Source organism: Laceyella sacchari, from assembly GCF_004343255.1.
Lineage (GTDB): Bacteria > Bacillota > Bacilli > Thermoactinomycetales > Thermoactinomycetaceae > Laceyella > Laceyella sacchari.
Map to the genome: position 1 here is coordinate 685,920 of NZ_SMDD01000001.1, position 115,343 is coordinate 801,262.

The window sequence follows — 115,343 nt, forward strand, 5'->3', positions numbered from 1 at the left end:
GGATATATCCAGCTCGGAGAATTTACGGACTCGTTCACTAAGACTAAACAAGGGTTGATTCAATAGCAGTAGCCAAAGAAGCCGAAGGGAAAGGAGTCGGCAAGTCTTTAATGCGCTTTGCTGAGAAGTGGGCAAAAGAACAAGGATATGGAACAATTGTATTGTATGTTTTCGCAAATAACAAAAAGGCGCGTAGTCTGTATGAAAAAATGAATTATACAGAGGAAACGATTAAATATGTGAAAATACTGGACTAATCAGGATGACGGCCGAAAAATTTTCTGAAGTCTAAAATCGACGGTATGTTCATTCGTATAGGCGATGATCGGATACAGGTGCCGATCAGCGGCATACGCCAAATCAGAATATATATAGCATCATGTCGGTGTTGTGCTGCATGAATCAATATCAAACAACGGATAAGCTGCCTAAAGGGCGGTTTTTTTGTAAATAAACATAAGCCATTTTCCATTCAACCGAGTGGGAAAATGGCTTCACGTTCACAGAAATTTGTTTTATTGGCGATCGGGCTCGTCATCGTTGTCTTCTCTTGGCAGGCGCACTAAGGCGGAAATGTCATACCTCATAAATTTCCTCCTCACTTTGTAAATTCAATTTTTGCTGAAGATTGAGAAGTTTTTTGATCGTGACTTTCCATTCGGTTTCTGCCTTCATACTATCAAAGCACTTGGCCATCTGCAATAATGCGGTGTACTGACGCTTTGGCAGGTTTGCCTGAAGCGCGGCTTGCTCAGCCTCCTGGTAGCAGGGAATCGCTTCCGCAAATTTGTGTTGCGCCGCGTAGATGTTGCCGGCGACAATCAATGCTTTGGACAATTGGTTTCGGGTGGCACGCCGGGCGATCTGAAGCGCGCTGTCGATGTGCTGTTCCGCTTTGGGCCAATTTTTTTCATGGGAATAAATGATGGATAGATAGATCAAGGCGTCAATATGGCTACGGGGATGATTGCGTTCATAATCATAATTGAGCACCATTTGGAAGCAGTTTTCAGCTTTGTCGCATTGTTTTTGAAGCAGATAAACACTGCCTAAAATGTTCATGATATCAAGATAGCGGTTTTGGATTTTATTGCAGATGCCGATGTTGATGCCTTCTTTGCAGATCTCTATGGCTTCGCTGTATTTTTCCATTCTGCGCAACAGGATGGCCCGATATTTGTATATGTTGAGCAAAGTATATAAACTGCTTCTGATGTGAAAGCGCTTGGCCCACAACTCATCGACGATTTGTTTGGCTGCCTCGAACCGGGTCATGTTCAGGAGATAAAGCGCTTTGTTACATAGCATGGGGTGTTTCACGTCCCGCCCGCCATTGCGCTCCGAATATGCATCCAGCCCCTTTTCCACGTAATGGAGGGCTTTGCTCATGTTGTTTTGTACATAGTGGCAGATGCTTAATTCGTTGTAACAGATGGAGACGATGTTGTCTCTGGAGCACAATTTGTATTGGTTGTTTAAGCGGATTGCCAGTTTGTAATGCTTCTCGGCTTTGGTGTATGCCTTTTTCGCGTGGAAACACCGCCCCTCCAGGTATGTATAAAAAGGGGCGAGGGGGTGGTAACGTTCGATGGCAATGCTTTTGAGCAATTGCTCCGCATGTTCTACCAGTTTGTTGTTGTCCAGCATGGCTTCGATCAACTGAAGTTGAAAAGAGAGTTCTTCCATGCGTTCCAACTCTTTTTTGACCAAATTTTTCAGTGTCGCTTCATTAAGTCCCAGTTTGGTGAGGTATTTGGTTACGGTTTTCACATCCACATTCCCCACACCGCGTTCAATGTTGGAAATGGTGCCGTACGACATGGTGGCGTCGGCGATGTCCTCTTGACGATAGCCGTTTTCTTTTCTCACTTTGCGCATGACGTAACGAACAACATGTGGGTCAAGTCCATATACCATGCGTTTCCCTCGCTTTGTTGGTAATGAGTCGGCGTGCCGCTGTGAAAGGAGGCCAAGGGAGAGCAAGAGAGTGTCCATTTAACGGAATTGGCTTAAATCAATGCGGATGGGGGTACGAAGAAGGCGTCCTTTCGTGCTTGTGCCAATGAAAAAAGAAATGATTTAAAGGAATGATATTAAATCAAATTTGTATTGTATGAATATATTAAATTATATTACAATTTATATAGATAAGCTATTCATTTATAAAATGAATGGTTCGAGCTGAAATCGAGGGAGGTGAAGGGGGATGCTATCGATCACGGTGAAGGGGAATGCCCATAAAGTAAATCATTTCCTTTATGAGTTAAGCCAACTGATGAAATTAAAACTGATTCCAGAGGAAGTGGAAGTGACAGATGCGGAGGAGAGAGAGGTAACCTGCGATGTGCAACATCAGCCGGCAAGCAAATTGAGTGTTGTCCGTTTGCAAGATCGTTCCGGTTGTGAGATTGCGATTCCAATGCTCGATCTGGTGTGTGCGGAGTTGGAGGATGGCAAGTATGTGTTGACCGGCCGCTGTTATGACCTATTCTCTTAACAATGGGTGTGAGGGAATGCTTTGCGAAACGATGAGATTGTACTTGTCCCGTATATATTGCCAGGACTGCGACCGTTTTGTCACGCGGCATCATTGCCAGACGGTCATGCCGAGAATGGGGCAAGTTCATCAGTGTCCCCACTGTCACGATCAAAAGAAACGTGTGATTCGCTACTGGCGTACCCAGATGATTGATGATGTGGAAGAGATGGGACGGATGTTGAGTTGTACGCCATTTAACCATGCCGAGGTGCAGCAACTTGAGGTGGGGACCATAACGGTGAGTCGCTATGAACGCAGGGAATAAAAAAAGAGCCAACAAAACGGCTCTGAACTATGCGATGTTAGTTTGCCCTTATTATAACATGATTTGGATGGAAATGGAATGCGCGCGGGCGAAGACGATGCAAAACGGCCTTAGGAGGATGGAGTGGAATCAGATAGATCGATGAAGACGGTGACGGTCAGCCTTGGCTTGTGCATAGTGTCACATGAGAGGGGAGCAAGCGGAGCGAAGCACGTGGAGTCACTTTCACGCTTGCAGTACGAATGTGAGCAGACGCCTTCGTTTTCGGTGAAACGGAGGCGTTTCTACGTTCCAGCATCGTGTGCTTGTATAACGTCAGGATGGACTTCCGGGGCGTGTCTGATGAATAGTACATCCCAACTAACTTGATTTGCCTGACAGACCCCGGTCAAGATGATAATGCAGATCATTCTGATTACTGATATGATAGGGATAACTAATCAACGTCGCAAAGGAGGATTGACGGATGATCCGCCATTTGCACAAAATGCACTTGCAAGAGAAATGCGCTGTGGATATCACAGACTGGACGCGACGGATTGAGCAGGTGATTGAAAAGCTGGAGTGGTCGTTAAAGTACATCGAGGCGAACAAACAGAAGGCAATGAAGGCGTTGCAGGGAGCGGTGGAGCTAGAGCATACGCTACAAAATTCGGGGATTGAGGTGCAGAGTTTCCACTTGGGCACGGTAATTAAAGAAATTATCGAAAACTTCCTGGCGATTACCGATATGGATGACGCTTACCGGGATTTGATCGGGCTGAAAGATGAAGTGGCCAAGCACATCGAGCGAAAGCGCTACCAAGAAATCATCTCAGCAGAGGAATTGGCCGCGCTAGAATCGCTTCACATGGATCTGAACAGTTATGGAAAGCGGCTGAAAAAAGTATGGAGCAGCGAAGAGGTGAGCGGGATCGTCTACATTGTGGATGATGTCTTGGAGTTTTTGAAAGAGATGATCACGGAGGACATCGTCCATGTCAACCTTGCGCCAAAGCGATCTTGACCCCCCGCTGCTGTTTTTCCAGCGGGATCGGGTTGTGGAGTGGCATGGTATATCTTGGTTCATCCTTTACATCCCGACGCTCCTGAAGTAACATAAAGTAAGTTGGCAAGAAGGCTACATAACAACTTGTTTCTCCCCCTTTGCCCAAGGGGTTACGCCTGTTGACGTTGTTTTCTTGCAAAGCGGGCGCGCTGTGTTATAATGAAAGGGTTATTGTGGCTTTATTGACTACTTTGAAATCGGACTGATGTCAATCATTCATAGATTGCAGGAGGGTACAGTTAATGAAGGCAAGTTGGGAAAAAACAGAAACAAACAAAGGCGTACTTACAGTAGAAGCCGATGCACAAAAAGTGGCAGAAGCATTGGATCAAGCATTTAAAAAAGTCGTGAAACAAGTAAACATCCCAGGATTCCGCAAAGGGAAAGTTCCACGTCCCATCTTTGAAAAGCGTTTCGGTGTAGAGGCCCTCTACCAAGACGCGTTGGATATTCTGCTGCCGGAAGCTTATGAAGCAGCGGTAAACGAAACCGGCATCGAGCCAGTGGATCGTCCGGAGATCGACATCGAGCAATTGGAAAAAGGATTGCCTCTGATCTTCAAAGCGACGGTGACGGTGAAGCCGGAAGTAACTCTGGGCGAATACAAAGGACTGGAAGTAGAAGACAAAGATTTCTCCGTCAAACCGGAAGATGTGGATGCTGAATTGGAGAGAATGCGCAAGCAACAAGGCCAATTGGAAGCGATTGAAGACGGCGTAGTGGAAAACGGCGACCGTGTAATCATCGACTTTGAAGGATTTGTTGATGGTAAAGCCTTTGAAGGGGGCAAAGCCGAACGATATACCTTGGAAGTAGGTTCTGGCACATTCATCCCTGGGTTTGAAGACCAATTGGTTGGCATGAAAGTCGGCGAAGAGAAAGACGTTAACGTCACTTTCCCAGAAGAGTACCATGCGGAAGAGTTGAAAGGGAAACCAGCCACCTTCAAAGTGAAATTGCATGAAATCAAGCGTCTCAACCTGCCGGAGCTGGATGATGAATTCGCGCAAGATGTGAGCGAATTTGACACATTGGCTGAGCTGAAAGCTGACATCGAAAAAAACCTGAACGAAAGAGCGGCAAGAGAGAAAGAAAACTATATCCGTAATGAATTGGTAGAGCTGGCTTCGGAAAAAGCCGAAGTGGAAATTCCGGAAGTCATGATCGAAAATGAAGCCGAAAACATGTTGCACCAATTTGAACAACGCCTGATGCAACAAGGGCTTAACTTGGATCTGTACGCCCAATTCACTGGTCAGGATAAAGACGCACTGAAAGCGCAATTCAAAGATGATGCAGGCAAACGTGTACGTGCCAACTTGGTGTTGGAAGCGATCGCCAAAGCAGAAAACATCGAAGTAACTGAAGCAGACATCGAACAGGAAATCCAAGAAATGGCTAAAGAGATGAGCCGTGAGGCGGATGAAGTTCGCCGTATCTTGGAGGCACAAAACGCGCTGGAGTCCGTCAAAGAACAACTTCGCGTTAAGAAAACGATTGATCTACTTGTATCCGAAAGTAAAAATAAGGCATAATGGTGATAGGGAGTCAGGGAACGGGGCACGTGAAACTACGTGCCTTGTTTTAAAATTTGTAACTCCGAAATGAGGTGTTTCCTATGCCTTTAGTCCCAATGGTCGTGGAGCAGTCCAACAGGGGCGAACGTGCGTACGACATTTACTCCCGGCTATTGAAAGACCGGATCATCTTTCTGAGTGGTCCGATTGATGATAACGTCGCAAATCTCGTTGTAGCCCAATTGTTGTTTCTCAGCGCAGAAGACCCGGAAAAAGACATTCATTTGTACATAAATTCTCCCGGCGGCTCCGTGACGGCTGGCTTGGCTATCTACGATACCATAAACCATATCCAGCCCGATGTATCCACCATTTGTGTGGGCCTGGCGGCTAGCATGGGTGCTTTCCTGCTAGCGGCTGGAACCAAAGGGAAACGTTATGCCCTGCCAAACAGTGAAGTGATGATCCATCAACCACTGGGTGGCGCCAGAGGGCAAGCTTCCGACATAAAGATCCACGCGGATTGGATTTTGCGCACCAAAGACCAACTTAACAAAATTTTGGCTGAACGCACTGGGCAGCCATTAGATAAGATTGCGCGCGACACAGATCGTGACTTCTTTATGAGTGCCGAAGAAGCGAAAGAATACGGCCTCGTGGATCAGGTGATGGCACGGACTTAGGAAAGGGGTGAGAGACATGTTCAAATTCAACGAAGAAAAAGGGCAGCTCAAATGTTCCTTTTGCGGCAAATCGCAAGATCAAGTGCGCAAATTGGTCGCAGGTCCGGGTGTTTACATCTGTGACGAGTGCATTGAGCTGTGCAACGAAATAGTTGAAGAAGAACTGGGGAACGAAGAGGATATCGATCTGGCGAACTTGCCCAAACCGCAAGAGATTTGCCAAATCCTTGATCAATACGTCATCGGCCAGGAACATGCGAAAAAATCGCTGTCTGTCGCGGTGTACAACCACTACAAACGCATCAACTCACATACGGCCAAGTCGGATGAGGTGGAATTGCAAAAGTCCAACATCATGATGCTGGGTCCCACGGGGAGCGGGAAAACCTTGCTGGCCCAAACGCTGGCTCGCATCTTGAATGTTCCTTTCGCCATTGCCGACGCAACCTCACTCACGGAAGCGGGATATGTTGGGGAAGATGTGGAAAACATTCTGCTCAAACTGATTCAGGCTGCCGATTACGATATTGAAAAGGCCGAGCGCGGCATCATTTATATCGATGAAATCGACAAAGTGGCTCGCAAATCGGAGAACCCATCTATCACCCGTGATGTTTCAGGAGAAGGGGTGCAACAAGCACTGCTGAAGATTTTGGAAGGAACTGTTGCGAGTGTGCCCCCGCAAGGTGGTCGTAAACACCCGCATCAAGAGTTCATCCAAATTGACACCAGCAATATCCTGTTCATCTGTGGTGGCGCGTTCGATGGATTGGAGACCATCATTAAGCGCCGGATCGGTAAAAAAGTGATCGGTTTTGGCATGGATACGCAAACGGTCACCATGAAGCCGGGCGAGTTCTTGCGGATGGTTCTGCCGGAAGACCTGTTGAAATTCGGATTGATTCCGGAATTCGTCGGTCGTCTGCCGGTCATTTCCACCTTGGAACCGCTGGATGAAACCGCTTTGGTGCGCATTTTGACAGAGCCCAAAAACGCTCTTGTTAAGCAGTACCAAAAACTGCTCGAAATGGACAATGTTGAGTTGGAGTTCGAGATGGAGGCCTTGGAGGCGATTGCTCAAGAGGCCATCAAACGCAAAACGGGTGCGCGCGGCTTGAGAGCGATCATTGAGTCGATTATGCTTGATGTCATGTTTGAGCTGCCGTCCCGGGATGATGTCATCAAGTGCGTGGTTACCAAAGAAACGGTAGTCCATGGCGTGTCCCCCAAATTGATGACAAAAGAAGGACACGTTCTCAACAACAAACAAGAAGAAACTGCTTAGCCATAAAAGCGCGAAATTTGGCATCTGCTTTTCCAAGGCAGATGCTTTTTTCATTTAGTCGTGATATGTTAAAATGTAGGAGTTTCCATTCGACAATGGAGCGGTTCTACTGCTTGTATGGTAGGGCTGCTTTTTCGATAAAGAAAGAGGTGAAAGGGATATGTTGAAAATTGTTGCAATTGATCGTGAACGCTATATCAATTTTGTCAAAACCCAACCTTATCGCAATTTTTTGCAATACCCTTCATGGGCGGATCTCAAGCGGGAATGGCAATGGAATAGCGATTTCTTAGGCTGGGTAAACAAAGATGGCAAGATGGTTGGCGGCGCGGTTGTGCTGTACCGCAAAGTGCCAGGCATGAATAAATTTTTGGCATACATACCTCGTGGTCCGATTATCGACTGGTTTTCCGACCGCAACATGAAAGAATGGTTTGTTCCTTTGTTCAATCATTTGAAACAACGTCAAGTATTTAGCGTCAAAATGGATCCCCCGCTGGTGCGCCGGAAATGGTCTTGCGATACGATCAATCAATCCATCCAAGAATTCAAATCACACGGTTTGCGTGGGAGACGGTTGACGGATATCCGTCCGGATCAGGTGTTTAACGCAGTAGAATACGTTCAGCAGGAATTGGCTGACATGGGATGGCGGAAGCATGTGGTGGAAGACAGTTTTGAAACGGTGCAGCCGCAGTTCGTGTATCGGCTCAACATGAAAAACAAGACGCTGGAAAAAGTGTATAAAGGGTTCCATCCTTACTGGCAAAACCGTATCAAAAATGCGGAGCAGGACGGGATTCGCGTCCAATTGGGTACGGAGCGGGATTTGCCGGAATTTCACCGGCTACTGGCTTTAGCGGCAAAACGCGAAAAATCGCAAGTTCGCGATGTGTCTTATTTTGAAAAAATGTTTGAAACGTTGATATTGGAAGACCCTTATCGCGTTCGCCTTTATTTGGCCCGTAAGGGGGACAAGCTGTTGAGCACATCGCTTGCCGTGCGCGTCGACGGCCACACCTGGGATTTATATAACGCCCGGTTGAGTGAAACCATGGAAGAGCCTTCTCCTTATCTGTTGCGTTGGAAAATGATCCAAGATGCCTATCAGCAGGGAGATCGCATCTTTGATTTCCGTGGGATCAGCACCACGTTGGACGAGCACCACCCCAATTTTGAATTGTTGCATTTCAAAATGGGTTTTGGGGGCGAAGCGTGCGAAATGGTCGGCGAATGGGATTACCCGGTGATTCCGATGTTGCACTGGGCGTTTGACATGTATATGAAGCGGCGCTAGGACAGTGGGGAAGGAAATAAAAACATGAGTAGCCCTTCATGTTGGCGGTCATAATACAAAACAAAGAAACGGTGAGTTCCGCGAAGCAGAAAGGAATGGGCGTCAAATGAGTTGGACTGCTTTACTCATGTTTTTACAAGTGTTCTTCTCCATCGTCATCGGGTTATACTTTTGGAACTTGCTTAAAAGCCAACAGACACACCGTAGCGCCGTGGATCGCGAAGCCAAGAGGGAATTGGAGAAATTGCAATCCATGCGCAAGATTTCCCTTACGGAACCGTTGGCGGAAAAGACCCGGCCCTCGGAATTGAGCGAAATCATCGGGCAAGAAGAAGGGATACGCGCGTTGAAGGCGGCCATGTGCGGCCCCAATCCCCAACATGTGATCATTTATGGTCCGCCAGGGGTGGGCAAAACGGCTGCGGCGCGCATTATTTTGAAAGAAGCCATTAAAAATAGCGCTTCGCCCTTTACCCGGGACGCCAAATTCGTGGAGATCGATGCGACGACGGCACGGTTTGATGAAAGGGGCATCGCAGACCCGCTGATCGGTTCTGTGCATGACCCAATCTACCAAGGGGCGGGGGCGATGGGAGTCGCCGGCGTCCCCCAGCCCAAGCCCGGAGCGGTAACAAAAGCGCATGGGGGAGTTTTGTTCATCGATGAGATCGGTGAATTGCATCCGGTGCAGATGAATAAGCTCCTGAAAGTGTTGGAAGATCGCAAAGTTTTCTTCGAGAGCGCTTACTATAGCTCTGAAGATAGCAACACCCCCAGTCACATCCATGATATTTTTCAAAATGGGATGCCTGCTGATTTTCGACTGATCGGCGCCACCACTCGCACGCCTGCCGAAATCCCGCCGGCCATACGCTCCCGGTGCATGGAGATCTTTTTCCGTCCCTTGTTAGCCCATGAGATCGAACAAGTGGCCGAACAAGCGTTAAAACGCATCAATTTTGACTACGAGCCGGAAGCGGTTCAAGTGATTACCCGTTATGCGACGAACGGGCGTGACGCGGTAAACATCGTTCAAACAGCTGTCGGGCTTGTCTTGTCGGAAAATCGCCGAGTGGTTGAGGCGAGAGATGTGGAATGGGTTGTCCACAGCAGTCAGCTCAATCCGCGGCCAGAGCAGAAAATGCCGGTTGCTCCGCAAGTGGGATTGGTGACGGGATTGGCGGTGTACGGCCCTCATCTGGGCACCGTGATCGAGATTGAAGTGACAGCTACACCCGCAGAATCAGGCAAAGGGTGCATCCAGATCACCGGAGTGGTCGAAGAAGAAGAGATGGCCGGACGCGAGCGTACCATCCGTCGCAAAAGCATGGCTCGGGGTTCTGTTGAAAATGTGATCACTGTCTTGAGGCAAAGCACGAACCTGAATCCCGATGCTTATCATTTGCACATAAACTTCCCAGGCGGTATGCCGCTTGATGGCCCTTCGGCAGGGGTGGCGATCGCCACGGCTATTTATTCGGCAATCAAAAGGAAACCCGTAGATCATCGGTTGGCGATGACGGGTGAATTAAGCATACACGGCTATGTCAAGCCAGTGGGAGGGATCATAGCCAAAGTTGATGCGGCCAAACAAGCAGGTGCGACCAGAGTATTGATACCGCGTGAGAATATGCAATCCATTTTCGAGCACATGGAAGGGATTGAAGTGATTCCCGTAGAACGGATTGAAGCGGTATTGGATCTGGCACTTGTAGAGGAGGAAAAGCAGACCGAGGACGCGACAGTGCCGTCCGTGTTTGCCCCCACCTCGGCGCCAGTGTGAATGTAAGTGCGGAATTGGCCTGGACAAACGTGCCAAGTCGGCCTCCCGCAGTGGGAATCCGACTTGGTTATGTCATAGACAAAACAAATCGAATAAGATAAAATCGTACAAAGTTATTCAGTTCCTTGAGTGTCAGCAACGGAGGTGCATGTATGGCTGTAAAAGAAGAGGAACGCACATTGCCTTTGCTCCCTTTAAGAGGGTTGATTGTCTTTCCGACAATGGTTTTGCATTTAGACGTGGGGCGGGAACGCTCTGTTCAAGCTTTGGAAAAGGCAATGGTTGATGATGAACATCATATTTTACTTGCGACACAAAAGGAAATTCAAATAGAAGAACCTTTGGCCGAAGACATTTATGAGATCGGCACGGTCGCCAAAGTGAGGCAGATGCTCAAATTGCCCAACGGCACCATTCGGGTTCTGGTGGAAGGGTTAAAAAGAGCCCGTATCAAGGAATATGTAGATTCAGAAGAATGTTATATCGTCACTTATGAAGAGTTGGCAGGCATAGATGAGGGAGATATGGACACGGAAGCCCTGATGCGCTCCGTATTGGACCATTTTGAACAATACTTGCGTCTGTCCAAAAAAGTCTCTCCTGAAACCTATTCTGTCGTGTCTGACATTGAAGAACCGGGACGCCTTGCCGATGTGATCACTTCTCATCTGCCCCTCAAGATTTCCGACAAACAGTCCATTCTCGAAACGATTGATGTCAAAGCACGTTTGGAAAAATTGCTCGCCATCATCCATAACGAGAAAGAAGTGCTGGAGCTTGAGAAGAAAATCAGTTCGCGCGTGAAAAAACAAATGGAAAAAACGCAAAAAGAATACTATCTGCGCGAACAGATGAAAGCCATTCAAAAAGAGTTGGGAGAAAAAGAAGGGCGCCTCGCCGAAGCGGAAGAGTTGCGTGAGAAGCTGGCAGAATTAGAGGCTTCGGAAGAGGTCAAAGAGAAGATCGAAAAAGAGATCGATCGTTTGGAGAAAATCCCGACCACATCTGCTGAAGGCGGCGTGGTGCGCACGTATATCGAGTGGTTGCTTGATTTGCCTTGGCAGCGGGTGACTGTGGACGATCTGGACTTGGCCAAAGCGGAAACCATCTTGGATGAAGACCATTATGGACTTGAAAAGGTAAAGGAACGGGTCTTGGAATACTTGGCCGTGCAGCAGATGGTGAAACAGTTGAAAGGGCCAATCCTCTGTTTGGCGGGTCCTCCCGGAGTGGGGAAAACGTCATTGGCACGTTCCATCGCACGGGCATTAAATCGTCATTTTGTGCGGATTTCCCTAGGCGGCGTGCGCGATGAAGCGGAAATTCGCGGCCACCGGCGTACCTACGTGGGTGCGATGCCCGGACGGATCATTCAGGGGATGAAGCAAGCCGGTAGCGCGAACCCCGTCTTCTTGTTGGACGAAATTGATAAAATGTCAATGGATTTCCGTGGTGATCCATCAGCGGCGTTGTTGGAGGTTTTAGATCCGAACCAAAACAACACATTCAGCGATCATTACATAGAAATTCCTTTTGACCTTTCCAAAGTGATGTTCGTAACCACGGCCAACGCTGTGCACAACATTCCACGCCCGCTTTTGGATCGGATGGAAGTGATTTACATCTCCGGGTACACTGAGCTGGAAAAGGAGCAAATTTCCAAATCGTACCTGATTCCCAAGCAACTGAAAGAACATGGGCTGACCAAAGAGCAATTGCAAATTCAGGGTGCGGCTACATTGAAGCTGATTCGCCATTATACCAGGGAAGCGGGCGTACGCAACCTGGAACGTACGATTGGTACATTATGCCGCAAAGCTGCCAAGCAGATTGTGTCAGGTAAGAAGAACAAAGTTGTTATCACGGCCAAGAATTTGGAAGAATACCTCGGCCCAGAAAAATTCCGGTATGGTCGGGCAGAAGAGACAGATCAAGTCGGCATGGCCACCGGTCTCGCTTGGACGGAGACAGGCGGCGATACGTTATCGGTTGAAGTCTCACTCTTGCCGGGCAAAGGAAAATTGACCTTGACCGGTCAACTGGGGGACGTGATGAAAGAATCAGCGCAAGCGGCGTTCAGCTTCATTCGTTCCCGGGCGGAAGCGCTCAACATCGACCCCGATTTTCATGAGAAAATGGATGTTCATGTTCATGTGCCGGAAGGAGCGATTCCCAAAGATGGGCCATCCGCCGGGATTACCATGGCTACCGCATTGGTGTCGGCCTTGACCAACATTCCGGTATCCCGCTTTGTGGCGATGACTGGGGAGATCACGTTGCGCGGACGGGTGCTACCGATTGGTGGATTAAAAGAGAAAGCGCTCAGCGCTCATCGAGCCGGCATTCAACATGTGATCATTCCAAAAGACAATGAAAAAGACCTGGAGGAAATTCCAAAAAGCGTTCGCAAAGATTTGGTTTTCACCGCGGTCAGCCAAATGGATGAGGTGTTGAAGTTGGCGTTAGTGAGGGATCCTTATGATCGTGAAAACAACTGAATTTGTGATAAGCGCTGTGAAGCCGGCGCAGTATCCAGACGACGCCCTGCCAGAATTCGCGCTGGCTGGGCGTTCCAATGTGGGCAAATCTTCGTTGATCAACTGCCTGATTCGGCGCAAAAACTTGGCCCGTACAAGTTCCAAGCCTGGCAAAACGCAGACGATCAACTTCTATAAGATCAATGATGCCTTATATTTTGCTGATGTGCCGGGCTACGGCTTCGCCAAAGTGCCTAAGAGCGTGCGCAATGCTTGGGGAAAGATGATGGAAACGTACCTGAGTCAGCGCGACGAGCTCAAGGCGGTGATTCAGGTGGTTGACTTGCGCCACCCGCCAAGCAATGATGATTACAATATGTATCAATACTTGAAGCATTTCGGCATTCCCACCATTGTTGTGGCAACCAAAGCGGATAAGATTTCAAAAGGGCAATGGCAGAAACATTTGAAAGTAATCAGAGAAGGGCTTGAGCTTCAAAAAGGAGACCCACTCATCTGCTTTTCTTCCGAAACGGGACAAGGGCGCGATGAAGTGTGGCGGGAAATCACCCAACGAATGGAAGAACAGAATGCAGAGCTAACCACATAAACATGAGTCATAACAGAAGAAGGGGTGGGGAAGGATGAGCAAGAAATTACGGGTGGCCGTACTGTTTGGGGGAAAATCGGGAGAGCATGAGGTCTCTTTGGCTTCGGCTTCTTCAGTGATGAAAGCGATGGATCACGAGAAATACGACATCATACCCATCGGTATCACTCAAGAAGGATCGTTCCTCTTGGGGCAAGCTGCATTGCCGATGTTGGAAGGAAAGGCGGAACAGGCGGAGATCAACCGCTTGCAACAGCTGATGCCCGCCGTGACGACCGGGACGCATGCATTGCTTGCGTTTCAGCGAGAAGAGATCGATGTCGTGTTTCCGGTATTGCATGGTACTTACGGGGAAGACGGGACGATTCAAGGATTTCTGGAGATTGCCAACATCCCTTACGTAGGTGCTGGTGTACTGGCTTCCAGCGTTGGTATGGATAAAGCCGTTTCCAAAAAGGTGTTTGCCGAAGCCGGCTTGCCACAGGCCAACTATGTCTCTTTCTTGAAGGCTGACTTGGTGCGCAATCAAGAAGCGGTGCTTGCGCGCATCGAAAAGGAATTGGGTTACCCTTGTTTTGTCAAACCGGCTAATCTCGGTTCCAGTGTGGGGATTTCCAAAGCGAGAAACCGTGAGGAACTGATCGAGGCGCTCGCTTTGGCGTCGGCGTATGACCGGAAAATCGTGGTCGAAGAATTTGTGCCGGCTCATGAAGTGGAAGTTGCGGTATTAGGCAATGACGAACCGGAAGCTTCTGTGCCGGGAGAAATTGTCTCGTCCAATGAGTTTTATGATTACAAAGCAAAATATATCGATGGCAAATCGGTCATGCGCATTCCCGCTGAACTGCCTCAAGACACCGCCGAGCAACTGCGTGAAATGGCGATTCGCGCGTTTAAGGCCATTGATGGTAGCGGACTGGCGCGGGTGGACTTCTTCATCCGCAAAGACACGGGTGAGATCTTGTTGAACGAAATCAACACGATGCCAGGGTTTACCCAATTCAGCATGTATGCAAAATTGTGGGAGCATTCCGGCTTGACCTACGCGGAACTGGTAGACAAATTGATCCAGCTGGCCCTGGAACGATATGAGGAAAAAAGCCAGCTTCGCACCGACTTTGCCGCTGAATAACAACAAGGGACCCCTTTTCCATTTGGAAAGGGGGTTTTTTGTGTTTTGTTGCAATATACAAGGGAGACAAGCGGCCGAGTGGAAAGGCTATTTGAAAAAATGAAAAAGAATTTATATGTTATATTGGAATTGTTTGATATTTATAACAACAAAGGCAGGAGTCGATCTTATGATACGCCGTTGGAGTTCGTCTTTCTTTGCCGTGCTGGCGCTGGTCTTTTTGTTGGCGCTGTGCCCTTTGCTGCCGTTTGGAGAGATAGTGGAGCCAACTAAGCAGATTCAATCGGTTAGTCAAGCAATTCACTCGGTGGTTGACTATTTCGCCGGCATTTATAGTGGCGAAAGTTTGATGTATAACCGATTACATAACTTGGAGCTGGTGCATGAAAATTTCTTGCAGGCGGTTTGGCCGCTGTTTTGGTATTCTTGCGCTTATGTGGGCGGAGCCGGGGTGATCGCCTTGTTCCTTGGGATCTGGGTGGGAGTGCGGTTTGCCAGTTCCACAGGTTGGTTGAAAGAAGTGGTGGGGTTTTGCAATGTAGTTCCCGATCTCATGATGGCCATGACATTGCAATTATTGGTCATCTGGGTGTATAAGCGAACAGGAGTGCTGCTCGCCAATGTGATGACCATCGAGCAAGAAGAGGCGGTGTTGTTGCCGATATTGGTGTTATTTATCTTGCCTTTTGTCTACGTTGTGCGTCTGGTTTCCCATCTCACTTATGCCGAATTGAGCAAAGAGTATGTATTGTTAGCCAAAGCAAAAGGCATTCCGCGCTCGGCCATTCTCAACAGGCATGTCTTGCGCAATGTGTTGCCACAGGTAAGGGCACACTTGCCCCAATTGGTGTCCGCGATGATCGGAAGTATGATTGTTGTGGAGCAGTGGATGAACGTTAATGGTGTGGGTTGGTTTATCCTGCATAAGTTTGAGATTACGCCACTGCTTACCTATCCAGTGTTGGTCAATTCGCTGTTCCTGTTGGTCATCTTGTTTATGTGCCTTTACGGCTTGATGCGGCTGGCATTTTCGCTGATTGTCAGGGGGGTAGCTCATGATTAAACGGAAATTACGCCGTCCAGTCGCTTTTTATACAGGAATGGGGTTGCTTTTATTATTGTCGCTGGTGGCGCTCATCGGGCCGTGGGTGATTCCCTACTCTCCTCATCAAATGTTTTTGCTCCCCGTCAGGGCTGGGGAAATCGTCGGGCCGCCAGAACTTCCTTCGGAGAGGCATTGGTTGGGGACGGATGTGTTTGGTCGCGATATGTTGACGTTGGTTCTGTTGGGGCTGCGTTACACATTGCTGACCGTTTTGTTGGTAGCGGGGCTTCGCATCTTGTTTGGTGGGATGATTGGCGTACTAAAAGGATTGTCCCCGCAGGCAGGGAAGCGCCGCCAGGATGGTACGCTGATGCGGGTAGCCCGGCTATTCCCAGTGTTTTTCATTGCTTTTTTTCTGTTGTTTAACATCAACCAAATGGAAAGTGTGGAGGTGCTGACCATCGCCTTGATTCAACTGGCGGTGTTGGTGTTGATCGGTATCCCACAGGTGGCACATATTTTTAAAGCATATGTGATTGAATGGAAGGGGCAAGCGTTTGTGGAGGCCTCGAAACTCATGGGTGGCAGCAAATGGTGGCTAGTGCGTAAGCACTTGTGGCCGTGGAATGTATCCTGGTGTTAAATTTGTTGGGACAACTGGGGGTGTTGGGGGTTTTTGTCGGCGGAATGATTCGCATAGAAAATGTGTTTGAACGGGAACATGCGATCACTCGTTCATTTGAGTGGGCGGGATTGTTGACGCAGAACAAAAGCTTTGTCATTTCTTATCCGGAAATTATCCTGATCCCGGTTGGATTGTTTCTGTTGTTGCTGTTTTCATTATATTTGGTGTCGCGGGGGCTGGAGCGGGGTTACCAGCGGGAGCGAGAGGAATATCCATACGTGTGAAGCGGGCGCTTTTTTGTCAGGCGCCCGCTTCGCCTTGATCAGTTAGAATCTCCGGGCCGTCTTTGGTGATGGCGATGGTGTGTTCATACTGGGCCGCGAGACTGCCGTCCACAGTTTTGGCTGTCCAGCCATCTGCTGCAATGGTGACATGATGGTTGCCCAACGTCAGCATCGGTTCAATTGTGATCACCATGCCTTCTTTTAGCAATGGGCCTTGGTGGGGTGGCCCGTAGTGGGGCACTTCCGGCTCTTCATGGATGCGCTGCCCGATCCCGTGGCCGATAAACGGGCGAACGACGCCATACCCTTTAGATTCAGCAAAAGTTTGGATCGCGTGGGAGATGTCTCCGACGCGGTTTCCCACTTGTGCTTGGGCGATGCCGCGGTACAGTGATTCTTTGGTGACTTCTAGCAACCGTTGCGCAGCTTCGCTGATCGTGCCGACGGGGTAAGTCCAAGCCGAATCGGCCAACCAGCCGTTATAGTTCACCACCATGTCGATAGTTACGATATCTCCTTCTGAGAGTGGGGTTTTGTGGGGAAATCCGTGGCAGACTTCATCATTGATGGAAGCGCAAGTGGCATAAGGATAGCCCATGTATCCTTTTTGCTCTGGGGTGGCCCCGTACCGCTTTAAATAGGATTCTACCCATTGGTCGATGTCCCAAGTGGAAACGCCCGGGCGGATGCGTTTGCGAATTTCCCGGTGGCAGGCAGCCAAAATTCGGCCGGCTGTTCGCATGTGACGAATCCCTTCCGATGATTTGCTCATTGGCTTGACTCCTCGCATTATTTTTTGGACAAGAAGATCAATCCCAAAACGACAATAAAAACCGGCCAATAGTTGTGCAAAACGGTGGTGACAGGGGAAACGATCGGCAGTTCCGTGACACCCGGATAAGCGACCACACCTGTCAAGACCAAGATGCCGCCCACGATCCCGCTCATGTTGTGTTTGGTAAGGAGGTACTGTAATAAGACGGACAAACCGACGAAGACGAGCAGGATACTCCAGTGGTTGGGCCAGCCATCTACATATTTTATGCCCCAGACCGACAATCCGAGAAAGGCAATTAACCCAGCCCATAAGGCCAAGGAGCCGATTCGTTTTAGAAAAGCGACAAATAGCAAGATCGCTCCGATTAAAAACATGATAAAGGGCCAGGTAATAAATGATTGGAGCGGAGCGAGTTCAAATTTGGTTACCAACAACAAGGCTCCGCCAAGGATCAGGATAAATCCGATCAGCTTTGATTGCATGAAAAGCGTCTCTCCTTGAAGATCAGTAGATTTTTCCTTTTCCATCTTATCACAATTCAGAGACGAGTCAGGACAGAAAAATGAAAAACGAGGTGGCGTCGGTGTCAGACGTCCCCCCCGTTTTTATCCGATAATTTGGTTGCCGGCGACCACTACATCAACCGCGCTGACGGTGGCGCAACAACCGGGCTTCCAACCAAGCGATCAATTGGTACATTACAGTAGCGATGATGGCCACTACCACCAAGCTCAACATGACCAGATTGAGATTGAACACTTGGAATCCATAAATGATCAAATAACCAAGTCCTGCTTTGGACACCAGGAATTCGCCGACGATCACTCCCACCCAGGCTAATCCCACATTTACTTTTAAAGCGGCAATCATGTCGGGGATGCAGGCAGGGAAGATGATTTTGCGGAAGATTTGGCTGCGGGTGGCGCCAAACGAGCGGGCCAGGTGCAGATAGCTCTCATCCACGCTCTGGAAGCGGGTGTAGATGACCAAGGTAGTAATGATGATCGTGATAGCGACGGCCATGGCCAGGATGGAGGCGCCATTGGCACCCAATGTCACAATAAACAAAGGACCTAAGGCCACTTTGGGCATGCTGTTTAAAATGACGAGGTAAGGGTCAAGCACGCGTGACAGAAACGGAGATGCCCAAATGCATGTGGCCAAGCTAATCCCACCGACAGTGCCCAGGATGAATCCGGCGGCTGTCTCCAATGATGTCAAACCGATGTGATGGAACAGTTCGCCTGCCGTTGCCAATTGTACCGCCTGCGACCAGATGAGAGACGGACTACTGAAGAGAAACGGATCAATCCAGCCGACACGGGCCGCCCCTTCCCACACTGCCACAAAGGCGATGAAGAGCAGGATGCGAAGGACCCATACCCATGTTTGCCGGATGCGAAGCCGACGCAGGTAAAGGGCGTGATGGGGACTTGCCGCACCGCGCTCAAGCCAGCTTTTCAATGCGATTCACCTCCCGCCACAACTCGCTAAACAACGAACGGAAGGATGGATGGGCTCTCGCTTCCAGAGGGGGAAGCGCGCGGATGTCTTCCGGAATCGGGAGTGTGTACCTGATTTGCCCCGGTCGTCCGCCTATGACGAGGACGCGGTCTCCGATGGCGATCGCTTCCTCCAGATCGTGGGTGACCAATATGGCCGTTTTCTGTTGCTCTTTCAACACGTTTGTCAGCAGGTGCTCCAAGTGGATTTTGTTTTGGATATCCAGTGCAGAGAAGGGTTCATCTAATAGCAGAAGATCGGGGCGTACCGCCAAGGTGCGAACGAGGGCCACGCGTTGCCGCATGCCTCCTGACAGTTGGTGGGGGTAGTGGTGGGCTACATGGGATAAGCCCATTTCATCCAGAAGCCGGTGTGTGTCGGCGATCGCCGCGGCGGTGGCTTGTCGGCGAAGTTCCAAGCCGAGGATCATGTTTTGTGCGACGGTGCGCCATGCCAGCAGTCCGTCTTTTTGCAGCATATAGGCGATTCGGGGAGAAGGGCTGTTCACCGGGTCACCGAACAACTGAATGCGCCCGCTGGCGGGGGTAATTAATCCTGCGATCAGAGAGAGGATGGTGCTCTTGCCACATCCGCTAGGGCCGACCAAGACCACGAATTCCCCGCGTTGGACGGTCAGGGAGAGCGAGCGGATGGCGGTTACCTCTTCCGTCTTGGTAAAGTAAGTGTGCGTGAGGTCTTCAATCTGTACCGCGTAGTCCGAGACCATGTTTTATCCCTCCTTTACCACGTGGCTGGCGATTTCCGTATTGACCAGCTCACTGTAAGGAATGGATTTGGGCAGTTCCCCGCTTTCTTTCATAATGCGTAACAGGTGATTGTACTCTGGCTCCTCAATCATCGGGGAAGTGGCATAGGACTGTTGCTCTTGATAACGTTTTACGACGCGGATCAGGATGTCTTTGCTGGTGTCGGGGAAGTGACTTTGGATGGCGGTGGCCACTTCTTCAGCGGAGTGGGAAGCGACCCATTGTTGTGCTTGATAGATGGCGCGGGTGAAACGTCGGGCCAAATCAGGATGTTGCGCAAGCCATTTCTCTTTGGCGAGATAACAGGTATATGGCAGGCGTCCGCTGTCTTTGCCGAAAGAAGCCACAATGGTTCCTTTGCCGGCTTGCTCGATTTTGGAGGCAGTGGGTTCAAACAGTTGGGCGAAATCGCCAGTTCCTGCGAGAAACGCATTGCCCAAGTTTTTGAAGTCTACATTCTGGATGATGTTAACATCCTGATGAGGGGCTAAGCCGTTGATGCGTTGTACATATTCGCTCACCATCTGGGGCATCCCCCCACGCCGCTGGCCGAGCAGTTTTTTTCCTTTTAACATGCTCCATTTGAATGAGGAAATGGGTGTCCGCGAAACGAGGAATGTCCCATCGGTTTGTGTCAGTTGAGCAAAGGCGTTGACGGGTTGGTTGGTGGAGCGGGCGGTCACATAAATGGCTGCTTCAGCACCGACCAAAGCAATATCGGCATCACCAGAGAGCAGGGTCGCCATCGTTTTGTCGCCACCGTTGCCGTTGGTTAACTCGATGTTAAGCCCTTCCTGTTTAAAAAAGCCCTTGCTCAGAGCGACGTATTGTGGGGCATAAAAGAGGGAATGCGTCACCTCGACCAGTCGGATTTGATTCGACGGGGCAGAGGGGGAACAGGCGGCGAGCAGACAAGCGATGCAGATTATCAACAACCGGATGCAAAACGGTTTGATTTTCTTTGCCATCAAACGCCACCTCTTTTTCATTGGATTAATTTCATTTTGACATTTCCGGCGAAATTTGACAAGAAATTGGCAATATTCTGCTGTTTAATCCGTTTTCATAGCTTAAATGAAGGGGAAGGCGATGCCGAAAGATTAACATTGTCCTCTTCCCCGTCCAAGCCAGTTTAGGAGGTTTCACTTCGCGGTGGTGAATTGTTGCAGAAACTCGTCAAGTTCCCCATGATAGGCATTGATGTCCACATATGTGTCGATGCCTCGGATACGTCCGCGGTTGCAGTATTGCCAGAAAAGCCAATCCCGGTTTAAGGTAGGGAATTTTTTGATGTCGCGGATCCAGATGGGATGAGTCGGGAAGCTCGACGCGATGTATTGCCCGTATGTATCATACGTCACATAAAGGATTGGTTTTTGGCCATAGTGTTGTTCCAAGCGCTGGGAGAGCACCATCAACTCCTGATGCACTTTCTGTCGGTCGTGGTTTAAGTGAATTTCCACATCGATCACAGGGGGCAGGCTGTCAGGCTCTTTGGGGACGGTACGGATAAAATTGTCCGCCTGCCGCGCGCCTGGGCTTTGCATGGAGAAAAAATGGTAAGCGCCTACGAGCAATCCCTGTTTTTTCGCCTCCCGCCAATTTTCCTTAAAGCGTTTGTCAATGAAGTCTTGGCCTTCAGTGGCTTTGATAAACACGAAGCGAAAATCATGTTCGGCCCGGACCGTTTGCCAATCAATGACGCCCTGGTGATGGGAAACGTCTAAGCCTTTTACTTGATAAGGCCACGCAAACAGGTCATTGTGCCAAATGATTCCAAAGTATTCGAGTGCGGCGGCGAGGGCCAACAGAACAAAAGCGATTGGGATGAGGATGTAGCGTAGATAAGATCTCATAGCAGTTTCCCTCTCTATGATGTCAACTTATATTGTAAAGAGAAGTACTTGTTGAACAAGTTGGCAAGGGAGCAAAAAGATGAACAATGACCGACAAATTCTCCGATTGCGATGCCGCCAGCTGTCCGGCCCTTCAAAATCTGTTCACAGCCCAGAACTTGGGATTGAAAAAGGTTGTGCTATAATGTAATTTGATTGAGAATGATTTTTTCGACCAGCTTAGCCCGAAAAGCGGCTAAACTGAAGTTCGGGGTGACAAAGCATGCATACGCTAGTAATTGGTTTAAACCATAAAACAGCTCCAGTGGAGATCAGAGAACAGTTTGCGTTTCAGGAAGACCGGCTTCAGCTAGCGCTAAAGAGTTTGCGGGACATGAAGAGTGTGCTCGAATGTGTCATTGTCAGCACTTGCAACCGCATGGAACTGTATGTGGTCGCTGACCAACTGCACACAGGAGAGTATTATGCGAAAGCCTTTTTGGAAAGCTGGTTCCGGTTGCCCAAAGAGGGGTTTGTTGAACACCTTTATGTGAAAGCGAATCAAGAAGCTGTGCGTCATCTGTTCCACGTTGTGTGCGGAATGGATTCGCTCGTGTTGGGAGAGACGCAGATTCTGGGGCAAGTGAAGCAAGCGTTCCTGACCGCCCAGCAGACGGGGACGACGGGAACACTGTTTAATTCGTTGTTCAAACAAGCGGTCACGTTTGGAAAACGTGTCCACTCGGAGACCGAAATTGGACAGAACGCCGTGTCCGTCAGTTATGCGGCGGTTGAATTGGGCAAGAAAATGTTTGATTCTTTTTCCGGCAAAACGATTCTGTTGATCGGAGCCGGAAAGATGAGTGAGCTCACCGCCAAGCATTTTCATGCAATCGGTGCCAATCGGGTGTTGGTGGTCAACCGCACGCTCAGCAAAGCGGAGGAATTGGCGCGCAAGTTTCAAGGTGAGGCCCGGACATGGGACGAGCTGATTCCCTCTCTGTTAGAGGCGGATATCGTTGTGAGCTCGACCGGCGCCAAGGAACCTGTATTGACTAGAGCGATGGTAGAACCTGTGCTCAAGAAGCGCCGCTCCCCTTTGTTCCTGATTGATATTGCGGTGCCGCGGGACATCGATCCGGCGATCCATGAGCTCGACCAAGTGTTTTTGTATGACATTGATGACTTGAACGGAATCGTTGACGCCAATATGGCGATCAGGGAACAAGAGGCGGCCAAAGTGCGGCTGTGGATCGAAGAAGAATTGCGGCAGTTTAACGAGTGGCTTGACACACTTGGGGTGGTTCCGCTCATAACTGCTTTACGCGATAAGGCACTTGCCATCCAAGAAGAGGCAGTGTTGCGGATCGAACGCAAACTTCCGGAATTGACGGAGAAGGAGAAGCGTGTGATCCGCAAGCACACCAAAAGCATTGTCAACCAATTGATGCGTGATCCCATTGTGCGTGTCAAGGAGTTGGCAACGTCCCCTCAAAAAGAGTTGGCGCAAGAGATGTTCGTCGCATTGTTCGCGCTTGAAAAACAGCTGAATGCGGAGCAGGAACAAGAAGAGTCTGATTCTGTCGAGCTTCCTAACACGGCAGCGCTTGCCAGCGGAAACGCTTAAAGGGGGAGGCGCCTTTGTTCCAAGAGCGTTGGATCGTCGATTTCATGGTGTACGTCTATGCGATCAGCTTGGCGTTTTCATTTGCCGATTTGTTGCGCCCTAGCAAGCGGTTGGAACAATTGTCCATCCTCTTTTTGTCAGGGGTGTGGGTCTTACAGACCATCGTGTTGGTCGTACAGCGATTGGCGCTGATTCCCATTTCTGCAAGTATTGACGCTTTGTCCATTTATAGTTGGGTATTGATCAGCTTTACCCTGGTCATGCATTTTGTGTATCGGATGTCCATTCTTTTCTTTATCGCCAACTCTTTGAGTTTTATCATGCTGGCCATCCATCTTTTTTTTGTGAGATCATCATCACCCGTGATGGAGAAGCTGCTGCTGTCGGAATTGGTTTTTTTGCACGTGACGCTAGCAATGATGGCCAACGCGTTTTTCTCTTTGGCCAGCATTGGAGCGGGGCTTTATTTGGTGAACAATTATTTGTTGAAACAAAAAAAATGGAATGATTTGTTGCGGCGTCTTCCCAGTCTCGATCGTTTACAAGGGATGTCGGCCTGGCTGTTAGTATTGGGCACCAGCCTGTTGTTGACAGCCATGACGTTGGGGGCGATTTACGCGTACCAAACAATCGGCGCCCAGTTTTGGGAAGATGCCAAGGTGTGGAGTTCGCTCTGGGTGTTGGCGCTGTACGCATTCATCTTGTGGAAGTGGGCGAGGCGCCAGTGGCACGGTCGCAAGTTGGCTTGGTGGACGCTGTTATCCCTGTTTGCCGTGTTGAGCAATTATATCATCACACGCGCCGGTTTTTCATTTCATCACTGGATATGATTCGGGCGATAAGGGGTTCAGGAGATGAAAAAATACTATCCCATGATGGTAGACATCAACGGATTGCGCTGTCTGGTGGTAGGGGGCGGCAAGGTGGCCGAAAGAAAAACGCGAGGGCTACTCGATGCGGGAGCTTTGGTCACCGTGGTGAGTCCAAAGCTGACTCCTCAGTTGGCGCAATGGGCGGACACCGGTGAGATTGAGTGGCGGCGTCGCCTTTATCGGCGGGAAGACCATGAGGGATGCCGTTTGGTTATCGCTGCGACTGACCAAGCGGAGGTCAACGTGCAGATCCGCCACGAAGCCGACGCGCGCGGCCAGTGGGTGAATGTAATCGACCATCCAGAGCTGTGCACGTTCACCGTTCCCGCGACGGTGACGAGGGGCAAGCTCTGCATTGCCGTTTCCACCGGCGGGGCCAGCCCTTCCCTGGCCCAAACAATACGCGACCAATTGGCGTCGATGTATGGGGAAGAGTATGAATTGCACTTGGAGTTGCTTCAAGAAATGCGCGGGATCATTCAACAACGCGTACCGGTACCCAAAGAACGGTACCGATTGATGAAAGAATTGGCCGGCGAAGAATGGTTGGAAGAGTGCCGGGCCAATCCGGAGAAAGTGCGGAACAAGATGTATCAGTGGTTGGATCACGCCTTGTCCCCGCAAACCTAGAATGGAGGTTGGACGCGTGCGCACGATTACGGTAGGAACGAGAAAGAGCCTGCTCGCTTTAACCCAGACCAATTGGGTGGTCGAACAATTGAAGAAGGTACGTCCTGATCTGACCGTCCAATTGGAAAAGATTGTGACCAAAGGGGATAAGATTCTTCATGTGACCTTGTCAAAAGTGGGCGGCAAAGGACTGTTTGTCAAAGAGATTGAACAGGCGCTGTTGGATGGGCGGATTGACTTTGCGGTTCACAGCATGAAAGATCTTCCGGGAGAAATGCCTGAGGGATTGGTGATCGGAGCGATTCCTGTACGGGAAAACCCTTGTGACAGCCTGTTGTCGCGGAACGGTCTTTCTTTGGCTGAATTGCCATCTGGCGCGGTGGTCGGCACCAGCAGTTTGCGCCGCCAAGCACAAATATTGGCTTATCGTCCCGACTTGAAGGTAAAACCGGTGCGTGGCAATCTGGATACGCGCATTGCCAAGATGGAAGAAGGGCAATTTGATGCGATCTTGTTGGCGCAGGCTGGACTGGCCCGTATGGGTTGGCAGGAGAAGGTGACGGAAACCCTGTCGAAGGATATCTTGTTGCCGGCGGTGGGTCAAGGGGCTTTGGCGATCCAGTGCCGTGAAGACGACCATGAACTGCTGGCCTTGCTGTTGGAAATCCATCATGTAGAGACGGCGCGGGCGGTTCAAGCGGAACGGGCCTTCTTGCGTGCATTTGAAGGAGGTTGCCATTTGCCGCTGGCCGCGCATGCGGAAGTACTCGGTGATGAAGTGCGCCTGACCGGGTTAGTCGCGCATCCGGACGGAACCAGAGTGATCAAAGGAATCAAACAGGGGTCGGATGAAAAAGCCGTAGGTCGAGAATTGGCTGCGGAGCTCAAGGAACAGGGCGCAGGGGAATTGTTGAGTGAGGTGCGAGAGGGGTTAGTCGGATGACCGGCTTAGTGTATTTGGTGGGTGCTGGCCCCGGAGACCCAGGTCTTATCACAGTGAAAGGCTTGGAAGCCATCAAGAAAGCCGATGTGATCATCTATGACCGTCTGGCGAATCCCCAGCTGTTAAAGCATGCACGCCCCGGTACAGAATTGATTTACGTGGGGAAGCTTCCTGATCGCCATACGCTGAAACAAGAAAAGATCAATGAGCTAATTGTGGAAAAGGCGAAAGAGGGCAAGGTGGTTACCCGCCTCAAAGGAGGCGATCCTTTTATCTTTGGCCGAGGTGGCGAAGAAGCGGAATGCTGTGTGGAAGAGGGCATCGCTTTTGAGGTGGTTCCCGGTATCACTTCTGCCATTGCAGTGCCTGCATACGCGGGTATCCCTGTGACACATCGTAATTATAATACGTCTTTCACAGTGGTGACAGGACATGAGTGCCCAAAAAAAATTAAGTCGTCGGTTCGATGGGATAAGGTGACACTGGCTTCGGAGACACTGGTGTTTTTGATGGGTGTGAGTAACCTGCCGTATATCGTGAGCAGCTTGCTGGAGCACGGACGCTCCGAGGACACACCGATCGCATTGGTTCGCTGGGGCACGCGGGCGGAACAGCGCACTATTGTCGGCACCCTTGCAGACATTGTGCAGAAGGTAGAGGAGGCCGGATTACGCTCTCCTGCTGTCATTGTTGTCGGTGAAGTGGTGAAATTGCGCGAACGCTTGCAATGGGTTGAGAAAAAGCCTTTGTTTGGCAAACGGATCTTAGTGACCCGAGCGCGTAGCCAGAACAGTGCGCTGGTTGAAAAAATCGAGGCCTTAGGCGGGGAAGCGATCGAGTTCCCGGTGATTCGGATTACTCCGCCCAAACGGCAGGATGTGTTTGATGATGCCGTCAAGCAACTGGATAAATATGATTGGGTCATCTTCACCAGCGTCAACGGGGTGGACTGTTTTTTCAAACGCTTACGCGAGTTGCGCATCGATATCCGGACATTGGCCAAGGCGCGAATCGGGGCGGTAGGCGCTAAAACAGCGGAAGCCTTGCTTGACAGAGGATTGTTGGTTGAATCATTGCCAGGGGAGTATCAACAAGAAGCGTTGGTTGAGCATTTGCGTCCCTTGGTGAAAGCAGGGCAGGAAATCTTGTTGCCGCGCGCGAATATCGCTCGCAAGGTGTTGCCGAACGAACTGGCGCGCATGGGATGCCATGTGACGGAAGTGGATGCTTATGATACGGTAGCGGATGCAACGGAGGCATCTGAAGTAGTTAAACTGTTGCAAGAAGGCGCCATTCATGTGATCACTTTCACAAGTTCTTCCACCGTACGCAATTTCTTGAAGGCAGTGCGATCAGTCACAGAAGAAGCCGAGGCATTGCTGGCGTCAACGAAAGTGGTGTGCATCGGCCCCATTACCGCACAAACTGCGCGGAAACTTGGAGTGCGAGTTGATGCAACCGCTGAAACATACACAATTGACGGGCTTGTGGAGACAATGAAACAATTGTAACGCACCCGAAATGCTGAAAGTTTACTCAGGCTCAAGGAACAGAGAGGAGTAGTTGCAATGCAACCATTCATGCGCCATCGTCGTTTACGCGCCAACGAAGTAATCCGTAACTTGGTGCGCGAACACCATCTGCATGTGGAGGATTTGATTTACCCCATGTTTGTGGTTGAAGGGGAGAACATTAAAAATGAAGTGCCATCAATGCCTGGTGTGTTCCACCTGTCGCTAGACCGGCTTGAAGAAGAATTGGAAGAACTCAAGGCATTGGGCATTTCATCTTTGATGGTTTTTGGTGTGCCCGCTGAGAAAGATGAGGTGGGTAGCCAAGCAGACCACGATCATGGCATTGTGCAACGAGCGATTCGCCAGATTAAAGAAACGCATCCTTCTTTTTACGTGATTGCCGACACCTGTTTGTGCCAATACACTTCGCACGGCCATTGCGGGATCGTGGAAAATGGGGAAGTGCTTAACGATCCTTCCCTGCGCCGGTTGGCGGCGACCGCCGTGTCGCAAGCGGAAGCGGGCGCTGACATGATTGCTCCTTCCAATATGATGGATGGGTTTGTTTACGCGATTCGGAAAGGCTTGGATGAGGCGGGTTACGCACATATTCCGATTCTGTCTTATGCTGTGAAATATGCTTCCAACTTCTATGGTCCATTCCGTGATGCAGCCCATTCCACACCGGAATTTGGTGACCGCCGTTCGTATCAGATGGACCCGGCCAACGCCCGTGAAGCCATGCGGGAAGCGGCATCTGACGTCGCTGAAGGTGCCGATATGCTGATGGTCAAGCCAGCGATGTCTTATATGGATGTGATCTATCGGGTGAAAGAGCGGTTTGATTTACCCGTCGTTGTCTACAATGTGAGCGGGGAGTACTCCATGATTAAAGCTGCCGCGCTTAATGGCTGGATTGATGAGGAAAAAGTAGTGATGGAAACCATGCTTTCGTTTAAACGTGCTGGTGCAGACCTCATTATCACCTACCATGCCAAAGACATCGCTCGCTGGTTGCGAAAAGGATAAGCCAGTGCAAAACGCATAAAGGATGGCTGGACTTTAGCCAAGCGTCCAGTTGCATGACGGGCCTCCCGGAAACAGGGGGCTCGTTTTTTCATTGCACGGTTTATGGGGGATGCCGGCGAGATCACAAGGGGGGATATTTTTTGTAAGAGGTTCTGGATAAGCAGATGGTTATGCGGTATGATTTGATATTAAGTCGGATTCGTCTGACCATTCTGCTAGTGGTAAGAGGGTGGGATGAGCGATGTTGTGCGGTTGCCTGCCCATACCTATCCGCAAAAGAAGGTAAAAGGAGAATACGATGATTTCCCATGACATTGCCAATTCACTAAATGAGCATTCTTGGATTCGCGTCATGTTTCAAGAAGGGAAGAGATTGAAACAGTTGCATGGTGAGGAGCATGTGTTTGACTTTTCCATTGGCGGCCCTGCCTTGGAGCCACCGGAAGCCTTTTATCAGTCCTTGCGCAAGGTTGTGGATGAACCTCTGGCTGGCAAGCATTCTTATGGTGATTATCAAGGGTTGTATGAAGCCCGGGAGCGCATTGCCTCTTACTTGGCCAACCGCTATCAAACTGGATTCTCACCGGCACATGTAGTAATGACATCGGGAGCGGCGGGAGCGCTGAACCTGGTGTTTAGAAGTATATTGAATCCCGGTGATGAAGTGGTATTGCTGGCTCCGTATTTTCTGGAGTACGAGCGGTATGTGACCAACTTCGGTGGAGCCTGCACCATCGTTCCGCTGAAGGAGGGGTCTTTTGATATCGACATCGACGGCGTGAAAGAGGCGCTTACGGACAAGACGAAAGCGATCATGGTCAATTCACCCCACAATCCGACCGGCAAAGTGTTTTCACAGGAGAACTTGTCGCAATTGGGCCGGATGATGGCTGAGTGGGAAACCGAGACAGGGCGCCGGCTGTTTATGGTGTATGACTCCCCTTATGACCAATTGACCTTTGGTGGTACATACGCTAACCCGTTTTCCGACAGCGACCGTGTGATTTTTGTTGGTTCTTTCAGCAAAGAATTGGGACTTGCCGGGGAACGGGTCGGTTATATTGCACTCAATGAAGCATTTGAGCACAAGGAGTTGCTTGCGGCCGCGCTGGCTTACTGCAACCGGGTGATGGGATTTTTGCACGCTCCGATGCTGATGCAACGGGCTATCGCCGGTATGGATAGCTTGGAAGTGGATGCCTCTCCATATCGGCTTCGCAGTGAGATGATGTCAGACATCCTACGGGAAGCGGGCTTTTCGTTTCTCCCGCCGCAAGGGGGATTTTTTATCTTTCCGAAGTCGCCCATTCCTGATGACGTGGCTTTTTGCATGGAAGCGATGGAGCGGTTCCATCTCTTGGTTGTGCCGGGCAGCCAATTTGGCCGAGCAGGTCATTTCCGCGTGTCCTTCAGTGTGCCACTGAAACAAATCCAGCGTTCTAAAGATGTGTTTTGCCAATTGCGGGCGTTTTTCAGCGGGGACGAGGTGAAGACAAGCGCAGGAATGCCGGTCAATCTGGTAGAGTAAGGTGATCGGCTGTGCCCGATATTCCTCCATCGTAGGATCAGACTTACATCAAGATGGGAGCCGGCCGATTTACGGGCGAAGCTCCCATTTTCTCAAAAAAGTCGCTTTCCCATTAGATGGGTTTGCTTTATTTGAGGTACAATATGCTTGTGAAGAGTTTTACATAAAAGGTAGTGATATGGATGCATAAAGGATATGATCGTTCCATCGCGAATTATCGCCAAGCCCAACAAGTGATTCCAGGCGGAGTGAACAGTCCGGTTCGCGCATTTAGATCAGTGAAGATGAATCCGGTGTTTATTGAGCGCGGATTCGGTTCCAAAGTAGTGGATGTAGACGGCAACGAATACATCGATTACATCGGTTCATGGGGGCCTCTCATTTTGGGGCATGCTCATCCTAAAGTAGTGGAAGCTATCAAAACGACTGCGGAGAAGGGAACCAGCTTTGGTGCCCCGACCGAATTGGAGACCTTGATGGCTGAGACGGTGGTTGAACGCATGCCGTCGGTTGAGATTGTGCGGATGGTCAACTCGGGAACGGAGGCCACGATGAGTGCCTTGCGTTTGGCTCGTGCATACACCGGACGCAACAAGATTCTCAAATTTGAAGGAAGCTATCATGGACATTCCGACAGCCTGCTCATTAAAGCTGGCTCCGGCGTGGCCACCTTGGGTTTGCCGGACAGCCCGGGTGTGCCCGAGAATATCGCTCAGCACACCTTGACGGTACCATACAATGATCTGGATAGCGTCAAGCTGGTATTTGAAAAAGTGGGTGAAGAAATCGCCGCCGTCATCTTGGAACCGGTGGCTGGAAACATGGGCGTCGTTCCTCCTCAGCCTGGGTTCCTTGAGGGATTGCGTGAGTTGACGGAACAGCATGGCGCATTGCTCATTTTTGACGAAGTGATGACCGGTTTCCGGGTTGGTTATCACTCAGCCCAAGGGCGCTACGGCATCACCCCCGATTTAACGACGATGGGTAAAGTGATCGGCGGCGGCCTTCCGGTGGGGGCATATGGTGGCAAAAAGGAGATCATGGAACAGGTCGCACCCGTTGGTCCGGTGTACCAAGCGGGAACGCTGTCGGGCAATCCGTTGGCCATGGCCGCCGGTTATGCCACCTTGTCAGAGATGACACCTGCTGCTTATGAAGAGTTAGAACGCAAAGGACGGATTTTGGAGGAGGGGTTGCGCCGCAATGCGGAAGAAGCGGGCATCCCACACCATATCAACCGTGTTGGTTCGATGGTCTGTCTCTTTTTCACCGGAGAGGCGGTTACGAGCTACACCCAAGCGAAGCAAGCAGATACGGAGCGTTTTGCCGAGTATTTCCGCCTGATGATGGAGGAAGGCATTCTGATTCCTCCTTCGCAATTTGAAGGCATGTTTATTTCGATGGCTCATCAGGATGAGGATTTGAACCGTACGTTGGAAGCAAACCGCCGCGCACTGGCTCGCTTGAAAAAATAAATTTGCTGTAATGAAAGCCTTTCTTTTCGCCAACGCGAAAAGAAAGGCTTTTCTCTGTTACGCGGCATCACTCCGGCAGTTTCCACTGCAAGCTCTTCGCTTAAAGACCTGGTCTTGTCTGGGTTGGGTTATAACTCCATTTTGACCGCATATAGATACAGTAACGTCTTAACCGATGACCCACGTGTTTGAATGTTGGGTCAAGCGGTACGGCACGAACCTCACAAGGAGGGATTGTGTATATGGAAAGCAGTTTCACCCAACTCCGTTTCGACATATCGGAAAATGTTCGTCTCCAATCACAGCAACCCGGCATTGACACCCTCCTGGAGCTGGACTTGTATCCCGACATCGAAATCAAGGATGAAGGGCAACATTTGAAGATCCAGGGGTATCTGCGGTTAAATGGGTCTTATCTCAAGCAACGGGAAGGCGAAAGTGAGCCAGATGTACATACGAATGGAGAGGAAGATCAGCAAGAACTGGCTTATGTCATTCCGGTTGAGATTACGCTCCCGCGTGACCGTGCGGAAGAAGATCAGATCTCGGCGGAGGTGGAGGCATTTGATTATCAAGTGCTGTCCCCTTTTGAATTGAAAATCGATGCGATTCTGATGATCGACGGCTTGCTGCCTGAAAGGCAAGCGGAGATACCTGGCGAAGTGGCACCGCCCGATAAGGAGGAAGCCCTGCCGGTCTTTTCGGGACAGTCGGCTCAACCGATGGCTTCGCTTGCGCACCAGCATGATTTTGATGACGCCAAAGTGGAGATTGAATTAGAGACACCTGATGATCCGCAGAAGGGTGACGCTGAGCATGAAGAGCAAGATGTACATCTGATTCAACCGGTAGAGTCGATCGAATCGATGCAAGCCAATTCCGAAGAGCAAAAGGCGCTGACAGTCGATCCCCAAGACTTCTGGCGTGAACGCCAGGCGAGCAAACAGGCTCAGACGGCCGAGTCGATCAAGGAAGGGGAACAGCCGCCTGAGCCAGTGGAAATGTCGGATTCGGCTGACTCGGAAAGAGTCGATGTGGAGCAGGAACAAACGGATGGCGCACAACCCGATGAGAAACAGGAAAACACGTCCTGGATCGGCTGGTTGTTGCGGGAAAAAGAAGAAGCGTTTGTGCCGATGAGAATGGTTATTGTCCAGAAAGATGACACAATTGACACAGTAGCGAACAGATATAACGTGTCGGCAAATGAGTTGATCAGGCTAAATCGATTGCAGACAGATGTGCTGGTTGAAGGGCAGATTTTGAATGTGCCCAAGCAGCCTGAACAGCCAAGTTCGCATGCAGAGATTTCTTCGTTTGGTTGGTACGGCAAAAAAGGTTGATGCCCACGGAAAGGGGGAGCGGCAGTGGACCGATCAGCTTTAGTGTGGGAAGTGTTGCGGCAATACGGTTATGAAGATGCGTATATGGAAAAAGTGGGTGGCGTAATCTATCTGGCTTTGCCTGAAGGGGAATATGCGCTGAAGCGTTCCAGAGCCCCGCGTGAAAAATTGTACCTCTTGCACCAACTGTTGAATGAGGCAATTCAATCCGGATGTGACCATCTGTTGCCTTGGATGGAGACCAAGCAAGGGGAGCCAGTAGCCGAAGTGGAAGGCACCTGTTGGTATATGGTTCCTTGGAAGCGACGGTCTGTCCCAGATGGAAAGCGCTGGTCATCTGAGGAAGCGATGGGGGCTTTAGCCCGGTTGCATCAGGCGACGGAACCAGGTTGCAAAAAATTGGATGAGTTGGCGCCGTCCATCCGGCAAGAAGAGATCGAGTCTTGGAAGCGCAAGATGGAGATGTTGGATCAATATGCGAACCAAGGGAAGGATCGCGAATTTATCTCCCCGTTTGAGCGAGCCTTCGCAAGCGCCAAAGAACAGCTGGAACGTAGTTTCCAATTTGCCATTCGAGGATTGGAACGCTACCGCGAAAGTGAGAACGCCTCCCTGCCGCGCGCCGTTCTCTGCCATGGCAGGGTTCATCCCAGCAATGTGGTGCAGGACGAAGAGCAAGTCTATCTGATTGATTTTGACCACGCGCAAGTGGATACGCCAGCCCGTGATGTGGCTCTTGCCATTCAGCGTTTTTCGCTCCATGATGGGGCAGATCCGTTCAAGCTGTTAGAGGCTTATGAACGGGTGTGGAAGTTGGAGCCCAAAGAGAAGCGGTTGTTGGCCTTGTATTTGTCATACCCCGAGCGAATATTGAAAACACTGGGGCGGTATTTCGACAAACCGCGTACCGCCATGGTAGAGCCGCAATTCACCAAGCGTTTCGAGCGCGAGATCAGCCAGCATGAACAGATGCAGGAGCTGGTGAAAAGTTTGTGGCCGTCCAAAAAGAAAAAAGAAGAACGGGAAAAAGTCCAGGTCGCCTCTCACCAACCCGGACGCAAGAAGAAAAGGAAAAGGGCAAATCGCTAGTTTTAATCGGGGTTATCCCCGGTTTTTTATTTTTTGTAAAAGTTTGTGCAGGGCTTTTAATGGTAAACTAAGGGCAAGTACCCATAAGATCACTTCCCACATCAAGAATCTCCTCACTTACATAGATGATGGCATAGAAATGGTAGGGACAAGCGTCTTCTCACCTTTTGTTGCCCGATGAAAAAAAGTTGCTTATGACCAAATTATATGCTGCAGGTTGCGTGGTTGCTTGTTTTTTTGGAGATTTGGGAGAAAGACTAGACAGAAGTGAACGAAACGTGGAGAATAGGAATATGTTATAGGGACCAAATGCGAATGCTGACAGGAAGGGGATTTTCAAGTTGAGTATGGTAAAAACCATGGTGAAAAAAGCATATCGCGGTGTTTTGTTTTTGGTGTTTCTCAGTATTCTGATGCTGGTGACCGTATTGTTGATGACCTTCTTGGCCGATCCTCAGGCAATGTATGATCACATCAGACAAACGTTTGGTGTTCGCTGATATATGGCAGGACTGGACTCATACGATTCATTGGCGATCTCCATCGCCGTTTTTATTTTGTTTGGACGTTTGTTTGACTCTCACATGCAAAGGTTGTAATATAATAAAACAATCAATAAATGATTAATTAAGCTATGAGAGGGAAGAGTAGGCGGGATAGAGGCCTGTCAGAGAGAGGAGCCCACGGCTGGAAGGCTTCTTCAGGTTACACCGTTGAACGTCGCCCTTGAGCTGAACATCTGAAGGGTGTTGCTGTGTAAGATGTTCCGGCGCCAACCGATACCTGGCCCTAGAGTGCACTGAACCGACCAGTTGGGTTCGGTGAACAAAGGTGGTACCGCGAAACAACCTTTCGTCCTTTGCATGGGACGGAAGGTTTTTTATTTTGTCTAACAGTGAGGAGGATGTAAGATGGGTGAACCAGTGAAAAGCAATCTGCCATCCGCCTACGACCCGAAACAGGCGGAAACGAAATGGTACAACTATTGGATTGAAGGGAAGTTTTTCGAAGCGGGGAAAGACCAAAGCAAACAGCCGTTTACGATTGTTATTCCCCCGCCAAACGTCACTGGCAATCTGCACCTCGGCCATGCGCTGAACGTAACGCTACAGGATATCTTAATTCGTTTCAAACGGATGAGCGGGTATGACGCCCTGTGGTTGCCGGGGATGGACCATGCTGGCATCGCCACTCAGGCGCGGGTGGAGGCGAAGTTGCGGGAGCAAGGGATCAGCCGACACGACTTGGGTCGGGAAAAATTCTTGGCGGAAGTGTGGAAATGGAAAGATGAATACGCCCAGAACATCGCCAACCAGTGGCGCAAATTGGGGTTGAGCTTGGATTACAGCCGCGAGCGGTTTACATTGGACGATGGGTTGTCTGCCGCCGTGAGAGAAGTGTTTGTGCGCTTGTATGAGAAGGGGCTCATTTATCGCGGTAAATATATCATCAACTGGGATCCCAAAGCACGCACGGCTTTGTCTGATATTGAAGTAATCCATAAAGAAGTCAAAGGCGCGTTGTATCACTTAAAATATCCGCTCAAAGATGGTTCAGGCTACATCCGTGTAGCGACGACACGTCCTGAAACGATGTTGGGTGACGTGGCGGTGGCTGTTCACCCCGATGATGAGAGGTATCAAGGGCTTATCGGCAAAACGGTGATCTTGCCGTTCGTGGAGCGGGAGATTCCGATCATTGCCGATGAGTATGTTGAGCCGGAATTCGGCAGTGGAGCGGTGAAAATCACGCCGGCCCATGATCCGAACGACTTTGAGATGGGACAACGCCATCAATTGCCGCAAATCCTCGTGATGAATGAAGAGGGGCGGATGAATGAGTTGGCTGGGAAATACCAAGGTATGGATCGCTTTGAATGTCGCAAACAAATCGTCAAAGACTTGGAAGCGGCGGGATTGTTGATTGAAATCGAGGAGCACGTTCACTCTGTGGGTCACAGTGAACGGACGGGAGTCGTAGTCGAACCGTATCTGTCCACACAATGGTTCGTTTCCATGAAGCCTCTCGCCGAACGAGTCATCAGCGCGCAAAAGCAGGGGCAAGGCGTAAAGTTTGTGCCTGACCGCTTTGAGAAAATCTACTTGAATTGGATTGAAAACGTGCGCGATTGGTGCATCTCGCGCCAATTGTGGTGGGGGCATCGCATCCCGGCGTGGTATTGTGACGAGTGTGGTGAAATGACTGTGGCTAGAGAGGAACCGACCACTTGTCCGCATTGCCAAAGCAACGCATTACGCCAAGACGAGGATGTGCTTGATACATGGTTCAGCTCAGCGTTGTGGCCTTTCTCCACGCTCGGTTGGCCTGAGCAAACGGACGACCTCAAGCGTTATTTCCCCACGGATGTGTTGGTGACAGGCTATGACATCATCTACTTCTGGGTAGCGCGCATGATCTTTACGGCGTTGGAATTCACTGATCAGATTCCATTTAAAGATGTGCTGATGAACGGTTTGATTCGCGACGCAGAAGGCAGAAAGATGTCCAAGTCTCTGGGGAACGGCGTTGACCCGATGGAAGTGATCGACCAGTATGGCGTAGATGCAATGCGCTATATGCTGTCAACTGGTTGCACTCCGGGGAATGATATTCGCTTCCGTTTTGAACGGGTGGAGGCGGCACGCAACTTCGCCAACAAGATCTGGAACGCGTCCCGGTTTGCGCTCATGCACTTGGAAGGGGTGTCGGCTGAAGAGCTGGAACTCAAAGGGCCATTCTCCATCGCCGACAAATGGATTTTGCATCGACTTAACGAGACGGTGAAAGACACCACTCGCCTGTTGGAACGGTATGAATTTGGTGAAGTGGGACGTGTGATCTACAACTTCATTTGGGATGAACTGTGCGATTGGTACATTGAATTCGCCAAGCTACCGCTGTACGGTGAAGATGAAGAGGCCAAACGCGTGACCCGCTCGGTGCTGACCCATGTGCTGGATCAAGCATTGCGGTTGTTGCATCCGATGATGCCTTTCATCACGGAAGAGATTTGGCAGCATCTGCCGGTGGAAGGGGAAAGCATCACCGTTTCCGCTTGGCCTCAGGCAAATGAAGCGTTTGATGCGCCAGAAGCGGTTCATGAAATGCAAGTGCTAATTGAAACGATCCGTGCAGTGCGCAACATCCGTGCTGAAATGGAAGTGCCTCCGAAGCATCAAGTATCGTTGATGGTGTGTCCTGATGGGGAAACCCGGCAGGCGTTTGAACGGAACGAAGCGGCTATCAAGCGTTTGTGCGGAGTGAACCAATTGACCATCGATCCCGCATTGGCACGGCCTGACAAATCGATGGCTGCGGTGGTGACCGGTGCTGAGCTGTTCTTGCCACTCGCGGGGCTGGTGGATGTGGAACAGACGGTGAAACGCTTGGAGGCGGAGTTGAAAAAGTTAAACGCCGAAGTGGAACGCGTTGAAAAGAAATTGTCCATTCCGGGATTTGTCGCCAAAGCACCTGAACATGTGGTGGAAGCGGAACGGCAAAAAGGGGAAGAGTACAAGGAAAAACGCGAAAAAGTGTTGGCACGGATTCAGGAGATCAAAGGTTCATAAAAAGCGGTTGACGGGAGGAACGACCAAAGATTCCTCCCGTCCCGTATTGTTGACGGAGCGTCCGTTTAAATGCAAAATGTACAGAGGTAGTTTTTTTATTGTTTAATGAAGGGGAAGAAGGTCATGGATCGAATGACTTCATTTGCTGTACCAAGTGATGTGTTCGACTGGATGGAACAAACTTGTGCGCAAGCGATCCAGCCCGGTTTGGAGCGAATGGAGTGGGTGCTTGAGCGGCTGGGCCATCCAGAGAGAAGATGCAAATTTATTCATATCGCTGGCACGAACGGCAAAGGGTCGACAGCGGCGATGATTGCATCGGTGCTTAAGGAAGCGGGATATTCGACTGGTTTGTTTGTTTCCCCCTATGTCCTTTCATGGCGCGAACGGATTCAAGTGGATGGGAACTCGATTTCCGATGAGGCGTTCGTGCATTGGTCCAATCAGTTGCGTCCATTGGCGGAAGAGATTAGAACGGAAGGTCCTGGACCGCTTACTCCGTTTGAATTTTGGACGCTTGTGGCGATTTTATACTTTGCCAAGGACGCCGTGCCTTGGTTTGTGGTGTGGGAAACTGGCCTCGGCGGCCGTCTCGATTCCACCAATGTTTGCTATCCGCTGGTTTCGGTGATCACCGAGGTTGGTTTGGATCACCAAGCGTGGTTGGGGGAATCCCTCGCGGACATCGCGCAGGAAAAAGCGGGCATCATCAAGGCGGGGGTACCTGTCGTGTGCGGCGCGGAACGGGCGGAAGTGCAAGCTGTGATTCATGAAGCGGCACAATTGAAAAACTGCAAGGTTTACCAAGCGGGCCGCGATTATCGGATAGAGCCAGCAGAACAGACGGCTGAGACAGGACAAGCGTTTACTTTTTCAAATGTTTATCGTCGTCTTTCGGCCAATGTGTCCCTGATGGGGGAACACCAGCTGAAAAACGCAGGCACAGCCTTGATGACGCTGGATGTGTTGCGCCAAGCCTATGCCACGGTAATTGAAGATGAACATATCCAACGCGGGTTAGCGGCCGTTTATTGGCCGGGCCGGTTGGAACAAGTGAGTGAACATCCACGTATCTTATTGGATGGTGCACACAACGTCGACGGGGTTCACTCATTGGTCAACGCACTTCGTGACCACTATACTTATGATCGCCTGGTGTTGATCTTGGCGATGATGCATGACAAACGGGTGGAGGATATGTTGGCCCCCTTGTTGGACGTAGCCGATCATGTGATCACCACCCAAGTGGCAGATCAACCGCGCTCCATGACGGGGTGCGAATTGGCCGAAGTGGCACGGCGCCTGCATCCGTCCGCGTCAGTGTCAAGTGCATCCTCTGTGCAAGAGGCGCTGGCGTTGTTACGGGCTGAGTTGGGTGAACGCGATCTGGGTGTGATCGCCGGTTCCCTCTATCTCGTATCTGAAGCCCGCTCATTACTGATACAAGCAGAAGACGAATAAGGTATTAAAAAAGGCTGGTGATTCTGTTGGATAAGAAAAGAGTGCATTTTGTTGGAATCGGTGGATATGGGATGAGCGCGATCGCGCGTGTGTTGCTGGATTTGGGGTATGAAGTGTCCGGGTCTGATGTCGCAGAAAACGCATTGGTGCAAAAGCTGATTGAACGCGGCGCTAAAGTGACTATCGGCCATCATGCCGACAATGTCAACGGAGCAGATATGGTTGTATTCTCCACAAGCATTGCGGAAAACAATGTGGAGCGCATCGCGGCCCAAGAGCAGGGGATTGAAGTGTTGCACCGTTCGCAAATGCTGGCTCGTTTGTTAAACGACAAGAAAGGGATCGCTGTTGCTGGCGCACACGGTAAAACAACGACGTCTTCCATGATCGCACAAACGTTGGAATTGTGCGATGTGGATCCAACATACATCATCGGCGGGGAAATCGTCAGTTTAAAAGGCAACGCCAAAGCAGGGCAAAGCGATTATGTGGTGGCCGAGGCCGATGAGAGCGACGGTTCTTTCTTGGAATACTTCCCCTACTTGGCGGTAGTAACCAACATTGAGCCCGATCATTTGGAGAATTATGAAGGTGACTTCGAAAAGCTAAAACAAGCGTATCGCGTATTTGCCAGCCAAGTTCGCCCGGAGGGCGCGGCGATTTTGTGCTGGGATGACGCATATGTTCGAGCCATTGCTCCAGAAGTGCGCGGCCGTTACATCACGTATGCGTTGGATCATCCAGCTGACTATATGGCGACCAACATCCGCGAACAAGAGCGCGAAATGACGTTTACGGTGGTTAAAAATGGTCAGGAGTTGGGAGATGTATCCCTTCGTATTCCAGGGCGCCACAACGTGGCCAACGCCTTGGCGGCCATCATCGCTTGTTTGGAAGTGGGCGTGCCATTTGAACGCGCGGCAGCTGCCCTGTATCAATTCCAAGGGGCCAAACGCCGTTTCCAAGTCATTGGCGAAGTGGACGACATTGTGGTTGTCGATGACTATGCCCACCATCCGACTGAAATCGAAGCGACCTTGAAAGGAGCTAAAGCGCTGGGGCGGCGAATGATTGTGGTGTTCCAACCGCAACGTTACTCCCGCACGCATCTGTTGATGGATGAATTCAGCCGGGCGTTTGCCTTGGCCGACGAGGTTATTATCAATACCTTGTATGCCCCGGCCGGTGAACAACCGATTCCGGGTGTGTCTGCCGAGCGCTTGGCCGAATTGATCACAAAGAATAGCAACCCCAATACCCGCTTCATTGATACCAAAGAAAATGTAATCGACTATCTTTTAGATCACGTCCGGCCGGGTGACCTCGTTTTGACCATGGGCGCGGGAGACATCTGGCGCGTTTCGCACGGTTTGGTGCCTGAGTTGGAGAAGCGGACCGTGAAAAAATGAATTTGCACTTATCCATCCCCTTTGCCTGATTCCCTTTCAGGGCGATCCGCTTAAATGCGGGTTGCCCTGTTCCATTTAATCGCGATATAGTAAGATTGTGCGACGTCTGATGGTGCAGCTTGCCAAACGTTGAACTAAGAAGCATCCAACGCGATGTGATGCAGATAGGAGATGACTTTTTGTGAATTTATTCACATTCAGACGACTTTCCCTGATCTTGTGTGCGTTCTTGCTGGTAGCCGGTTGTGCTCCAACAATGACGGAGTCTCCTGACTCGAGCCAAAACCAAGATGCGGCCGCCAATAATAATGATGTATCCGCTCTCAATTGGCGTGTCCCAGATTTTACGTACACCAACCAGGAGGGCAAGCCATTTGGGCTGAAGGATTTGCAAGGGAAACTCTGGTTGGCAGATTTTATTTTCACCCGTTGTCCCAATGTGTGTCCGCCGATGACGGCCAACATGGCCAAGCTACAACAGGAGCTGAAAAAGGCGGGCGTACAGGTTGAACTGGTCTCCTTTAGCGTGGACCCCGAGTATGACAAACCTGAAGTGTTGAAGGCCTATGCGGAGAAACATGGTGCTGATTTTAGCAATTGGCATCTCTTAACAGGCTATTCATTGGAAGAAATAACCAAGGTGACCAAAGATACTTTCAAGGCGCAAATCGCGCATCAACAAGGAACTTCCCCTGATGTTCCGCTGTTGGTCACCCATCCTACGCAGTTTTACCTGATTGACGGCACTGGAAAAGTGGTTCGTTTCTACAACGGCCTACAACCTGATGCGGCGCAAATTGCTAAAGATATTGCATCTCTGAGTAAAGGAAAGTGAAAAAAACGACTCCGCAACAACGGAGTCGTTTTTCATTGTTTGACATGAGAAAGACGGGATTGGCCAGTAGCCGCCCGTCTTTTATCTTTTGGTACGGCTAAAGAAGAGAATCGCCACACCGTTGATGATCAGATAGATGACCAATCCCGTACCGTCCAGCCAACCGACCAAAAGGCCGACCAGTGCGATGAGTGACGCAAACGCGGTTGATAACAGCCGTGTGATTTGCTGAAGTGCTTGTGACCGCTCCCATCCTGGTCGGGGCATAAGCTTGAACAAGACGGGGTAATGCGCTGCATGTTCAATGTTCCGCAATTGTACAGTAAACATCCAGTTGCCCAAGAGAGTGAGCAGGGTGACGACCCACGGATGGGGCACGCAGAAAGAGAGCAGGAGTACCCATACCAAAAGGCGGGTAAAAATCGCCAACAGGTCGCTCTGCCTCACCAATGTGCGCCAATAGAGGTAAGGGTAAACTGCATCGTCGCGGATCAAGCGGTTGACGAGGCGGATCAACCATTTGCGTTGGCGCAATGGGCGCTTGTAGCGGGGCATATCTACGAACCAATTGGCGATGGCGTAATATCGGGCCAAGGTTTCTTGCTCCAGTCGACTTAAATGTTGCCAGGGATAAGGGGCTTGTGGAATCAGTTGAACCCCTCGCCAGCACCAGACGGCCAGCGCAGTGAGAGTCATGAGCATAAGCTCCCATTCAGATGCCAATATGTCGTAGGCCAACATTAAGTTCAAGGCGAAACGGCAAATTTTCCATAAGCGCAAGTCGCTCGTGTCAGAGTTGACAGTCAGTCTCGTTGCCTGCCATTCCTGCACAAGATTGAGAAGAAGGACTCCCGCCAAGAGAAAGCAAGCAACGACATAGGTTCCCAGTGTACCCAGGTTGGCGCGGTATAACGGATACAAAATGCCCATGATCACTCCCAAATGGAGGAGCTTTACCGCGCCGGTGTAGAGCAAGCTCGCCCGAAAATATTTACCCATTTGAGGTTCCAAGGACAACAGAAACACCGCGTCAGTCGGCTTAATCCAGGTGCGAATGCGTTGGTGGGTCAGGAAAAGACCGATTATGACGGCCAAAACGTGCGCCATGGGAAACGATTCAGGCAACCAAGCCAGCAATTGGTTGTATCCGAATGAGAAAGCGATGATGGTGATGCCCAAGATGATCGGGGTGCCTCCCCCGCCTGCGATGATGCGGATCAGTCGCAATGCTTTTGTCCAAGAACTGCGCATGCGGCTCCAAAATAGAGTGGAGGTTTCCAAACGATTCACCCTTTCACGACCTGAATGAACAGCTGTTCCAAGCTGGCCCCGGGTTTGTTGAGCGTATGTTGCATCGCTGGCAAATCCCCTTTTAGCCGAATGCGACCATCATGCAGAAGGATGAAGCGGTCGCAGTATTTTTCTGCCATGTCCAAGATATGAGTCGATATCAGAATGCCCATCCCCTGCTGTTTACCTTCCTGCAACAGATCGAGTAACGCCTGGATGGCCAGTGGGTCGAGGCCGACGAAAGGTTCATCGACGATCAGCAGGGCCGGTTGCGCGAGAAATGCGCATAAGATCATGATTTTTTGTTGCATGCCTTTGGAGAATGTGTGAGGGAACCAATGCTTTGCTTTGCTCATACGGAATTGCTCCAACAACTCATGAGCGCGCCGGCTGGCTTCAGCTTCGTCCAATCGATATGCGCGGATCGTCAACTCCAGATGTTCCCATAAGGTAAGTTCTTCATAAAATTGTGGGGTTTCCGGTATGTAGGCGATTTGTGAGCGGAATGCACTGGGATCATCCTGCAATGTTTTCCCATGGAGGGTGACTTTCCCGGCAACGGGGGTCATCAGGCCGAGGATATGTTTAATCGTTGTGCTTTTACCGGCTCCGTTTAAACCGATCAAGCCGACCATTTCACCCGGGTTCACATCGAAAGACAAGTCATGGATGACGGGTTGCACCCGCGAATAGCCGCCAGTCAATTCATGAACAGTTAGCATAAGTCCGCTCCTTTAGCTGGATGGATTCTTATGTTAATCTACTCGATTACGCCGCGTCCGGCAAGGGGAACATCACTGTTGCCCAAATTTTCTTGATATAGACACGTTTCTTTTGTTGTTTTTTTCTTACAATGGAAATTGGTTACAAATGGAACATGGGAGGAGCTAGACATGCAAATCACTGATTGGATATCCTTGGCTATCGTAAATGAAGCTTCTGATCTTCATCTGGTGGAAGGAGAGCCTCCACGGGTACGCATACAGGGCAAGATGGAGTTGTTGGCAGAGGAACAAGTGGAAGGGAAGATGATATGGGCATTCTTGGCTGCACATAAAAAGGTGATCCGTGACCGGGAATTGGATTTTGCCTTTCAGTTTGACGAAATTCGCTTGCGTGTTCATGCATATCGACTTCAGACAGGCGTAGGGTTGGCTATTCGTTTGTTTCCGCGTGACATTCCCAGCCCTGAGGAATTGCGCCTTCCGGAAGCGCTCCTCAACTTAAGCCAAAAGAAGCAAGGGATTTTACTGGTGACCGGCCCTACGGGTAGTGGCAAGTCGACGACACTGGCCGCGCTGTTGGAGCTGAAAAATCGGACAAGCTCCTCCTTGATCATCACGTTGGAAGATCCGATCGAGTATACGCACCGTTCCCAACAATCGTTGGTGATCCAACGGCAGATTGGCTTGGACACGGCCAGTTATCAATCAGGTGTTCAGGCGGCATTACGGCAAGATCCCGATGTGCTGATGATCGGGGAGTTAAGGGAGCCAGAGGCGGTTCGGGCCGCGCTGTATGCGGCGGAAGCGGGGCGTTTGGTCATGGCCACCATGCACGCTGCTCGGGCTGCGCAAGCCATCCAACGGATTATTCATCAGTTTCCGGCCGAAGAGCAAACCCTGATCCGCACGCAATTGTCTATGAGTTTGTTAGGTATCGCCGCCCAGCGTTTATTTCCTGGTAATGGATATAACAACCGGATCGCGGCGTTTGAAGTGCTCATAAACACCCGAGCGGTGCAACACTTGATTCGGGCTGAACAAATTCATCAAGTTGATTCTATTATGCAAGCGGGCCAACAAGCAGGGATGCAAACGATGGACATGGCCGTGCAGGCTCTGCTGAAAAGCAAGGAAGTGGAACATGCAGCGGTGAAAGAAGAGTGGCTGTTGCCCCATGGTTGAGTGGGAAGAGTTGGCGGTGTTAGCGGCGGGAATGGGCGCATATTGGCTGCCGGAATGTGCGGAACGCTTTTTGCAACGCAGGAGGGAAGACATACTGGTACGCGTGTTTTACCGTCGGATGCGACCGATGGTGGAACGATTGTTTTTCGCCTATGCCCGGGTGGGGATCATGGCGCTTTACGCAGGACTAGTCTGGTGGGTGGTGCAGCAGCCGCGTTCTTTGCATGACAAGTTTGCCATGGTCATATTTTTGTCCATTTTGTTCACCGTGGTTCTGACCGATTTGATGGCTTGGTTGATACCCAATTCCCTCACTTTGGGGGGAAGCCTCTTCTTTGCTATGCATAGTTGGTTTGAACGGCCAGATTCGTTTGGATGGCTCAGCTTGGCGGCACTGGGCATTTACGGTGTCGGTTATCTCGTATGGCGGAAGACCAAAGGGATCGGCATGGGAGATGTGAAGTTGTTGGTGATGGCGGTCTGGCTGTTGGGATTGGATTTGTTCTTCGCCTTGTGGTTGTCGAGTTGGAGTGCCTTCTTGACGGTGGTCGGACGCTCGCTCGCCTGTGGCCAGTGGATGGGCCGTTCTCCGTTGCCGTACGCCCCTCATCTGGCGGCAGGGATGATCGTTGCCCTGCTGTTTGATGGCGTGGCCAGTCATTGGTTGAATGGATGGTGCGCTGGTTTTAGCTGGTTTGCTTATTGGCCGGAAATTCAGGTTCTATCTTTTCTATGAATTCATAAACTCTAGTAATAGATTTTTGAAGGAGCGGATCATTGCGATGGAGAACACAAAACCAAAAATCTCTTCCCGGCAGTCTGGCATGAAAGTCACCATCCAACCCCATCCATCCCAAACGTCTTCCGTCAAAGCGGATAAACCTACAGGGCAAGCGATCACCATTGCAAAGCGGCAGGAAAAAGCCAATGCCCGTGGTATACAAGTGACATGGGAAAAGGTGAGAACCACGCCCGTCTCCACCACTGCTTATCCACAAGAGAAGGAAGGGCGGCAGGCATCGCAGGAAGCAATCGCCGGGCCGATTCGACAAACGCCTTCTTTTACCTTGGGGCGCGCCGATAAAAAGCAACAAGTGATTGAGTGGAGCTCTCCCAACAATCCCTTTGTGCAAAGACGGTTGAAAATGCGCCCATCAAACGTGAAATTGGGACAACTCCTGCTGTCGATCGCCGCTGCTATCGTGGTGGGGCTGATTATGGGCTTTTCCATCTTGCGGATATTCTTTATGGAAAACGCCTCTCATTCGGCCCGGTCGATCGATGATCACTTGCCCAAGAGTAATATGGTGGCCGAGATTCCGCTCACGGACGCCAATGGGAACAAAGCTAAGGGCAAGGAAGTGGGAAGACCCCTTCCAGCGCTAAAGGTCGTGATGTTGCAAGCGGGGAATTTTCAAAACAAGCAACATGCCCAGAAGAAAGTGCAGGAATACCGCACGCAAGGGATGGCTGCGGTGATGTCAGATCACCCTCCTTACCGCATCTTCTTGGGAATGGGTTGGACAAGGGATGAAGCGTTGAAACTTTCTGCTATTTATCAAAAAAAAGATGTGGAAGTGTATTTAAAGGAATTGCAGATGACCGGAACATTGCCTGAGAAATGGAAGCAGCGGGAACAGCTAGCCCGCTTGCTTGTGCGCGGAAACCACCTGATCCAACAGTTGGGGAATGCCGCCATCGTCAATATACAGGGCAATCCCCAAACGGAAACGCCAGCATTCGCATTTCAATCCGCTTGGAAAAAAGAATATGAACAGATGCTCTCCGACTTTCACGCGATGGAAAAGGGGTTGCCACCAGCGTTACGGTCGTCGCTCAACCAATGCCTCAGCGCATTGGATCTGGCGATTCAAAGTGGAGAAACGGCAGACAAACATCCTAATCAAGCGTTGCTGTGGCAGATTCAAGAAGGGTTGGTTCGATATGCATTGGCTTATGAACGGGTGGCCAAAGCGGCGGCAGAAGGCGGGGAAAACAAATTTTGACAAAGCGTTGACCATCGCTTGTTGGGCGGTTCTTCATCTGCTAAACTTAAATTGTTCCAAGGTTGGAAGGCACCTTACTCACAGAGGTGCTTTTTTCCGTGGACGGGATGCACTCCACTTAAAGGAACATCCTTCTTTTTTATTTTTTACTTATTACTGAAAGGTGTGTACGCGATATGCGGCCAAAAATTGTTTTGGCATCCGGTTCTCCACGGAGACGAGAGTTACTTGCGGGCTTGGGCGTTCCGTTTGAGGTGAAGACGAGTCAGGTCGATGAAACATTTGACCCTTCGTCCCCTCCGAACGCAGTGGCTGAGGAATTGGCGCACCGCAAAGCCAAGGATGTGGCCCGGCAGTTGGATGCCGCTCTTGTCATCGGCGCGGATACGATCGTAGTCTGTGACGGTGAGATTTTGGGCAAACCGCGGGATGAGCAGGAAGCGGTTCAGATGCTTTCCAGACTCCAAGGCCGCGCGCATCAAGTATACACGGGCATTGCCTTGGTTGAAGTGGCTGATGGCCACGTGGTGCGTGAACGTGTCAGCCATCGCATGACCCATGTGTGGATGAGGTCGCTCTCAGATGAAAAAATCTCATGGTACGTGGATTCGAAAGAACCGCTCGACAAGGCGGGTGCATATGGAATCCAAGGCTTGGGCGCATGTCTGATCGACAAGATCGACGGCTGTTATTTCAATGTTGTCGGACTTTCATTGGTCGAATTGGATCAAATGTTCCAAGACATGGGCTATTCGTTGGTACCATAGAAGATAAATGCAAACGTAACAACTCTGCCGAGCACACCCGTGGGGATCAAATTCCTAAATGGAAGTGGAGAGAGGCAGAGGAGGAATAGATGATGGATGAAACCGGTCGCAAGGACATGTTGCTGCGCGATGTGCCAGAAGAGGAGCGGCCGCGTGAACGCATGATTCGGTTAGGGCCGAATCATGTTTCTAATGCGGAGTTGATTGCCTTGTTGTTGCGCACGGGCAGCACGGGTGAATCTGTGATGACGTTGGCCCAGCGGGTGTTGAACAAGGGGGGCGGGCTCAAGGGACTGACCCGACTTTCGTTGCAAGAGCTAATGGGCATTCACGGGATCGGGCCGGCCAAAGCCATACAATTGATGGCCGGTATAGAGTTGGGACAGCGGATTTCACGTATGTTGCCGGAAGACCGCCATGCGATTCGGTCGCCGGATGATGCAGCTTGTTACGTAATGGATGAACTCCGCTTCCTGCAACAGGAACACTTCATCTGCCTATATTTGAATACGAAATATCATGTCATTGACAAAAAATGCATTTTTAAAGGAAGTCTTAACACCTCGGTTGTGCATCCGCGCGAAATTTTCCACGAAGCGATCCGCTGTAGCGCCGCCGCAATCATTTGTGTACATAATCACCCCAGCGGCGACCCCACACCTAGCACGGAGGATCTTTTGGTTACAGAACGGTTGGTGGAAGTCGGCAAATTGGTGGGTATTGACGTTGTGGATCATCTGATTATCGGGGACCAAACGTATTTCAGCATGAAAGAGAAAGGGTTGATTGCCGAGTAGGTTTTAAGCCCTTTGTCATGCGCAAGCCATCGCCAGACGAACAGCCGTTTTCTTAGTGCTGTTTCCCTATTGACGAAATTATCGGAATTTGCTTGGGTGTGGAGGGCGGTATTTACCAGTAGCTTATGTGGAGAGGTTTTCTGTTTGATAATATGTTGATTTTGAATGAATGAAAGGGGGGCTTGCCGTGTTTGGCGGATTTGTGAAAGATATGGGGTTGGATTTAGGAACGGCCAATACCCTCGTTTATGTGAAAGGGCAAGGGATTGTGGTTCGTGAACCGTCTGTGGTGGCGATGGAAGTAGGAACGGAAGAAATCAAAGCGGTAGGGAACCAAGCGAAAGCGATGATCGGGCGTACACCTGGTAATATCGTGGCTATCCGGCCGATGAAAGATGGCGTGATCGCCGATTACAATACAACAGCGGCGATGATTGAATACTTTTTAAAGCAGGCTTCTGACCAACACATCATTTTACCGCGCAAACCCAATGTGATGGTGTGCGTGCCGTCAGGAGTGACCGCGGTCGAAAAGCGGGCGGTGGAGCAGGCGACCGTGAGAGCCGGGGCCAAGGATGCTTACACCATTGAAGAGCCGTTGGCGGCTGCGATCGGCGCCGGTTTGCCCGTGTGGGAAGCGACGGGAAGCATGGTAGTTGATATTGGCGGCGGGACGACGGAGGTAGCCGTGATCTCTTTGGGGGGAATCGTGACTTGTCATTCGTTGCGGGTCGCTGGTGACAAAATGGATGATGCCATTATCCAATACATCCGTCGCAAACATAATTTGCTGATTGGAGAGCGCACGGCGGAAACGCTGAAGCTGGAAATCGGCTCAGCTATCCCTGATGATCAGGGCGGCGACTCGCGGGAGATCAAAGGCCGGGACTTGATTACGGGCTTGCCGCGCATGATTGAGATTACGACGAGTGAAATTGCCGAGGCTCTAAATGAAACCGTCATGGCGATTATCGACTCCGTCAAGCAGACATTGGAACAGACGCCACCGGAATTGTCGGCGGACATCTTGGACCGGGGCATCATGTTGACAGGTGGTGGAGCTTTGTTGCGCAATTTGAACGTCCGCTTGAGTGAAGAGACGCATATGGAATGCCATGTGGCGGAAAACGCGTTGGATTGCGTGGCCGTCGGTACCGGTTCGGCCCTGGAGCAGATCGGGCTGTTTAAACCGACTTCGGCGATTGACCGCTTTCGGCGCAAGCGCTTTTTCTAGCAGTCGTCGGTTGGCTCGGAAGGGGGCGGATCGGCGCCCCTTTTTCGTGGGCTAGCCGGAAGAGAAATGAAAATCGCCCCGAAGGAGTGAAGCCATGCGACGCAATGACGCTCGTCACATTCTCATTTTTGTTTGCTTGTCGCTTTTATTGTTTATTTCGGTGGGGATGACGCGCGGTGAGCGCGGGCTTCTCATCGGTCCCGAAAGTTGGCTAAAGAATGTAGCGGCGGTGGTAGAAGGCATCTTTTATACCCCCGTGCATTCGGCGCTGGCCCTTTCCTCTTCCACGGAAGCTGCCTCCCCGAAGACGGAGTTGGCTCGCATGGAAGCGGAGTTGAAAGAATTGAAGCGGGAGAATGAAGAATTAAAAAAACAATGGGGATACGCAAAAGAAAACCCTATCGAATACATTGCGGCACGCGTCGTTTTCCGAAATACCGACCGTTGGCATAACAAGGTGGTCATTAACCGGGGCAAGGCAGATGGCGTGGAGCCAAAAATGCCTATCGTCACATCGCAGGGGTTGATCGGTCGAGTGCAGTCAGTGACCAGCCATATGGCGGATGTGCAACTATTGACTGACACGGGTGGCGGCCCTGGGATCGCCGCGATGATCCAAGGGGAGAATGAAGAGGTGTTGGGCATCATCGAAGGATATGATGCGGTGAAGAAACGGTTGATCATGAAAAAAGTTGCGGTGACCGCCAAAATTAAGCCAGGTGCAACGGTGGTAACATCGAGATTGTCAGATATTTATCCAGGTGGTATTCTGATTGGGACGGTTGCTGAAGTGAAACCCGGCGAAAGCGGGGCTGAACAAATCGCGTATGTCAAACCGTCTGCTACTTTTGAACGGCTGGATTATGTGATGGTCGTGAGAGACCCGGAAAAGTTGCAGTTGCAACAACACAAGAACGAGCTTCAATCGAAGACGGGAGGGGACAAACGGTGAAAAAGGGTTTCGTCGCTTTCCTCTTGATCCTCTTCTTGTTAGAAGGGTCTGTCTTCCAGTTGTTGCTCCCTCAGGCGTGGGGGAGCACTTTTGTCGTTATCCCCCAATTGGTGGTTAGTGGGATCCTTGTCATTTCTTTGTATTTGCCTAAACGTTATGTGCTGATGTTCGCCTTCTCCTTCGGATTGTTGCATGACATCGTCTATGGCCCTGCGTGGGGGGTCACAGCCTTCGCATTGGCGGCGGTAGCCTATGGCACGTATTTGTTGGCCAATCATTTTCCGCCTTTTGTGTGGATTGTCGGCGTGGCGATCGTATTGGGGCAATGTTGTTATACGCTCTTGGTGTATGGTTGGTATCGTTTGTTTGGGTTTACAAACATGCCTTTCCTTTTTTCTTTCATGACACATATCGTGCCAACGTTGGTCTTTAACGCCATCAGCGCCTATCCCATTTTCCGGTTCATACATTATGTTTACATGAAAAAGCGGAACCGGCAGGTCGTGTTTGATACGATCATTCGCTGATGCGCCTTATAATGGAAAAGGAAGGAAAATAAAGGGGAGGAGCGAAATCATTAGTGAGGCGGGGTGACATGAGTATGGGGAAAGTGATGAAACCGGGCGTTACAATTAAGGGCAACAAAGAAGGCCTGCTGTTTATTCTCGATGATTCGCGACCCTTTTCTTATGTTTTGGAGGAATTGAAGCATAAGTTGGAAAATACGCAGGCGGCCCAGATTTGGGATGGCCCGGATATGAAAGTCACCATCAAATTGGGCCAACGGCAGATTACCCGCACAGAAGAATTGGCGGTGCGGGAGTTGTTTTCTATCCGCCAGAATTTAATTATTCATCGGTTTGAGGCGGATGGCATGCCGTATTTGCGCGGAGCGGAGACAGATCTGGCGACGAAGGCCGGGACGGTGCGTTCTGGACAGGTGTTAGTACATAGCGGAAATTTATTGTTTTTAGGTGATGTCAACCCGGGAGGAACGATCCAATGCACCGGCAGTATCTACGTGTTGGGATCGCTACGCGGATTGGCTCATGCAGGCAGCCAAGGTGATCAGAATGCGGTGATCGTCGCCTCCACACTGCGTCCAACTCAACTTCGTATCGCTGATGTCATTTCCCGCCCGCCGGACAAATGGGATGACTCAGAAGTAGGGATGCGGTTTGCTTATCTGGCGGACAACCAGATTATCGTGGAAAAAATTTCTCAACTTGGACAATTGCGTCCTGAACTCGAGTGGAATGAGAATCGCAGGCGATTAAATTTATAACCATCTTACAGTCATTGCTTGGTGAAATATACCGATGTGGTTCATGAGAGTGTAGGATTAGACGGAGGTTATGGATGGGGGAAAGTATCGTTGTAACGTCCGGAAAAGGGGGCGTGGGCAAGTCCACCACTTCAGTCAATATTGGGACCGCGCTCGCTTTGACCGGCAAAAAGGTATGTTTGGTCGATACGGATATCGGTCTTCGCAATCTCGACGTGTTGATGGGTTTGGAGAATCGCATTATTTATGATTTGGTTGATGTGATTGAAAAAACGTGCCGCATAGAGCAAGCATTGATCAGGGATAAGCGTTGTGAAGAGCTGTATTTGCTTCCAGCGGCGCAAACGAAAGATAAGACAGCCGTGTCAAGCAATCAGTTGCGCTGGTTGGTGGCGGAGTTGAAAGAGCAGTTTGACTACGTCATCATCGACTGCCCGGCAGGCATTGAAAATGGATTTAAGAATGCCGTGGCTGGTGCAGACCAAGCGATCGTCGTGACCATCCCGGAAAACGCCGCGATTCGCGATGCTGACCGGGTGATCGGGTTGCTTGAGAAAGAAGAGATCGCCCCGCCCAAGCTAGTTATTAATCGCATGCGCAAACAGATGGTACGGGACGGAGGCATGATGGATGTGGATGAAGTGGTGGCGGTGCTGGCCATTGATCTGCTGGGCGTCGTGCCAGATGATGAACAAGTGATCCGCTCCGGTAATCTAGGCGAGCCGATCAGCTTTGACAACAAAAACCTTGCCGCCAAAGCTTACCGCAATATCGCTCGCCGCATCCAGGGCGAGATGGTACCGCTGATGGCACTGGACAAGGAACAGAGTGTGGTCATGCGGATGAAACGATGGTTAGGATTCGCGTGACAGTGCAAGGAATGGTTCCATAGGTGGAACCATTCCTTTTTTGCTTTTTGCATATCATCGCTTGACCGTTCATATCTTGTTACAGGCACCATCAATCTGGCCAGCGCGCGTTTTAGTGCAACGATGGGGGACAAGCGTGAGCGCCAGACATTGGCTCGCGCGACGACAGGTGCTTGCAAAAATCGGGCAAACAGGTGATGACTATGCGCAATGATTGGTCGTTCCAGCATAAAAAGCGGCGAAAAGAACAGATGCGGTGGTTGAAAAAAGGGTTGCCGGCTGAACGCGTCTGGGGAAGCGAGTTTGATTTTTACAAAGAACAGCCGAACCCCGATCTTGCCCCGTGGAATCAGCCCGCTTGGAAACAGCGGGTTGCTAACAAAGGGTCTAAGAAACTACAGACACAGTTGATTTTGGCCATGATGCTGTTTGTGCTAACTTTCCTGGTGTTTCAATCCCAGTCTCCAGCAATGCAACCGGTGCAAACCTGGCTGACCAAATCATTGACCAAGGAAACGTCGTTCGCCAGCATTTCGGAGTGGTATCAGCGGCATGTGGGTGGCTCGCCAGCGATTTTGCCGGCGTTTATGCCCAAAAAATCCACATCACAGCCCCAGGAAGAGCCATGGCTCGTTCCCGTGCGGGGGGAATTGGTGCTTCCGTTTGATGAAAAACGCAAAGGGCTGATCCTCCGTACTGCTCCCCGCGCTTCCGTCAAAGCGGCCCGAGATGGGAAAGTGACATTTGCGGGTGAGAAAAAAGGGATGGGGCAGTTGGTCATCGTGGAACATGCCAATGGAGATGAGACATGGTACGGCTGGTTGCAGGAAATCAAAGTGAAGCCAGAGGACCGGGTCGAGCGGGGACAAGCGTTGGGAACCGTTCCGGAACTGAAAGAACAAGCTTATTTTTACTTTGCGCTGAAACAGAAGCAACAATTCGTCGATCCTGCGGGTGTGATACCGCTTGAATAGGGCGGGTAGCAAATGGGTTCGCTTCCAGATCCATCCGCTGTTTTGGCTGGTGATTGGCTCAGGGGTGTGGACAGGCTACTTCATTGAATTATTGACGCTCTTCGTCGTTGTGTTAGTCCATGAACTGGGCCATCTCGCTGCTGCTCGGGCAGTGGGATGGCGGATTGGTTCGCTGGAGTTGCTTCCCTTCGGCGGCGTGTTGCGGGTGGATGAATGGGGGACGGCGCCAGCGCGGGATGAAGTGGTGGTTGCGCTGGCCGGTCCCTTTCAGCATTTGTTTATGATCTTATTCAGTCTGCTCTTTTATCGCGCCGGTTTTTGGAGCGAGCATTGGACGGGTTATTTCATCCAGGCTAATTGTATGATCGCCGGTTTTAATTTGTTGCCGATTTATCCGCTGGACGGCGGCAAGGTGTTACAGGCCACCATGAGTTATTTTTTCCCTTATCGGAAGTGCATCACTTTCACCCTGCTGTTGGGCATGGGGCTGTCCGCATGTTTGTTGGCATGTGCTTTTATCCTTCCGGAATCAGGGGTTTGGATTCACCTCGCCGGTATTGCCTTATTTCTGCTATTCTCCAATATCATGGCTTGGCGGCAGAAAAACTTCCAATACATTCGCTTCTTGTTGAGCCGCGCAGGCAACCGCACGCCAACAGCCGGTCGGAGGCGGAAACGGAGTGTGCAGGGGGATCTCACCTTGAAGGGGGCTGTCAAACAGCTGTACAAAGAAACTGTCCACGAATGGGAAGTGCGTGATCGCCATGGCCGGGTGCTGGGTTGCGTGTCGGAGCAACTGCTGTTGGACGCGTGTGTAAACAAAGGATTGCACCATCTGAAAGTAAAAGAGTTGTTGCCGAAGAGCGGATGGGGACAGCCCATTCATACGCCAAGGCGGATTGGGCATACTTGCCACCGGAAAAGTTTTTGACAAGAACATGCAGGTGTGCTAACATAAGTTCTGTTGTCATTACCGCACATGACAGGATCTCAAAAAGGCTTGTGCCTTTCCTGATCGTGGCGAGTCTCTATCAAGAGGAGGATTGTAGATGTACGCTTTAATCGAAACCGGTGGTAAACAATACCGCGTAGAGCAAAACAGTGTCTTGTACATCGAGAAACTGAATGCAAATGAAGGCGAAACTGTAACTTTTGACAAAGTATTGCTCGTGAACAAAGACGGTGAAATCAAAGTTGGCTCTCCTGTAGTTGAGGGTGCCAAAGTAGTTGGTAAAGTAGTTAAGCACGGCAAAGGCAAAAAAGTGACCGTGTTTAAATATAAACCAAAGAAAAACTACAAACGTAAAAAAGGTCATCGTCAGCCATTTACCCAAGTTGTGATCGAAAGCATCGAGGGCTAATGATACGGATTTTGGTGGAGCGGAACACGGCTGGGCAAGTGGAACGAGTCATGGTCAAAGGGCATGCGAATTTCGCTGAACACGGAAAAGACCTGGTTTGCGCCGCGGTTTCAGGGATCACCATCGGGATGGTGAACGCCATCGAAACGATGTTTGGTGTGCAAGTTCACAGCGCCGGCGATGGGGATGGCAAAGTAGATTGCCATCTGCCGCGTGAAGTGCGCGACCCCGAGACGCGGGGGAAGATTCACTTGTTGCTGGAAGCCTTGGCCGTTTCACTGAAAAATGTGGCTGATGAGTTTCCCAAATATGTTACAATACAAGAACGCAAAAGAAAATGAAAAGAGGTGGACAACATGTTAAAACTTAACCTGCAATGTTTTGCATCTAAAAAAGGTGTAGGTTCCACAAAGAACGGTCGTGACAGCATTTCCAAACGTCTGGGCGTAAAACGTGGAGATGGCCAATTCGTATTGGCTGGTAACATCCTCGTTCGCCAACGCGGAACCAAAATCTACCCAGGTCTGAACGTAGGCCGTGGTGGAGACGACACCTTGTTTGCAAAAGCAGATGGTGTAGTACGCTTTGAGCGTTTTGGTCGCGACAAAAAGCGTGTAAGCATCATTCCTGTAGCTGATAAAGAAGCAGCTGCAGCACAAGCTTAATCGGATAGTTAAGCGAAACCACAAGCCCTGGCACCTTGCCGGGGTTTTTATTTTCCCACAAAGTAATGTAAAATAAGAAATTAAATGATAACTAGCGAGATGGGAGAGATTTTCATTGGGGCGGACCCTGTTTCAAATGCTCAAAACCCATTGGCTGACCATCCTGCTCATGGGCGGTTGGTTCATGCAACCATTTGGAAAGGCGGGGGAGCTCATTTTCTTTTTGGCCACCCTGATTTCGCTGTTGGGGAGTGGCTGTTTCTCATACATACACGCTAAAAAACAAGCATGTGAAGAAGAAGCGGAACGGATCAAACGATTGTTGAGCCACGAGCGGCATGACGCTTTAAATCACATTCAAGTGATGATGGGTTACATCATGTTGAACAAAATGGACCGGATCAAGGCATACTTGGAACAGTGGGTAGAACGAGCCAAACAGGAGCGGATGCTGTCGGAGTTTCAATATGCGCCGTTGGCAGTGGCCTTATTGACGCTGAAACACCGTTTTAAACACTGGGATCTGCATGTGAGCATGAGCGAAGAGATGAAGGCGATGAGCCAGGCAGATGAAAAGCAACTTTTGTCGGCGATGAATGCGGTGTTGGCATGGATGGAAAAGAAATTGGCGCATGAGAAAAACTATTTAAGCGTGACCCTGTCATTGATGCAGGAAATGGACAACGTCGTTTTGGAGGTTGAAGTGACTGCGGACGGGGATGATACGGTCACTTTGTTTGGTTCGGCAGAGGATTGGAGAGAATTACAACGAACCGTTTGCCGCTGGAAAGGTTCATGCAATCTCATGCCGCATGGCAAAGGATTGAAGCTGGAATTGAAGACGGAGCAGAAGAAATAGACAGGTGCAGGAAGGTGGCAGAACCATGTTTGTAGATAAGGTCAAAGTTTATGTGAAAGGCGGCGATGGCGGTAACGGAATGGTGGCGTTTCGCCGTGAAAAATACGTTCCGTATGGCGGACCTGCCGGTGGGGATGGAGGCAAAGGAGGCGATGTAGTCTTCGTTGTCGAAGAAGGGTTGCGCACCTTGATGGATTTCCGTTACCAACGCCATTTTAAAGCCAAGCGCGGTGAGAATGGACGGTCCAAATCACAGCATGGGGCTGGAGCGGACGATCTTGTCGTGAAAGTACCGCCGGGCACCGTGGTTCGCGATGCGGAGACAGGTGAATTGTTGGCGGATCTGGTTGAACACGGCCAGCGCGCAATCGTGGCCCGTGGCGGAAAGGGAGGGCGGGGGAATATCCGTTTTGCCACGCCGGTCAACCCTGCTCCGGAAATTGCCGAAAATGGGGATTTGGGTGAAGAACGGTGGGTGGAACTGGAATTAAAAGTGTTGGCGGACATCGGCTTGGTCGGGTATCCCAGTGTGGGAAAATCCACCTTGCTTTCGGTTGTTTCCGCCGCCAAACCGAAAATTGCCGCCTATCATTTCACCACCTTGGTGCCCAACTTGGGTGTCGTTCGCATTGACGATGGACGTAGCTTTGTGATCGCCGATTTGCCTGGCCTGATTGAAGGTGCACACGAAGGTGTCGGCTTGGGGCATCAGTTTTTGCGGCATATCGAGCGGACCAAAGTGATCATCCATGTCATTGACATGGCCGGTTCGGAGGGACGGGATCCCTATGAAGATTATTTGCAGATCAACGAAGAGCTAAAGTTGTATCGGCAAGATTTGGTACACCGGCCTCAAATTATCGCCGCAAACAAGATGGACTTGCCGGAGGCGGAAGAGCAATTGGAATTATTTAAGGAGCAACTCGACGCAGACATTCCGATTTATCCGATCTCAGCCGCGACGCGGCAAGGACTGAAGGAATTGATGTATGCAGCGGCTGACTTGTTGGACAAAGTAGAACGGGAAACACCGCCAGCACCGGTGGTGGAGCATCAGTTTGCTGCGGAGCGGAAAGTGTACAAAGCAGAGGCGGATGCGCCTGATTTCACCATCCGTCGGGAAAATGAGTTGTATGTGGTTGAAGGGGAACGAATTGAGCGCCTAGTGCAGAAAACCAACTTCCAATACCAAGACAGCGTGTTGCGATTTGCCCGTACTTTGCGGACATTGGGAGTGGAGGACGCCCTGCGTAAACGCGGTGCAGAAAACGGGGACACCGTCATCATCGGCGGAATGGAATTTGAGTTTAATGATGAACTCGATTTATAACTGTATAGCTAAGGCAATATAAATCAGCCCCACGCGAGGATGCGTGGGGCTGTTGATGTTTACAAGCCGTGCTCCTGTTTGATAAGGGTGAGCAAATGACGGCAACCGCTAGAGATCAAGCGGTAAGTTTCATCAAAATCGCCGGTATACCACGGGTCAGGCACTTTGGTGTAAGTAGTACCGGGGATGAAGTCGACAAACCGGCGCAAGCATGTGTCCAAGTTGCGAGTGGAGCCCTCTGTCCCGGCGGCATGGCGGTTGTAGATGGCCTTCATATCAGCGATATTGTTGTCATCCATCCCGATGATATAGGTAAATCGCTCAACGTCTTCCGCTTTGAATTGGCGCGCGCGCAAACCTTCGTAGGAGATGTTCATCTCATCCAGCTTTTTACGCGTTCCGTGATGGGGCGGTTCGCCAACATGCCAGTCTCCTGTCCCCGCGGAATCGATGAGGATGTTGTTTTCCAAGCCTTCTTGTCTCACCAGGTGACGAAATACGGCTTCCGCCATGGGAGAACGGCAGATGTTACCTAAACAGACGAAAAGTACGGAAATTTGCATGGTGGAGCCTCCTTTATTTTAATACAGTAATGCTATCTTAACATAAACGGCCGTTGTGAGTAGGGACCAACGGATGGAAAACAGTTGTCATTAGAAAGAGATTGTGTTATTTTTTATGTAACCGGTTACATGAGGCCGAAAAAGGGGGGAAAGCATTGGCTACCATCAGGGATGTGGCAAAAGTAGCGGGTGTATCCGTTGCCACCGTGTCCCGCGTATTGAATGAAACGGGCTATGTCCATGAAAACACGAGAAAACGCGTACTTGAGGCGATAGAACAATTGGATTACAGCCCCAACGAAGTGGCCAGATCCTTGTTCAAAGGCGAATCGAGATGGATTGGGCTCCTGTTGCCAGACATCACCAACCCCTTCTTTCCGCAGTTGGCTCGCGGAGTGGAAGATGAGTTACAGAAGCACGGCTTCCACTTGATATTTGGAAACAGTGACGAAAATGCTGAAAAAGAGCTTCATTATATCAATACATTTATGCAAAATCATGTGATGGGCATCATTATGGCAACAAACCAGTTGGGGAAGACAGATTATCGAGGTTTTCCCATCCCGATGGTGTTTCTTGACCGCACACCGGACGGGAATCCTTCCGTCTATGCTGATGGGGTGGAAGGGGGAAGAATTGCGGCGCGTGAAATCATCAGGCGAGGCAGCAAACGGGTGACATTGCTGAAAGGGCCAGAACATATCCGACCAGCGCAAGACCGTTTCCGGGGTGCGCTGGAAGAGTTGAGCAACTCTAATGTCGACTTTTACGTGATGAACACCCATTCGTTTTCCTTTCAAGACGCCACACAATGGGCTGCCGAGCTGTTTGCCAAATACGCCGATACAGATGGGATCATCGCCAGCAATGACGTCGTGGCTACCGCGATTTTGCATGAAGCGTTGCGGTTGGGTAAACGTATACCGGATGAACTTCAAATCATTGGATTTGATGACATTCCCCAGAGCGGCTTGCTGTTCCCGCCGTTGTCCACGATCAGACAACCCGCATACGATATGGGGAAAGAAGCTGCCCGGTTGTTGCTCAAGCTCATAAAGAAAGAGAAGATAGATCAAAGAAATGTGCTAATGCCGGTGACATTTGTGGAGAGATTCACGACAAGAAAGGTGGATGCGCGTGGTTAAGATTGTTGTGGTTGGAAGCGCTTCAATGGATTTGGTCGTCACCTCGAGCAAAAGGCCGGGCGCTGGCGAAACGGTGCTTGGAGAATCGTTTAAGACGGTTCCCGGTGGCAAAGGGGCGAATCAGGCGGTGGCAGCCGCTCGGTTGGGAGCGGAAGTAACCATGATCGGTTGTGTAGGAGATGATCATTATGGAGAAATCATTATCCGAAATTTAGAGGAAAACGGTGTTTGCACATCGTTTATGAAACCGGTTACACATATGGAGAGCGGTACGGCCCACATTGTGCTGGCAGAAGGAGATAATAGTATTGTTGTTGTTAAAGGGGCGAATGATTTGGTCACCCCATCCTATGTGCAACAAGCGCTTCACCCCATCCATGAAGCAGATATGGTGTTGATCCAACAAGAAATCCCGGAAGAAACCGTGGAATACGTAAGTCAAGTGTGTCATACAAGCGGTGTCCCGTTGCTATTAAACCCGGCACCGGCGCGAAAGGTGAGCCAAGAGGTGATTGCACGGGCGTCGTATCTTACCCCCAATGAACATGAGACGGAGATTCTGTTTCCGGGGTTGACGACGGAAGAGGCGTTAAAACAATATCCAAACAAATTGTTTATCACTGTGGGCAAGCAAGGTGTCCGTTATCATGATGGAACGCGTGAAATGACCGTTCCCGCATATCCAGTGAAGGCAGTCGACACGACGGGAGCGGGGGATACATTTAATGCCGCTTTTGCGGTAGCCCTGGCCGAGGGAAAAAGCATCGCTGCGAGCTTGCGTTTCGCCAATCGGGCCGCTTCTCTATCGGTGATGAAATTTGGCGCCCAAGGCGGTATGCCAACGAGGCAAGAAGTAGAGGAAAGTTTGTGACTTCAGGGAGGCCGATTCCCAAAACATGCTGCATGGGTGCCTGACGCCCATGCGGGTACAATTTTCTAGAAAGGGGTGGCGGATCATGCACATCAAAATGTCTGGCATTCATAAAGCGTTTGGCAAAAATCAGGTGTTGACGGGAGTCGACTTTGAACTGAAGGCTGGGGAAGTGCATGCGCTGATGGGGGAAAACGGTGCCGGCAAATCTACCCTGATGAATATTTTGACCGGTCTGCACCGTTGTGACCGGGGGACGATTGAAGTTGACGGGCGAAAGACGTCATTCTCCAATCCCAAAGAAGCCGAGCGAAATGGAATCGCTTTCATCCATCAAGAATTAAATATCTGGCCTGATATGACGGTATTAGAAAATCTGTTTGTGGGAAAAGAGCCGCGCACGTCCTTGGGCTTGTTGGATGTGAAAAAAATGAGATCGTTAGCCGCGCGGCAGTTTGAAAAGCTAAATGTATCGATTCCTTTGGATCAGGAAGCGGGGCTTTGTTCGGTGGGACAACAACAGATGATTGAAATCGCCAAAGCCCTGATGATCCAAGCCGAAGTTATCATCATGGACGAGCCGACAGCGGCCTTGACAGAGAGGGAAATAGAAAGCTTGTTTGATGTGATCAACCGGCTGAAACAAGAAGGTGTCTCCATTGTTTACATCTCCCACCGCATGGAAGAAATTTTTCAGATTTGCGATCGGATCACCGTGATGAGAGACGGCAAAACCATTGATTGCAAACCGATCCCGGAAACCAGTATGGATGAAGTGGTGCGGAAGATGGTCGGACGCGAATTGACAGAGCGTTTCCCGCAGCGCCATGCCCATCCGGGAGAAACGGTGTTGGAAGTGAAAGAAATCACACGTGCCGGTGTGTTTGAAGATGTCAGCTTTTCCGTCCGTTCAGGTGAAATTTTGGGTGTGGCAGGCTTATTGGGTGCTGGACGAACGGAAATCATGCGTGGCATTTTCGGTTTGCTCCCGTTGGACAGCGGAGAAATATGGGTCAATGGGCAGAAAACAGCGATCCAAACGCCGCGCCAAGCCGTCAACCTGGGGATTGGATTCATCACCGAAGACCGCAAAGGCGAGGGGCTAGCCTTGGACTTTTCCATTCGGGAAAACGTATCCTTGCCCAGCCTGCGTAGTTTTGCACCAAAGGGGTTCATCGATCAACATAGCGAGCTGGCTTTTGTAGATATGCTTATCAAACGCTTGATGATCAAAACTGAATCACCGGAAACAAAGGCTGGTCACCTTTCTGGAGGCAACCAACAGAAAGTCGTCATCGCTAAATGGATCGGCATCGGACCGCGTGTGCTCATCCTGGATGAACCAACACGGGGAGTTGACATAGGAGCGAAAAGGGAGATCTACCAACTCATGAATGAGCTGACGGACCGCGGTGTGGCCATCATCATGGTCTCCTCCGAACTGCCAGAGATCTTGGGAATGAGCGATCGAATTCTGGTGGTGCGCGAGGGAAGGATTAGCGGTGAGTTGAGCGGTCAGGAAGCTACACAAGAAAAAATCATGGCATTGGCAACGGGAGGGCAGTGACATGCAAACGAGGAGAGAACAGGCTAGCGGCAATTGCATGGATCGAGCGGGGCATTTGGCCAAAAAATTGGGGCCGTTGTTGGGACTTTCTTTCTTGGTCATTATCGTATCCGTATTAAACCCCGGCTTTTTGGCTCCATTGAACATTTTAAATCTGTTGCGACAAGTAGCCATCAATGCCTTGATCGCATTTGGTATGACCTTTGTCATTTTGACGGGGGGCATTGACTTGTCCGTGGGTTCTATTTTGGCATTGTCCAGTGTGCTCATGTCCGGCATGATTGTGTCTGGCGTGGACCCGATTCTTGCTATTTTGCTCAGTTGCCTGATCGGGGCAGTACTGGGTATGGTCAACGGTTTGCTGGTGACAAAGGGGAAAATGGCCCCCTTCATCGCGACCTTGGCCACGATGACGATTTACCGCGGCTTGACTTTCGTTTACACCGATGGCAACCCCATCACGGGGCTTGGGGATAATATTTGGTTCCAATTGTTTGGGCGCGGATACTTCTTAGGCATTCCTGTTCCCGCGATCACCATGCTCATCTCTTTCGCGGTATTGTGGTTGCTTCTCCACCGCACGCCGTTTGGCCGCCAAACTTACGCCATCGGTGGGAATGAAAAAGCAGCAATCATCTCAGGGATTCACGTGTCGCGCGTGAAAGTGATCATCTACTCCTTGGCCGGTACGTTATCCGCTCTGGCGGGGGCGATCCTGACTTCCCGCCTGAATTCGGCGCAACCGACCGGAGGTACCTCTTATGAGCTGGATGCGATCGCGGCTGTTGTTCTGGGAGGCACCAGCTTGTCAGGTGGCCGTGGACGCATTATTGGCACGCTCATCGGTGCCTTGATTATCGGTACATTGAACAATGGCCTTAATTTGTTGGGAGTATCTTCCTTTTATCAAATGGTCATCAAGGGGATCGTAATTCTGATTGCTGTTTGGCTTGACCGCAAAAAAACGGCATAGGAGGGTTCACATTGAAAAAAGCGGCTCTGTCTATCATCGCTTTCTCTTTTCTGCTATTGCAAGCATGTTCATTGACACCTCCGGACTGGGCCAAGCCGGCGGAAAAAAAGAACTTGGCCGACGTTAAAATCGGATTGTCCGTGTCCACGCTGAACAACCCATTTTTTGTGTCTCTCAAAAACGGAGTCCAACAAGAGGCCCGTGCGAAGGGAATGGAAGTGATTGTGGTGGATGCGCAGAATGACACATCCAAACAAATCAACGATGTGGAAGATTTGCTACAACAGGGAATCGACGCGTTGCTCGTCAACCCGACGGACTCATCGGCCATCTCGACAGCGGTGCAATCGGCCAATAATCTTGGGGTGCCGGTGGTGACGCTTGACCGTTCTGCAGATAAAGGAACGGTGGCCACTTTTGTCGCTTCTGACAATGTCAAAGGTGGAAAAATGGCTGCTGAATATATTGTCCAGCAGTTGGGCAAGGGTGCGAAAGTGGCTGAATTGGAAGGGGTGCCAGGTGCTTCGGCAACACGGGAGCGCGGAAGCGGGTTTCATCAGGTTGCCGATACCTCGCTCAATGTGGTGGCCAAGCAATCCGCAAATTTTGATCGCACCAAAGGATTGACGGTCATGGAAAACATCTTGCAAGGAAATCCCGACATCCAAGCGGTGTTCGCCCATAATGATGAAATGGCGTTGGGGGCGATCGAAGCGATTGAAAGCGCTGGAAAAGAGATTTTGGTGGTCGGGTTTGATGGCAATGCGGATGCCCTGAATGCCGTGAAAGCGGGTAAGCTTGCCGCTACCGTGGCACAACAACCGGAAGCGATTGGCAAAGCAGGTGTGAAAGCAGCGGCCGACGTCTTGCAGAAAAAGAAAACCGCTGCAAAAATACCCGTGCCTTTAAAGCTGGTGACAAAGGAATAAGCGTAGACAGCTCCCGTTTGAAAATGGGGGCTGTTTTTTACTAAAGCCCATTTTTGGCGTTTGCATGGAATAAAAAGCAAAAAAAACTTGATTGATAGCGCTTTCAAAGGGTAAAATGTGCGCAATATTACAATTAGGTTGGATTGATGGAGGAACGTGACGGGATGGGCAGTGAACCATTTGTGTTGGTGCGTTTAGACACATTGCCGGAAGCGATGCAAAAGACATTAGAAGTGAAGCGAATGCTGTCGGCGGGCGAAGTAGGCAATGTGCAGGAGGCGGTCAAACGAGTAGGGCTGAGCCGCAGTTCATTTTATAAATACAAGGATCATGTATTCCCCTTCAACGCCATGGTGAAAGAAAAAATCATCACATTGTCGCTCACTTTGGCCGATATCGCAGGGGTTTTATCAAGCGTGCTTGTTTTTTTAGCTCAGGCTCGCGCCAATATCCTGACGATTCATCAAACCATTCCTCTTCAAGGGGAAGCCAATGTGTCGATGTCCATTGACACTTCGCAAGTGGAAGCCTTTGAAGAAGTGCTTGCCGGGTTGCGTGAATTAAGCGGTGTGCGACGGGCGCTCGTAGTCGGAACGGGGGAAAAAGACGAAGGGATGAAAGTGTGATGAATAACAAAGTGGCTTATTTGGGTCCGATCGGAACGTTTACGCATGCCGCCGCCAGCTCGCTCTTCGAAGGGCATTCAGTGCAGTTGGAACCGTATCCCACGATTGTCGACACCTTGCAGGCTGTGGCGGAGAAAAAAGCGGACGTGGCCGTGGTGCCGATCGAAAACGCGTTAGAAGGCTCTGTCCACATGACTTTGGATCATCTTGTGCATCATGTCGATTTGCCGATATGGCGGGAGCTGATCTACCCCATTTCCCACTGTTTGTTGGCGCACCCAAATCAAGCCGCGACGAAACTGTCTGAATTTACGCATGTTTTGTCTCATCCTCAAGCGATTGCCCAATGTTATCACACAGTGCGCAAGCTGATCCCAGGTGTGACATTCGTTCATACTGACAGTACCGCCTTGGCCGCGGCCAAAGTTGGAGAACGAGCTGATGAAAAATGGTTGGCGATTGGTACCACACAAGCAGCGGAATGCCATCAACTGCAAGTTCGTCAAGCAGAGGTTCAGGATCAGCCCAACAATTTCACCCGGTTCTGGGCGGTGGGGCGGCCCGCGTTTGCGGTTGAAGATGTGGACGGCAAACACAAAACCTGTTTGCAGGTCACTTTGCCGGCAGATTATCCCGGGGCGTTATACCAAGTTTTGGCCGCTTTTTCTTGGCGCAAGATCAACTTATGTCGTATTGAATCGCGTCCAACCAAGACGGGGTTGGGCAATTATTTTTTTCTGATCGAAGCGGAGTTGCCGATCCGGCATGTGCTGTTGCAGGGAGCGATTGAGGAAGTTACCGCCCTTGGTTGCAAAGTGCGGGTGTTGGGGTCGTTCCCGTATCATTACTATCGAGAACGCCAAACGGCCCTGCGAAATTAAGCGTCTCGCGGAAGCTGGTATGTTCCAAGTAGAGCACATCCAGCGGTGGAGAATGCTTCACCAATTAAAAAGGCTACTGGCACAGTTTGATTGCCAGTAGCCTTCTGCACCTGAGGGCAGGTGCTTTTTTATTGCCGAGGTTGCCGTTTGCCGCGGATTTAGAGAGAAACAGCATTATGCCAGTACATCCCGTTTGGAAAACGTCACGAAGGCGATGATGAGGGAAACAACCGACCACGCCGTTAAAACGGCCAATGAAAACGGAAGAGTGACATTGTCCAGCATGAGCGGTTGCCCTTCCAGATATTCGGTCAAATTGAGATGCGTGAATGCCAAATACTTCAGTGCGCTCCAGTTGGGGGCAAACTGTGACAAGATACTGCCGGAGATGACCGCTGCCAACATGATTCCCATGCTGGAGGCGGTGTTTTTAACCAGCACGGACACCATAAATGAGATGGTGGCCACCGTGATGCAGGAAAACCAAGCCAAGCCATAAGCCATCAAAATATATTTCCATTGCGGGATCAGTTGCACATGATCCACATTGAGGTGCTCCCCCTGTTGGTTGAAGCCAATCATGACTTGGAGTGTCCAGCCGTCATAGCCAAAAATGATGCCGGAGAGCAGATAACCAAACACAATCGTTAAGATCAGCATATATGACACGCTGAAGAGCAAAGTGATGTATTTGCTGAGCAAAATCTTCCAACGCGCTACCGGACGGGTGAGCAGAAGTTTGATGGTGCCGCCAGCATGCTCCGAGGAGACGATATCCGCCGCCAGAATCACGACCAGCAATGGGAAAAACAATGAGACGGCGTCTTCAGTGAACTTGCGGACAAAAGTGGGAGCCCCCGGTGCGGCGGGATTGATGTCGTGATCAAGGTAATATTGGTTTTGTTGGATGCTGAGCTTGATGTAACTTTTCCATTCTTCTGGAACGCGGGCCGAGGCTAAGCGGTTTTGTTGATCGACGATTTGCTGTTGCAAGATAGCGCGCCAATTGGAAGTGCCCAATTGTTTGATTGCGTTTTCGGTTGTTCGATATTGCGCATAAGTGAAGATCGGGATCAATACCAATAAGATAAGGGCGATAACCCACAGCCGTTTCTTGCGGATCATCTTAACCATTTCGTTATAAATGAGTTTCGTCATGGGCGGGACCTCCTGTCAGCTCAAGGAAAATATCTTCGAGTGTCGGTTGGTGCGTGCGTATTCCTGAGACTTGGATATCCCCGCCGGTGAGATGGGCGTTAGCTTCGGCGATTTTGTCCCGCGGCATTTGTGCGATGACTTTGGATGGCTCACGCAGTTCGACTCGAGAGACATAGGGGAGTTGTCCCAACCGATCCCGGCCGTCTGTTGCCGGTTGCAGCTCCCATTCCACCAGGGTTTCCTGTTGCATCATGTCTTGAACGGCTGCCGTCTGGACGATGGTACCTTGATTGATGATAGCTACCCGGTCGCACATCAGTTGTACTTCATGCAAGATATGGCTGGAGATGAACACGCTGATGCCTTTTTCCTTGGCGAGACGGCGGATGAACATGCGCAATTCGCGAATGCCCGCTGGATCAAGACCATTGGTAGGCTCGTCCAAAATGAGCAACTTTGGGTTGCCCAACAGTGCTTGTGCAATGCCCAAACGTTGTCGCATGCCCAAGGAATAGGTTTTGACCAGGTCATCGATGCGGGAGGTCAATTCAACCAAATCCACGACTTCGTCAATGCGCTCAGAAGGGATGTCGGGAAGCATGCGAGCGAAATGCTCCAGATTTTCCCGCCCGGAAAGGTAGGGATAAAGTTCAGGATTTTCCACGATACAACCAACATGGCGAATGGCATTCATAAAGTCTGCGCTGAGCGAGTGTCCGCAGATGCGAACTGTGCCCGAAGTCGGTTTGATCAAACCGACGAGCATGCGGATTGTCGTGGTTTTACCCGCACCGTTCGGACCGAGGAAACCGAAAATCTCCCCTTCTTTGACATCAAAGGAAATGTGGCGGACAATCTCGCGTTTGCCGATTTTTTTGCCCAAGTCTTCAACAGAGAGTACGATATCATGATTCGTTTTCATTGGCTGTTTTCCCCTCTCTTGGCTGATCGGAAATGATCTGTAGCAGGCGGTCTGCCATTCTTTGGTATCCCTCTCCATTTGGATGGAAGTGGTCCCTGTACAAATACTGCCCAGGTGATAGTTGGAATAAATCAAATGTCGGAATGACGACAACGCCATTGAAAGATTGGGCGATCTGGGTGATAGACTCGTTCCACTTGAGCACATGCTCGTCGGCGCCTTGGATGTTTACGTCGCCAAAAGGGTTGTACAATCCGAATAAGAAAACGGTCGCATGCGGATTAGCACCTTTCACGTCGCTCAGGATGGCTCGCAGATTCTGCTCGTAACGAATTCGGGCTTGCTCGATTTCCTTTGGGTTAAGTTGTTGCAAACGGTCGGTGCTTCGAAACAGATCGTTTCCACCAATTGTCATAACTACCCAACGGGCTTGTTGAATTAACCGCTTGGTGCGGGCCTTTTTCACTTGCTCAGCCAATTGGGTTGAAGTCTGGCCGCTGACGCTTAAGTTGATGGCGCTGAGTCGATTATGTTTGGCATGCAGTTTTTGTTTGACCAAGCCGAAATAGCCTTGTCCATTGCTGTCCCCAATGCCCCGGGTCAACGAGTCGCCCAACCCTAATAACATGTTGTCAGTGGCTGGCGGAGCGTCTGTTTGTACCGCAAGTTGGCCGGTGATATTGCTCTTGCCGGGGCGAATCAATGCATCTACTGCCATCGTGAATCCGGCGCCGAGCAAGACAAAAGAACACACGGCCAGGGCATATAGAAAGAGTTGATAGAATTTTTTTCTATTGCGCATAGGTGTGCCTCTCTTCCACCACGGTTTTGCTTTTTATTTTAAATTGAATCAGAGTCAAAAAAAATGGCAGGAAACCGAATGTTTCAATGTTTGCTAAGCAAGATCGCGCCAATTGGCGCATAGGTTAAAATTAACAAACCATAGATAAGGGGGTTGTTTCATGAAAATCCATATTGCCCGCGCGGGCGATACGATATGGCAACTAGCTCAAAAGTATAACATTCCAATCGAACGGATACGTGAAGCCAATCCGGCGTTAGCGGATACGGATGAACTGAAAGCAGGCGAAAAAATACGCATTCCCACAGGCAAAGTGCCGGTGGTTTCGACGCAACAAAGCAAAACATGGGAAGAAGCCGCGTCCCCCAGCTTGGAGGAGGGAGAGACAGTTGTCGAACAGGAGCGGGAAGAAACGGGTGCGCCTTTTGCCGCTCTGCCGACACCCCCCCAAGTGCCCGACATACAGCAACCGGAAGTGTTTCAATGGGGGTCTTCATCACCCTGGGATTCCTCGTTCTTTGAAGGAGAATGGGAAGATGGGCCGCCGGGATATTATCCCCCGCCGATGCCGCCTTATCCCGCTATTGTCTATGGGCATTGGCCTGCGTTTTCGCCTGCCCCCTATTATCCGACAGCATATCCTTCGCCCTATCCGGTAGCTTATCCTTCAACGTATCAACCGGCATATCCGGCCTTTTATCCACCGACACATGAGGCACACGTGCCCGTAGAGGCACCGCTTGCTTCGGCCGCTTACCCGATGATTCAAGAGGAAACGGAAGTGGATGGCGGCGGAAGCGTGGGGAGTGATGCTATGTACGACCCATCCTCCTCGAATTCGCCACTTTCCCATGATCCTGAACCGGGCAAACCGGCATACCAAGCTTGGTATCAACCGCAGGCGGCGCAAGTACATCCGGCCAAATTGAAAGAAAGTTCTTCTACACTAGCTTGAAGAGAAAGGAAAGGAGCGATGAAACAACCCCACCGATCCCTTGTGGAAACCGTCCTACATAGCAACGTACACCAGATGAAGCCTTATCGCAAAAATTGGTGTATCGAAACGGATCATCAGAAGTGGATCGCCAAACATGTGCATCCGACTTGGCTCAGGTGGTGGGTTCAAGTAGATTATGAGTTGCGCCTGAGGGGATTCACTTCGATGCAACCCATCCGCTCAGATGGCGGAGAATGGTTGTTCATGCCGTTTATTGAAGGAAAGACGGGCCGGTACTCCATTAGAGAAGATGTCGAGAAAATGGTTGAGACATTGGCGATTTTCCATCGTTTGGGTCGGAGATTGATGACGCCGCCGATAGATGAGGCGGCCTTTCTCTTGTCCGAACGGATTGCCGATCGTTTAAATCAATTTTACCGCGTGCTCCAAAAGGTGGATCAATTGGAAGCGCCCCTGCGAGAGCTTCTTTTGGCGCACGGCCGGGATTTTTATCTTGATGGTTTGGCGGCTTGGGAGCGATTGCGTCAACTTCCTCTGACCCGCTTTTCATTGAAAGAGCGCCGCTTGCACGCCCTAAGCCATCGCGATTTGGCCAGCCACAATTGGATGGTTGATAAAGCGGGGCGCGTCTGGTTGATTGATTTTGAAACAGCGTCATACGATGCCCAGATTGGTGATGTGTGGCAAATGGTTTCACGCATTTTGGTAGAGAATGAATGGTCGGAAGAATGGTTGCGCATGTTTTTGGTTCAGTATGAAAAAGAGCGCCTCCTGTCTTCGTTTGAAAAAAAAGTCCTGTCCGTGTTGCTCGCTTTCCCCAATGAATTCATGAGGGAAGCGATTGGTTTGGCAGAGCAAAAACGAGGGTACCGGATGAAATATTCCCTGCCGTACTTGCATAAAATAGCCGAATGCCGAAGCAAATGGAAATCACAATCGAAACAACTATTCTATTGGTAGATGGAAAAGCTTATGGTATGATGTAGATTGATTTTATATAGCCTTGTTTTTGCCTGAGGAGGCCAAAGCATGAGAATAGGACTTGCACAGATCAAACCACGCTTGGGGCGAGTGGATATTAATTTGGAATTGCACGAGGAAATGATCCACCGGGCCCGAGAGGAGCAGGTGGATCTTTTGATCTTCCCTGAGCTGAGTGTGACGGGGTACAATCTGATGGATTTGACCTACGAAATGGCTAGAGATCCTTTCAGCCCCGACATTCAGCAATTGATTCAGGCAGCGGGTGAGATGGATCTCGTGTTCGGCTTTGTGGAACACAGCCCTGAGCACATTTTGTACAACTCCGCTGCATACGTCACCCAACAAAGCCTTCATTATCTGTATCGGAAGGTGTATTTGCCTACATATGGAATGTTTGATGAGGCCCGTTATTTTGGACGGGGTCAAATGATCCGTAGCATTCCAACCCGATTCGGTCAAGTGGGCATCCAAATCTGCGAAGATGCTTGGCATCCTTCCACCGCTTATCTGTTGGCCCAAGACGGGGCGCAAATCCTGATTGTCCCTTCCAATTCGCCTGCGCGTCAACCACACGGCGAGAGCTTGGGTTCACAAGAAGCTTGGCATGCCATTTTACAAGCCCAAGCGATGGCGCATGGATGCTACGTATTGTTCGCTAACCGTGTGGGGACGGAAGACGGTGTAACCTTCTTTGGAGGTTCTGCTGTCGTGGACCCGTTCGGGAAAGTGGAAAAGAGCGCTTCCCTGTTTGAAGAGGAGTTGCTCATCGCTGACCTTGATTTGGACAAAGTGCGGAAAGCGCGTTTCCAAATGCCAATGTTACGAGATGAAGACGTAGACATCAGCTTGCGGGAATTGACCCGTATCAAACGCAAACGGAGCGGGGAGGGAACTTGGTTATGAAAATGGTGGCCGATATGTTGGAACAAGCGCCTTTCCTGCGTTTGAATGAAGAGTTAACCACCGAGTTGCTCACGACCGCCCTTCGCGAAGAGGTGACCAAAGCCGGTTTCAACAAAGTGGTTTTAGGCTTGTCCGGCGGCATCGATTCGGCCTTGTCCCTCTACTTGAGCGTGCGCGCCTTTGGCCCGGAGAATGTGATTGCTGTCAGAATGCCTTATAAGACAAGCAGTCCAAGCAGTCTGGAAGACGCTGAGGCGGCCATTACGGCGACCGGGGTAGAGGCGCTCACGATCGATATCACGCCGCAGATCGATGCGTACTTTGACATGATGCCAGATGCGACACCGCTACGTCGGGGTAATAAAATGGCGCGCGAGCGGATGACGATTCTTTATGATTTGTCGGCCCATTACAATGCCTTGGTCATCGGTACGAGCAACCGGACGGAATTGTTGTTGGGATATGGCACACAATTTGGCGATGCCGCTTCCGCCGTCAACCCGATCGGGGATTTGTACAAGACGCAGGTGCGTCAGTTGGCGGTCTATTTGGGAGTGCCGGAGCAGATCATCGCCAAGCCACCAAGCGCCGACTTGTGGGAAGAGCAGACCGATGAAGGAGAATTGGGCTTTACTTACCTGGATGTGGATTGTTTGCTTCACTATATGGTGGATCAACGTTATACGTTGGACCAATTGCGGGCCCAAGGGTTTGAGGATGAATTCATCGCTAAAGTAAGCAAACGGATCATTCAAAACCAGTACAAGCGCACCATGCCCGTAATCTTAAAGGTGGGCAACCGGACGGTGGGTGTCGACTTCCGGTATTTGCGTGACTGGGGTCTATAAACAAAGTTGGGAGAGTGAAGCTGATGGCAGGACACTCTAAGTGGAAAAACATCCAGCACCGCAAGGGTCGGCAAGATGCCTTGCGGGGCAAGATGTTTGCCAAATTGGCACGGGAAATTTATGTGGCTGCCCGTATGGGCGACAAAGATCCGGCCAACAATCATCAGTTGCGTTTGGCCATTGCCAAAGCACGCGCACAAAACATGCCGAATGATAATATTGAGCGCGCGATCAAAAAAGCGGCCGGAGGCGGAGATGGTAAAGATTATGAAGCCATCACATATGAAGGATACGGTCCAAGCGGAACAGCGATCATGGTTGAGACCTTGACGGATAATCGCAACCGCACCGCCGCCGACATTCGCCACATTTTCTCCAAACGTGGAGGAAACATGGGGGAAAGCGGATGTGTGTCATGGATGTTTGAACGCAAAGGTTACTTGGTGATCGATCGCGAAGCTGTGTCCATGGATGAAGAAGAATGCATGTTGATCGCGTTGGAGTACGGGGCCGATGATGTGGAAGCCACGGACAAAACGTTTGAAATCACCACTTCGCCCGACGCATTTGAAGATGTGAAAAAGGGACTGGAGGAAGCCGGAGCGGTTTTCACCACCGCAGAAGTGACTTTTGTGCCATCTAACAAAGTGCATCTGGCAGGAGATGCAGCGAAAGCAGTGTTTCAGTTGATCGATGCGCTGGAAGAACACGATGATGTGCAAAACGTGTACGCCAATATTGATGTAGATGAAGAAGAATTGGCTGGTTTCGCAGAATGACAACGCATCGCTAAGCCCAGGAGCTTGCCATCCTGGGTTTATTTGTATATGTCATGCAGTGCAGAGGGAATAGATTGAATAATCGATATTTTCTACCTTGAGGAATGGGGTGATCCAGATGGACATGGAACAGGCATATTTAGCTGTCGCGCTGGAAAATTTTCGCGACATCAAGCGGATGGGAGAGCGGGTTTTGGCTCAATTAAATGATGAAGAGATCAATGTGATTCCAGCCGATGAATCAAACAGCATTGCGATCATCGTCAAACATTTGGTCGGTAACATGCGATCACGGTGGACCGATTTTTTGACTACGGATGGGGAGAAGCCTACACGGAACAGAGAGGCCGAATTTGAAGGAGGTTATCCAACACGGGCTGCATTGAAAGAAGAGTGGGAACAAGGTTGGCAAATGGTTTTGGAAACGGTCGAGTCTTTAACGCCCGACGATTTGTTGAAGACAGTGACGATCAGAGGGGAGAAACATACGGTGATGCAAGCCATACAGAGACAAGTGGTTCATTATTCTGTCCATATCGGGCAGATGGTTTACATCGGAAAATGGCTCAAACGAGATCGCTGGCAGAGTTTGTCGATTCCGCGCGGACAATCCCAGGCGTATTTGGAAGAAATGTTGAAGCGGTCGGAAAAAGAAAAACTGGATAAAGAATAAATGCGATTTATATCTTGGCTATGCATGTGAAAAGGCGATGCCCCTTTCTCTTCATCAGGGGAAAGAGGCGTCGCCCTTTATTCGCCGTGAGATGCCAGATCACGCCGCAATCGCTTGCGTTGCCACCAGCGTGTAACTAGACCGTGGCGTGGAGACAGGATCAATGCGAGGATGAAAAAGACACCTGCCATCACTGTCATGGCTCCAGCAACCGAAGCGTCCAAGGCGCCGGCCAAGAAGTAGCCGGTGACCGCACTGAGGCAACCAGCCAGAACGCTGTATAATAACATCCGACTTAAGCGGTCGGTCAGGAGATAGGCAGTTGCCGCTGGAACGATCAGCATAGCGACGACCAGAATAGCTCCTACGCTTTCAAATGAAGCGACGGTGGTCACCGATACCAATCCCATCAGCAGGTAGTGAAAAAAGGCGACGGGAATGCCGAGGGCTGCCGCCATGGCGGGGTCAAAGGCACTTAGCTTTAGTTGTTTATAAAAAAGCAGGATGGCCAGTGCGTTTAGCACGAGAGTTGTTCCTACAATCCATACCGCTTTGGGCCCCCAGTCCAAACCGTTCCAGATGATGGTATCCCAAGGAACATAGATGATCTCACCATACAAAACGCAATCCAAATCCAAGTCGACTTGTCTTGCGAACAGTGAAACCAAAATGATTCCGACCGAGAACAGGGAGGTGAACGTGACGCTGATGGCTGCGTCGGCTTGCACTCCCGATTTGCGCAACGACTCGATCAGCAAGGTTGTAACCAATCCAAATGCGGCCGCCCCCAAAAGCATAGGAAGCGAATGGCGGTCGCCGGTGACGAGAAACGCGACGACGATCCCCGGTAGGACCGCGTGGCTGATAGCGTCCCCCACCATCGCCATTTTTCGTAAAATCAGGAAGCAGCCGAGTAGTGCGCAACTGGAGGCTACCAACATACCGGTGAGGATGATCCATAGCTCGTTCATAAGAATCCCCCCTGATCAGATGGAGAGAGATGATCTGGCAGGTATTGAGGCGCATGCTGGTGCCTGTGCAACAATGCGAGCAACGTGCGCCGCAATTGCGCGGGGAACTCTTCTTTGCGCCCGATCTCTTGCAAGGGAACCGGACTGTCGATGGAGGTCTCGTACATGGCCCACACTTCCATCAACCGTTGGAACAATGTGGTGTTGTATGCTTCTTTCCAACCGGTTTCGCTAAATGTGAGCGCCCCATCCTGCCTGCATAGCCACCCTTTGCGCACCAAGTTGTCCAGCTGTTTGGAAGACAACTTGGCTTCAAGCAAGATGGCTGATAACTCCGACTCGGGAATCGTGGGTTGTTGATTCCGCTCCATCCAGTTGTATAAGGCGGTCAAAGCCGTTTCTTCGGCCAACTTCGTTTTCAGGCGGGCTGCACGCCAGCTTTTAGCAATCAGACCACGCTGGGGTGCGCATAACATCGACAGGAAAAACAGCGCAGTAGACGACAGCACAATGATCGGGCCGGTGGACAATTGCGCGCCAAATGTGCTGATCCAAGAGCCGAGCAGACCTGAGAGTCCGCCAAAACATGCGGCGATGATAACCATCCGCCCTAGCCTTTCCGTCCAATAACGGGCAGCGGCGGCTGGGGTGATCAGGAGCGCGGCCATCAAGATCACGCCTGCCGCCTGCAAGCCGATGACCACCGTGGTGACTAACAGCAACATGAACAGGAATTCCAAAGGGCGCAAAGGAAACCCGATGCTTTCGGCAAAGGCCGGATCGAACGCAAGAAGTTTCAGCTCCTTAAAAAACAGCGCGCAAAGAGTGATTAATAAAAGTGATATGATGCCCAACAACAACAAGTCCGACTGGATGATCGCCGCAGCTTGCCCGAATAAAAATTTGTCCAGACCGCTTTGGTTTCCGTTAGGGCTGTGTTGGATTTGCGTGAGTAACACAATGCCCAACCCGAAGAAAACAGACAAAGTGAGTCCCAAGGCCGTATCTTCTTTGATGCGTGAGCGTGCCGTGATGAAGTTGATCGCAAAGGATGCGACCAGACCGGTGAGCAGTGCACCGATTAAAAACGCAAACATGTTTTTCGTGCCTGTGACCATAAATGCCAAACAGATGCCCGGCAACGCGGCGTGAGAAAGAACATCTCCCATCAACCCCCGTTTTCGCAAAAAGGCGAAACTGCCGATGATGCCGCTGGTCAGGCCTAAGACGCTGGTGCCCACGACAACCCATAATGCATTAGGTTCGAACATGATTTCACCCCATCATTGTCAAATCAAACTGTCTAGGCAATATAGCGAGTCGTCCGCCGTAAGTTTTTTGCAGGTTTTCCACGGTGAATGTTTCTTTGGTGGGACCCGCCGCGATCAGCCGCATGTTAAGAAGGATGACCGAATCAAAGTAATCGGTGACCGTTTGCAAGTCATGATGCACGACAAACACCGTTTTGTTACGGGCTCTCAACTCTTGTAACACCTGGATGATCGCTTTTTCCGTAGCCGCATCCACGCCTGTGAATGGTTCATCCATAAAATAGATGGTCGCGTCTTGGGCGAGCGCCCGTGCCAGAAACACCCGTTGTTGCTGTCCGCCTGACAGTTGGCTAATTTGCCGTTTGGCAAAGTCGGCCATCCCCACTTTATCGAGGCAAGCCATGGCGATGTCACGGTCTGACTTTCCAGGGCGCTTAAACCATCCCAACTTCCCGTATCTTCCCATCATCACCACATCGAGAACGTCGGTCGGGAAATCCCAGTCGACGGATTCGCGTTGGGGAACATAGCCGATCAGTTGCTGCGAGGATCGATAGGGCTGCCCATAGATGTGGACGGAGCCTCCGGTGAGAGGCAACAAGCCCAATACGGCCTTGATGAAGGTGGATTTGCCTGCGCCATTAGGGCCAATGATTCCAATCAGCTCTCCTTCAGGTGAAGCATAAGTGATCTCTCTTAACACCGGTTTTTTATGGTATGCGACGGATAAACGTTCCACAGAAACGGGTGCCGCATGTTTTTGTTTCATTGTCGTTCACCCCATTTTCATTTATTTCAATGCTTCCGTGATGACATCGACATTGTGCCGCACCATGCCGATATAGTTTCCAGCTGGCGTTCCGGCTTCGCCCATCGCATCCGAAAACAGCTGTCCCCCGATGCGCACATGATGCCCCCGTTGCCGGACACCTTGCACGACTGCTTCGATAGAGCGTTTCGGCACGCTTGATTCCACGAATACCGCTTTGATTTTGCGCGAAGCGAGCAAGTCCACCAAGCCGGAAACATCGGCAATGCCATATTCAGACGTGGTGTTGATCCCTTGCAAGCCCACCACTTCCATGTCGTAAGCGCGGCCAAAATAGCCAAATGCGTCATGCGCGGTAACCAGCACACGTTGTCCTTTGGGGATGGAGCCGATTTGCCGGCGAGCGTATTCATGCAATTGTTCCAGCTGCTCCAAATACTGTTGCGTTTGACGCTCGTAATCTTGCCGGTGCTGGGGGTCGATTTGGCTCAACGTATGTTTGACCCGATTGGTTGCTTCCATCCACAGTTGGACATCAAACCAAATGTGGGGATCTAGTTGATCTTTTTCAGCAGTGAGCAGCTTGCTTTTGGGAAGATGGTCGGCAACAGCTACCACGAACTTTGTTTTTCCGATTTTCTTTAGTATTTCAACCATTTTTCCTTCCAAATGGAGTCCGTTATAAAAAATCAGATCCGCGTCATCCAGTTTCTGAAGATCACCTTGGGATGCTTTAAACAAATGTGGATCTACCCCGGGGCCCATGAGGCTTGTGACTTGAACGTGCTTTCCTCCCACGTTTTTCACGATGTCGGCGATCATACCGGTGGTCGTGGTTACGCGGAGAGGATAGTGCGTCTCTTTTTTATTTGCCGGTTGGCAAGCGCTTATGAACAATAACGGCAAAATAAAGAGAACAATCAAACTCGCGCGAATCCGGTTCATGATGGTCTCCTCCCGAGAACGATTTCCAATGTTTTCTTCAATCTTTGTCCATATGCATAGATTATGCGCGAATGCATATAAGTTGGCTTAGTGCAAAACTTGAATTAATTATATTCTAGTTAAAGTCTTTCTATATTGTCAATGAATAAGTTGTTGCTCAAAAGTGCGTTTGTCCTTCAAAACCGACCACCCTGCACCCTGGTGCACTTTTATCGTGCCCAAAGGGGCAGGGTGTTCATCATGGATCTAGGGTGAGCGTGATTGGGTTCGCTTGTGACGATGAAGTAGAGACCGCGGTAATTCGGCCACGATCATGCCAGCTAAGATGCATAGGCAGCCCAGCATTGCACGCCAGCTTAGTTTGGTGCCAAACCAAACATAATCAGCAAGCGCAGCGAAAACCGGTTCCATGGCGAATATGAGGGCGACGCGGGTGGGGTGGGCTACTTTCTGCACATGGGTTTGCGCGATGAATGCCAAGGTGGTTGCCAACAAAGAAGTGATCAACAATGTCACTAAGACTAGGGGATTAAAGAGAATGTCCGCGTGCAACACCTCCTGCCACGGTTCGAACTGGAGCGCAGAGACGAAGCTTAATAAGGAAACGGCGCTCAACTGAATCGCAACCAAGAGGAGGGGGTTAGCGTGGGGAGAGTATTTGCCGGTGTAGACGATTTGCAAAGCGAAAAAGATGGCGCAGAGAAAAGCGAGCAGATCACCGGCATTAATGGATTGGAAATCCGTGAAAGCAAGCAAGTATAGTCCGATGACGGCCATGGTCACACCGATGAGCCCGTTCGGCGTAATTTCGGTTTTTAAGATCGGTTTGGCCAAAAAAGGAACCAAGGCGACGGAAATGCCGGTGAGGAACCCTGACTTGCCCGAAGTGGTGTAAAACAGACTGAACGTTTGTAGTGCGTAGCCGGCAAACAAAAAGAAACCCAATATCGAACCGGACAGCAAATGGTGTTGCCAATTTATTGAATATTTCGTGTGATCTGCCTGGAAGGCGAAGATGAGCAACACGGCGGCTGCCAGCGAAAAGCGGATGGTGAGATACCAAAATGGAGGCAAGGTGTGGATAGTGTCCTGCACGATGACGAAAGTGGCGCCCCAGACGAAGGCAATAAACAACAAAATGAAGTCGGTGGACACACGACTCTTCATGACCAACCCTTCTTTCTTCTTGGCGTTTGCCTTTTATCCTACCATTTATTGCGAGTGGAAGTGACCACTTTCCAGTCGCTTCGGGCGCGAATGGCTGGCGCCATTGCCCAAATTTCTCAGTTATACAAAAGGTGGGTCAAGGGGACGCTTGTAGAAGAAACAACAACTGGATAGAATAATATTATAAATCCAATTGGATTAATCGGTATTAAGAAGGGAATGGCGAGTATGACCATTTTGTCTCAACTATGGGTAGATCGGTTACGTTTTTTTCATACATTTATTAAAACCCCACATCTGGTGGGAAGCGTGGCTCCCAGTTCCCGCTACTTGACCAGGGCGATGATGAGCAAGATTCCGTTTTCTTCTGCATCGACCATTGTGGAATTGGGAGCGGGCACGGGAGTATTTACCAAGGCGCTAGCTCAATTGGCGCATCCAGGATCACAGGTGATTATTTTTGAGCAGGATGAACCATTGCGAAAGTCACTGCAAGCGCGTTTTCCGCAGTTTCAGATCGAATCTGACGCATTGGAGTTGCTCCGGGTGCTTGAACAGAACAAGTTGGGAAGAAATCAGGTTGACGTGATTGTCTCAGGTCTTCCGTTCGCCTGTTTTTCACAGGATTTGAGAGACGCGCTGATGGAACAAGTGACGGGAGCGTTGAAACCTGGAGGGGTGTTTGTCGCTTTTCAATATTCGTGGCAGATGAAGCGCCAGTTTTCCGAGTGGTTTGCAGAGATGTCCTTGGAGTTCGTACCAATAAATCTGCCCCCGGCATTTGTTTATACTTGCCGAACCGAAAGTGCAGACAGTAAAAGTAGTTGTTTTGTACAGGACCCACCCCTTTGCGCAAACATCGATTGATTTGGAGATTTCTGCGCACATTAGGAGTGAATGGAATGCCAGATCAACGGAAAATGAAATGGAGGATATTGGGATTGTGTGCGGCCTGCCTGATCGGCTGCATGCTAAATGATGAGGCGCTCTTCGCGGCGGCAACCTATGTGCAAAATGCCCGGCAGGAACAGAAGTCATCTTCTGAAAACGTTCAGCAACCGCGCCAGCCGGTCGAACTGCATCGTTTGAGCGGGGCCAAGGATGTGATGTTGGGCAAACCGCCGATGGTAGCCGACGCAAAGAAGACAGCTATACAAGCACATCCACGTTTGCGCAAACGAGTAGCATTGACGTTTGATGATGGCCCTGATTTGAAATACACCCCCCAAGTGTTGTCCGTCCTGAAGAAAGAACGGGTGCCGGCTACGTTTTTTGTAGTGGGCAAGATGGTTCAGAAGTACCCGAAAGTGGTACGAAGGATGGTGCGGGAAGGGCATGTGGTGGGAAATCATTCTTACTCTCACCGGGAACTCACCAAGCTCACCATGGATCAGCTGGATACTGAGATCAAACTTACTGACGCTTTGATCTACCGCGCCATCCACAAGAAACCCCTTTTCTTCCGTCCGCCATTTGGGGTGATTGATGAGAAAATCACGGCCCATCTAACTAAAAAGGGATACAAAATGATCCCATGGAATGTGGACACACTGGATTGGCAGGAAGGAAACTCTTCCGATGACATCGTCGATAAAGTGAAAAAGGATATAGAAGCAGGTGGCATCGTTTTGCAGCATTCCTTCGGTGGACCACAAATTGAAAACACAGTTAAAGCATTGCCCCGGATTATCGCTTATTTGAGAGAGAACGGATATGAATTTGTCACCATCGACCAATTGTACGATATCCAAGCATATTCAGAAACAGGAAAGCCGTAAGATACAGGGGTCAGTTCTTGCGAGTGATGCCGTCATGCGGTAGCAAATCGTGAAATGGGTTTATAAATGGAGGACGCTGAGGAGCATGGAGAAGAAGAAAAGCAGGTCTTGGTATCTGTTTAGGCACATCATTTTGATTATGATTGGCGCCGTTCTGGTTGCCACCGGTTTGGAACTGTTCATGGTGCCCAACAACGTCATCGACGGCGGCATCGTGGGGATATCCATCATTTTATCTTATCTGACAGGGTTGAATCTGGGACTGTTCTTGCTTGTTCTCAACCTGCCTTTCTTTTTATTCGGATATAAGCAGATCGGAAAAACGTTCGCTTTGTCCACCTTATTGGGTGTGTTGACTATGGCGGTCAGCACTTCCTTGTTTCATCATGTGGACAAGGTGACGAATGATCCGCTGTTGGCTGCCGTATTCGGTGGGATCATCGTAGGGATTGGCGTCGGGATTGTCATTCGGTACGGCGGATCGTTGGACGGCACAGAAGTGATGGCTATCTTGCTCACTAAGCAGTCCCCGTTTTCGGTGGGCCAGATTGTGATGTTTTTCAACTTTTTCATTCTGGGTAGCGCCGGCTTTGTGTTTGGCTGGGATCGAGCCATGTATTCGCTGATCGCTTATTACATCGCGTTCAAAATGATTGACATCACCATCGAAGGATTTAATGAAACGCGGTCGGTTTGGATTATTAGCGAGAAATCCAGAGCTATCGGAGATGCCCTGTTGACCAGATTGGGACGAGGGGTTACTTATTTTAATGCTGAAGGCGCTTACACGGGAGAGGATAAGGAAGTGATCTTCTGCGTTGTGACCCGTCTAGAAGAAGCCAAACTTAAAGAAATAGTTGAAGAGATCGATCATGAAGCCTTTTTGGCCATCGGGCATGTCCATGATGTGCGCGGCGGCCGGTTTAAAAAGAAAGATATTCATTAGCCAAGCTGTGCACGTTCTTTCGTGCAGGGCTCTTTTTTTTGTCCGGGTATGGTATAATTTGCTGAGAATGAATGTTCGCTTTATGGAGAGGGGCTTCAAACCATGCGAATCATGGGAATTGATCCGGGGATCGCCATCGTCGGGTTTGGTGTGTTGGACCGGAGGGGAAATCATTTGAAGGCGGTTGAATATGGCAGTATCCAAACGGAAGCCGGCTTGCCGACCGCAACCCGGTTGAAACAGATTTATGATGCGTGCTCCAAGCTGTTTCGCGTTTTTCAACCCGATGTGGTCGCGATTGAAAAGTTGTTTTTCAACCGCAATGTGACCACGGCGTTCACGGTAGGGCAAGCACGTGGAGTGATGATGCTGGCCGCGGAGGAAGCCGGCGTGCCGATCACGGAGTACACGCCGTTGCAAGTAAAAATGGCGGTGGTCGGGTATGGGCAGGCTGAAAAAAAGCAGGTGCAGGAGATGGTGAAAATGCTATTAAATCTGCCGCGCGCGCCCAAGCCGGACGATGTTGCCGACGCGTTGGCCATTGCCATCTGCGAAGCGCATTCATCGCAATCGATACATAAGATAAGCAAGTGGGGAATGAAATCATGATTGAATTTGTCAAAGGGGAAGTCGCGTACCATGAAGCCGATTATCTGGCGGTTGATGTGCGTGGGCTAGGTCATCAAGTGTTTGTCCCCAATCCGTTTGCGTTTGCTGACGGGGAAGAGGTGATGTTGTACACCCATTTTGTGGTGCGGGAAGACGCGCAGTTGCTTTATGGCTTCAAAACCAAGCGAGAGCGCAACCTGTTCCGCCTGCTGTTGGAGGTGTCCGGCGTCGGGCCGAAAGCGGCCTTGGCCATGTTGACGCATATGTCGCCAGAAGCTTTGGTTCGAGCAATACATATTGAAGATGTCAAAACCTTGACCAAGCTCCCTGGGGTCGGCAAGAAAACGGCGCAACGGTTGGTGCTTGACCTGAAAGACAAGCTGGCCAAACTGGGATGGGAGCCCGGTCTGGATCTGGCTGCCGAAACCGCATCGTTGCCACCAGTGGTGCCAAACGCGGAGCGTGACGTGATTGATGCCCTGTTGGCCCTTGGCTATAATGAGGAAGAGGCGGAGTGGGCGGTGCGCGAAAGCGGACAAACGATTGACGCGTCCGTGTCCACGGAAGAGTGGATCAAAAAAGCGTTGCAGGCGATGATGAAGCGATGAGGGGGGACGGACGATGGATGACCGCATCATCTCGGCCAAAGTGACCAACGAAGACGAAGAAATGGCCGAATTTAGTCTGCGCCCCCGTTTTTTCAGTGAATATATCGGGCAGTCGCGGGTCAAAGAGAATCTTAAAGTTTATATCGAAGCGGCCAAAATGCGTGGCGAGGCGTTGGATCATGTGCTGTTGTACGGGCCTCCCGGATTGGGGAAGACGACGCTCTCCAATATCATTGCCAATGAATTGGGGGTTAACATACGCACCACTTCAGGGCCGGCGATTGAGCGACCGGGTGACCTTGCGGCCATTTTGACCAATTTGCAACCGCATGACCTGTTGTTTATCGACGAAATCCACCGTTTGAATCGGTCGGTGGAGGAAGTGCTTTATCCGGCGATGGAAGATTTCGCGCTCGATATTGTGATCGGGAAGGGACCGAGCGCGCGCTCTGTCCGGTTGGATTTGCCCCCGTTTACGCTGGTGGGGGCGACGACGCGAGCCGGTTCGTTATCTTCGCCGCTCAGGGATCGGTTTGGCGTGATGAGCCGCTTGGAGTATTATACAGTGGAAGAGTTAACTTTGATCGTTTCCCGGGCGGCTGATTTGTTGCAGGTGCCGATCCAGGAAGCGGGAGCGGTTGAAATCGCCTCCAGAGCGAGGGGGACGCCGCGGATTGCCAACCGTTTGCTGAAACGGGTGCGCGATTTCGTGCAAGTACGTGGAGAAGGAATCATCACCGAAGCGGGAGCCCGTGACGCATTGGATCGCATCCAAGTGGATAAAATGGGGTTAGATCATGTGGATCATCGGCTGTTGATGACAATCATCGAAAAGTTTCGCGGTGGCCCGGTTGGTCTGGAAACGCTCGCGGCGACGATCGGTGAGGAATCGCACACGATTGAGGACGTGTACGAGCCGTATTTGATGCAAATCGGCTTTTTGCAACGCACCCCGCGCGGGCGGATGGTCACCATGCGCTGTTGCGAACATTTACAAGTGGAGTGGCCTAAATGAATCCTGTGGCAAAAACCTTCATCATCATCGGCGTCATCCTGGTTGTGGTCGGCCTGATCTGGCAAGTGGGCGGCAAGTATTTGCCTCTGGGCCGCTTACCCGGGGATGTCGTGGTGGAAAAGGAGCAAGTGAAGATTTATTTTCCGATCATGACTTGCATTCTCATCAGTGTGATTTTGTCGTTGATTAGTTATCTGATTCGTTTTTTTCGTTAGTGTGCAGTCAGCGGGGGTGGGTGGCGAACCGTTTCAACAGCCACCCGCCTTTTCGTTTCTCCGGAAGCGGGGAGTTATGGCCGAATGGTTGCCACTTTTCGAGTGGGTTGGGCTTGTCCCGTTCCTTTGGGATTTAAACAAAACAGGGACAAGTGGAAGGTTTGAATTGTTTGAGAGAAGGGATCAAGATGGACGTAGCACAATATCACTTTGAATTGCCGCAAGAATTAATCGCCCAAACACCGATCAAGGACCGGACGGGTTCCCGCCTCATGGTGGTTGACCGCAAGCGTCAGACATGGGAGCACACCCGGTTTCCGCATTTGCTTGATTATTTGGAAGCGGGAGACGTGTTGGTGCTGAATGACAGCCGGGTTCGGCCGGCCAGATTGATCGGTGTCAAAGAGGAGACGGGCGCCAAAATCGAACTGCTTTTGCTCAAGCCGCTTGGAGAAGACCGTTGGGAAGCGTTGGTCAAACCAGCCAAGCGAGTAAAGGAAGGAACGGTGGTCTCCTTTGGCGGCGGGCGTTTGCGAGCAGTGGCCGAGGCATCTACTGAGGTGGCGGGCGGCCGTGTGTTTCGCTTGGAATACGAGGTAGACGATGTGGAGTCGCTGTTTCAAGAATTGGGCCAAATGCCTCTGCCTCCTTACATTCATGAGCAATTGGACGATCCGGAGCGTTATCAGACTGTTTTTTCCAGGGTGATAGGATCGGCGGCGGCGCCCACGGCGGGATTGCATTTTACTCCGGAGTTGCTGGAGCAAGCCCAGCAAAAAGGGGTAAAACTGGCATTTGTAACTCTTCACGTCGGCTTGGGCACATTTCGGCCGGTGACGGTGGAAAGAGTGGAAGACCATCACATGCATGCTGAGTATTATGAGCTGAGCCAAGAAACAGCCGATCTCATCAATGAGGCCAAGCGGCAAGGGAAGCGGGTGATTGCGGTCGGTACCACTTCTGTGCGCACGCTGGAAACGGTGGCCTCCCGTCACGGTGGAGAGGTGCGGGCGGATAGCGGTTGGACGGATATCTTCATCTATCCTGGTTATGTTTATCAAGTAGTTGACGGCTTGGTCACCAATTTCCACCTGCCGCAGTCCACACTGCTTATGCTGGTGAGCGCTTTCGCGACAAGGGAATTGATCATGAAGGCTTACGAAGAAGCGGTGAAAGAGCGTTACCGATTCTTCAGTTTTGGAGATGCGATGTTGATTATTTGATGCGATCATCTCTATAATGGTTATTAGCGACGCAAATTTGGTAGGAGGAAACATCTTGGCTGTTCGGTATGAACTGATTAAAACATGCAAGCAGTCTGGTGCCCGCTTGGGCCGTTTACATACACCGCACGGGACGATCGAGACGCCGATCTTCATGCCTGTGGGAACGCAAGCCACCGTTAAGACAATGAGCCCGGAAGAATTGAAAGAGATGAATGCGCAAATTATCTTGTCCAACACTTATCATCTCTTTCTGCGTCCAGGGCATGACATTGTCAAAGAAGCGGGTGGCCTTCATTCCTTCATGAATTGGGATCGGCCCATCCTGACCGACAGCGGTGGATTTCAGGTGTTCAGCCTGAGCCAGCTGCGCAACATCACAGAAGAAGGGGTAACATTCCGTTCGCATTTAAGCGGGGAAAAGCTGTTCATCAGCCCGGAAAAGGCGATGGAAATTCAAAACGCGCTCGGAGCGGATATCATTATGGCCTTTGATGAATGTCCGCCACACCCGGCTGAAAAAGCGTATGTCAAAGCTTCCACCGAACGTACATACCGCTGGTTGGAGCGTTGCATCAAAGCACACGCACGACCGCATGACCAGGCGCTGTTTGGGATTGTGCAAGGCGGCATGCATCAAGACTTGCGCGAAGAGAGTGCCAAGCAATTGGTGGAGTTGGACTTGCCGGGGTATGCGGTTGGTGGTTTGAGCGTAGGCGAGCCCAAAGAGGTCATGTATGAAGTGTTATCTTATACCACACCACATCTGCCTGTGCACAAACCACGCTACTTGATGGGTGTCGGTTCGCCGGATGCTCTCATCCAAGGGGCGATTTTGGGGATTGACATGTTTGACTGCGTATTGCCGACGCGTATTGCGCGCAACGGAACCACCATGACCAGCCAAGGTCGATTGGTGGTGCGCAACGCCAAATTCGCGCGGGATTACACCCCGCTTGATCCGGCATGTGATTGTTACACCTGCCGCAATTACACACGTGCGTACTTGCGCCATCTGATTAAAGCGGATGAAACATTCGGGTTGCGCTTAACGACCTATCACAACCTGTATTTCCTGCTTAAGCTGATGGAGCAAGTGCGGCAAGCGATTCGCGAAGATCGCCTGCTTGATTTCCGCGATGAGTTCATGATGAAGTATTATGGATCGTTGAATCCGAATGCTGCTTTTTAATTGAACAGGAGGGTAAATCATGGGTCAACAATTAATGGGAATACTCCCTATGCTATTGGTGTTTGTCGCTTTCTATTTCTTTTTGATCCGTCCACAACAAAAACGGCAGAAAGAGCGCACCCAGATGCTGAGCAATTTGAAAAAAGGGGACAAGGTTGTCACCATCGGTGGGCTGCACGGCACCATTGTGGATTTGAGTGAAGAGAAAGTTACGCTGAAAGTAAACGAAAACACCCGCTTGGTGTTTGAGCGCTCGGCCATCAACAGTGTGGCTACCGCTGACGATGCGGCTGCTACCAAATCAGCGGAATAAGATTCGGGAAACCCTTGGAAACAGGCCAAGGGTTTTTTCTTGCGACTAATTCCGATAAATTTGATTGGATTTATAAATTATTTTATGCGAACCATTGTCAATATTGGTAAAAGGGTACTTGATTATGAAACTCCCCTATTCAGATACGGAGGAGGTCGCTTCAGCCAAGTAACATCAGGCATAAAAAACGGAGAATACGGATTAAAAAATTCTTGTTGACAAGGTAGAGAAGACTTCTTATAATCGTCTTTAATAAGTAAGCGGCAATCCCATTAAACAAAGCATATCATCTGACAAATCCTATTTTTCAACAGATTTGTATGATTTTTAATCCTTGGATCGCTTGGTATTGTCCATGCGGATGGGGTTGTTGACAAAGGATAAGTGAAGTTTTATAATACCCATAATAAATTGATAGAATAGTGGGAATGTTCCTGCTTAAATAATAACATAGTGGGTATTACCTCAGACCAAAAAGCGATGAAGAGGACCAGTAGAGGTGCAGAGTGTGTACAGAGAGCTGTCTCTAGGCTGAAAAGACGGTCACCCTCCCACTTCGAATCTCACCTTGGAGTTGCGCTTTTGAAAAGGGCCCAGCCCCCGAGTAAAAAGCGACGGTTGCCCCCGTTACCGGGCAAGAGTCGTTTGGACTCGCCGAGTCCGTTTTCGCGAGAAAGCGGAGAAGCTGAGTGGTACCGCGAAACCCTCGCCTCAGCAATCGAATCTGCCGCACCTGACAGGAATGCGCGCCATTTGATTGTTGAGTCGGGGGTTTTTTCATTTCCTTATTAATAAAACACAAGGGGGAGCTTAACATGAGGGAAAAATGGGTTTACTTGAATGGTGAATTTGTCCCCAAGTCGAAAGCAGTGGTTTCCGTGTTTGACCATGGCTTTTTATACGGAGATGGGATCTTTGAGGGGATTCGCTGTTATTCCGGCAACGTTTTTTGTCTGAAAGAACACATTGTCCGGCTATATGAGTCGGCCAAGTCGATCATGCTCGACATTCCGCTTACACCCGAGGAAATGGAAGCGGTCGTCGTTGAAACGCTTGAAAAGAATGGTCTGCCTGATGCTTATATTCGATTGGTTGTATCTCGTGGGGTAGGTGACTTGGGATTGGACCCTCGCAATTGTAAACAGGCAAGCGTGATTGTCATTGCGGAAGAATTAAGTTTGTTTCCGCAGCGGTATTACGATGAGGGCTTGGAGATTGTCACTGTTCCGACTCGTCGCAATGTCCCGGATGCGCTCAACCCCAAAATCAAATCATTAAATTACCTCAACAACGTTTTGGTACGTCTTGAGGCAGCACGGGCGGGAGTGCTTGAAGCGTTGACTCTCAATCAAGATGGATATGTGTGCGAAGGTTCTGGCGATAATATCTTTATTGTGAAAAACGGCAAAATCTTCACACCGCCGACCTATGTGGGCGCGCTGGAAGGGATTACGCGCAATGTGGTGATGGAGTTGTGCGAGACGTTTCAAATCCCTTGTGCGGAGGTTCCGTTTACACGTCACGATGTCTATGTGGCCGATGAAGTCTTCCTGACGGGCACAGCGGCAGAAATGATTCCGGTCGTGAATGTGGACGGTCGCATCATCGGCAGTGGAAAGCCGGGACCCCTTACAGCAAAGTTGACCAAAGCATTCCGCCAACTTACGGTTCAGCGGGGCACAAAAGTGCCAGGGATATTTTCGGCAAGCGTGTGAACCAGCGGGAAACATGATTAGAAAAGTTGGCGATGGCGAGGGTGGAGCTTTCAAGATTTAAGGATGCAAAGGAGAGCGAAAAATGGGAAAAATCGAGATTTTTGACACCACGTTGCGGGATGGGGAGCAATCAGCCGGAGTCAATCTGCACGCAGATGAAAAGTTGGAGATCGCTTGCCAATTGGAGCGATTGGGTGTGGATGTGATGGAGGCGGGCTTCCCGGCTTCCTCACGAGGTGATTTCCTATCTGTACAAAGAATCGCCCGTACGATTCAAAAATGTTCTGTCGCCGCCTTGGCACGCTCCACGAAAAATGACATCGATGCGGCCTGGGAGGCAATCAAAGAGGGGGTTAACCCCCGCATCCATGTATTTATCGCAACATCGCCGATCCATATGGAGCATAAGTTGCGGATGACGCCAGAACAAGTGGTGCAAAAGGCGGTCGAGTCAGTCCGATATGCCGCAAACTTCACCAGCAATGTGGAATGGTCGGCTGAAGACGCGACGCGAAGCGATTGGGATTTTCTCGTCGAGATCGTGACGAAAGTGATCGATGCGGGTGCGACAGTGGTCAATCTGCCCGATACGGTCGGCTACGCCACACCACAAGAATATGCCGGGATGTTTCGCTATTTGCGGGAGCGAGTGCCCAACATTCACCGCGCCAAGCTTTCGGCTCACTGTCATGATGATCTGGGCTTGGCGGTGGCCAATTCCTTGGCAGCGATCGAGGGAGGGGCGGAGCAGATCGAGTGCACGATTAATGGCATTGGTGAACGGGCCGGCAACGCGTCACTCGAAGAAATTGCCATTGCGCTAGCCATTCGCAAACAAGTGTACCAAGCCGAAACAGAGTTGGAACTAAACCAAATAGTACGTACTAGCCGTTTGGTCAGTAAGTATACCGGTTTGGCTGTTCCTCCCAACAAAGCGGTGGTCGGAGCCAATGCATTTGCGCATGAATCGGGCATTCATCAAGATGGGGTACTAAAAAACAAGCTGACGTATGAGATCATTCGCCCAGAAATGATCGGCCTTTCTTCCAATGCTATCGTGCTCGGCAAGCATTCAGGCCGCCATGCGTTCCGAAATAAGTGTGAAGAGCTGGGGATTCAATTGGACGATGAACGGTTCCATCTTCTGTTCAAACACTTCAAAGAGTTGACGGAAAAGCGCAAAGAGGTGACGGATGAGGATATCTTGGCCCTGGCTGCTGATTTGACTGGCAAAGAAAAGGGAGCCGATGCGTATGAACTTGTTTTTCTGCAAGTGCATTACGGCGCGCAAGGCGTTTCTACGGCCACGATTGGAATCAAGACGCCAGAAGGGGAGTTCGTCCAAGAAGCGGCTACCGGAAACGGCAGTGTTGAAGCGATTTATCAGACGATCCAGCGCTTGCTTCCCGAACCGATTGAGCTGATGGACTATCGTATCCAATCAACCACGTCTGGCATCGATTCGCTGGCAGAAGTTTATGTCAAAGTGAAGCACCAAGGCCATATTGGAACAGGGCGTGGCATCGACAATGATGTGCTCGGCGCTTCGGCCAAAGCGTTGTTGGATGCCATCAACCGCATCATGGTAAAAGTGCGGGCAGGAGCTGTATTTGCGACGAACCATCATTAACAGAAAGGGTGTGGGAAGTATGCGCGTTGCCGTGTTACCGGGTGACGGAATCGGTCCCGAGATCACGAGAGAGGCAGTGAATTTGCTGGAAGAAATTGTTCGCCTCTTTCAACGGAACATTGAGATTCAGTACGGGCAAATTGGTGGGGCAGCGATTGATGAAGAAGGGATACCGTTGCCAAATGCGACGCTTCAATTGTGCCGCACCAGCGATGCCGTTTTGTTAGGGGCGGTTGGCGGTCCCAAGTGGGATGAGCAACCAGGTCATTTGCGTCCCGAAGCGGGCTTACTCGCTTTGCGCAAAGAACTTGGTCTTTACGCCAATCTGCGTCCGATTACCGTTTTTGCCGGCTTGGAGGGAGCTTCTCCATTGAGGGGGGAGCTATTGCAGGATGTGGACATGGTGATCGTGCGGGAGTTAACCGGTGGCTTATATTTTGGCACCCCGAAGGAACGCCGCCAGAGCGGGCAGGAATGGGAAGCAGTTGACACCTTGCACTACACAGAAGCGGAAATCGAGCGAATCTTGCGGCTCGGGTTTGAGATGGCCCGCCAGCGTCGTCGCCACCTGACTTCGGTGGATAAAGCTAACGTGTTAGAAACCAGCCGATTATGGCGGGAAACGGCGGAACGGTTGGCACTTGAATATCCCGATGTGACTTTGAACCACTTGTTGGTGGATAATGCGGCGATGCAATTGATCAAATGTCCAAGCCGTTTTGATGTGATCGTGACGGAGAACATGTTTGGGGACATATTGAGTGACGAAGCCGCGATGATTACCGGTTCGATCGGGATGTTGCCTTCCGCCAGCCTCAGTGAGACGGGGCCGGGGCTGTATGAACCGATTCACGGCTCTGCGCCCGATATCGCGGGTCAAAACAAAGCCAATCCATTGGCCATGTTTTTGTCCGTCGCCATGATGTTGCGCCAAACGGCAGGTTGGGCTAGAGAGGCGGATGCCATCCAATCCGTGATTGAGTCCGTACTGGCTGAAGGATGGCGAACGGATGATTTGGGTGAACCGGGAACGGCTCGTTTAACCACGTCGGAGATGGGCGCCAAGGTGCGTGAAGCTTTGGCACAATGTGTAAAAAGAGGGGGGATCAGATGTGGCGGGTAAAACAATGTTTGATAAGATTTGGGAGCAACACGTGGTTGTCGCGGAAGAAGGCAAGCCGCATCTACTGTATATTGATTTGCATTTAGTGCATGAGGTCACTTCTCCGCAAGCGTTTGAAGGGTTGCGCATGGCTGGCAGGAAAGTGCGACGGCCTGAGCTTACGTTTGCGACCATGGATCACAATGTGCCGACCGACAATCCATTTACTGTGACAGACCCGATAGCAGGCAAGCAGATTGAAACCTTGCAAATGAACTGTGAGGCGTTTGGGATTTCTTTGGCCGACTTGCATAGCGAAGAACAAGGGATTGTCCATGTCATCGGACCGGAATTAGGGTTGACGCTACCAGGCAAGACGATTGTATGCGGAGATAGCCATACATCGACGCATGGCGCATTTGGTGCACTGGCTTTTGGCATTGGTACCAGTGAAGTGGAACATGTACTGGCGACTCAATGCTTGTGGCAAACAAAGCCTCGAACGCTGCTGGTTGAATTAACTGGCCGACCACGCCCAGGTGTGACCGCCAAAGATGTGATCCTCGGTTTGATCGCGAAATATGGGGTTGATTTTGGCACAGGCCATGTGATCCAATTTGCAGGTGAAGCAGTTCGAGCCATGTCGATGGAAGAACGGATGACCATCTGCAACATGTCGATTGAAGCCGGGGCGCGGGCAGGACTGATCGAACCGGATGAGACGACGTTTGCTTATTTGAAAGGTCGTCCCTACGCGCCGAAGGGAGAGGACTTCGACGCCTGTGTAAAGTTATGGCGGGAATTGGCTTCAGATCCCGATGCGGTCTTCGATCGGGTGATCCAGTTTGATGTTTCTGCTTTGGAACCCCAGGTCACATGGGGAACCCATCCCGGTATGGGCACGAGTATCAATGGAACCGTACCTGATCCTGATACATTCCCCACAGAAATGGAACGGCTTGCGGCAAGGCAAGCGTTGGCTTATATGGGGTTGGAACCCGGCACCAAGATTTCGGACATCCCAATTCAGCACGTTTTTATCGGTTCTTGTACCAACTCGCGGATTGAAGACCTGCGTCTTGCAGCACAAGTGGTACGAGGACATAAGGTATCACCTAATGTCCGGGCCATCGTGGTTCCCGGTTCAAAACAAGTTAAACGGCAAGCGGAACAGGAAGGATTGCATGAGATTTTCATCAATGCGGGTTTTGAATGGCGAGAGCCGGGTTGTAGCATGTGTTTGGCGATGAACCCCGATGTGGTACCGGCGGGGGAACGGTGTGCTTCCACTTCAAATCGAAACTTTGAAGGAAGGCAAGGGCGGGGAGCGCGCACCCATCTTGTGTCTCCGGTCACAGCTGCCGCCGCAGCGATCGCTGGTCGGTTTGTGGAGCCAGGGCAATTACAGAAGCTGGAGGAGGTTAACTGATGGAGGCATTTGTTCGTCACCAAGGCATTGTTGCACCGTTGGATCGGCCTAATGTGGATACGGACGCAATCATTCCCAAACAGTTTTTGAAGCGGGTGGAGCGATCCGGGTTTGGACAATTTCTCTTCTATGATTGGCGCTTTTTGCCCAATGGGGAACCAGACCCGACTTTCGTTTTGAATCAGCCTCGTTATGCTGGAGCGAGCATCCTCCTTGCCCGCAACAATTTCGGGTGTGGGTCATCGCGCGAGCACGCACCTTGGGCACTGGCTGATTACGGTTTTAAAGTGATCATCGCCCCTTCATTTGCCGACATTTTTCACAACAACTGTTTTAAAAATGGCTTGTTGCCCATCGTGTTGCCAGAAAAGGACGTGGAGTATCTTTTCCAACAAGCGGGGCAGGGGCAGTGCCGCTTGGAAGTGGATTTGGAAGACCAATTGGTGCGGGATGATGAAGGCACGACATGGAAATTCCAAGTCGACCCTTACCGGCGCGAGCGATTGCTGAAAGGCTTGGATGATATCGGTGCTACGCTGCTTCACGCCGATCACATCACCGCTTATGAACAGTCAGTGAGAAAACCGTATCAAAAAGTGTATCCCACCACGGAATCAGTAACATAGGTAACCTAGCACAACAAACCGCCTTCTCCATTGGACGGAGGAAGGCGGTTTGTGTTTTGGTCATGGTTTGGTGTTTACGCCGATCATGCCGCCCAACCCACCGACGGCAAAGGCAAAGCAGAGAAAAGCCAACGGGTTGATGGTCGGGGCCGCATCAAACGCCAAGAAGCTCAGTAGCCAGACTAACAACACGAACAACACGCCTTGAATTCCGCCTATCATCCATCCTTTCCGTCCTGCACGGCGTCCGGAAGCCAGTCCGCCGGCGAAGAGAGCACCTGCGTTCACAATGTAGGAAATGGCTGTTACATTGTCTGACGGCAACGACGTATATCTGAGGCCCAACGCGGCGAGGAAAGAGCAGAACAAAATGATTCCCCAGATCCAACATTGGCCCACAAGCCAAGGGGATTGCCATCCCTTTTTTGCAGTGTCAAACAAAGCTTCTTTCATCCTCTGACCTCCTTTGGGCAAGTTGGTACATGTTATGACAGGCGAGTCCAAAATATCACTGTCCGCGCCAGACATAAAAACGGATCGCGCTGCGGAAACTAACCGGTGAATTACCTCATGCGGAGCGATGTCAGGGAGCCTGTAAGTCTTGGATGAAAGGAGGTTGCCGAAACATGGGGTCCATCCTCTTGCGCACCGTATTCATTTATGTGTTTCTCCTAGTCATCATGCGTGTCATGGGGAAGCGTGAGATCGGCAAGTTGTCGATTTTTGATTTGGTCGTTTCTTTCATGATCGCCGATATTTCGTCCATGGCCATCGAAAACAAAGAGGAACCGCTGATTACCTGGATTTCCCCGATCATCCTGTTAGCTTTTTTGCAAATACTGTTATCCTTCATTTCGCTTAAAAGCGAACGGATTCGAAATTGGGTAGACGGTAGGCCGGTGACGTTGATTGAAAATGGGAAGATCGTCGACAAGAATATGGCTAAGTTGCGATACAATCTGGATGACTTGCTCACCCAGTTGCGGGAAAAAAACATTCCCGATGTCTCCGATGTGGAATTTGCGGTGTTGGAATCAACAGGGAAGCTGAGCGTGTTTCCTAAAGAGGAGAAACGGCCTGCATTCAAGGAGGATGTAAGACAGGATCTCAAACAGTTTCGGATGCCTATCCCCGTGATAATCGACGGGAAGGTGCAGGAAGAAGGGCTCAAAAAGTTGGGACAAAACCGCTTTTGGCTCAAGGCGGAAATCCAAAAGCGGGGATTGAAAGATTTTAAAGAGGTGTTTTATGCGGCGGTGAACTACGAAGGGCGGTTGTACATTGACCGGAAGGACCGCCCAACGCGTTAATGGGGCAGGCATTTGGCCATCCATTTGCCGACATAGGGAATGCGCCGCACGTCATCTTTGCGGATCAGTGAGAGCGACACCAGGCACAGCGCGTAGATGGACAAACTGCCGAAAAAGCCTGCCGCGGTTTGGGCCAATAAGGGCCAGTGTTCCATATGGATGCAGGTATAGGTGACCAAGCCTGCGGCCGCGGTGGCGACGCACAGCTTGCCCAGATCTTTCAAAGGAAGACGGAAGGAAACGACTTTCAATATATCGATGAAATGCAAGGTCGTGACGATGACAATGCCGCAATTGATGGCCAAAGCGACCCCGTCAATTCCCAAAGCCGGCTGAGAAGCGAGGGCAAAAATCAAGATGGTCTTAACTACCGCTCCGATGATGGAATTGCGCATGGGTGCTTTTGCATTATCCAATCCTTGCAACACCGATGCGAACGGGCCTTGCATGGCATGCAACACAGTGAAGGGAGCCATGATTTGGATTAGTCGTGCTACATCGGTTTGACGGTAGAGCAGGATGGATAGTGGCTCCGCCAGCATATACATGAGCAAGGCGCTTGGCAAGGCCACGATCAGGTTTAAGCGGACGGCCTGTTGTAGGCGGTGAGAAACCAAGCGAGCATTGTTTTGCGCTGCCGCTTCACTGATCGCGGGTACGAGGGAAACGGACAGCGCATAAGTGATGAATGAAGGAAAAAAAACGAGCGGGATCGCCATGCCTTCCAATTGGCCGTACAATGCAGTTGCCGCGGCTGTGGCGATGCCGGCGAGAGCCAAACTTTGCGAAACGACAATCGGTTCGATCGCATAAGAAAACGAACCAACCAAGCGGCTGGTGGTGACAGGAATGGCCAAGCGCAACAGATCGCGCAAGCTTTCGCGCCATTGTTGCGAATGTTGTTTCTTGGTAAACGAGAGCTTACGCAATATTGGACGCCCATCATCTCGTTTGAATGAATATAGCAGATACAAAAGCCCGGCAAATTCGCCGATTACCATGCCGATCATAGCCCCCGCTGCCGCGTATTCAACACCGTAAGGGAGCAGGATGGTGGCTAATATCAACACCGTGAAAATGCGCACGGTTTGTTCAATAATGGTGGACATGGCGTAAGGGCTCATGTTTTGGCGCCCCTGAAAATATCCGCGGAAGATCGAAGAGATGGCAATGATAGGGATGATCGGCGCGATGCCGAGCAACGCATAAACTGCCCGTTGGTCCGTAAGTAGCGTTTTGGCAATCCATGGAGCGAACAGCAGGACAAAACTGGTAATCAATACACTGGTGATAACGACGATGAATATCGATACAATGAGGATGGAGCGAACCCGCTCCGTTTCGTTTTTTGCCTCAGCTTCGGAGACCAATTTGGAGATGGCCACCGGCAATCCAGCAGTGGTGACCACAATGGTGAAAACCAGGATGGGAAACGCCATTTGAAACAGCCCCATGCCTTCGTCCCCGATGATGCGGGAAAGAGCGATCCGATAAACAAAACCAAGGATTTTAGTGATAAGGCCTGCGCCGACTAAAATCAGCGTCCCGTATAAAAATCCCTTGCTTTTCATAGTTCGGCCTCTCTTTCACAAAAGTTTACTAAAACGTATGACTTGTCCGTGCGACTCATGCCAAAAAAATTGTGGAATGTACGGGTAGGATTTTGTATTCTAAAAACCGAAAGAGGATATGAACAAAAGGCAGGTTTTTGATACGCAGAGCGAGGAGGAACACCATGGCAAGACAAGGATCGTTAAAATCAGTCAGTCGGCAGAAGCAATCACAGCGCGAATTCATGAGCGAGCAGGAATTGATGACATGCATCGAGGATCTCTGCAACAGTAAAGCGGCCGAATTTCGTATGTACGGTTATGAGAATGTGACGGGTGAACAGATTTGGGCTTGCGTCTCCGAAAATTATCGACGCGGCTGGCCCCGGTTAAACCGCCTGGTTAATGATATCATGTCGCTAAAAGCGAATCGGTTTATGAACTGGCTGATGCTGTCGGTATATAAAGATGATGAGCAAAAATAAAAAACGGGCGAACATTTTCTAGCGAGTTGGAAATGTTCGCCCTGTTTTTTTTGACAGGGTTGGAAACATTCATTACAATCAGACTAGACGTTCGTTAGACAGAGTATTGAGAAAATATAAATTGGCTTTGCCCATTTGTCATTATTCGTGCGCTCCTTGAAAATTGACATTCCTCCAGATGCGCCGGATAATGAGAATGTTGGTGTGATACATAAAAGGAGGAGCAACCATGAAGATTCGCAAGGGCAAACTGGTGGCTTTTTGCCTGATGGTGGTGGTGATACTGGGCATTGTCGCCACAACCACACTCAATGTATGGAATAACATAACCAAAGGCCTTGACCTTCAGGGCGGATTTGAAGTGCTGTATGAAACGGAACAGAAAAATGTAAGCCTGGATGCTCTGAAGGACACCGCTGCCGCGTTGAACAACCGGATCAACGTGTTGGGGGTGAGCGAACCGGAGATTACCATTGAAGGGGGCAACCGCATTCGCGTGCAACTGGCTGGGGTTAAAGACCAGAACAAAGCGCGTGAAATGCTTGGAAAACAAGCGAAGCTCACCTTTCGTGACCCCACCGGCAAAAAGATATTAATGGAAGGGAAAGACCTCAAGGAAAACGGGGCTGGCGTGGGTTATGACCAATTAAACCGTCCCGTGGTGACGCTAAAGTTGAAAGACCCGAAGAAATTTGAAAACATCACGCGCACCTACTTGGGACAACAAATTCCGATCTATTTGGATGATCATCTGCTCAGCGCGCCGCAAGTGCAAACGGTCATTGCAGGCGGAGATGCACAGATCTCGGGGCAAAAAGACGTGAAAGAGGCACAGGAATTGGCCGATTTGCTCAATGCCGGGGCGATTCCGCTGAAGTTGAAAGAAGTGCAAAGCTACTCCGTTGACGCGTCGCTTGGTGCTGATTCGTTGCGTGACAGTTTGATTGCTGGATTGTACGCGTTGATCGCCATCTTTATTTTCGTCGTTGGTGTGTACCGCTTGCCCGGCTTTATCGCCGTGATTACGATTATCTCCTACTCATACCTCGTGCTGTTGACATTCATGTTGCTTGATGTGACCCTGACGTTGCCAGGAATCGCCGCGTTTATCCTGGGGATCGGGATGGCAGTCGACGCCAATATCATCATGAACGAACGGATTCGCGACGAACTCCGGATCGGACGAAGCATCGCCGGTGCGGTCAAAGCGGGTTCCAAGCGTTCGTTCCTGACCATCTTCGACGCCAACATTACCACCATTATCGCCGCGGCTGTGCTGTTTATCTTCGGTACCTCCGCAGTCAAGGGCTTTTCGGTTTCACTGGTTGTGGGGATTATCGTCAGCTTCCTCACTGCCGTGGCGCTGTCACGGATCATGATGACGCTCTTGGTTCGATCCAATTTGCTTAAGCGGCCAGGATTGTTTGGCGTAAGGGAGGATGAGATCAGTGACCTATAAGTTTGACATCATCAAGCACCGCAAAACGTATCTGCTCATCGCCCTGGCTGTGATGGTGGTGTGTGTTGTGTCCCTTGTGTGGCAAGGACTTAACCTTGGAATCGATTTTAAAAGCGGAACCCGCTTGGACATCTCGCTGGCACCCAATGCAAAGATTGAAAAGGCGCGCGAGGCGCTGGAGGAAATGGGTTACAAGAATCCCAACATCCGCATTGGCGGCACGAATAATGAGATTGTCATCTTCCGTGTGGACAAGCCCCTGTCACGGCAAGATATTCAAAAGATCAAAACAAAATTCCAAGAATCGTTCAACCTGACTCCGAAAGTACAAGAACAAAGAGTAGATCCGATCATCGGACGCGAATTGGCGAGCAATGCGATCAAGGCTACCGTGATCGCGTCGCTCTGTATCGTGGTGTATGTGGCATTCCGCTTTGAGTGGCGGTTTGGAGTAGCGGCGGTGATCGCCTTGGTTTATGACTCGCTGTTTACCATCGGGATGTTTTCACTGTTGCGTTTGGAAGTGGACGTTGTTTTTATCGCCGCTGTATTGACCATTATCGGGTATTCAATCAATGACACCATCGTGATCTTTGACCGGATCCGTGAAAATATGGAAACGATGAAGCCGAAGAATTGGGAAGACTTGGCGAAGGTAGTCAATGTCAGCATCAACCAGACTTTGACGCGTTCGATCAACACGGTGTTAACGGTGGCTTTCGCCGCTTTTGCCTTATGGCTGTTGGGCGGGGAGAGCATCGCAAACTTCTCTTTGGCTCTGTTGTTTGGTCTGATTTCCGGAGCGTATTCTTCCATTTTTGTGGCGAGCCCATTGTGGATTGGCTGGAAATGGAAAGCGATGCAAAAGAAAAAAGGGGAGCCGGTGGCGGCGAAATAACCGCCAATCTGGCTTCAAGAGGCCGTGGCGATATGCTTGCGGCCTCTTTTCATGACAATAAGTTTCTCCTGCCCTCTGTGAGCTTTGTGATATAATGAATGACGCGAAGCGAGGTGAACGTGAACGTGTTGCACGCAAAAACGCGTTGGCATAAAGTGGAGCCGGACGAGGCAGTGGTCGCCAAGCTGGCCGCCGAGTGCGGAATAGACCCCTTGATCGCCCGGCTCTTGGTGCGAAGGGGAATTGATGATAGTGAAGCAGCCAACAAATTTCTCAAGCCAAAATTGGAAGATTTGCACGACCCTTATCTGCTGGACGGAATGAAGGCTGCTGTGGAGCGGATCAAGCAAGCGATAGCGGACAAAGAGAAAATCCTCATTTACGGCGATTATGATGCAGACGGAGTGAGTAGCACCAGTTTGTTGCTCCATGTGATGAGAACGCTTCAGGCGGATGTCGACTATTATATCCCCAATCGTTTTCGGGAGGGGTACGGCATAAATAAAGAGGCGCTGGCCTTGGCAAAAGAGCGTGGTTTTGGCTTGGTGGTGTCGGTGGATACGGGGATCAGCGCGGTGATGGAAGCAGAGGTGGCGAAACAGCTCGGACTCGATCTGATTATCACTGACCACCATGAGCCGCCGGAGCAATTGCCGGATGCATATGCGGTGATCAATCCCAAGAAACCGGGGTGCCCATATCCATTTAAGATGTTGGCCGGAGTCGGGGTGGCGTTCAAGCTGGCGACGGCACTAATGGGACGCATTCCGGAAGAGTGGTTGGAATTAGTGGCACTGGGCACTATTGCGGACTTGGTTCCGTTGACGGATGAAAACCGAATTTTGGCCGCGTTTGGCTTGGAGCGAATGAATCGACGGGAATTGACCGGGATGCGGGCATTGCTAGAAGTTGCCGGCATCCAGCGGGAAGTGACGGCGGGCCATGTCGGCTTTGCGTTGGGACCACGGATCAATGCCAGCGGCCGCTTGGATTCGGCTGATTCGGCTGTGCGGTTGTTGATCACCGATAATGAAGAGGAAGCGCGGATGTTGGCAGAAGAGTTGGATGAGGTGAACCGGGAACGGCAAGAATTAGTGGAAGAGATGACCCAAGAAGCGATTGCTGAAGTGGAGCAGGATAAGGAGCGACATCAACATGTCATCGTCGTTGCCAAAAAAGGGTGGAACGTGGGTGTGGTGGGCATTGTCGCATCGCGCTTGGTGGAAAAATACTACCGTCCGGCGATCGTGTTGAGCATTGATGAGGAAAAAGGCACAGCCAAAGGCTCCGCGCGTAGCATTTCCGCTTTTCATTTGTACCGCGCGCTAGCGGAATGCCAGCAATGGTTGCCGCATTTTGGGGGACACGCCATGGCAGCGGGGATGACTTTGCCCGTCGAAAACATCGTTCCTTTTCATCAACACCTCAGCCAACTGGCAAAGCAATGGTTGACGGACGAGGATTATGTGCCGCAAACTACACTGGAAGATGAGTTGCGTTTGGAGCGGGTGCAATTGCACTTGATCGAGCAAATCGAAGCGCTCGCTCCATACGGCATGGGAAACCCTACTCCCCTGTTCGCGTTTGACAATCTGAAGTTGTTGCGATTGCAACTGATGGGGCGCGATAATGAGCATGTCAAAATGATCTTGCAGGATGGGGAACACTTGCTAGAAGGCATTGCTTTCCGAGCGGGAGGTATGGAGAAGGAAATTTCCCCTTGCGCCCGGTTGCGCGTATTGGGGGAATTGCAGGTAAACGAGTGGAATGGCAAACGTTCGCCACAGTTGATTATCAAGGATGTGGCCATTCCCCATTTGCAAATATTTGATTGGCGCAGTAACCGTAAACAACTGGATCGCTTTTTGGATATGGATGCGGAGGAGTGCCTCTTCGTCTGCGGAGCCGGTTCTGAAGATGAGGAGCTGTTGCGGGGAGCCAAGTATCATGTGGTTTCGTGGGAAGCGCTGGGGCAAGGCAGATGTGATGGGGAGCTGGTCAAGCGGGCGAAGCGCGTCGTATGGGTGCAAGCTCCGCCAACCATGTCGGTCTGCAAAAAGAGTTTGCCTTATTTTGCCGATGCTGAACGCTTGTACCTGTTGTTCGGTGATAAGGAATTTGACGATATGCTGGTCAAAACCCCGACCCGGGAAGAATTTAAGAAGCTGTACAGCGCATTGGTCGGCAAGGAGAAAATTTCATTGTCCAAACATTTTTCGTCTTTGGCTTGCGTCACAGGATTGCAAAAACGGGCGCTTTCCTTTATGATTCAAGTGTTTGCGGAGTGTGGCTTTATTTCGCTCAATCAAGGTGAAATCAAGATCCATCCCAATCCAAACAAAAAACCATTAACTGAGTCGGTGCTGTATCAAAAACAGATAGAGCGAGAAGAAGTATTTCGCACCCTTGTGTACTCGACATATCTGGAATTGTGCCAGTTCTTGGTGTCAACGATTGCTTTCACACATATAGGAGGCTTAGCAAATGAACTTCAAAGAGAAAATCAGAGTGATTCCAGACTATCCGCAACCGGGGATTCGGTTTAAAGACATCACCACCCTTTTGCAAGATGGCGCGGCATACCGGGCGGCGATTGACGAATTGAAAGAGCAGTTAAAAGACGTAGAGATTGATGTGATCGTGGGCCCTGAAGCGCGCGGTTTCGTCGTGGGCGCGCCTCTTGCTTACGCTTTGGGAGTCGGGTTTGTACCCGTTCGCAAAAAAGGGAAGTTGCCCGGTGAAACGATTGAAGCCAGCTACAGCTTGGAGTATGGCAAGGACTTGCTCGCTATGCACAAAGATGCGATCAAACCGGGCCAAAAAGTGCTGATTGCGGACGATTTGCTGGCTACCGGTGGAACCATTTCCGCCACGCTCGATTTGGTGAAACAGTTGCAGGGAGTGCCGGTGGCTGCCGCTTTCCTGATTGAGCTGAACTATCTGGAAGGCCGCAAGAAGTTAGATGGGCTTAATGTGGTTTCTTTAGTGCAATATGATTGATAGAGAGTCACCCTATATGCAGGGTGGCTTTTTTTTGATTTGATAGGGGGACAGAAAGTGATTCGAGCTCTAGCGCATTGAACCACTGTGGATGCTGCTTCTGAGCGTGACATCAGGAGGGGTTCATTTTTTTGTGTTTCTGTATTAATACAGATGTTGATATGTTGCCGTTGTTATAATATAATTTAGATAAATAAATCCATTCACAAGTTGGGAGGAGTTCTTCGTGATTTCTTATTCCCTGGCGTATGAAGTGCCTGATTCAGTGAACGAGGCAGAAAATAACCGCATTGAAAACGAAGAACCAACAGAATCACCGGAAAAAATCATTCGCGACCATTTGTTTGAATATTATAACAGGGGCAACAGGTAACAAGTCGGCCAATGCCGACTTTTTTCTTTGTATTGTGGCATGATATAGTGAAGAAAGAAGTAACGGGTTGGAAAGGCGGTTTGACTATCAATGGCAAAAATCCGCGTTTCGCGCAGATGGTTCGCCAAGTATCGCAATATTCAAGATGCCATTATGGATGCGAAACCAGGCACGACGATTGAGGTTGAGCCTGGCGTCTACCAGGAGGATTTATGGCTTGATCGCTATATTGAAATTGTAGGGCTCGGCGATGATAAAGAAGTGGTGATCCAAGGTAAAAAGTTTGCCACCATCGAGATGGGAACCGGTTATGCGGTGATCAAGAACGTGACCGTCAAGGAATCGCGCATGGCCCAAGCCCCTGCCGTGTTGATGAATAAAGGTTCCTTGGTATTGGAAGATTGCCGCGTCATGGCCTCTAAAAGTCCGGCGATCTCCATTTTGCATGATGATGCGGAGCCCATTGTACGCAGGTCATCGGTTTTCAGTGAGAAAAATGTTGCTGTCCAGTGTCAAAGCGCGGGGAAAATCTTGTTTGAGCAATGCGAACTTCTCAGCCACGGAGAACTGGCAGTGGTGTTTATTGCGCAAGGGAATCCCTTTTTTCGCAAGTGCAAGATCACAGGTACATTGGGTTACGGAGTGTTTGTGGAAGAGTTGGGCCAAGGCCGGTTTGAGGAGTGCAATGTGTATGGCTTCCACCACAGTCCAGCCGTGGGCGTTCATGGCGGGAGCCCCACATTCCTCCGAACGCAGATCCATGATGGCAAAGCCACGGGCATCGTTTTCCAAGGGGGAAAAGGGGTTTTTGAAGAGTGTAAGTTTTATGCCCTCGGCAAGGAACGAGCGGCGGTTCGGGTGGCCGGACGAGCCCTGCCCCGATTTCATCACACGGAAATCAAAAATTGTCCGGGTGGTGCATTTTTGTTTGAGGAAGAAGCAGGTGGCATTGTAGAAAATTGCGACTTGTATGGGTTTATCGATAAGCCCGCAGTGGTGATCCGGACGGAGGCGAACCCCCAATTTTTGCGGACGCGTATACATGACGGGGATCAAGGGGCTATAGCCTGTTACCATAGCGGCAAAGGTATCGTCGAAAGCTGCGAGCTATTTGGGTTCAATCGCAACATCGTCACGGTGCTGGATGATGGGCGGTTGGATATTTTGCGATCCAAGGTCTACCATGGGCAAGAGTACGGGATTTATTATGCGCAGAAAGCGGAAGGGATCGTACAGGAGACGGAGATCAAGCAGTTTCCCGACCGCGGGGCAGTCTGTATCGCCCATGCCGCCGATCCTACGTTTGTCCGTTGTCATGTGTCCCAATCCAAAGTGGGGGTTCATGTGATCGACAACGGCCGAGGAACGTTTGAGGAGTGCACTTTGACGAAATGCGATGAAGCGTGGTCAGTGGAAAATGGCCATCCCATCATCAAGCGCTGCCTGACAGATATCCCCTCTACGACTGCCGAACCGCAGTCAGCAGAAGAGGAAAGCGAACCGTTAAGCGAGTATGCGGCCGAGTGGGAGCGGGTGATCGGGCAGGAGAAAGTGAAGCAACAAATGAGAGACGTGGTAACCTACTTGGATTACCAACAAGAGCGCAAACGACTAGGCTTGCCTTTGCCTGATGAGATGCCCATCCACGCCGTTTTCTGCGGCCCTGCGGACACCGGTCAGGTAGAGGTGGCCGAGGGGTATGGCCGGGCGTTGAAAGGAATAGGCATCCTACCTTCGGATCAGGTTATCCGCATGGATGCTGGCTTGTTGGCGCAACAGTCGGAGGAGGCCATGTTGCGGGAGTGGCACCGATTAATAGACCAAGGGAAAGGCGGGATCCTGCTCATTGAACGCCTGCCGCTATTGGCTAACACAGAAAGCGGTCAAAGCATCATACGCCATATCAAGCAGATGCTGGCGCAGCGGGAGGCAGACAGCGCCCTGATCTTAGTTGGAGAGGAGTCATTGTTAAAGGAATGGTTGGGGGAGCAATGGAACGATTTGGTGAAAAACCGTTTCACTTTTGTTCCCTACACGCCTTATGAGTTGGCCGAGCACTTTGAACAGATGGCGCGCGCAGAAGAATATGTGATCCATCCCAGTGCCAAAGATGACTGCGTCAAAGCGATGATTCACCTGCACAGGTACGGCCCAGAGGGCCAACTTGCGCGCCTGCGGGAATTTTTCCAGCAGGTGAAGTTTAACCATGGACGCAGATGTGTCCGATTGCCGAAAGAAAAACGGAACAAAGAGTTATTGGTCACCTTGATGCCTGAAGACTTTTTAAATGAAGAGACAGACATCCGACCCGGCAATCCGGACTGGCTGGCGGAAATCGAGCGTTATTTGCATTGACCGGCCCAAATGGCTTGGCAAGGAATGTCGTTTCGTTTGAAAATAATGCAATGGCCCGAAGTGGAAGTGGATATGATCCACTTCTTATTTTTTTCTGTCGTCTTTAAATCGACCAAATATTTGATTTTAGGTTATAATTGTTATCCATATAGGGTAATAAAAGCATGTTGTATGTTATTTAATTATCGATATGTCCTATAACAGGTAACAGATCGGGCAGTTTTTTTCAATTTATAGAGAAACATTCATGGCTATAAGGCCTTAGGCGAGGAGATGAGTCTTTGGCAACGGTATTATATGTCACCGCTAATCCTAAACCAGAGTCGGAATCTGTGTGTTTACGTATGGGACGGGAGTTTTTGCGAACGTATGAATTGACCAATCCGCTTGATGAAATTGTAGAGCTGGACTTGTACCGCGATCCGATTCCCTTACTGGATTTCGATGTGTTTAGCGGATGGAGTAAGTTGAATGAAGGTTCCCCTCTTACTTTGGAAGAGCGGAAAAAGTTGGGAAGGATCAGTGAGTTAGTTGAACAATTTATCCACGCCGACAAGTATATTTTCGTCACACCCATGTGGAATTTTGGTTTGCCACCCATGTTTAAAGCTTACATCGACCTGGTCTGCATGCAAGGAAAAACCTACCAGTACACCGCGGCCGGACCGGTCGGGATGTTGCTGAACAAAAAGGCGGTTCATATTCAAGCGCGGGGGCAAATCTATTCACAGGGTCCGGCGCAAGCGATGGAGTATGCCGACAGTTATGTCCGGTTGGTTTTGGGGCTGATGGGAATCACCGATGTGCAATCCATCATTGCCGAGGGTACATCAGATCCGCAACGGTTCTCGCAAATCCTCCAACAGGGGATTCAGCTTGCCAAACAACAAGCGGTGCAATTTGCGCAAAGTTGAATGGATGAATGAGAATTGGCATGGTTATTTATAATACATAAAGGAACCGCCTAGCTTGACAAAAGATCATCTGTTTAATATACTTACAAAAGATTAGTTGATTATTTTTTAGGGGGAAGACACGAATGGCCAAAGTACTGTACATCACTGCCAATCCCAAAGCAGAAAACGAATCATTCAGTCTCAAATTGGGGAAAGGATTCTTGGATAAATATAAAGAATTGAATCCTCAAGACGAAATCATCCATCTTGACTTATACCAAATGGATCTTCCTTACCTTGACGCCGATGTGTTCAGCGGATGGGGCAAACTGGCTAAAGGTGAAGGTCTGACTGAAGACGAGCAACGCAAAGTCGCTCGGATCAATGAATTGACCGATCAATTTGTGGAAGCGGACAAGTATGTGTTTGTTACGCCGATGTGGAACTTCTTGTTCCCACCACGCATGAAAACGTATATTGATACCATTTGCATCGCGGGCAAAACCTTCAAGTACACTGAACAAGGACCGGTCGGATTGTTGGAAGGCAAAAAAGCGATTCACCTGCATGCCAGCGGTGGCGTTTATTCCCATGGTCCGGCGCAGGATTTGAATTTCGCTGATCGTTATATCCATGCGGTGATGAACTTCATTGGAATTACGGATGTTACCACGGTTGTCGCTGAAGGAATGGCTGCACAACCGGATCAAGCAGAAGCCATCTTGAAGGATGCCATCGCCAAAGCGCAAGACGCAGCGGTGCAATTTGCGAAATAATAAAGAAAGCTAGGATGCAAAAGGCATCCTAGCTTTTCATTTTTGCTTCCAACTACACTGCAAGGGGACAGCGTCATCCACTTGGTTCATGGCGACATTTAGAATATTTTAACCCCTAGCACATGATCGATGGGGATGCTGCCTATTTCCCGGCTATCCCGGCTGTTGTTGCGGTTGTCGCCCATGACGAAGATCTGGTTTTCCGGAATGACGAAATGGGCGTCGGGCGTATCGATCATCGCCTCTTTGATGTAATCTTCCTTCAGACGTTGTCCGTTTCGGTACACTTGGTTGCTTTTGATCATGATGGTATCGCCGGGGAGGCCGATGACGCGCTTGACCCAGACATCGTGGCTATGGCGCTCTTTAAACATGGAGAACAGCGGGGTATCGAGTAAATCGTCCTTCCATGTGCGCGCACGATTTACACGGCTGTCAATGATCACGATGTCACCGATCCGGGGCTTGTAGGTGAACGTCCGGGGAAGTTTGGATACATAGATGTGGTGGTTGGGTTTTAATGTAGGTTCCATTGAGCTACCGAGAACTTTGGTGGGTTGAAATACAAAAATACTGATAAAAAGTGCGAAGGCAATGCCGAAGAAGATTGAACCACCCCAGGCCAATAGCTCTTTTGCAATCCTCATTATTCACGTACATCTCCTTACTTGATTTTGGAAAAAAGAGGTTTTGGATGTTAACTAATTCAATGCTTATGCAGAAAATCCTTTCAAATATGGTACTGTTGGAGCAAATCGTTTTTGCATAGGGTGGTTGCCTTCGTCTTTGCTGGTGATAACATCCGTCGTTATTTTTAGAGGAGAGAAAACCTTTTCAAGAAATGTATTTGTTATTTTGTTAAAATAGTGAATAGATGAATCATTAGGAGGGAGAGCCATGCCGTTTTATCATCGTCTGGGAAATCTCCCAGCCAAGCGACATGTTCAATTTCGACAGCCTGATGGGAGTTTGTATCGCGAGCAGGTGATGGGCACCAAAGGTTTTTCTGGCATTCAGTCCATTTTGTATCACATCCATCCGCCGACACAGGTGCGGGAGGCTCGGTTTTTGAGAGACTGGACGGTGCCGTTGGAGGAAGAAGGAGCCAATCGCCATCGGCATTTTTTGACGTTTGAGGCTCCGAAGGGAAAAGATCCGATTGAAGGGCGTGTCCATTGGTTGGTGAATGAAGATGTGGCCATCGCTACGGCCAATCCGACAGAAGCGATGCCTTATTTTTTCCGCAACAGCGATGGTGATGAAATTCTCTTCGTCCATGAGGGGGAAGGGGTTTTGGAAACTATTTTTGGTGATCTCCCCTACCGCCCTGGTGATTATTTGGTGATCCCGGTGGGAACCACTTACCGTTTGAACATGAAGAGCGAGCAAACCCGTCTGTTGGTTATTGAAACGACAGGGGAAATCACTCCGCCCCGTCGGTACCAAAACGAAGTGGGCCAGCTGATGGAGCACAGCCCCTATTGTGAACGGGATATACGGGTTCCTGAAAAACTGCAAACACATGAGGAAAAAGGAACGTTTGAAATTCGTGTCAAGGCGCGAAATCGCTTACATTCCTATCTCTACGATTTTCATCCGTTTGATGTAGTTGGTTGGGACGGATATCTTTACCCATGGGCCTTTAATATTGAAGATTTTGAACCGATTACCGGCTCTATCCATCAGCCGCCGCCAGTTCACCAGACTTTTGCTGGTCCCAACTTTGTCGTTTGCTCCTTTGTGCCGCGGATGTACGATTATCATCCCTTGGCCATTCCAGCTCCTTATTATCACAGCAATGTGAATAGTGATGAGGTACTTTACTATGTTAAGGGGAATTTCATGAGTCGAAAAGGCATAAACGAAGGTTCAATCACCCTGCATCCCAGCGGGATTCCCCATGGGCCCCATCCAGGGAAAATGGAAGCGAGCATCGGCAAAACCCGGACGGAAGAACTGGCTGTCATGGTAGATACATTTCGTCCATTGCGGGTGACCAAGGCTGCCCTCTCATGCGAAGTAGCAGAGTATATGGCGAGTTGGTTGCCTGAAGAGACGGAGGGTTGATATGCGCTTTGATCCTAAGAAGCTTTCAAAGACTGACAATTACAAGTTGCTGATAGGTAGCGTGTTGCCGAGGCCCATTGCTTTTGTCACCTCCCAAGGGCCGAACGGGACAGTCAATGCGGCGCCCTTTAGCTTTTTTAATGTGGTCGCCACCGAACCGCCATTATTGGCTTTCTCATGCACACGCAAGCCGGGCGGCGTCATGAAGGACACGGCACGCAATATCTTAGATCATGGAGAATATGTTGTTCACATTGTAGATGAGAGCATTGTGACGATGGTGAACGAAACGGCAGTCGAATTTCCGGCTGAGGTTGGCGAAGCGGAACAAGTCGGGTTTACTTTTGCCGACAGCGAAGTGGTGTCCGTGCCCCGATTGGCGGAGTGCAAAATCCAGATGGAATGTCGGTTACATCAACATTTAGCACTGGGTGGAACCGAAAAGGAATCTAATAGCGACTTGCTGATTGGCGAAGTGGTGCAGTTTCATGTTGCCGACGAGCTCATCGATCGTGGACGAATTGACACCATGGGACTGCGGCCGGTGGGAAGGATGGCCGGAGCTACTTATGTCAAGTTGGGAGAATTGTTTGATATTCCGCGCATGAGCTATGAGGAATGGATGAAGAAAAAAGCATCTGAGTAGGTGTGATGATTAGAACGAGGCTGAGTTTGAGCGCGAAGTGCCACCTGATAATAAAAGGTGGGTTAAGTATAAACTTAACCCACCCTTTTTATTGCGCTGTTATTCTGCTTCATATTTTTTCTGCTTTTGATGGCGTGCCCGTTCGTTTCTGGCGAGGTATTTTTTCCGCAGACGGAAGGTTTTGGGCGTGATCTCAAGCAGTTCGTCCTCTTTCATGATTTCCAGGGCATCATCGATGCTAAGTTGACGGGGCGTGTCGAGACGCAGAGCTTCTTCCGCGGTGGCACGGCGAATACTGGTGAGATGTTTCTTTTTGCAGACGTTTACTTCCAAGTCGTTTTCGCGGATGTGCTGACCGACAACCATTCCTTCATACACTTCTGTTCCAGGTGTAATGTAGAGTTGGCCGCGTTCTTGCGCCGAGTGGAGCGCATAGGTGGTAGCTGTACCCGATTCCCATGCGATCAGGGAACCAAAATCATGCGTCTCTATTTCACCCGCATAAGGTTCGTATCCGGCAAACAAGGTGTTCATCAACGCTTCACCACGTGTCGCCGTCAAAAGTTGGAGGCGGAAACCCAACAAGCCGCGAGATGGTGCCTTGTAGACAAACTGGATGTTGCCGCTATCTAACACGGTCATGTCCAGCAACTGCCCTTTGCGTTTGCCCAAGAGCTCAACGACTGCACCTTGTTGCTCGCTGCTCACTTCGATTTCCACTTGTTCATAAGGCTCGTATTTCTTACCGTCGATCACCTTAATGATTACTTCCGGCTTGCTTACCTGGAATTCATATCCCTCGCGGCGCATGTTTTCGATCAAGATGCTCAGATGCAATTCCCCGCGGCCAGACACCATGAAATGATCGGCTGAATCAGTGTCTTCTACACGCAAAGCTACATCTTTTTCCGCTTCGTTGTAGAGGCGTTCACGAATTTTGCGGGAAGTGAGGTATGTCCCGTCTTGGCCGGCGAATGGGCTGGTGTTGATGCCAATCATCATGCGCAATGTGGGCTCTTCCACTTTGATGGGTGGCAGTGGATCGGGATGGTTGATATCGCACAAGGTGTCGCCGATCCCCACTTTGCCAAGGCCTGTGAGGGCGATGATGTCTCCGGCGAAAGCTTCTTCCACTTCTACCCGGGCTAGCCCTTGATGGGTGAACACTTGGCCTACTTTCACCTGCTTGGTTTCGCCGGTGGCCGTCATCAGCAACAAAGGTTGATTGCGCCGGATGGAACCTCGATTTAAGCGACCGATCACGATTTGCCCTTTGTATTCGTCAAAACCGAGCAAGGTGGCCTGCATTTGCGTTGGCCCTTGATGATCCACGGTGGGGGCGGGGAGATATTCCAAGATGGTTTCAAACAGCGGTTCCATCGTGGGGGTTAGTTCGTTTGGAGCATAACCAGACGAACCGGTTAATCCGCTCGCGTAAATGATAGGAAATTCACATTGTTCTTCGCTGGCACCCATGTCGACGAACAAATCGAAAGTGGTGTTGACCACTTCATCGGGGCGCGCATGAGGCCGGTCGATCTTGTTGACGACCACGATGGCTTTGTGCCCGCGTTCCAGTGCTTTTTTCAGAACGAACTTCGTCTGCGGCATGGGGCCTTCCACCGCATCGACCAACAACAGCACACCGTCTACCATATTCATTACCCGCTCCACTTCACCGCCAAAATCGGCGTGTCCGGGTGTGTCGACGATATTGATGTTAAATCCTTTATATTGGATCGCGGTATTTTTCGAAAGAATGGTGATGCCGCGCTCACGTTCCAAGTCATTAGAGTCCATCACGCGTTCTTCCACATGCTGGTTTTCGCGGAAGATACGGCTTTGTTTCAGCATGGCATCTACCAAAGTGGTTTTGCCGTGGTCTACGTGTGCGATGATAGCAATGTTGCGAATGTTATTCTCTTTGCTCATGTTATGGTGAGGAGCCACGCGGGGCCCCTACCCTCCTTTTCGTTTCGGATTCCCAAACGGAATCGTACCATAAATAAGGGAATCTATGCTAGTGGGAGAGGAGGCTTTTCGTAGCGCAATTGCAGGCTTACCAATGAGACGACGATGGAATGGATTAAGCACGTGGATCAAGGAAGTACAAAATCAAAGAAACTCCTCCACTCTCTCCGCTGAAGAAAGACGCCCTCAATTATGATTATGCAAGTGTCGGAGTGTAACGTTTTGTATGGTATGTGTATCTCATTCACCATCATAGAGCGGAAGAGTAATTTGATTTGATTCACGTAGTTTCATGAAAAAATTTTCTTTAAGCCATTTGATGTCCCATTGTAAATAATAGTATTCGATCCATTCATCGTTCCCAGTATGGTAACGTTTTTTACGTTTAACAATGAAGTCATCTATGTGAAATACATAAACATTGATGCGTTTTTCGTGTAATATCACTTTTAGTTTTTTACGAGGGTAGTTTTCCCAGAACGACTCAGGCCATCAATTCCGAGGATAAAGCGTGTTGATTTGGCTATATTTGAGACAATATCTACTAAATCAGACAAATAATCTTTCAAGCTGCCAGCCTCTAAGAGTGTAAATGGATTTAATAACTATCTGAAAACAGTTTTAAATGAGTCGGTTTGTCTTGTCTATAAATCATCTTAACGCAAGGGGGTAATTCTCTGGAACTCTTTAAGATGTTTGGTAAAGGAGGGAAACCCGGGTTTTAACGTGGAAGCGGCTTTGTTTTGATAAGCCAGGAAGCTTGAGATGACTGATAGTCAGGTTATTAATTAAACTTTTTTACTAAAAAAGTTTAAAAAGTATTTACATTAGCGAATCTGTAAGGTAAGATTGTGATTACCGAAATATTTGAATTGCAAAGTATTTGGGAAATGTACAGAGAACGGGGGTGGAGTCAATGATGATGTTTCGTCAACTTTGGTGGTTTTTCAAGATGGAGAAAAAGAGTTACCTGATCGGGATCAGCACACTGATGCTGTTGTCCCTGACGCACCTCGTGACCCCTTACACCGTGCGTGTGGTGGTGGATGCTATTACTGCCGATGCTTTAACCTGGCGTCTGCTGGTTTTTTGGACGGTGGTTAACGTGCTTGTCGCCCTATGCAAATATGGGCTGGGTTATACTTGGCGCGTGATGTTGTTTGGTGCCGGCAACCGCTTGGGAAGGTTGTTGCGAGATCGCTTGTACCAACAATTCACCCGCATGTCCCCGCGGTTTTATCATCAGCGGCGTACTGGGGATATGATGGCCCATGCGACTAATGACATTCAAGCCGTGGTCGTCACTGCCGGGGAAGGTGTGCTGACTTTGGCTGACTCCTTCGTGTCCGGTATGGTTGTCATCGTGGCGATGTTCGTGTTTATCGATTGGCAATTGGCTCTGATTTCACTGCTTCCCATGCCGTTGATCGCCGTGGCTACTCAACGGTACGGCAAGTTGCTTCATCAACGATTTCACTTGGCGCAAGAAGCTTTTTCAGGTATCAATGACAAGGTGCAAGAAAATATCGCTGGAGTCCGGGTGATCAAAGCCTTTGGCCAAGAAGAGGCCGAAAAGCAGGAGTTCAAACGGCGGTTGGATGATGTGGTAGAGAAGAACCTGGCAGTAGCGCGAGTGGATGCCCTGTTTGACCCGACGGTTGTGTTGGTTGTGGGTTTGTCGATGCTATTGGCGATAGTATTCGGTTCGATCAGTGTAGCGGACGGGCGGTTAACGATCGGTCAATTGCTTCAATTCACGCTATATCTAGGGCAGCTGGTGTGGCCGATGTTAGCTTACGGAATCCTCATCAATATCGTCGAGCGAGGGCGTGCTTCCTATGAACGGATCCAATCGCTATTAAACATCAAGCCCGATATTGAAGATCGCCCCAATGCGATCGATGTGCAACCCGTGGGGGACATTCGGTTCGACGTGGAGTCGTTTACCTATCCCGATGCCGAGAGTGCGGCGTTGACCCAAATTCGCGTATGTGTGAAGCGGGGAGGGACGCTGGGGATCGTCGGAAAGACAGGCAGCGGCAAAAGCACGTTGTTGCGCTTGATGTTGCGTGAGTTTGACGTGACCCAGGGAGAGATCCGCATCGGCAACCATCCTATCACAGATTACACCCTGTCGGCGCTAAGGGGAGCGATTGGTTATGTGCCGCAAGACCATGTATTGTTTTCGGCCACTGTCGCAGAAAACATCGCGTTTGGGAACCCGAAGGCGACAAGAGAACAAATTGAAGCTGCTGCCAAAATCGCTTGCGTCCATGAAGATATTCTCCAATTTGCAGAAGGTTATGACACCATCATCGGCGAAAGGGGCGTCACCGTCTCAGGTGGGCAAAAACAACGGTTGTCGATTGCCCGCGCCTTGCTATTAAATCCGGAGATTCTGATTTTGGATGATGTCCTGTCCGCGGTCGATGCCAAGACCGAGCATGCCATTTTGCAAGCATTGCGCCAAAATCGGGTTGGCAAAACGACGTTGATTTCTGCGCACCGCTTGAGTGCCGTGGAACATGCAGATACCATCATCGTGTTGGATGAGGGGCGGATCATTCAACAAGGAACCCACGAAGAGCTGATGCAACAAGATGGATGGTACCGTCACATGTTTTTACAGCAACAATTGGAGTCACAGGTATTGAAAGGGGGGGAAGAAGGTGGTACCGAAACGTCTGCTCCACTATCTTAAACCTTATCAAACCCGCTTTTGGGTTGCTTTTGCCGCGCTATTGGCCGCCACCGGCGCAGAAGTGGCAGTACCGTTGTTGGTCAGCTACTATTTGAATCATTATCTGGTTCCCAATCAGCCTATCGATATAAAGATACTGCTGGTGTTTGCGGCAATGATCTTGCTCTTACAAGTGATCACGGCGGTTTTGCTTTATTATCAGTCGCTTTCATTTCAAACCGTCGCGCAGTGGATCGTGCGCCAGCTACGCGAAGATGTGTTCGGCAAGGTGCAACATCTGGGTCTCTCGTTTTTTGACCGTATTCCCGACGGATCGCTGGTGTCGCGCATCACCAATGACACGGAAGCCGTAAAAGAGTTGTTCATTTACGTCCTTTCCTCCTTTTTGCAAAATTTCTTGATGGTTGCAGGCGTGTTCATCGCTATGTTTATCCTCGATTGGAAGCTTGCTTTGTGGGCTATGCTCTTTTTGCCGATTGTGCTCGGTCTGATGCAGGGGTATCGTTACCTGAGCTCCAAAGTGTACCGTTTTTTGCGGAGCCAGCTAAGCCAGATAAATGCCAAGATCAATGAGTCCATCAATGGAATGAACATGATTCAAGCATTGAGGCAGGAAGCGCGGTTGCGTGCGGAATTTGGCAAGTTAAACGAAGATTACTACCAAGCACAGATGAAAAATATCCGGCTGTACGGGTTGATGTTGCGCCCAGCGATTCAAGTATTGAGTGTGTTGGCAGTTGTCTTGGTATTGAACTATTTTGGCTCCCTCTCGTTTTCCCAATCGATTCAAGTGGGGGTAGTGTACGGTTTCGTTGACTTGTTTAGCCGTTTATTCGAACCGATCACCCAAATCATGTTGCGGTTGAATCAATTGCAACAATCCGTGGTATCAGCGGATCGGGTGTTTGAATTGTTGGATCAAACGGAGTACGCACCCGTCAAGGAAGGGGATGACCATCCCAAGATCACTGAAGGGCGGATCGAATTTGACCAGGTTACGTTTTCCTATGATGGGAAGACCAACGTGCTCAAAAATATCTCATTTGTCGCCGAACCGGGGCAGACGGTGGCGTTGGTCGGGCACACGGGCAGCGGTAAAAGCTCCATTATCAATCTGTTGATGCGCTTTTACCGGGTCAACCAGGGCGAGATTCGTATAGATGGCCAGCCGTTAAACCATTTTGACGAGGCGGAATTGCGGTCGAAGCTGGGGTTAGTGTTACAAGATCCGTTTTTATTCGTTGGCGACGTGAAAAGCAATATTCGATTGCATAACAAAACGATTACAGATGAAGAGGTGAAAGAGGCAGCATCGTTTGTGCAAGCAGACGCATTTATCGAAAAGTTGCCGCAACAGTACAAAGAGCCTGTGGTGGAACGGGGAGCTACTTTTTCCAGCGGCCAGCGCCAATTGATTTCTTTTGCACGAACCATGGCCTTCCAACCCAAAATCTTGGTCCTCGATGAAGCGACAGCCAGCGTTGACACCGAAACGGAAGAGGCGATTCAGACCGCTTTGGAAAAGATGCGCAAAGGACGGACTACAATTGCCATTGCACACCGCCTGTCTACGATTCAAGACGCCGATCTTATTTTGGTGTTGCATCGTGGGGAGATAGTCGAACGCGGCACCCATCAGGAATTGTTGGCTAAAGAAGGATTGTATCATAAAATGTACATGTTGCAAGCGCACGGTACGGTGAAGACGGTCTGAATCGGGTCCTGTATCCCACTGAGCGGAATGCTGGGGTTGGAAACTGTCCAGCCCAGGCGAGTCCCGACTCGGTTTATTCATCTGGCAAGTACACGTTCATACTCTCCGATCGTGTTCAAAAAATGAATGAAATCAAAGACCTTCACAACGCCAAACACAGCGAAAGTGGAGGTCTTCGTTTTGTAACAGGAGCGGGATGTTCGCCGGAAAATAACAAATAAGCCATGAAGAGCCAGTTGCAATTTGTACATTTTTAAGTATGATAATTCTATATATTTCGTCATCAAGAAAGGAGTGGAACATCTTGGGAGAATTGCAAGAAATATTCATTTATGGGTTTTGTTCGTTAATGACATTAGGAGTTTGTTGCATTGCGCTCCTGATGCATCGGAAGCTGATAGATTAAGGACGTGACCAGCCTCAGCACATCGCTTTTCGATTGCTGGGGCTGATGGTTTTATATGCAGTGGGGTCGAGGGAAGTTTTCTTGGATGAAATGTTTTTTTACGCAATCATACGGTAATATAGTTAAAAAAGGATGGGTTGGCGATTTGAGGCGCAATAAAACGGAAGCAAGGATGAGCCCGATCCATGTGTTGGTATTCCAAAGCCGTTTTCCCATTGGCTCCACTTGTGATGCGGGAGCTCATTGGAAGATGGTTTTTCCGCCGTATGATTTGTCAACCAGACACAGCCCATGCCTGCTTCATAAAAGGTTTTGGGCTATCATCGGCGGTTTGCCTGTCAGACGGGCTTGCATCCGACGCATCGGTTTATCGCCTTGTCGGTTACGGAACAGTAGAGGAGGTCAAGTGTTTTGATCATTTATCGCGCTCGTGAAAATCATTTGTATTATCCATCGGACATGGAACGGAGGAAGCCGTCTTCTTCACGCCACCTCTCAGATGCCCGTGATTCGTTTGAAAAAGATTTTGGGCGGATT

At 50.2% G+C, this 115,343-nt stretch carries 112 protein-coding genes and 2 other annotated features (1 of these 114 only partly in view); of the genes, 90 read left to right on the forward strand and 22 right to left on the reverse strand.

Annotated elements, in window-relative coordinates; genetic code table 11:
• The first annotated feature begins 62 nt into the window (after positions 1-62).
• Positions 63-257 (forward strand): GNAT family N-acetyltransferase, encoded by a 195-nt coding sequence (locus tag EDC32_RS16825; RefSeq protein WP_132220921.1) that lies wholly within the window; start codon positions 63-65, stop codon positions 255-257.
• A 319-nt stretch (positions 258-576) separates the two neighbouring features.
• On the opposite strand, the gene EDC32_RS03285 is transcribed toward EDC32_RS16825, so the two are convergent.
• Positions 577-1,917, reverse strand: a complete 1,341-nt coding sequence (locus EDC32_RS03285) for a helix-turn-helix domain-containing protein (protein WP_158283212.1) — start codon at positions 1,915-1,917, stop codon at positions 577-579.
• 289 nt (positions 1,918-2,206) lie between these two features.
• On the opposite strand from EDC32_RS03285, the gene EDC32_RS03290 reads away from it, so the two are divergent.
• From EDC32_RS03290 to EDC32_RS03355, 14 genes are all read left to right on the forward strand, one after another.
• The gene (locus EDC32_RS03290) at positions 2,207-2,497 is read left to right on the forward strand and encodes a hypothetical protein (RefSeq protein WP_132220004.1); all 291 of its coding nucleotides are present in this window, start codon (positions 2,207-2,209) and stop codon (positions 2,495-2,497) included.
• Between the two features lie 16 nt (positions 2,498-2,513).
• A complete protein-coding gene (locus EDC32_RS03295; RefSeq protein ID WP_132220005.1) occupies positions 2,514-2,804 on the forward strand; it encodes a hypothetical protein in 291 nt (96 codons plus the stop codon).
• Positions 2,805-3,270: 466 nt separating this feature from the next.
• Positions 3,271-3,810, forward strand: a complete 540-nt coding sequence (locus tag EDC32_RS03300; RefSeq protein WP_132220006.1) for a hypothetical protein — start codon at positions 3,271-3,273, stop codon at positions 3,808-3,810.
• Between the two features lie 284 nt (positions 3,811-4,094).
• The gene (gene tig / locus EDC32_RS03305; RefSeq protein WP_022736009.1) at positions 4,095-5,387 is read left to right on the forward strand and encodes a trigger factor; all 1,293 of its coding nucleotides are present in this window, start codon (positions 4,095-4,097) and stop codon (positions 5,385-5,387) included.
• Between the two features lie 83 nt (positions 5,388-5,470).
• Positions 5,471-6,052 (forward strand): ATP-dependent Clp endopeptidase proteolytic subunit ClpP, encoded by a 582-nt coding sequence (gene clpP, locus EDC32_RS03310; protein WP_022736010.1) that lies wholly within the window; start codon positions 5,471-5,473, stop codon positions 6,050-6,052.
• 16 nt (positions 6,053-6,068) lie between these two features.
• Positions 6,069-7,337 (forward strand): ATP-dependent protease ATP-binding subunit ClpX, encoded by a 1,269-nt coding sequence (clpX, locus tag EDC32_RS03315; RefSeq protein WP_022736011.1) that lies wholly within the window; start codon positions 6,069-6,071, stop codon positions 7,335-7,337.
• Positions 7,338-7,497: 160 nt separating this feature from the next.
• Positions 7,498-8,634 (forward strand): lipid II:glycine glycyltransferase FemX, encoded by a 1,137-nt coding sequence (locus EDC32_RS03320; protein ID WP_246026830.1) that lies wholly within the window; start codon positions 7,498-7,500, stop codon positions 8,632-8,634.
• A 106-nt stretch (positions 8,635-8,740) separates the two neighbouring features.
• Entirely contained in the window at positions 8,741-10,417 is a 1,677-nt protein-coding gene (gene lonB, locus EDC32_RS03325) for an ATP-dependent protease LonB (RefSeq protein ID WP_132220007.1), read from the forward strand.
• Between the two features lie 152 nt (positions 10,418-10,569).
• Positions 10,570-12,915, forward strand: a complete 2,346-nt coding sequence (lon, locus tag EDC32_RS03330) for an endopeptidase La (protein ID WP_022736014.1) — start codon at positions 10,570-10,572, stop codon at positions 12,913-12,915.
• Positions 12,896-13,504 (forward strand): ribosome biogenesis GTP-binding protein YihA/YsxC, encoded by a 609-nt coding sequence (gene yihA / locus EDC32_RS03335; protein ID WP_022736015.1) that lies wholly within the window; start codon positions 12,896-12,898, stop codon positions 13,502-13,504. The genes lon and yihA overlap by 20 nt, the downstream gene beginning before the upstream one ends.
• Positions 13,505-13,538: 34 nt before the next feature.
• Positions 13,539-14,636: a D-alanine--D-alanine ligase gene (locus tag EDC32_RS03340; RefSeq protein WP_132220008.1), complete on the forward strand. Its 1,098-nt coding sequence runs from the start codon at positions 13,539-13,541 to the stop codon at positions 14,634-14,636.
• A gap of 169 nt (positions 14,637-14,805) precedes the next feature.
• Positions 14,806-15,699 (forward strand): ABC transporter permease subunit, encoded by an 894-nt coding sequence (locus EDC32_RS03345; RefSeq protein ID WP_022736017.1) that lies wholly within the window; start codon positions 14,806-14,808, stop codon positions 15,697-15,699.
• Positions 15,692-16,324 carry an ABC transporter permease subunit gene (locus EDC32_RS03350; RefSeq protein WP_132220009.1) on the forward strand — a complete coding sequence of 211 codons (633 nt, stop codon included), beginning with the start codon at positions 15,692-15,694 and terminating at the stop codon, positions 16,322-16,324. The genes EDC32_RS03345 and EDC32_RS03350 overlap by 8 nt, the downstream gene beginning before the upstream one ends.
• Positions 16,318-16,590: a hypothetical protein gene (locus EDC32_RS03355; protein WP_132220010.1), complete on the forward strand. Its 273-nt coding sequence runs from the start codon at positions 16,318-16,320 to the stop codon at positions 16,588-16,590. The genes EDC32_RS03350 and EDC32_RS03355 overlap by 7 nt, the downstream gene beginning before the upstream one ends.
• Positions 16,591-16,606: 16 nt before the next feature.
• On the opposite strand, the gene map is transcribed toward EDC32_RS03355, so the two are convergent.
• The 6 genes from map to EDC32_RS03385 form a co-directional block, all read right to left on the reverse strand.
• A complete protein-coding gene (map, locus tag EDC32_RS03360) occupies positions 16,607-17,362 on the reverse strand; it encodes a type I methionyl aminopeptidase (protein ID WP_132220011.1) in 756 nt (251 codons plus the stop codon).
• A gap of 17 nt (positions 17,363-17,379) precedes the next feature.
• A complete protein-coding gene (locus tag EDC32_RS03365; RefSeq protein ID WP_132220012.1) occupies positions 17,380-17,850 on the reverse strand; it encodes a hypothetical protein in 471 nt (156 codons plus the stop codon).
• Between the two features lie 157 nt (positions 17,851-18,007).
• Positions 18,008-18,832 (reverse strand): ABC transporter permease, encoded by an 825-nt coding sequence (locus EDC32_RS03370; protein WP_132220013.1) that lies wholly within the window; start codon positions 18,830-18,832, stop codon positions 18,008-18,010.
• Complete coding sequence (locus EDC32_RS03375; RefSeq protein ID WP_132220014.1) at positions 18,816-19,598, reverse strand: ABC transporter ATP-binding protein; 783 nt, start codon at positions 19,596-19,598, stop codon at positions 18,816-18,818. The genes EDC32_RS03370 and EDC32_RS03375 overlap by 17 nt, the downstream gene beginning before the upstream one ends.
• 3 nt (positions 19,599-19,601) lie before the next feature.
• Positions 19,602-20,606, reverse strand: coding sequence for an ABC transporter substrate-binding protein (locus tag EDC32_RS03380; RefSeq protein WP_132220015.1), 1,005 nt, complete (start codon positions 20,604-20,606; stop codon positions 19,602-19,604).
• A gap of 174 nt (positions 20,607-20,780) precedes the next feature.
• On the reverse strand, positions 20,781-21,494 hold the full coding sequence (locus EDC32_RS03385) for a glycoside hydrolase family 25 protein (RefSeq protein ID WP_132220016.1): 714 nt from the start codon (positions 21,492-21,494) through the stop codon (positions 20,781-20,783).
• A 262-nt stretch (positions 21,495-21,756) separates the two neighbouring features.
• Between EDC32_RS03385 and hemA the strand changes: the two genes are divergently transcribed.
• From hemA to EDC32_RS03455, 15 genes are all read left to right on the forward strand, one after another.
• Positions 21,757-23,100, forward strand: a complete 1,344-nt coding sequence (hemA, locus tag EDC32_RS03390) for a glutamyl-tRNA reductase (protein WP_132220017.1) — start codon at positions 21,757-21,759, stop codon at positions 23,098-23,100.
• 14 nt (positions 23,101-23,114) lie between these two features.
• Positions 23,115-23,930 (forward strand): cytochrome C assembly family protein, encoded by an 816-nt coding sequence (locus EDC32_RS03395; RefSeq protein WP_132220018.1) that lies wholly within the window; start codon positions 23,115-23,117, stop codon positions 23,928-23,930.
• 24 nt (positions 23,931-23,954) lie between these two features.
• Positions 23,955-24,602 (forward strand): precorrin-2 dehydrogenase/sirohydrochlorin ferrochelatase family protein, encoded by a 648-nt coding sequence (locus tag EDC32_RS03400; protein ID WP_132220019.1) that lies wholly within the window; start codon positions 23,955-23,957, stop codon positions 24,600-24,602.
• 16 nt (positions 24,603-24,618) lie between these two features.
• Positions 24,619-25,545 (forward strand): hydroxymethylbilane synthase, encoded by a 927-nt coding sequence (hemC, locus tag EDC32_RS03405; protein ID WP_022736028.1) that lies wholly within the window; start codon positions 24,619-24,621, stop codon positions 25,543-25,545.
• On the forward strand, positions 25,542-27,056 hold the full coding sequence (gene cobA, locus EDC32_RS03410) for a uroporphyrinogen-III C-methyltransferase (protein ID WP_132220020.1): 1,515 nt from the start codon (positions 25,542-25,544) through the stop codon (positions 27,054-27,056). The genes hemC and cobA overlap by 4 nt, the downstream gene beginning before the upstream one ends.
• A gap of 57 nt (positions 27,057-27,113) precedes the next feature.
• Complete coding sequence (hemB, locus tag EDC32_RS03415; protein WP_132220021.1) at positions 27,114-28,088, forward strand: porphobilinogen synthase; 975 nt, start codon at positions 27,114-27,116, stop codon at positions 28,086-28,088.
• A 298-nt stretch (positions 28,089-28,386) separates the two neighbouring features.
• On the forward strand, positions 28,387-29,616 hold the full coding sequence (locus tag EDC32_RS03420) for a pyridoxal phosphate-dependent aminotransferase (RefSeq protein ID WP_132220022.1): 1,230 nt from the start codon (positions 28,387-28,389) through the stop codon (positions 29,614-29,616).
• A gap of 182 nt (positions 29,617-29,798) precedes the next feature.
• Positions 29,799-31,091 (forward strand): glutamate-1-semialdehyde 2,1-aminomutase, encoded by a 1,293-nt coding sequence (gene hemL, locus EDC32_RS03425; RefSeq protein ID WP_022736032.1) that lies wholly within the window; start codon positions 29,799-29,801, stop codon positions 31,089-31,091.
• Between the two features lie 242 nt (positions 31,092-31,333).
• Positions 31,334-32,434 carry a LysM peptidoglycan-binding domain-containing protein gene (locus tag EDC32_RS03430; protein ID WP_132220023.1) on the forward strand — a complete coding sequence of 367 codons (1,101 nt, stop codon included), beginning with the start codon at positions 31,334-31,336 and terminating at the stop codon, positions 32,432-32,434.
• Between the two features lie 24 nt (positions 32,435-32,458).
• Positions 32,459-33,523 carry a phosphotransferase gene (locus tag EDC32_RS03435; protein ID WP_132220024.1) on the forward strand — a complete coding sequence of 355 codons (1,065 nt, stop codon included), beginning with the start codon at positions 32,459-32,461 and terminating at the stop codon, positions 33,521-33,523.
• A gap of 341 nt (positions 33,524-33,864) precedes the next feature.
• The gene (locus EDC32_RS16225; protein WP_154986126.1) at positions 33,865-34,023 is read left to right on the forward strand and encodes a hypothetical protein; all 159 of its coding nucleotides are present in this window, start codon (positions 33,865-33,867) and stop codon (positions 34,021-34,023) included.
• Positions 34,024-34,148: 125 nt separating this feature from the next.
• Positions 34,149-34,386 (forward strand) — a binding site (T-box leader).
• Positions 34,387-34,434: 48 nt separating this feature from the next.
• Complete coding sequence (locus tag EDC32_RS03440; RefSeq protein ID WP_132220025.1) at positions 34,435-37,092, forward strand: valine--tRNA ligase; 2,658 nt, start codon at positions 34,435-34,437, stop codon at positions 37,090-37,092.
• A 123-nt stretch (positions 37,093-37,215) separates the two neighbouring features.
• Positions 37,216-38,553 (forward strand): bifunctional folylpolyglutamate synthase/dihydrofolate synthase, encoded by a 1,338-nt coding sequence (locus EDC32_RS03445; protein WP_158283213.1) that lies wholly within the window; start codon positions 37,216-37,218, stop codon positions 38,551-38,553.
• A gap of 20 nt (positions 38,554-38,573) precedes the next feature.
• Positions 38,574-39,962 carry a UDP-N-acetylmuramate--L-alanine ligase gene (murC, locus tag EDC32_RS03450; RefSeq protein ID WP_132220924.1) on the forward strand — a complete coding sequence of 463 codons (1,389 nt, stop codon included), beginning with the start codon at positions 38,574-38,576 and terminating at the stop codon, positions 39,960-39,962.
• A 256-nt stretch (positions 39,963-40,218) separates the two neighbouring features.
• Positions 40,219-40,797: an SCO family protein gene (locus EDC32_RS03455; protein WP_132220926.1), complete on the forward strand. Its 579-nt coding sequence runs from the start codon at positions 40,219-40,221 to the stop codon at positions 40,795-40,797.
• A gap of 81 nt (positions 40,798-40,878) precedes the next feature.
• On the opposite strand, the gene EDC32_RS03460 is transcribed toward EDC32_RS03455, so the two are convergent.
• Complete coding sequence (locus tag EDC32_RS03460; RefSeq protein WP_132220027.1) at positions 40,879-42,087, reverse strand: ABC transporter permease; 1,209 nt, start codon at positions 42,085-42,087, stop codon at positions 40,879-40,881.
• Positions 42,084-42,809: an ABC transporter ATP-binding protein gene (locus tag EDC32_RS03465; protein ID WP_132220028.1), complete on the reverse strand. Its 726-nt coding sequence runs from the start codon at positions 42,807-42,809 to the stop codon at positions 42,084-42,086. The genes EDC32_RS03460 and EDC32_RS03465 overlap by 4 nt, the downstream gene beginning before the upstream one ends.
• Positions 42,810-42,980: 171 nt before the next feature.
• Between EDC32_RS03465 and EDC32_RS03470 the strand changes: the two genes are divergently transcribed.
• From EDC32_RS03470 to obgE, 17 genes are all read left to right on the forward strand, one after another.
• Entirely contained in the window at positions 42,981-43,994 is a 1,014-nt protein-coding gene (locus EDC32_RS03470; protein WP_132220029.1) for a type IV pilus twitching motility protein PilT, read from the forward strand.
• A complete protein-coding gene (locus tag EDC32_RS03475) occupies positions 43,987-44,730 on the forward strand; it encodes a prepilin peptidase (protein ID WP_132220030.1) in 744 nt (247 codons plus the stop codon). The genes EDC32_RS03470 and EDC32_RS03475 overlap by 8 nt, the downstream gene beginning before the upstream one ends.
• Before the next feature lie 46 nt (positions 44,731-44,776).
• Complete coding sequence (locus EDC32_RS03480; protein ID WP_132220031.1) at positions 44,777-46,000, forward strand: hypothetical protein; 1,224 nt, start codon at positions 44,777-44,779, stop codon at positions 45,998-46,000.
• Between the two features lie 176 nt (positions 46,001-46,176).
• Positions 46,177-46,767 carry a Maf family protein gene (locus EDC32_RS03485; RefSeq protein ID WP_132220032.1) on the forward strand — a complete coding sequence of 197 codons (591 nt, stop codon included), beginning with the start codon at positions 46,177-46,179 and terminating at the stop codon, positions 46,765-46,767.
• 92 nt (positions 46,768-46,859) lie between these two features.
• Positions 46,860-47,564 carry a RadC family protein gene (gene radC / locus EDC32_RS03490; protein ID WP_132220033.1) on the forward strand — a complete coding sequence of 235 codons (705 nt, stop codon included), beginning with the start codon at positions 46,860-46,862 and terminating at the stop codon, positions 47,562-47,564.
• A 187-nt stretch (positions 47,565-47,751) separates the two neighbouring features.
• On the forward strand, positions 47,752-48,798 hold the full coding sequence (locus tag EDC32_RS03495) for a rod shape-determining protein (RefSeq protein ID WP_022736047.1): 1,047 nt from the start codon (positions 47,752-47,754) through the stop codon (positions 48,796-48,798).
• A 94-nt stretch (positions 48,799-48,892) separates the two neighbouring features.
• Positions 48,893-49,750, forward strand: a complete 858-nt coding sequence (gene mreC, locus EDC32_RS03500) for a rod shape-determining protein MreC (RefSeq protein WP_132220034.1) — start codon at positions 48,893-48,895, stop codon at positions 49,748-49,750.
• Positions 49,747-50,277 (forward strand): rod shape-determining protein MreD, encoded by a 531-nt coding sequence (mreD, locus tag EDC32_RS03505; protein ID WP_158283214.1) that lies wholly within the window; start codon positions 49,747-49,749, stop codon positions 50,275-50,277. The genes mreC and mreD overlap by 4 nt, the downstream gene beginning before the upstream one ends.
• 68 nt (positions 50,278-50,345) lie before the next feature.
• On the forward strand, positions 50,346-51,035 hold the full coding sequence (locus EDC32_RS03510) for a septum site-determining protein MinC (protein WP_246026832.1): 690 nt from the start codon (positions 50,346-50,348) through the stop codon (positions 51,033-51,035).
• 74 nt (positions 51,036-51,109) lie between these two features.
• Complete coding sequence (gene minD / locus EDC32_RS03515; RefSeq protein ID WP_022736051.1) at positions 51,110-51,904, forward strand: septum site-determining protein MinD; 795 nt, start codon at positions 51,110-51,112, stop codon at positions 51,902-51,904.
• A 203-nt stretch (positions 51,905-52,107) separates the two neighbouring features.
• A complete protein-coding gene (locus EDC32_RS03520; protein WP_158283215.1) occupies positions 52,108-52,878 on the forward strand; it encodes a M23 family metallopeptidase in 771 nt (256 codons plus the stop codon).
• Complete coding sequence (locus EDC32_RS03525) at positions 52,871-53,809, forward strand: M50 family metallopeptidase (RefSeq protein WP_132220037.1); 939 nt, start codon at positions 52,871-52,873, stop codon at positions 53,807-53,809. The genes EDC32_RS03520 and EDC32_RS03525 overlap by 8 nt, the downstream gene beginning before the upstream one ends.
• A 118-nt stretch (positions 53,810-53,927) precedes the next feature.
• Positions 53,928-54,239 (forward strand): 50S ribosomal protein L21, encoded by a 312-nt coding sequence (gene rplU, locus EDC32_RS03530; RefSeq protein ID WP_022736054.1) that lies wholly within the window; start codon positions 53,928-53,930, stop codon positions 54,237-54,239.
• Entirely contained in the window at positions 54,239-54,580 is a 342-nt protein-coding gene (locus EDC32_RS03535) for a ribosomal-processing cysteine protease Prp (RefSeq protein WP_132220038.1), read from the forward strand. Before rplU ends, EDC32_RS03535 begins: the two co-directional genes overlap by 1 nt.
• Before the next feature lie 15 nt (positions 54,581-54,595).
• Positions 54,596-54,904: a 50S ribosomal protein L27 gene (gene rpmA, locus EDC32_RS03540; protein ID WP_022736056.1), complete on the forward strand. Its 309-nt coding sequence runs from the start codon at positions 54,596-54,598 to the stop codon at positions 54,902-54,904.
• 115 nt (positions 54,905-55,019) lie between these two features.
• A complete protein-coding gene (locus EDC32_RS03545) occupies positions 55,020-55,763 on the forward strand; it encodes a Spo0B domain-containing protein (RefSeq protein ID WP_132220039.1) in 744 nt (247 codons plus the stop codon).
• Positions 55,764-55,788: 25 nt separating this feature from the next.
• Positions 55,789-57,093, forward strand: coding sequence for a GTPase ObgE (obgE, locus tag EDC32_RS03550; RefSeq protein ID WP_132220040.1), 1,305 nt, complete (start codon positions 55,789-55,791; stop codon positions 57,091-57,093).
• 59 nt (positions 57,094-57,152) lie between these two features.
• Here the strand turns inward: obgE and EDC32_RS03555 are convergent, their stop codons facing one another.
• Positions 57,153-57,656 carry a low molecular weight protein-tyrosine-phosphatase gene (locus tag EDC32_RS03555; RefSeq protein ID WP_132220041.1) on the reverse strand — a complete coding sequence of 168 codons (504 nt, stop codon included), beginning with the start codon at positions 57,654-57,656 and terminating at the stop codon, positions 57,153-57,155.
• A 155-nt stretch (positions 57,657-57,811) separates the two neighbouring features.
• On the opposite strand from EDC32_RS03555, the gene EDC32_RS03560 reads away from it, so the two are divergent.
• From EDC32_RS03560 to pheA, 7 genes are all read left to right on the forward strand, one after another.
• Entirely contained in the window at positions 57,812-58,801 is a 990-nt protein-coding gene (locus tag EDC32_RS03560) for a LacI family DNA-binding transcriptional regulator (protein WP_132220042.1), read from the forward strand.
• Positions 58,794-59,672: a ribokinase gene (gene rbsK / locus EDC32_RS03565; protein WP_132220043.1), complete on the forward strand. Its 879-nt coding sequence runs from the start codon at positions 58,794-58,796 to the stop codon at positions 59,670-59,672. Before EDC32_RS03560 ends, rbsK begins: the two co-directional genes overlap by 8 nt.
• A gap of 85 nt (positions 59,673-59,757) precedes the next feature.
• Positions 59,758-61,239, forward strand: coding sequence for a sugar ABC transporter ATP-binding protein (locus EDC32_RS03570; RefSeq protein WP_132220044.1), 1,482 nt, complete (start codon positions 59,758-59,760; stop codon positions 61,237-61,239).
• Positions 61,240-61,276: 37 nt separating this feature from the next.
• Positions 61,277-62,212: a ribose ABC transporter permease RbsC gene (rbsC, locus tag EDC32_RS03575; RefSeq protein WP_375163197.1), complete on the forward strand. Its 936-nt coding sequence runs from the start codon at positions 61,277-61,279 to the stop codon at positions 62,210-62,212.
• Between the two features lie 11 nt (positions 62,213-62,223).
• Positions 62,224-63,141 carry a ribose ABC transporter substrate-binding protein RbsB gene (rbsB, locus tag EDC32_RS03580; RefSeq protein ID WP_132220046.1) on the forward strand — a complete coding sequence of 306 codons (918 nt, stop codon included), beginning with the start codon at positions 62,224-62,226 and terminating at the stop codon, positions 63,139-63,141.
• A gap of 164 nt (positions 63,142-63,305) precedes the next feature.
• Positions 63,306-63,767 (forward strand): ACT domain-containing protein, encoded by a 462-nt coding sequence (locus EDC32_RS03585; protein WP_029071772.1) that lies wholly within the window; start codon positions 63,306-63,308, stop codon positions 63,765-63,767.
• Entirely contained in the window at positions 63,767-64,648 is an 882-nt protein-coding gene (gene pheA, locus EDC32_RS03590; protein WP_132220047.1) for a prephenate dehydratase, read from the forward strand. The genes EDC32_RS03585 and pheA overlap by 1 nt, the downstream gene beginning before the upstream one ends.
• Positions 64,649-64,822: 174 nt before the next feature.
• Here pheA and EDC32_RS03595 read toward each other — a convergent pair whose 3' ends face one another.
• The 3 genes from EDC32_RS03595 to EDC32_RS03605 are packed head-to-tail and all read right to left on the reverse strand — an operon-like array spanning position 64,823 to position 67,530.
• The gene (locus EDC32_RS03595) at positions 64,823-65,806 is read right to left on the reverse strand and encodes an ABC transporter permease (RefSeq protein WP_132220048.1); all 984 of its coding nucleotides are present in this window, start codon (positions 65,804-65,806) and stop codon (positions 64,823-64,825) included.
• Complete coding sequence (locus EDC32_RS03600; RefSeq protein ID WP_132220049.1) at positions 65,787-66,728, reverse strand: ABC transporter ATP-binding protein; 942 nt, start codon at positions 66,726-66,728, stop codon at positions 65,787-65,789. Before EDC32_RS03600 ends, EDC32_RS03595 begins: the two co-directional genes overlap by 20 nt.
• The gene (locus tag EDC32_RS03605; protein WP_132220050.1) at positions 66,712-67,530 is read right to left on the reverse strand and encodes a GDSL-type esterase/lipase family protein; all 819 of its coding nucleotides are present in this window, start codon (positions 67,528-67,530) and stop codon (positions 66,712-66,714) included. Before EDC32_RS03605 ends, EDC32_RS03600 begins: the two co-directional genes overlap by 17 nt.
• Positions 67,531-67,690: 160 nt before the next feature.
• Between EDC32_RS03605 and EDC32_RS03610 the strand changes: the two genes are divergently transcribed.
• The 6 genes from EDC32_RS03610 (at position 67,691) to EDC32_RS03635 (ending at position 72,675) form a co-directional block, all read left to right on the forward strand.
• A complete protein-coding gene (locus EDC32_RS03610; protein WP_132220051.1) occupies positions 67,691-68,485 on the forward strand; it encodes a LysM peptidoglycan-binding domain-containing protein in 795 nt (264 codons plus the stop codon).
• An 18-nt stretch (positions 68,486-68,503) separates the two neighbouring features.
• The gene (locus tag EDC32_RS03615; RefSeq protein WP_132220052.1) at positions 68,504-69,448 is read left to right on the forward strand and encodes a phosphotransferase; all 945 of its coding nucleotides are present in this window, start codon (positions 68,504-68,506) and stop codon (positions 69,446-69,448) included.
• 69 nt (positions 69,449-69,517) lie between these two features.
• A complete protein-coding gene (locus EDC32_RS03620) occupies positions 69,518-70,375 on the forward strand; it encodes a nitrilase-related carbon-nitrogen hydrolase (RefSeq protein ID WP_022736072.1) in 858 nt (285 codons plus the stop codon).
• Positions 70,372-71,223: an NAD+ synthase gene (locus tag EDC32_RS03625; protein WP_246026833.1), complete on the forward strand. Its 852-nt coding sequence runs from the start codon at positions 70,372-70,374 to the stop codon at positions 71,221-71,223. The genes EDC32_RS03620 and EDC32_RS03625 overlap by 4 nt, the downstream gene beginning before the upstream one ends.
• A 23-nt stretch (positions 71,224-71,246) precedes the next feature.
• Positions 71,247-72,002 carry a YebC/PmpR family DNA-binding transcriptional regulator gene (locus EDC32_RS03630; protein ID WP_132220053.1) on the forward strand — a complete coding sequence of 252 codons (756 nt, stop codon included), beginning with the start codon at positions 71,247-71,249 and terminating at the stop codon, positions 72,000-72,002.
• A gap of 118 nt (positions 72,003-72,120) precedes the next feature.
• Complete coding sequence (locus tag EDC32_RS03635; protein ID WP_132220054.1) at positions 72,121-72,675, forward strand: DUF1572 family protein; 555 nt, start codon at positions 72,121-72,123, stop codon at positions 72,673-72,675.
• Positions 72,676-72,752: 77 nt separating this feature from the next.
• Here EDC32_RS03635 and EDC32_RS03640 read toward each other — a convergent pair whose 3' ends face one another.
• The 5 genes from EDC32_RS03640 to EDC32_RS03660 all read right to left on the reverse strand — a co-directional run bounded on the left by EDC32_RS03640 (position 72,753) and on the right by EDC32_RS03660 (position 77,798).
• On the reverse strand, positions 72,753-73,646 hold the full coding sequence (locus EDC32_RS03640; RefSeq protein WP_132220055.1) for a metal ABC transporter permease: 894 nt from the start codon (positions 73,644-73,646) through the stop codon (positions 72,753-72,755).
• The gene (locus EDC32_RS03645) at positions 73,643-74,917 is read right to left on the reverse strand and encodes a metal ABC transporter permease (RefSeq protein WP_132220056.1); all 1,275 of its coding nucleotides are present in this window, start codon (positions 74,915-74,917) and stop codon (positions 73,643-73,645) included. The genes EDC32_RS03640 and EDC32_RS03645 overlap by 4 nt, the downstream gene beginning before the upstream one ends.
• A gap of 4 nt (positions 74,918-74,921) precedes the next feature.
• Complete coding sequence (locus tag EDC32_RS03650; protein ID WP_054095436.1) at positions 74,922-75,686, reverse strand: metal ABC transporter ATP-binding protein; 765 nt, start codon at positions 75,684-75,686, stop codon at positions 74,922-74,924.
• Positions 75,687-75,707: 21 nt separating this feature from the next.
• Positions 75,708-76,631 (reverse strand): metal ABC transporter solute-binding protein, Zn/Mn family, encoded by a 924-nt coding sequence (locus EDC32_RS03655; RefSeq protein WP_132220057.1) that lies wholly within the window; start codon positions 76,629-76,631, stop codon positions 75,708-75,710.
• Positions 76,632-76,877: 246 nt separating this feature from the next.
• On the reverse strand, positions 76,878-77,798 hold the full coding sequence (locus EDC32_RS03660; protein ID WP_132220058.1) for a DMT family transporter: 921 nt from the start codon (positions 77,796-77,798) through the stop codon (positions 76,878-76,880).
• Positions 77,799-78,026: 228 nt separating this feature from the next.
• Between EDC32_RS03660 and EDC32_RS03665 the strand changes: the two genes are divergently transcribed.
• The 15 genes from EDC32_RS03665 to leuD all read left to right on the forward strand — a co-directional run bounded on the left by EDC32_RS03665 (position 78,027) and on the right by leuD (position 92,199).
• The gene (locus tag EDC32_RS03665; protein ID WP_246026834.1) at positions 78,027-78,665 is read left to right on the forward strand and encodes a class I SAM-dependent methyltransferase; all 639 of its coding nucleotides are present in this window, start codon (positions 78,027-78,029) and stop codon (positions 78,663-78,665) included.
• Positions 78,666-78,700: 35 nt separating this feature from the next.
• Positions 78,701-79,576, forward strand: coding sequence for a polysaccharide deacetylase family protein (locus EDC32_RS03670; RefSeq protein ID WP_132220059.1), 876 nt, complete (start codon positions 78,701-78,703; stop codon positions 79,574-79,576).
• Positions 79,577-79,661: 85 nt separating this feature from the next.
• Positions 79,662-80,522, forward strand: coding sequence for a YitT family protein (locus tag EDC32_RS03675; protein WP_054095432.1), 861 nt, complete (start codon positions 79,662-79,664; stop codon positions 80,520-80,522).
• A gap of 102 nt (positions 80,523-80,624) precedes the next feature.
• Positions 80,625-81,131: a crossover junction endodeoxyribonuclease RuvC gene (ruvC, locus tag EDC32_RS03680; protein ID WP_054095431.1), complete on the forward strand. Its 507-nt coding sequence runs from the start codon at positions 80,625-80,627 to the stop codon at positions 81,129-81,131.
• Complete coding sequence (gene ruvA / locus EDC32_RS03685) at positions 81,128-81,739, forward strand: Holliday junction branch migration protein RuvA (protein WP_054095430.1); 612 nt, start codon at positions 81,128-81,130, stop codon at positions 81,737-81,739. The genes ruvC and ruvA overlap by 4 nt, the downstream gene beginning before the upstream one ends.
• A gap of 13 nt (positions 81,740-81,752) precedes the next feature.
• A complete protein-coding gene (gene ruvB, locus EDC32_RS03690) occupies positions 81,753-82,754 on the forward strand; it encodes a Holliday junction branch migration DNA helicase RuvB (protein ID WP_054095429.1) in 1,002 nt (333 codons plus the stop codon).
• Positions 82,751-82,969, forward strand: a complete 219-nt coding sequence (locus tag EDC32_RS03695) for a DUF2905 domain-containing protein (RefSeq protein ID WP_022736087.1) — start codon at positions 82,751-82,753, stop codon at positions 82,967-82,969. The genes ruvB and EDC32_RS03695 overlap by 4 nt, the downstream gene beginning before the upstream one ends.
• A 188-nt stretch (positions 82,970-83,157) precedes the next feature.
• Entirely contained in the window at positions 83,158-84,192 is a 1,035-nt protein-coding gene (gene queA / locus EDC32_RS03700) for a tRNA preQ1(34) S-adenosylmethionine ribosyltransferase-isomerase QueA (protein WP_132220060.1), read from the forward strand.
• A gap of 16 nt (positions 84,193-84,208) precedes the next feature.
• Entirely contained in the window at positions 84,209-85,384 is a 1,176-nt protein-coding gene (tgt, locus tag EDC32_RS03705; protein WP_054095428.1) for a tRNA guanosine(34) transglycosylase Tgt, read from the forward strand.
• A gap of 19 nt (positions 85,385-85,403) precedes the next feature.
• Positions 85,404-85,697, forward strand: coding sequence for a preprotein translocase subunit YajC (gene yajC / locus EDC32_RS03710; protein ID WP_022736090.1), 294 nt, complete (start codon positions 85,404-85,406; stop codon positions 85,695-85,697).
• Positions 85,698-86,168: 471 nt separating this feature from the next.
• Positions 86,169-86,414 (forward strand) — a binding site (T-box leader).
• A gap of 98 nt (positions 86,415-86,512) precedes the next feature.
• Complete coding sequence (gene ilvE, locus EDC32_RS03715) at positions 86,513-87,412, forward strand: branched-chain-amino-acid transaminase (protein WP_132220061.1); 900 nt, start codon at positions 86,513-86,515, stop codon at positions 87,410-87,412.
• A gap of 82 nt (positions 87,413-87,494) precedes the next feature.
• Positions 87,495-89,042, forward strand: coding sequence for a 2-isopropylmalate synthase (locus EDC32_RS03720; RefSeq protein ID WP_132220062.1), 1,548 nt, complete (start codon positions 87,495-87,497; stop codon positions 89,040-89,042).
• 10 nt (positions 89,043-89,052) lie between these two features.
• Positions 89,053-90,165: a 3-isopropylmalate dehydrogenase gene (gene leuB / locus EDC32_RS03725; protein ID WP_132220932.1), complete on the forward strand. Its 1,113-nt coding sequence runs from the start codon at positions 89,053-89,055 to the stop codon at positions 90,163-90,165.
• Positions 90,166-90,169: 4 nt separating this feature from the next.
• Positions 90,170-91,573, forward strand: coding sequence for a 3-isopropylmalate dehydratase large subunit (gene leuC / locus EDC32_RS03730; RefSeq protein WP_054095500.1), 1,404 nt, complete (start codon positions 90,170-90,172; stop codon positions 91,571-91,573).
• Positions 91,573-92,199, forward strand: coding sequence for a 3-isopropylmalate dehydratase small subunit (gene leuD / locus EDC32_RS03735; RefSeq protein ID WP_132220063.1), 627 nt, complete (start codon positions 91,573-91,575; stop codon positions 92,197-92,199). The genes leuC and leuD overlap by 1 nt, the downstream gene beginning before the upstream one ends.
• Before the next feature lie 60 nt (positions 92,200-92,259).
• Here leuD and EDC32_RS03740 read toward each other — a convergent pair whose 3' ends face one another.
• Positions 92,260-92,652, reverse strand: coding sequence for a TIGR04086 family membrane protein (locus EDC32_RS03740; protein WP_022736096.1), 393 nt, complete (start codon positions 92,650-92,652; stop codon positions 92,260-92,262).
• Positions 92,653-92,825: 173 nt separating this feature from the next.
• On the opposite strand from EDC32_RS03740, the gene EDC32_RS03745 reads away from it, so the two are divergent.
• Complete coding sequence (locus EDC32_RS03745; protein ID WP_022736097.1) at positions 92,826-93,509, forward strand: DUF421 domain-containing protein; 684 nt, start codon at positions 92,826-92,828, stop codon at positions 93,507-93,509.
• On the opposite strand, the gene spoVB is transcribed toward EDC32_RS03745, so the two are convergent.
• On the reverse strand, positions 93,506-95,080 hold the full coding sequence (spoVB, locus tag EDC32_RS03750) for a stage V sporulation protein B (protein WP_132220064.1): 1,575 nt from the start codon (positions 95,078-95,080) through the stop codon (positions 93,506-93,508). The two genes, EDC32_RS03745 and spoVB, sit on opposite strands and share 4 nt — an antisense overlap.
• A 164-nt stretch (positions 95,081-95,244) precedes the next feature.
• On the opposite strand from spoVB, the gene EDC32_RS03755 reads away from it, so the two are divergent.
• The 9 genes from EDC32_RS03755 to EDC32_RS03785 all read left to right on the forward strand — a co-directional run bounded on the left by EDC32_RS03755 (position 95,245) and on the right by EDC32_RS03785 (position 105,301).
• A complete protein-coding gene (locus EDC32_RS03755; RefSeq protein ID WP_022736099.1) occupies positions 95,245-95,544 on the forward strand; it encodes a post-transcriptional regulator in 300 nt (99 codons plus the stop codon).
• A gap of 229 nt (positions 95,545-95,773) precedes the next feature.
• Positions 95,774-97,003, forward strand: coding sequence for a protein translocase subunit SecD (gene secD, locus EDC32_RS16595; protein WP_246026835.1), 1,230 nt, complete (start codon positions 95,774-95,776; stop codon positions 97,001-97,003).
• Positions 96,993-97,901, forward strand: a complete 909-nt coding sequence (gene secF / locus EDC32_RS16600; RefSeq protein ID WP_246026836.1) for a protein translocase subunit SecF — start codon at positions 96,993-96,995, stop codon at positions 97,899-97,901. The genes secD and secF overlap by 11 nt, the downstream gene beginning before the upstream one ends.
• A 125-nt stretch (positions 97,902-98,026) precedes the next feature.
• Complete coding sequence (recJ, locus tag EDC32_RS03765) at positions 98,027-100,447, forward strand: single-stranded-DNA-specific exonuclease RecJ (protein ID WP_246026837.1); 2,421 nt, start codon at positions 98,027-98,029, stop codon at positions 100,445-100,447.
• Positions 100,386-100,901 carry an adenine phosphoribosyltransferase gene (locus EDC32_RS03770; protein ID WP_102992091.1) on the forward strand — a complete coding sequence of 172 codons (516 nt, stop codon included), beginning with the start codon at positions 100,386-100,388 and terminating at the stop codon, positions 100,899-100,901. Before recJ ends, EDC32_RS03770 begins: the two co-directional genes overlap by 62 nt.
• A 226-nt stretch (positions 100,902-101,127) precedes the next feature.
• The gene (locus EDC32_RS16230) at positions 101,128-101,274 is read left to right on the forward strand and encodes a hypothetical protein (protein ID WP_158283216.1); all 147 of its coding nucleotides are present in this window, start codon (positions 101,128-101,130) and stop codon (positions 101,272-101,274) included.
• A 90-nt stretch (positions 101,275-101,364) separates the two neighbouring features.
• Complete coding sequence (locus tag EDC32_RS03775; RefSeq protein WP_132220066.1) at positions 101,365-103,629, forward strand: right-handed parallel beta-helix repeat-containing protein; 2,265 nt, start codon at positions 101,365-101,367, stop codon at positions 103,627-103,629.
• Between the two features lie 281 nt (positions 103,630-103,910).
• Positions 103,911-104,543: an FMN-dependent NADH-azoreductase gene (locus EDC32_RS03780; RefSeq protein ID WP_022736104.1), complete on the forward strand. Its 633-nt coding sequence runs from the start codon at positions 103,911-103,913 to the stop codon at positions 104,541-104,543.
• A gap of 125 nt (positions 104,544-104,668) precedes the next feature.
• Positions 104,669-105,301 carry an FMN-dependent NADH-azoreductase gene (locus EDC32_RS03785; RefSeq protein WP_102992093.1) on the forward strand — a complete coding sequence of 211 codons (633 nt, stop codon included), beginning with the start codon at positions 104,669-104,671 and terminating at the stop codon, positions 105,299-105,301.
• 98 nt (positions 105,302-105,399) lie between these two features.
• On the opposite strand, the gene lepB is transcribed toward EDC32_RS03785, so the two are convergent.
• Positions 105,400-105,948: a signal peptidase I gene (gene lepB, locus EDC32_RS03790; protein WP_022736106.1), complete on the reverse strand. Its 549-nt coding sequence runs from the start codon at positions 105,946-105,948 to the stop codon at positions 105,400-105,402.
• Between the two features lie 250 nt (positions 105,949-106,198).
• On the opposite strand from lepB, the gene EDC32_RS03795 reads away from it, so the two are divergent.
• Both EDC32_RS03795 and EDC32_RS03800 read left to right on the forward strand, forming a co-directional pair.
• Complete coding sequence (locus EDC32_RS03795; protein ID WP_132220067.1) at positions 106,199-107,368, forward strand: homogentisate 1,2-dioxygenase; 1,170 nt, start codon at positions 106,199-106,201, stop codon at positions 107,366-107,368.
• A gap of 1 nt (position 107,369) precedes the next feature.
• Entirely contained in the window at positions 107,370-108,014 is a 645-nt protein-coding gene (locus EDC32_RS03800; RefSeq protein ID WP_132220068.1) for a flavin reductase family protein, read from the forward strand.
• Positions 108,015-108,113: 99 nt separating this feature from the next.
• Here the strand turns inward: EDC32_RS03800 and typA are convergent, their stop codons facing one another.
• On the reverse strand, positions 108,114-109,946 hold the full coding sequence (typA, locus tag EDC32_RS03805) for a translational GTPase TypA (protein WP_132220934.1): 1,833 nt from the start codon (positions 109,944-109,946) through the stop codon (positions 108,114-108,116).
• A gap of 955 nt (positions 109,947-110,901) precedes the next feature.
• Here typA and EDC32_RS03810 point away from each other — a divergent pair.
• The 3 genes from EDC32_RS03810 to EDC32_RS03820 all read left to right on the forward strand — a co-directional run.
• Complete coding sequence (locus EDC32_RS03810) at positions 110,902-112,686, forward strand: ABC transporter transmembrane domain-containing protein (protein ID WP_132220069.1); 1,785 nt, start codon at positions 110,902-110,904, stop codon at positions 112,684-112,686.
• The gene (locus tag EDC32_RS03815; RefSeq protein WP_132220070.1) at positions 112,655-114,400 is read left to right on the forward strand and encodes an ABC transporter ATP-binding protein; all 1,746 of its coding nucleotides are present in this window, start codon (positions 112,655-112,657) and stop codon (positions 114,398-114,400) included. The genes EDC32_RS03810 and EDC32_RS03815 overlap by 32 nt, the downstream gene beginning before the upstream one ends.
• 817 nt (positions 114,401-115,217) lie before the next feature.
• Positions 115,218-115,343 carry the 5' portion of an anti-phage deoxyguanosine triphosphatase gene (locus tag EDC32_RS03820; protein WP_132220071.1) on the forward strand. 1,203 nt of this gene lie beyond the right edge of the window, so the window shows 126 of its 1,329 coding nt (coding positions 1-126); it begins with the start codon at positions 115,218-115,220; its stop codon lies off the right edge, out of view.

Excerpts from the sequence above, each read along its gene's own strand:
- EDC32_RS03480 (WP_132220031.1), top strand. The coding sequence starts at position 44,777 with ATGGAGAACACAAAACCAAAAATCTCTTCCCGGCAGTCTGGCATGAAA.
- EDC32_RS03800 (WP_132220068.1), top strand. The coding sequence starts at position 107,370 with ATGCGCTTTGATCCTAAGAAGCTTTCAAAGACTGACAATTACAAGTTG.
- EDC32_RS03655 (WP_132220057.1), bottom strand. The coding sequence starts at position 76,631 with ATGAACCGGATTCGCGCGAGTTTGATTGTTCTCTTTATTTTGCCGTTA.
- EDC32_RS03420 (WP_132220022.1), top strand. The coding sequence starts at position 28,387 with ATGATTTCCCATGACATTGCCAATTCACTAAATGAGCATTCTTGGATT.
- hemL (WP_022736032.1), top strand. The coding sequence starts at position 29,799 with ATGCATAAAGGATATGATCGTTCCATCGCGAATTATCGCCAAGCCCAA.
- EDC32_RS03665 (WP_246026834.1), top strand. The coding sequence starts at position 78,027 with ATGACCATTTTGTCTCAACTATGGGTAGATCGGTTACGTTTTTTTCAT.
- rplU (WP_022736054.1), top strand. The coding sequence starts at position 53,928 with ATGTACGCTTTAATCGAAACCGGTGGTAAACAATACCGCGTAGAGCAA.
- tgt (WP_054095428.1), top strand. The coding sequence starts at position 84,209 with ATGGTTATTAGCGACGCAAATTTGGTAGGAGGAAACATCTTGGCTGTT.
- EDC32_RS03320 (WP_246026830.1), top strand. The coding sequence starts at position 7,498 with ATGTTGAAAATTGTTGCAATTGATCGTGAACGCTATATCAATTTTGTC.
- EDC32_RS03340 (WP_132220008.1), top strand. The coding sequence starts at position 13,539 with ATGAGCAAGAAATTACGGGTGGCCGTACTGTTTGGGGGAAAATCGGGA.
- EDC32_RS03465 (WP_132220028.1), bottom strand. The coding sequence starts at position 42,809 with ATGCTAACTGTTCATGAATTGACTGGCGGCTATTCGCGGGTGCAACCC.
- EDC32_RS03445 (WP_158283213.1), top strand. The coding sequence starts at position 37,216 with ATGGATCGAATGACTTCATTTGCTGTACCAAGTGATGTGTTCGACTGG.
- EDC32_RS03375 (WP_132220014.1), bottom strand. The coding sequence starts at position 19,598 with ATGGTCTCGGACTACGCGGTACAGATTGAAGACCTCACGCACACTTAC.
- EDC32_RS03485 (WP_132220032.1), top strand. The coding sequence starts at position 46,177 with ATGCGGCCAAAAATTGTTTTGGCATCCGGTTCTCCACGGAGACGAGAG.
- EDC32_RS03350 (WP_132220009.1), top strand. The coding sequence starts at position 15,692 with ATGATTAAACGGAAATTACGCCGTCCAGTCGCTTTTTATACAGGAATG.
- EDC32_RS03285 (WP_158283212.1), bottom strand. The coding sequence starts at position 1,917 with ATGGTATATGGACTTGACCCACATGTTGTTCGTTACGTCATGCGCAAA.
- EDC32_RS03510 (WP_246026832.1), top strand. The coding sequence starts at position 50,346 with ATGAGTATGGGGAAAGTGATGAAACCGGGCGTTACAATTAAGGGCAAC.
- EDC32_RS03555 (WP_132220041.1), bottom strand. The coding sequence starts at position 57,656 with ATGCAAATTTCCGTACTTTTCGTCTGTTTAGGTAACATCTGCCGTTCT.
- EDC32_RS03640 (WP_132220055.1), bottom strand. The coding sequence starts at position 73,646 with ATGAACGAGCTATGGATCATCCTCACCGGTATGTTGGTAGCCTCCAGT.
- EDC32_RS03475 (WP_132220030.1), top strand. The coding sequence starts at position 43,987 with ATGGTTGAGTGGGAAGAGTTGGCGGTGTTAGCGGCGGGAATGGGCGCA.
- EDC32_RS03745 (WP_022736097.1), top strand. The coding sequence starts at position 92,826 with ATGGGGTCCATCCTCTTGCGCACCGTATTCATTTATGTGTTTCTCCTA.
- EDC32_RS03650 (WP_054095436.1), bottom strand. The coding sequence starts at position 75,686 with ATGAAACAAAAACATGCGGCACCCGTTTCTGTGGAACGTTTATCCGTC.
- hemB (WP_132220021.1), top strand. The coding sequence starts at position 27,114 with ATGCAACCATTCATGCGCCATCGTCGTTTACGCGCCAACGAAGTAATC.
- EDC32_RS03600 (WP_132220049.1), bottom strand. The coding sequence starts at position 66,728 with ATGAAAACGAATCATGATATCGTACTCTCTGTTGAAGACTTGGGCAAA.
- map (WP_132220011.1), bottom strand. The coding sequence starts at position 17,362 with ATGAGCAAATCATCGGAAGGGATTCGTCACATGCGAACAGCCGGCCGA.
- mreC (WP_132220034.1), top strand. The coding sequence starts at position 48,893 with ATGCGACGCAATGACGCTCGTCACATTCTCATTTTTGTTTGCTTGTCG.
- EDC32_RS03775 (WP_132220066.1), top strand. The coding sequence starts at position 101,365 with ATGGCAAAAATCCGCGTTTCGCGCAGATGGTTCGCCAAGTATCGCAAT.
- spoVB (WP_132220064.1), bottom strand. The coding sequence starts at position 95,080 with ATGAAAAGCAAGGGATTTTTATACGGGACGCTGATTTTAGTCGGCGCA.
- EDC32_RS03795 (WP_132220067.1), top strand. The coding sequence starts at position 106,199 with ATGCCGTTTTATCATCGTCTGGGAAATCTCCCAGCCAAGCGACATGTT.
- lonB (WP_132220007.1), top strand. The coding sequence starts at position 8,741 with ATGAGTTGGACTGCTTTACTCATGTTTTTACAAGTGTTCTTCTCCATC.
- EDC32_RS03670 (WP_132220059.1), top strand. The coding sequence starts at position 78,701 with ATGCCAGATCAACGGAAAATGAAATGGAGGATATTGGGATTGTGTGCG.
- EDC32_RS03430 (WP_132220023.1), top strand. The coding sequence starts at position 31,334 with ATGGAAAGCAGTTTCACCCAACTCCGTTTCGACATATCGGAAAATGTT.
- radC (WP_132220033.1), top strand. The coding sequence starts at position 46,860 with ATGGATGAAACCGGTCGCAAGGACATGTTGCTGCGCGATGTGCCAGAA.
- EDC32_RS03785 (WP_102992093.1), top strand. The coding sequence starts at position 104,669 with ATGGCCAAAGTACTGTACATCACTGCCAATCCCAAAGCAGAAAACGAA.
- ruvC (WP_054095431.1), top strand. The coding sequence starts at position 80,625 with ATGCGAATCATGGGAATTGATCCGGGGATCGCCATCGTCGGGTTTGGT.
- EDC32_RS03470 (WP_132220029.1), top strand. The coding sequence starts at position 42,981 with ATGCAAATCACTGATTGGATATCCTTGGCTATCGTAAATGAAGCTTCT.
- yihA (WP_022736015.1), top strand. The coding sequence starts at position 12,896 with ATGATCGTGAAAACAACTGAATTTGTGATAAGCGCTGTGAAGCCGGCG.
- EDC32_RS03295 (WP_132220005.1), top strand. The coding sequence starts at position 2,514 with ATGCTTTGCGAAACGATGAGATTGTACTTGTCCCGTATATATTGCCAG.
- EDC32_RS03365 (WP_132220012.1), bottom strand. The coding sequence starts at position 17,850 with ATGCAATCAAAGCTGATCGGATTTATCCTGATCCTTGGCGGAGCCTTG.
- tig (WP_022736009.1), top strand. The coding sequence starts at position 4,095 with ATGAAGGCAAGTTGGGAAAAAACAGAAACAAACAAAGGCGTACTTACA.
- hemA (WP_132220017.1), top strand. The coding sequence starts at position 21,757 with ATGCATACGCTAGTAATTGGTTTAAACCATAAAACAGCTCCAGTGGAG.
- leuD (WP_132220063.1), top strand. The coding sequence starts at position 91,573 with ATGGAGGCATTTGTTCGTCACCAAGGCATTGTTGCACCGTTGGATCGG.
- clpP (WP_022736010.1), top strand. The coding sequence starts at position 5,471 with ATGCCTTTAGTCCCAATGGTCGTGGAGCAGTCCAACAGGGGCGAACGT.
- EDC32_RS03585 (WP_029071772.1), top strand. The coding sequence starts at position 63,306 with ATGGGCAGTGAACCATTTGTGTTGGTGCGTTTAGACACATTGCCGGAA.
- EDC32_RS03720 (WP_132220062.1), top strand. The coding sequence starts at position 87,495 with ATGGGAAAAATCGAGATTTTTGACACCACGTTGCGGGATGGGGAGCAA.
- cobA (WP_132220020.1), top strand. The coding sequence starts at position 25,542 with ATGACCGGCTTAGTGTATTTGGTGGGTGCTGGCCCCGGAGACCCAGGT.
- EDC32_RS03695 (WP_022736087.1), top strand. The coding sequence starts at position 82,751 with ATGAATCCTGTGGCAAAAACCTTCATCATCATCGGCGTCATCCTGGTT.
- EDC32_RS03755 (WP_022736099.1), top strand. The coding sequence starts at position 95,245 with ATGGCAAGACAAGGATCGTTAAAATCAGTCAGTCGGCAGAAGCAATCA.
- ruvA (WP_054095430.1), top strand. The coding sequence starts at position 81,128 with ATGATTGAATTTGTCAAAGGGGAAGTCGCGTACCATGAAGCCGATTAT.
- EDC32_RS03675 (WP_054095432.1), top strand. The coding sequence starts at position 79,662 with ATGGAGAAGAAGAAAAGCAGGTCTTGGTATCTGTTTAGGCACATCATT.
- EDC32_RS03635 (WP_132220054.1), top strand. The coding sequence starts at position 72,121 with ATGGACATGGAACAGGCATATTTAGCTGTCGCGCTGGAAAATTTTCGC.
- yajC (WP_022736090.1), top strand. The coding sequence starts at position 85,404 with ATGGGTCAACAATTAATGGGAATACTCCCTATGCTATTGGTGTTTGTC.
- EDC32_RS03810 (WP_132220069.1), top strand. The coding sequence starts at position 110,902 with ATGATGATGTTTCGTCAACTTTGGTGGTTTTTCAAGATGGAGAAAAAG.
- EDC32_RS03290 (WP_132220004.1), top strand. The coding sequence starts at position 2,207 with ATGCTATCGATCACGGTGAAGGGGAATGCCCATAAAGTAAATCATTTC.
- queA (WP_132220060.1), top strand. The coding sequence starts at position 83,158 with ATGGACGTAGCACAATATCACTTTGAATTGCCGCAAGAATTAATCGCC.
- ilvE (WP_132220061.1), top strand. The coding sequence starts at position 86,513 with ATGAGGGAAAAATGGGTTTACTTGAATGGTGAATTTGTCCCCAAGTCG.
- EDC32_RS03645 (WP_132220056.1), bottom strand. The coding sequence starts at position 74,917 with ATGTTCGAACCTAATGCATTATGGGTTGTCGTGGGCACCAGCGTCTTA.
- lon (WP_022736014.1), top strand. The coding sequence starts at position 10,570 with ATGGCTGTAAAAGAAGAGGAACGCACATTGCCTTTGCTCCCTTTAAGA.
- EDC32_RS03455 (WP_132220926.1), top strand. The coding sequence starts at position 40,219 with ATGACGGAGTCTCCTGACTCGAGCCAAAACCAAGATGCGGCCGCCAAT.
- EDC32_RS03660 (WP_132220058.1), bottom strand. The coding sequence starts at position 77,798 with ATGAAGAGTCGTGTGTCCACCGACTTCATTTTGTTGTTTATTGCCTTC.
- EDC32_RS03610 (WP_132220051.1), top strand. The coding sequence starts at position 67,691 with ATGAAAATCCATATTGCCCGCGCGGGCGATACGATATGGCAACTAGCT.
- EDC32_RS03615 (WP_132220052.1), top strand. The coding sequence starts at position 68,504 with ATGAAACAACCCCACCGATCCCTTGTGGAAACCGTCCTACATAGCAAC.
- rbsC (WP_375163197.1), top strand. The coding sequence starts at position 61,277 with ATGGATCGAGCGGGGCATTTGGCCAAAAAATTGGGGCCGTTGTTGGGA.
- EDC32_RS03440 (WP_132220025.1), top strand. The coding sequence starts at position 34,435 with ATGGGTGAACCAGTGAAAAGCAATCTGCCATCCGCCTACGACCCGAAA.
- EDC32_RS03630 (WP_132220053.1), top strand. The coding sequence starts at position 71,247 with ATGGCAGGACACTCTAAGTGGAAAAACATCCAGCACCGCAAGGGTCGG.
- EDC32_RS03535 (WP_132220038.1), top strand. The coding sequence starts at position 54,239 with ATGATACGGATTTTGGTGGAGCGGAACACGGCTGGGCAAGTGGAACGA.
- obgE (WP_132220040.1), top strand. The coding sequence starts at position 55,789 with ATGTTTGTAGATAAGGTCAAAGTTTATGTGAAAGGCGGCGATGGCGGT.
- EDC32_RS03605 (WP_132220050.1), bottom strand. The coding sequence starts at position 67,530 with ATGCGCAATAGAAAAAAATTCTATCAACTCTTTCTATATGCCCTGGCC.
- lepB (WP_022736106.1), bottom strand. The coding sequence starts at position 105,948 with ATGAGGATTGCAAAAGAGCTATTGGCCTGGGGTGGTTCAATCTTCTTC.
- rpmA (WP_022736056.1), top strand. The coding sequence starts at position 54,596 with ATGTTAAAACTTAACCTGCAATGTTTTGCATCTAAAAAAGGTGTAGGT.
- EDC32_RS03300 (WP_132220006.1), top strand. The coding sequence starts at position 3,271 with ATGATCCGCCATTTGCACAAAATGCACTTGCAAGAGAAATGCGCTGTG.
- clpX (WP_022736011.1), top strand. The coding sequence starts at position 6,069 with ATGTTCAAATTCAACGAAGAAAAAGGGCAGCTCAAATGTTCCTTTTGC.
- EDC32_RS03345 (WP_022736017.1), top strand. The coding sequence starts at position 14,806 with ATGATACGCCGTTGGAGTTCGTCTTTCTTTGCCGTGCTGGCGCTGGTC.
- EDC32_RS03385 (WP_132220016.1), bottom strand. The coding sequence starts at position 21,494 with ATGAGATCTTATCTACGCTACATCCTCATCCCAATCGCTTTTGTTCTG.
- typA (WP_132220934.1), bottom strand. The coding sequence starts at position 109,946 with ATGAGCAAAGAGAATAACATTCGCAACATTGCTATCATCGCACACGTA.
- EDC32_RS03620 (WP_022736072.1), top strand. The coding sequence starts at position 69,518 with ATGAGAATAGGACTTGCACAGATCAAACCACGCTTGGGGCGAGTGGAT.
- minD (WP_022736051.1), top strand. The coding sequence starts at position 51,110 with ATGGGGGAAAGTATCGTTGTAACGTCCGGAAAAGGGGGCGTGGGCAAG.
- EDC32_RS03770 (WP_102992091.1), top strand. The coding sequence starts at position 100,386 with ATGAACTTCAAAGAGAAAATCAGAGTGATTCCAGACTATCCGCAACCG.
- EDC32_RS03380 (WP_132220015.1), bottom strand. The coding sequence starts at position 20,606 with ATGGCAAAGAAAATCAAACCGTTTTGCATCCGGTTGTTGATAATCTGC.
- EDC32_RS03520 (WP_158283215.1), top strand. The coding sequence starts at position 52,108 with ATGCGCAATGATTGGTCGTTCCAGCATAAAAAGCGGCGAAAAGAACAG.
- EDC32_RS03625 (WP_246026833.1), top strand. The coding sequence starts at position 70,372 with ATGAAAATGGTGGCCGATATGTTGGAACAAGCGCCTTTCCTGCGTTTG.
- pheA (WP_132220047.1), top strand. The coding sequence starts at position 63,767 with ATGAATAACAAAGTGGCTTATTTGGGTCCGATCGGAACGTTTACGCAT.
- ruvB (WP_054095429.1), top strand. The coding sequence starts at position 81,753 with ATGGATGACCGCATCATCTCGGCCAAAGTGACCAACGAAGACGAAGAA.
- EDC32_RS03400 (WP_132220019.1), top strand. The coding sequence starts at position 23,955 with ATGAAAAAATACTATCCCATGATGGTAGACATCAACGGATTGCGCTGT.
- EDC32_RS03740 (WP_022736096.1), bottom strand. The coding sequence starts at position 92,652 with ATGAAAGAAGCTTTGTTTGACACTGCAAAAAAGGGATGGCAATCCCCT.
- leuC (WP_054095500.1), top strand. The coding sequence starts at position 90,170 with ATGTTTGATAAGATTTGGGAGCAACACGTGGTTGTCGCGGAAGAAGGC.
- EDC32_RS03570 (WP_132220044.1), top strand. The coding sequence starts at position 59,758 with ATGCACATCAAAATGTCTGGCATTCATAAAGCGTTTGGCAAAAATCAG.
- EDC32_RS03595 (WP_132220048.1), bottom strand. The coding sequence starts at position 65,806 with ATGACGAAACTCATTTATAACGAAATGGTTAAGATGATCCGCAAGAAA.
- secD (WP_246026835.1), top strand. The coding sequence starts at position 95,774 with ATGAAGATTCGCAAGGGCAAACTGGTGGCTTTTTGCCTGATGGTGGTG.